At 69.4% G+C, this 113,323-nt stretch carries 101 protein-coding genes (2 of these 101 running past the window's edge); 47 read left to right on the top strand and 54 right to left on the bottom strand.

Going from position 1 to position 113,323, the window contains the following annotated elements; genetic code table 11:
• From J2850_RS04810 to J2850_RS04790, 5 genes are all read left to right on the top strand, one after another.
• Window positions 1-2,924, top strand: partial view of a hybrid sensor histidine kinase/response regulator gene (locus tag J2850_RS04810; RefSeq protein ID WP_209979275.1) — the 3' portion only. It extends 106 nt beyond the left edge of the window; only the last 2,924 of its 3,030 coding nucleotides appear in the window; the start codon falls outside the window, past its left edge; it ends in the stop codon at window positions 2,922-2,924.
• A 257-nt stretch (window positions 2,925-3,181) separates the two neighbouring features.
• Window positions 3,182-4,033, top strand: a complete 852-nt coding sequence (locus J2850_RS04805; RefSeq protein ID WP_209979273.1) for an electron transfer flavoprotein subunit beta/FixA family protein — start codon at window positions 3,182-3,184, stop codon at window positions 4,031-4,033.
• 25 nt (window positions 4,034-4,058) lie between these two features.
• Complete coding sequence (locus J2850_RS04800; protein ID WP_209979271.1) at window positions 4,059-5,138, top strand: electron transfer flavoprotein subunit alpha/FixB family protein; 1,080 nt, start codon at window positions 4,059-4,061, stop codon at window positions 5,136-5,138.
• Between the two features lie 28 nt (window positions 5,139-5,166).
• Window positions 5,167-6,468 (top strand): FAD-dependent monooxygenase, encoded by a 1,302-nt coding sequence (locus J2850_RS04795; RefSeq protein WP_209979269.1) that lies wholly within the window; start codon window positions 5,167-5,169, stop codon window positions 6,466-6,468.
• Window positions 6,465-6,758: a ferredoxin family protein gene (locus tag J2850_RS04790; RefSeq protein WP_209979267.1), complete on the top strand. Its 294-nt coding sequence runs from the start codon at window positions 6,465-6,467 to the stop codon at window positions 6,756-6,758. Before J2850_RS04795 ends, J2850_RS04790 begins: the two co-directional genes overlap by 4 nt.
• A 124-nt stretch (window positions 6,759-6,882) precedes the next feature.
• On the opposite strand, the gene J2850_RS04785 is transcribed toward J2850_RS04790, so the two are convergent.
• Window positions 6,883-7,293, bottom strand: a complete 411-nt coding sequence (locus J2850_RS04785; RefSeq protein WP_209979265.1) for a response regulator — start codon at window positions 7,291-7,293, stop codon at window positions 6,883-6,885.
• A 318-nt stretch (window positions 7,294-7,611) separates the two neighbouring features.
• Here J2850_RS04785 and J2850_RS04780 point away from each other — a divergent pair, with 318 nt between their 5' ends.
• Window positions 7,612-7,914 carry a hypothetical protein gene (locus tag J2850_RS04780; RefSeq protein ID WP_209979263.1) on the top strand — a complete coding sequence of 101 codons (303 nt, stop codon included), beginning with the start codon at window positions 7,612-7,614 and terminating at the stop codon, window positions 7,912-7,914.
• 173 nt (window positions 7,915-8,087) lie between these two features.
• On the opposite strand, the gene nifW is transcribed toward J2850_RS04780, so the two are convergent.
• The 6 genes from nifW to J2850_RS04750 all read right to left on the bottom strand — a co-directional run bounded on the left by nifW (window position 8,088) and on the right by J2850_RS04750 (window position 13,296).
• Window positions 8,088-8,423 (bottom strand): nitrogenase-stabilizing/protective protein NifW, encoded by a 336-nt coding sequence (gene nifW, locus J2850_RS04775; RefSeq protein WP_209979261.1) that lies wholly within the window; start codon window positions 8,421-8,423, stop codon window positions 8,088-8,090.
• A gap of 13 nt (window positions 8,424-8,436) precedes the next feature.
• Window positions 8,437-9,324, bottom strand: a complete 888-nt coding sequence (gene cysE / locus J2850_RS04770) for a serine O-acetyltransferase (RefSeq protein WP_209979259.1) — start codon at window positions 9,322-9,324, stop codon at window positions 8,437-8,439.
• Window positions 9,325-9,368: 44 nt separating this feature from the next.
• Window positions 9,369-10,544, bottom strand: a complete 1,176-nt coding sequence (gene nifV / locus J2850_RS04765) for a homocitrate synthase (protein ID WP_209979258.1) — start codon at window positions 10,542-10,544, stop codon at window positions 9,369-9,371.
• A 142-nt stretch (window positions 10,545-10,686) separates the two neighbouring features.
• Complete coding sequence (nifS, locus tag J2850_RS04760; protein WP_209979255.1) at window positions 10,687-11,892, bottom strand: cysteine desulfurase NifS; 1,206 nt, start codon at window positions 11,890-11,892, stop codon at window positions 10,687-10,689.
• Window positions 11,893-11,905: 13 nt separating this feature from the next.
• Entirely contained in the window at window positions 11,906-12,829 is a 924-nt protein-coding gene (gene nifU / locus J2850_RS04755) for a Fe-S cluster assembly protein NifU (protein WP_209979253.1), read from the bottom strand.
• A 74-nt stretch (window positions 12,830-12,903) separates the two neighbouring features.
• On the bottom strand, window positions 12,904-13,296 hold the full coding sequence (locus J2850_RS04750; RefSeq protein ID WP_209979251.1) for a HesB/IscA family protein: 393 nt from the start codon (window positions 13,294-13,296) through the stop codon (window positions 12,904-12,906).
• A 302-nt stretch (window positions 13,297-13,598) separates the two neighbouring features.
• Between J2850_RS04750 and J2850_RS04745 the strand changes: the two genes are divergently transcribed.
• A complete protein-coding gene (locus J2850_RS04745) occupies window positions 13,599-14,114 on the top strand; it encodes a hypothetical protein (RefSeq protein ID WP_209979249.1) in 516 nt (171 codons plus the stop codon).
• A 139-nt stretch (window positions 14,115-14,253) separates the two neighbouring features.
• Here J2850_RS04745 and J2850_RS04740 read toward each other — a convergent pair whose 3' ends face one another.
• On the bottom strand, window positions 14,254-15,393 hold the full coding sequence (locus J2850_RS04740) for an alkene reductase (RefSeq protein ID WP_209979247.1): 1,140 nt from the start codon (window positions 15,391-15,393) through the stop codon (window positions 14,254-14,256).
• A 144-nt stretch (window positions 15,394-15,537) separates the two neighbouring features.
• On the opposite strand from J2850_RS04740, the gene J2850_RS04735 reads away from it, so the two are divergent.
• The gene (locus J2850_RS04735; RefSeq protein WP_246512799.1) at window positions 15,538-16,239 is read left to right on the top strand and encodes a TetR/AcrR family transcriptional regulator; all 702 of its coding nucleotides are present in this window, start codon (window positions 15,538-15,540) and stop codon (window positions 16,237-16,239) included.
• Between the two features lie 7 nt (window positions 16,240-16,246).
• On the opposite strand, the gene rarD is transcribed toward J2850_RS04735, so the two are convergent.
• On the bottom strand, window positions 16,247-17,206 hold the full coding sequence (rarD, locus tag J2850_RS04730) for an EamA family transporter RarD (RefSeq protein ID WP_209979245.1): 960 nt from the start codon (window positions 17,204-17,206) through the stop codon (window positions 16,247-16,249).
• 101 nt (window positions 17,207-17,307) lie between these two features.
• Window positions 17,308-18,258: a GNAT family N-acetyltransferase gene (locus J2850_RS04725; protein WP_209979243.1), complete on the bottom strand. Its 951-nt coding sequence runs from the start codon at window positions 18,256-18,258 to the stop codon at window positions 17,308-17,310.
• Window positions 18,259-18,417: 159 nt separating this feature from the next.
• On the opposite strand from J2850_RS04725, the gene J2850_RS04720 reads away from it, so the two are divergent.
• On the top strand, window positions 18,418-18,750 hold the full coding sequence (locus tag J2850_RS04720) for an NHLP leader peptide family RiPP precursor (protein ID WP_209979241.1): 333 nt from the start codon (window positions 18,418-18,420) through the stop codon (window positions 18,748-18,750).
• Between the two features lie 121 nt (window positions 18,751-18,871).
• Here J2850_RS04720 and grxD read toward each other — a convergent pair whose 3' ends face one another.
• The 3 genes from grxD to purB all read right to left on the bottom strand — a co-directional run bounded on the left by grxD (window position 18,872) and on the right by purB (window position 20,997).
• Window positions 18,872-19,213 carry a Grx4 family monothiol glutaredoxin gene (gene grxD, locus J2850_RS04715; protein ID WP_209979239.1) on the bottom strand — a complete coding sequence of 114 codons (342 nt, stop codon included), beginning with the start codon at window positions 19,211-19,213 and terminating at the stop codon, window positions 18,872-18,874.
• 101 nt (window positions 19,214-19,314) lie between these two features.
• Window positions 19,315-19,554: a BolA family protein gene (locus tag J2850_RS04710; protein WP_209979237.1), complete on the bottom strand. Its 240-nt coding sequence runs from the start codon at window positions 19,552-19,554 to the stop codon at window positions 19,315-19,317.
• A 147-nt stretch (window positions 19,555-19,701) separates the two neighbouring features.
• On the bottom strand, window positions 19,702-20,997 hold the full coding sequence (gene purB / locus J2850_RS04705; protein ID WP_209979235.1) for an adenylosuccinate lyase: 1,296 nt from the start codon (window positions 20,995-20,997) through the stop codon (window positions 19,702-19,704).
• A 280-nt stretch (window positions 20,998-21,277) separates the two neighbouring features.
• On the opposite strand from purB, the gene J2850_RS32025 reads away from it, so the two are divergent.
• Window positions 21,278-24,532, top strand: coding sequence for a bifunctional diguanylate cyclase/phosphodiesterase (locus J2850_RS32025; RefSeq protein ID WP_209979233.1), 3,255 nt, complete (start codon window positions 21,278-21,280; stop codon window positions 24,530-24,532).
• A 22-nt stretch (window positions 24,533-24,554) separates the two neighbouring features.
• On the opposite strand, the gene J2850_RS04695 is transcribed toward J2850_RS32025, so the two are convergent.
• Window positions 24,555-25,319: a M48 family metallopeptidase gene (locus tag J2850_RS04695; RefSeq protein WP_209979230.1), complete on the bottom strand. Its 765-nt coding sequence runs from the start codon at window positions 25,317-25,319 to the stop codon at window positions 24,555-24,557.
• Between the two features lie 229 nt (window positions 25,320-25,548).
• On the opposite strand from J2850_RS04695, the gene J2850_RS04690 reads away from it, so the two are divergent.
• From J2850_RS04690 to J2850_RS04670, 5 genes are all read left to right on the top strand, one after another.
• Complete coding sequence (locus tag J2850_RS04690; protein ID WP_209979228.1) at window positions 25,549-26,646, top strand: sensor histidine kinase; 1,098 nt, start codon at window positions 25,549-25,551, stop codon at window positions 26,644-26,646.
• A gap of 276 nt (window positions 26,647-26,922) precedes the next feature.
• A complete protein-coding gene (gene ugpB, locus J2850_RS04685; RefSeq protein ID WP_209979226.1) occupies window positions 26,923-28,275 on the top strand; it encodes a sn-glycerol-3-phosphate ABC transporter substrate-binding protein UgpB in 1,353 nt (450 codons plus the stop codon).
• 159 nt (window positions 28,276-28,434) lie between these two features.
• Window positions 28,435-29,319, top strand: coding sequence for a sn-glycerol-3-phosphate ABC transporter permease UgpA (gene ugpA, locus J2850_RS04680; RefSeq protein ID WP_209979224.1), 885 nt, complete (start codon window positions 28,435-28,437; stop codon window positions 29,317-29,319).
• Window positions 29,316-30,164 carry a sn-glycerol-3-phosphate ABC transporter permease UgpE gene (ugpE, locus tag J2850_RS04675; protein WP_209979222.1) on the top strand — a complete coding sequence of 283 codons (849 nt, stop codon included), beginning with the start codon at window positions 29,316-29,318 and terminating at the stop codon, window positions 30,162-30,164. Before ugpA ends, ugpE begins: the two co-directional genes overlap by 4 nt.
• A gap of 25 nt (window positions 30,165-30,189) precedes the next feature.
• Entirely contained in the window at window positions 30,190-31,257 is a 1,068-nt protein-coding gene (locus tag J2850_RS04670; protein WP_209979220.1) for a sn-glycerol-3-phosphate import ATP-binding protein UgpC, read from the top strand.
• An 81-nt stretch (window positions 31,258-31,338) separates the two neighbouring features.
• Here J2850_RS04670 and J2850_RS04665 read toward each other — a convergent pair whose 3' ends face one another.
• Window positions 31,339-31,539, bottom strand: coding sequence for a DUF1674 domain-containing protein (locus J2850_RS04665; protein ID WP_209979218.1), 201 nt, complete (start codon window positions 31,537-31,539; stop codon window positions 31,339-31,341).
• A 118-nt stretch (window positions 31,540-31,657) separates the two neighbouring features.
• Between J2850_RS04665 and htpX the strand changes: the two genes are divergently transcribed.
• The 3 genes from htpX (at window position 31,658) to J2850_RS32020 (ending at window position 34,514) form a co-directional block, all read left to right on the top strand.
• Window positions 31,658-32,692 (top strand): zinc metalloprotease HtpX, encoded by a 1,035-nt coding sequence (gene htpX, locus J2850_RS04660; protein ID WP_209979216.1) that lies wholly within the window; start codon window positions 31,658-31,660, stop codon window positions 32,690-32,692.
• Window positions 32,693-32,807: 115 nt separating this feature from the next.
• A complete protein-coding gene (locus J2850_RS04655; RefSeq protein ID WP_209979214.1) occupies window positions 32,808-33,740 on the top strand; it encodes an exopolyphosphatase in 933 nt (310 codons plus the stop codon).
• Window positions 33,741-33,794: 54 nt separating this feature from the next.
• Window positions 33,795-34,514, top strand: coding sequence for a hypothetical protein (locus tag J2850_RS32020; protein ID WP_209979212.1), 720 nt, complete (start codon window positions 33,795-33,797; stop codon window positions 34,512-34,514).
• A gap of 6 nt (window positions 34,515-34,520) precedes the next feature.
• On the opposite strand, the gene J2850_RS04645 is transcribed toward J2850_RS32020, so the two are convergent.
• From J2850_RS04645 to J2850_RS04635, 3 genes are all read right to left on the bottom strand, one after another.
• Complete coding sequence (locus tag J2850_RS04645; protein ID WP_209979210.1) at window positions 34,521-35,453, bottom strand: DMT family transporter; 933 nt, start codon at window positions 35,451-35,453, stop codon at window positions 34,521-34,523.
• A gap of 118 nt (window positions 35,454-35,571) precedes the next feature.
• On the bottom strand, window positions 35,572-36,555 hold the full coding sequence (locus J2850_RS04640) for a CobD/CbiB family cobalamin biosynthesis protein (RefSeq protein WP_209979208.1): 984 nt from the start codon (window positions 36,553-36,555) through the stop codon (window positions 35,572-35,574).
• 13 nt (window positions 36,556-36,568) lie between these two features.
• On the bottom strand, window positions 36,569-37,210 hold the full coding sequence (locus tag J2850_RS04635) for an ankyrin repeat domain-containing protein (protein WP_246512798.1): 642 nt from the start codon (window positions 37,208-37,210) through the stop codon (window positions 36,569-36,571).
• Between the two features lie 91 nt (window positions 37,211-37,301).
• Here J2850_RS04635 and J2850_RS04630 point away from each other — a divergent pair, with 91 nt between their 5' ends.
• Both J2850_RS04630 and J2850_RS04625 read left to right on the top strand, forming a co-directional pair.
• The gene (locus J2850_RS04630; protein ID WP_209979203.1) at window positions 37,302-37,448 is read left to right on the top strand and encodes a hypothetical protein; all 147 of its coding nucleotides are present in this window, start codon (window positions 37,302-37,304) and stop codon (window positions 37,446-37,448) included.
• Between the two features lie 89 nt (window positions 37,449-37,537).
• On the top strand, window positions 37,538-38,212 hold the full coding sequence (locus J2850_RS04625) for a hypothetical protein (RefSeq protein WP_209979201.1): 675 nt from the start codon (window positions 37,538-37,540) through the stop codon (window positions 38,210-38,212).
• Between the two features lie 61 nt (window positions 38,213-38,273).
• Here the strand turns inward: J2850_RS04625 and J2850_RS04620 are convergent, their stop codons facing one another.
• From J2850_RS04620 to J2850_RS04610, 3 genes are read right to left on the bottom strand one after another with little or no spacing between them, the layout of a single operon-like run.
• On the bottom strand, window positions 38,274-39,683 hold the full coding sequence (locus tag J2850_RS04620; protein ID WP_209979200.1) for a DUF1329 domain-containing protein: 1,410 nt from the start codon (window positions 39,681-39,683) through the stop codon (window positions 38,274-38,276).
• On the bottom strand, window positions 39,680-43,033 hold the full coding sequence (locus J2850_RS04615) for a hybrid sensor histidine kinase/response regulator (RefSeq protein ID WP_246512797.1): 3,354 nt from the start codon (window positions 43,031-43,033) through the stop codon (window positions 39,680-39,682). The genes J2850_RS04620 and J2850_RS04615 overlap by 4 nt, the downstream gene beginning before the upstream one ends.
• A complete protein-coding gene (locus J2850_RS04610; protein WP_209979198.1) occupies window positions 43,030-45,462 on the bottom strand; it encodes a PAS domain-containing sensor histidine kinase in 2,433 nt (810 codons plus the stop codon). The genes J2850_RS04615 and J2850_RS04610 overlap by 4 nt, the downstream gene beginning before the upstream one ends.
• Before the next feature lie 373 nt (window positions 45,463-45,835).
• Here J2850_RS04610 and J2850_RS04605 point away from each other — a divergent pair, with 373 nt between their 5' ends.
• From J2850_RS04605 to J2850_RS04595, 3 genes are all read left to right on the top strand, one after another.
• On the top strand, window positions 45,836-46,141 hold the full coding sequence (locus J2850_RS04605; protein ID WP_209979196.1) for an STAS domain-containing protein: 306 nt from the start codon (window positions 45,836-45,838) through the stop codon (window positions 46,139-46,141).
• Between the two features lie 199 nt (window positions 46,142-46,340).
• Window positions 46,341-47,123 carry an ATP-binding protein gene (locus J2850_RS04600; protein WP_209979194.1) on the top strand — a complete coding sequence of 261 codons (783 nt, stop codon included), beginning with the start codon at window positions 46,341-46,343 and terminating at the stop codon, window positions 47,121-47,123.
• Between the two features lie 10 nt (window positions 47,124-47,133).
• Entirely contained in the window at window positions 47,134-48,315 is a 1,182-nt protein-coding gene (locus tag J2850_RS04595) for a PP2C family protein-serine/threonine phosphatase (protein WP_209979192.1), read from the top strand.
• 31 nt (window positions 48,316-48,346) lie between these two features.
• Here J2850_RS04595 and J2850_RS04590 read toward each other — a convergent pair whose 3' ends face one another.
• The 5 genes from J2850_RS04590 to J2850_RS04570 all read right to left on the bottom strand — a co-directional run bounded on the left by J2850_RS04590 (window position 48,347) and on the right by J2850_RS04570 (window position 53,842).
• Entirely contained in the window at window positions 48,347-49,180 is an 834-nt protein-coding gene (locus tag J2850_RS04590; protein WP_209979190.1) for an NAD kinase, read from the bottom strand.
• A 167-nt stretch (window positions 49,181-49,347) separates the two neighbouring features.
• On the bottom strand, window positions 49,348-51,663 hold the full coding sequence (gene clpA / locus J2850_RS04585; RefSeq protein WP_209979188.1) for an ATP-dependent Clp protease ATP-binding subunit ClpA: 2,316 nt from the start codon (window positions 51,661-51,663) through the stop codon (window positions 49,348-49,350).
• Between the two features lie 8 nt (window positions 51,664-51,671).
• Complete coding sequence (gene clpS, locus J2850_RS04580; protein WP_209979185.1) at window positions 51,672-51,998, bottom strand: ATP-dependent Clp protease adapter ClpS; 327 nt, start codon at window positions 51,996-51,998, stop codon at window positions 51,672-51,674.
• Window positions 51,999-52,413: 415 nt separating this feature from the next.
• Window positions 52,414-52,893 (bottom strand): phasin family protein, encoded by a 480-nt coding sequence (locus J2850_RS04575; protein ID WP_209979184.1) that lies wholly within the window; start codon window positions 52,891-52,893, stop codon window positions 52,414-52,416.
• Between the two features lie 412 nt (window positions 52,894-53,305).
• Window positions 53,306-53,842: a phasin family protein gene (locus J2850_RS04570; RefSeq protein ID WP_209979181.1), complete on the bottom strand. Its 537-nt coding sequence runs from the start codon at window positions 53,840-53,842 to the stop codon at window positions 53,306-53,308.
• Between the two features lie 491 nt (window positions 53,843-54,333).
• Here J2850_RS04570 and J2850_RS04565 point away from each other — a divergent pair, with 491 nt between their 5' ends.
• On the top strand, window positions 54,334-55,095 hold the full coding sequence (locus tag J2850_RS04565; RefSeq protein ID WP_209979178.1) for a proteasome-type protease: 762 nt from the start codon (window positions 54,334-54,336) through the stop codon (window positions 55,093-55,095).
• 72 nt (window positions 55,096-55,167) lie between these two features.
• Here the strand turns inward: J2850_RS04565 and J2850_RS04560 are convergent, their stop codons facing one another.
• On the bottom strand, window positions 55,168-55,968 hold the full coding sequence (locus J2850_RS04560) for a hypothetical protein (protein WP_246512796.1): 801 nt from the start codon (window positions 55,966-55,968) through the stop codon (window positions 55,168-55,170).
• Between the two features lie 399 nt (window positions 55,969-56,367).
• Between J2850_RS04560 and J2850_RS04555 the strand changes: the two genes are divergently transcribed.
• The gene (locus J2850_RS04555; RefSeq protein WP_307353962.1) at window positions 56,368-57,600 is read left to right on the top strand and encodes a D-alanyl-D-alanine carboxypeptidase; all 1,233 of its coding nucleotides are present in this window, start codon (window positions 56,368-56,370) and stop codon (window positions 57,598-57,600) included.
• 105 nt (window positions 57,601-57,705) lie between these two features.
• On the opposite strand, the gene J2850_RS04550 is transcribed toward J2850_RS04555, so the two are convergent.
• From J2850_RS04550 to J2850_RS04540, 3 genes are all read right to left on the bottom strand, one after another.
• The gene (locus tag J2850_RS04550) at window positions 57,706-58,503 is read right to left on the bottom strand and encodes a response regulator (protein WP_209979176.1); all 798 of its coding nucleotides are present in this window, start codon (window positions 58,501-58,503) and stop codon (window positions 57,706-57,708) included.
• 209 nt (window positions 58,504-58,712) lie between these two features.
• On the bottom strand, window positions 58,713-59,177 hold the full coding sequence (locus J2850_RS04545) for an MmcB family DNA repair protein (protein ID WP_209979175.1): 465 nt from the start codon (window positions 59,175-59,177) through the stop codon (window positions 58,713-58,715).
• Window positions 59,178-59,380: 203 nt separating this feature from the next.
• Entirely contained in the window at window positions 59,381-60,646 is a 1,266-nt protein-coding gene (locus J2850_RS04540; protein ID WP_246512795.1) for a sensor histidine kinase, read from the bottom strand.
• A gap of 240 nt (window positions 60,647-60,886) precedes the next feature.
• Between J2850_RS04540 and J2850_RS04535 the strand changes: the two genes are divergently transcribed.
• The 5 genes from J2850_RS04535 (at window position 60,887) to J2850_RS04515 (ending at window position 69,175) form a co-directional block, all read left to right on the top strand.
• Window positions 60,887-62,482, top strand: a complete 1,596-nt coding sequence (locus J2850_RS04535; RefSeq protein WP_211113762.1) for an ATP-binding response regulator — start codon at window positions 60,887-60,889, stop codon at window positions 62,480-62,482.
• Between the two features lie 300 nt (window positions 62,483-62,782).
• The gene (locus J2850_RS04530; protein WP_209979173.1) at window positions 62,783-65,011 is read left to right on the top strand and encodes an ATP-binding protein; all 2,229 of its coding nucleotides are present in this window, start codon (window positions 62,783-62,785) and stop codon (window positions 65,009-65,011) included.
• A gap of 569 nt (window positions 65,012-65,580) precedes the next feature.
• Window positions 65,581-66,972 (top strand): bifunctional enoyl-CoA hydratase/phosphate acetyltransferase, encoded by a 1,392-nt coding sequence (locus J2850_RS04525; protein ID WP_209979383.1) that lies wholly within the window; start codon window positions 65,581-65,583, stop codon window positions 66,970-66,972.
• 11 nt (window positions 66,973-66,983) lie between these two features.
• Window positions 66,984-68,192: an acetate/propionate family kinase gene (locus tag J2850_RS04520; protein WP_209979171.1), complete on the top strand. Its 1,209-nt coding sequence runs from the start codon at window positions 66,984-66,986 to the stop codon at window positions 68,190-68,192.
• Window positions 68,193-68,296: 104 nt separating this feature from the next.
• The gene (locus J2850_RS04515) at window positions 68,297-69,175 is read left to right on the top strand and encodes a LysR family transcriptional regulator (RefSeq protein ID WP_209979168.1); all 879 of its coding nucleotides are present in this window, start codon (window positions 68,297-68,299) and stop codon (window positions 69,173-69,175) included.
• Window positions 69,176-69,212: 37 nt separating this feature from the next.
• Here J2850_RS04515 and J2850_RS04510 read toward each other — a convergent pair whose 3' ends face one another.
• Entirely contained in the window at window positions 69,213-69,467 is a 255-nt protein-coding gene (locus J2850_RS04510) for a hypothetical protein (protein ID WP_209979166.1), read from the bottom strand.
• A 144-nt stretch (window positions 69,468-69,611) separates the two neighbouring features.
• Window positions 69,612-71,264 carry a glucose-6-phosphate isomerase gene (gene pgi, locus J2850_RS04505; RefSeq protein WP_209979164.1) on the bottom strand — a complete coding sequence of 551 codons (1,653 nt, stop codon included), beginning with the start codon at window positions 71,262-71,264 and terminating at the stop codon, window positions 69,612-69,614.
• A 198-nt stretch (window positions 71,265-71,462) separates the two neighbouring features.
• On the opposite strand from pgi, the gene J2850_RS04500 reads away from it, so the two are divergent.
• Entirely contained in the window at window positions 71,463-71,630 is a 168-nt protein-coding gene (locus J2850_RS04500) for a hypothetical protein (protein ID WP_209979162.1), read from the top strand.
• A gap of 138 nt (window positions 71,631-71,768) precedes the next feature.
• Here the strand turns inward: J2850_RS04500 and J2850_RS04495 are convergent, their stop codons facing one another.
• The 5 genes from J2850_RS04495 to ileS form a co-directional block, all read right to left on the bottom strand.
• Window positions 71,769-73,139 carry a M16 family metallopeptidase gene (locus tag J2850_RS04495; protein ID WP_209979160.1) on the bottom strand — a complete coding sequence of 457 codons (1,371 nt, stop codon included), beginning with the start codon at window positions 73,137-73,139 and terminating at the stop codon, window positions 71,769-71,771.
• 2 nt (window positions 73,140-73,141) lie between these two features.
• Window positions 73,142-74,575 (bottom strand): M16 family metallopeptidase, encoded by a 1,434-nt coding sequence (locus J2850_RS04490; RefSeq protein WP_246512794.1) that lies wholly within the window; start codon window positions 74,573-74,575, stop codon window positions 73,142-73,144.
• Between the two features lie 102 nt (window positions 74,576-74,677).
• Window positions 74,678-75,232 (bottom strand): DUF3035 domain-containing protein, encoded by a 555-nt coding sequence (locus tag J2850_RS04485; RefSeq protein WP_211113761.1) that lies wholly within the window; start codon window positions 75,230-75,232, stop codon window positions 74,678-74,680.
• A gap of 169 nt (window positions 75,233-75,401) precedes the next feature.
• A complete protein-coding gene (gene lspA, locus J2850_RS04480) occupies window positions 75,402-75,905 on the bottom strand; it encodes a signal peptidase II (protein ID WP_209979156.1) in 504 nt (167 codons plus the stop codon).
• 148 nt (window positions 75,906-76,053) lie between these two features.
• Window positions 76,054-78,897: an isoleucine--tRNA ligase gene (gene ileS, locus J2850_RS04475; RefSeq protein ID WP_209979154.1), complete on the bottom strand. Its 2,844-nt coding sequence runs from the start codon at window positions 78,895-78,897 to the stop codon at window positions 76,054-76,056.
• Between the two features lie 690 nt (window positions 78,898-79,587).
• On the opposite strand from ileS, the gene J2850_RS04470 reads away from it, so the two are divergent.
• Window positions 79,588-80,433, top strand: coding sequence for a hypothetical protein (locus tag J2850_RS04470; protein WP_209979152.1), 846 nt, complete (start codon window positions 79,588-79,590; stop codon window positions 80,431-80,433).
• A gap of 63 nt (window positions 80,434-80,496) precedes the next feature.
• Here J2850_RS04470 and J2850_RS04465 read toward each other — a convergent pair whose 3' ends face one another.
• Entirely contained in the window at window positions 80,497-81,183 is a 687-nt protein-coding gene (locus J2850_RS04465) for an orotate phosphoribosyltransferase (protein ID WP_209979150.1), read from the bottom strand.
• Between the two features lie 177 nt (window positions 81,184-81,360).
• Between J2850_RS04465 and J2850_RS04460 the strand changes: the two genes are divergently transcribed.
• A complete protein-coding gene (locus J2850_RS04460) occupies window positions 81,361-82,038 on the top strand; it encodes an endonuclease/exonuclease/phosphatase family protein (protein ID WP_209979148.1) in 678 nt (225 codons plus the stop codon).
• Window positions 82,039-82,158: 120 nt separating this feature from the next.
• Here J2850_RS04460 and J2850_RS04455 read toward each other — a convergent pair whose 3' ends face one another.
• The gene (locus tag J2850_RS04455; protein ID WP_209979146.1) at window positions 82,159-83,871 is read right to left on the bottom strand and encodes a methyl-accepting chemotaxis protein; all 1,713 of its coding nucleotides are present in this window, start codon (window positions 83,869-83,871) and stop codon (window positions 82,159-82,161) included.
• A 233-nt stretch (window positions 83,872-84,104) separates the two neighbouring features.
• Between J2850_RS04455 and J2850_RS04450 the strand changes: the two genes are divergently transcribed.
• Entirely contained in the window at window positions 84,105-85,832 is a 1,728-nt protein-coding gene (locus J2850_RS04450; protein WP_246512793.1) for a S10 family peptidase, read from the top strand.
• 99 nt (window positions 85,833-85,931) lie between these two features.
• Here the strand turns inward: J2850_RS04450 and J2850_RS04445 are convergent, their stop codons facing one another.
• A complete protein-coding gene (locus J2850_RS04445) occupies window positions 85,932-87,794 on the bottom strand; it encodes a flagellin N-terminal helical domain-containing protein (RefSeq protein WP_209979144.1) in 1,863 nt (620 codons plus the stop codon).
• 387 nt (window positions 87,795-88,181) lie between these two features.
• Here J2850_RS04445 and J2850_RS04440 point away from each other — a divergent pair, with 387 nt between their 5' ends.
• Window positions 88,182-88,649, top strand: coding sequence for a RidA family protein (locus tag J2850_RS04440; protein ID WP_209979142.1), 468 nt, complete (start codon window positions 88,182-88,184; stop codon window positions 88,647-88,649).
• Window positions 88,650-88,746: 97 nt separating this feature from the next.
• Complete coding sequence (locus J2850_RS04435) at window positions 88,747-89,907, top strand: GNAT family N-acetyltransferase (RefSeq protein WP_209979140.1); 1,161 nt, start codon at window positions 88,747-88,749, stop codon at window positions 89,905-89,907.
• A gap of 32 nt (window positions 89,908-89,939) precedes the next feature.
• Here J2850_RS04435 and J2850_RS04430 read toward each other — a convergent pair whose 3' ends face one another.
• From J2850_RS04430 to J2850_RS04410, 5 genes are all read right to left on the bottom strand, one after another.
• Complete coding sequence (locus tag J2850_RS04430) at window positions 89,940-91,052, bottom strand: CaiB/BaiF CoA transferase family protein (protein ID WP_209979139.1); 1,113 nt, start codon at window positions 91,050-91,052, stop codon at window positions 89,940-89,942.
• A gap of 133 nt (window positions 91,053-91,185) precedes the next feature.
• The gene (gene moaA, locus J2850_RS04425; protein WP_246512792.1) at window positions 91,186-92,235 is read right to left on the bottom strand and encodes a GTP 3',8-cyclase MoaA; all 1,050 of its coding nucleotides are present in this window, start codon (window positions 92,233-92,235) and stop codon (window positions 91,186-91,188) included.
• Window positions 92,236-92,384: 149 nt separating this feature from the next.
• Window positions 92,385-94,448 carry a 4Fe-4S dicluster domain-containing protein gene (locus tag J2850_RS04420; RefSeq protein WP_209979137.1) on the bottom strand — a complete coding sequence of 688 codons (2,064 nt, stop codon included), beginning with the start codon at window positions 94,446-94,448 and terminating at the stop codon, window positions 92,385-92,387.
• Window positions 94,449-94,628: 180 nt separating this feature from the next.
• Complete coding sequence (locus J2850_RS04415) at window positions 94,629-95,480, bottom strand: ABC transporter substrate-binding protein (RefSeq protein WP_209979135.1); 852 nt, start codon at window positions 95,478-95,480, stop codon at window positions 94,629-94,631.
• A gap of 76 nt (window positions 95,481-95,556) precedes the next feature.
• Window positions 95,557-96,255 (bottom strand): ABC transporter permease, encoded by a 699-nt coding sequence (locus tag J2850_RS04410; RefSeq protein WP_209979133.1) that lies wholly within the window; start codon window positions 96,253-96,255, stop codon window positions 95,557-95,559.
• 74 nt (window positions 96,256-96,329) lie between these two features.
• Between J2850_RS04410 and fdhD the strand changes: the two genes are divergently transcribed.
• From fdhD to J2850_RS04355, 11 genes are all read left to right on the top strand, one after another.
• Entirely contained in the window at window positions 96,330-97,211 is an 882-nt protein-coding gene (fdhD, locus tag J2850_RS04405) for a formate dehydrogenase accessory sulfurtransferase FdhD (RefSeq protein WP_209979130.1), read from the top strand.
• Window positions 97,201-97,836 carry a molybdenum cofactor guanylyltransferase MobA gene (gene mobA / locus J2850_RS04400; protein ID WP_209979129.1) on the top strand — a complete coding sequence of 212 codons (636 nt, stop codon included), beginning with the start codon at window positions 97,201-97,203 and terminating at the stop codon, window positions 97,834-97,836. Before fdhD ends, mobA begins: the two co-directional genes overlap by 11 nt.
• Window positions 97,833-98,327, top strand: coding sequence for a DUF3305 domain-containing protein (locus J2850_RS04395; protein ID WP_209979127.1), 495 nt, complete (start codon window positions 97,833-97,835; stop codon window positions 98,325-98,327). The genes mobA and J2850_RS04395 overlap by 4 nt, the downstream gene beginning before the upstream one ends.
• Window positions 98,324-98,878 (top strand): DUF3306 domain-containing protein, encoded by a 555-nt coding sequence (locus tag J2850_RS04390; RefSeq protein ID WP_209979125.1) that lies wholly within the window; start codon window positions 98,324-98,326, stop codon window positions 98,876-98,878. Before J2850_RS04395 ends, J2850_RS04390 begins: the two co-directional genes overlap by 4 nt.
• A gap of 501 nt (window positions 98,879-99,379) precedes the next feature.
• Entirely contained in the window at window positions 99,380-100,000 is a 621-nt protein-coding gene (locus tag J2850_RS04385) for a TorD/DmsD family molecular chaperone (RefSeq protein ID WP_209979122.1), read from the top strand.
• A 17-nt stretch (window positions 100,001-100,017) separates the two neighbouring features.
• Window positions 100,018-100,260: a formate dehydrogenase gene (locus J2850_RS04380; RefSeq protein ID WP_246512791.1), complete on the top strand. Its 243-nt coding sequence runs from the start codon at window positions 100,018-100,020 to the stop codon at window positions 100,258-100,260.
• A gap of 13 nt (window positions 100,261-100,273) precedes the next feature.
• On the top strand, window positions 100,274-103,171 hold the full coding sequence (locus J2850_RS04375) for a formate dehydrogenase subunit alpha (protein ID WP_209979120.1): 2,898 nt from the start codon (window positions 100,274-100,276) through the stop codon (window positions 103,169-103,171).
• 18 nt (window positions 103,172-103,189) lie between these two features.
• Window positions 103,190-103,870, top strand: coding sequence for a formate dehydrogenase FDH3 subunit beta (fdh3B, locus tag J2850_RS04370; RefSeq protein ID WP_209979118.1), 681 nt, complete (start codon window positions 103,190-103,192; stop codon window positions 103,868-103,870).
• A gap of 2 nt (window positions 103,871-103,872) precedes the next feature.
• On the top strand, window positions 103,873-104,064 hold the full coding sequence (locus J2850_RS04365; protein ID WP_209979116.1) for a hypothetical protein: 192 nt from the start codon (window positions 103,873-103,875) through the stop codon (window positions 104,062-104,064).
• A 16-nt stretch (window positions 104,065-104,080) separates the two neighbouring features.
• Entirely contained in the window at window positions 104,081-105,157 is a 1,077-nt protein-coding gene (locus J2850_RS04360; RefSeq protein WP_209979114.1) for a formate dehydrogenase subunit gamma, read from the top strand.
• Window positions 105,158-105,307: 150 nt separating this feature from the next.
• Window positions 105,308-105,997 carry a class II aldolase/adducin family protein gene (locus J2850_RS04355; protein ID WP_209979112.1) on the top strand — a complete coding sequence of 230 codons (690 nt, stop codon included), beginning with the start codon at window positions 105,308-105,310 and terminating at the stop codon, window positions 105,995-105,997.
• A gap of 29 nt (window positions 105,998-106,026) precedes the next feature.
• On the opposite strand, the gene J2850_RS04350 is transcribed toward J2850_RS04355, so the two are convergent.
• From J2850_RS04350 to J2850_RS04310, 9 genes are all read right to left on the bottom strand, one after another.
• On the bottom strand, window positions 106,027-108,030 hold the full coding sequence (locus J2850_RS04350) for a sensor histidine kinase (RefSeq protein ID WP_246512790.1): 2,004 nt from the start codon (window positions 108,028-108,030) through the stop codon (window positions 106,027-106,029).
• A gap of 211 nt (window positions 108,031-108,241) precedes the next feature.
• Window positions 108,242-109,054, bottom strand: a complete 813-nt coding sequence (locus J2850_RS04345; protein ID WP_209979108.1) for a DODA-type extradiol aromatic ring-opening family dioxygenase — start codon at window positions 109,052-109,054, stop codon at window positions 108,242-108,244.
• Between the two features lie 141 nt (window positions 109,055-109,195).
• Window positions 109,196-109,675: a F0F1 ATP synthase subunit B family protein gene (locus tag J2850_RS04340; RefSeq protein ID WP_209979107.1), complete on the bottom strand. Its 480-nt coding sequence runs from the start codon at window positions 109,673-109,675 to the stop codon at window positions 109,196-109,198.
• On the bottom strand, window positions 109,672-110,322 hold the full coding sequence (locus J2850_RS04335; RefSeq protein ID WP_209979104.1) for a F0F1 ATP synthase subunit B family protein: 651 nt from the start codon (window positions 110,320-110,322) through the stop codon (window positions 109,672-109,674). The genes J2850_RS04340 and J2850_RS04335 overlap by 4 nt, the downstream gene beginning before the upstream one ends.
• 91 nt (window positions 110,323-110,413) lie before the next feature.
• Entirely contained in the window at window positions 110,414-110,638 is a 225-nt protein-coding gene (locus tag J2850_RS04330) for an ATP synthase subunit C family protein (RefSeq protein WP_045581937.1), read from the bottom strand.
• Window positions 110,639-110,718: 80 nt separating this feature from the next.
• Window positions 110,719-111,462, bottom strand: a complete 744-nt coding sequence (locus J2850_RS04325; protein ID WP_209979102.1) for a F0F1 ATP synthase subunit A — start codon at window positions 111,460-111,462, stop codon at window positions 110,719-110,721.
• 12 nt (window positions 111,463-111,474) lie between these two features.
• Entirely contained in the window at window positions 111,475-111,843 is a 369-nt protein-coding gene (locus J2850_RS04320; protein ID WP_209979100.1) for an AtpZ/AtpI family protein, read from the bottom strand.
• 241 nt (window positions 111,844-112,084) lie between these two features.
• Window positions 112,085-112,699, bottom strand: a complete 615-nt coding sequence (locus J2850_RS04315) for an SCO family protein (protein WP_209979098.1) — start codon at window positions 112,697-112,699, stop codon at window positions 112,085-112,087.
• Between the two features lie 128 nt (window positions 112,700-112,827).
• Window positions 112,828-113,323, bottom strand: partial view of a cache domain-containing protein gene (locus J2850_RS04310; RefSeq protein WP_209979096.1) — the end only. It continues 1,691 nt past the right edge of the window; the window shows 496 of its 2,187 coding nt (coding positions 1,692-2,187); the start codon falls outside the window, past its right edge; the stop codon is at window positions 112,828-112,830.

Raw genomic sequence — 113,323 nt, 5'->3', positions numbered from 1 at the left:
CCATCCACGCCACCACCAAGATGGTCCTGCGCGGCTTTGCCTTCGAAGGACGGTCGGCGCAGTTCCTGTCGGCATCCTCCGCGGCCGAGGCGCGCGGGCTGCTGCGCGACAACCCGGCCGTCGCCGTCATCCTGCTGGACGTGGTGATGGAGTCCGACGATGCCGGCCTGCGCCTGGTCCGCTACATCCGCAGCGACCTGAACAACCGGCGGGTCCGCATCATCCTGCGCACCGGCCAGCCGGGACAGGCGCCGGAACGCGACGTCATCCTCAGCTACGACATCAACGACTACAAGTCGAAGACCGAGCTGACGGCGCAGAAGCTGTTCACCTCGGTGGTCGCGGCCTTGCGCGGCTACCAGGACATCACCGCGATCGAGGACCACCGCGAGGGGCTGGAGCACATCCTGGAGGCGTCCTCGACGTTGCTCGGCAAGCGGACGATGGCCGACTTCGTCCGCCATGCCGTGGCGCAGATCGTCGGGGTCTGCCCGCCGGGCGACGGGGTGGCGCTGGTGAGCCGGCTGGCCGATGCCGGGCCGGTGGAGCCGCTGGTGCTGGGCGGCGCCGGCCGCCATGCCGCGGCGGAGGGGATGGCGCTGTCCGCCGCGTTGCCGGCCGAGGTGGTGGCGGCGGTATCGTCGGCGCTGGCCGACGGCCGCAGCCGCTATGAGCGCACCCACAGCGTGCTGGTCTTCCGCTCCGCCACCCGCCGGCACGACACCGCCGTCTATCTCGGCCACAACCGCGCGCCCAGCGACGACGAGCGGCGCCTGCTCGAGGTGTTCTGCGCCAAGGTCGCCATCGGCTTCGATAATGTGCACCTGTACGAGGAGCTGACCGAACTCAACCGCAGCCTGGAGCGCCAGGTGGCGGAGCGCACCTGCGACCTGGTGGCGGCACGCGAGGCCGCCGAGGCGGCGCGGTGCGAGGCCGAGGCGGCGAACCAGGCCAAGTCCCTGTTCCTGGCCACCATGAGCCACGAGATCCGCACGCCGATGAACGGCATCCAGGGCATGCTGGAACTGCTGGAGCACACCGGGCTGACCGGCGACCAGCGCGAACTTGTGGGGGTGGTGCGGGAGTCGGCCGGCGCCCTGCTGACCATCATCAACGACATCCTCGACTTCTCCAAGATCGAGGCCGGGCGGCTGGACCTGGAGCGGGTGCCGGTCTCCCTGACCGGCGTGGTCGAGGGGGTGGCCGACACCCTGGCGCCAGGCGCCCGGGCCAAGGGGCTGTCGCTGGTCACCTACATCGATCCCGACCTGCCGGCGACCGTGCTGGGCGATCCGGTCCGCATCCGCCAGATCCTGTTCAACATCGCCGGCAACGCCGTGAAGTTCACCCAGTCCGGCAAGGTGACCGTGAGGGTGGAACCGGCGCATTTCGACGGCGAGCGGGTGATGATCAAGGTCGCGGTGAGCGACACCGGCATCGGCATCCCGGCCGACGTCCAGGCGCGCCTGTTCCAGCCCTTCTCCCAGGCCGAATCCTCGATCACCCGGCGCTTCGGCGGTACCGGGCTGGGGTTGTCGATCAGCCGGCGCCTGGCCGAGCTGATGGGTGGCGAGATCGGCGTCACCAGCGTGCCCGACGTCGGTTCGACCTTCTGGTTCACCGTCGCCGTCGATCTCCTGGCCGAGACGCCGGAGCCGGCCGACCCCCAGGCGCCGTTGCAGGGGGTCACCGTGCTGCTGCTGGCGGCGGACGCCGAGGAGCGCGGGTTCCTGGCCCGCTACCTGAACAGCGACGGCGCCCAGCTCGTCGAGGCGCCGGACGCCGCCACGGCCCTCGACACCCTGTTGCCGAATGCCGCCTGCGACGTGCTGGTGGCCACCGTCGGGACCGATACCGCGGCCCTCGGCGCCGACCCGCGTGGCCGCGTGCGCGGCTGCGTCCTGATCGGTCCGGACGCCCGGATCGGCGACTCGTCCGCCGGGGGGGCGGCCGTGCCGACCGCGCCGGCGGCCATGGTCGTTCCCCGTCCGGTGCGGCGCGGCGCCTTGGTGCGCGCCGTGTTGGCCGCCGCCGGCCGGCCGGGCGCCGGCCAGGCCATCCCCGGTGAGCCGGAACCGGCGGCACCATACGCCGGCCGCCAGCGCCTGCCCACGGTGGAGGAGGCGCGCGGGCGCGGCAGCCTGATCCTGGTGGCCGAGGATCATCCGACGAACCGCCAAGTGATCCGGCGCCAGTTGACGCTGCTCGGCCATGCCATGGAGATCGTCGAGGACGGCGTCCAGGCGCTGGCGCGCTTGCGGGCCGGCGGTTTTGGCCTGTTGCTCACCGATTGCCAGATGCCGGAGATGGACGGGCTCGAACTGGCCCGCACCATCCGCGCCGCGGAGACGGCGGGGGCGGGCGGGCGGCTGCCGATCGTCGCGATCACCGCCAACGCGACGGAGAACGAGAGGCAGCAGTGCCTGGCGGCCGGCATGGACGATGCCCTGGCCAAGCCGGTCAGCCTCGCCGACCTGCGCCGCGTGCTCGACCGCTTCCTGCCGGATGCGGGCGACGGGACGGCCGGTGCCGGTGCCGGTGCCGGTGCCGACGGTGGCCGGGACCTCCTTCCGCCCGCCCAACTGCCGCCGCTCGACCTCAGCGGGCTGACCTCGCTGTTCGAGGGCGATGCCGACTTCGTGCGCCATCTGCTGGGAGAGTTCGTCACCTCCAATCGCGCCTCGAACCAATGGCTTAACGACGCATTCGCCAGCGCGCGCTGGGACGAGGTGCGGCAGGCCGCGCACAAGCTGGTGGGATCGTCGCGCACCGTCGGCGCCCGCGATCTCGCCGCCGCCGCCGAGGCGGTGGAACTCGCGATGATCGACCAGCAGCACGACGGCATCGCGCCGATGGTCGCCCGGGTGGCGGCGGAGCTGGACCGCGTCGTCGACCACATCGCCGCGCAGACCGGCCCGGCCTGAGGCGGGCCGCGCCGTCCCCGCACCGCTGGCGGGCGGAGCTGTAGCGAACCCGACATGCCCGTCGGCTTGTCGCCTTTGCGACAAGCCGACGGCGCTTTCGCGACCCGGAAAATCGCTGTTAAATGAAGGGGATAAGCTCTCCCCGACCGGCTGGCACGACGCTTGCTCTCACTGGGCTACCCAACGGCCCGGCGCCGGCCCCATGCGGGCGTCACCCATGGGGTCGTCACAGTCCAGCGACAGTCAAGGAGAGCGGGATGCACATCGTCGTCTGTATCAAGCAGGTGCCGGACAGCGCCCAGATCCGCATCCATCCCGTGACCAACACGATCATGCGGCAGGGCGTGCCCGCCATCATCAACCCCTTCGACCTGTTCTCGCTGGAAGAGGCGCTGCGGCTGAAGGACAGGGTGGGCGCCCGGGTCACCGTGCTGACGATGGGGCCGCCGATGGCGGAGACCTCGCTGCGCAAGGCCCTGTCGCTGGGCGCCGACGACGCCGTCCTGCTGACCGACCGCAAGTTCGCCGGATCCGACACGCTGGCGACCTCCTATGCCCTGACTTCCGCCATCCGCAAGCTGGCGGAGGAGGACCCGGTCGACATCGTCTTCTGCGGCAAGCAGACGGTCGACGGCGACACCGCCCAGGTCGGCCCCGGCATCGCCACCCGCCTCGGCTTCGAGCAGCTCACCTACATCACGAAGATCGAGGATCTGGATCTCGCCTCGAAGGAGATCGTGGTGCAGCGCCGGTCCGAAGGCGGCGTGCAGGTGCTGAAGACCAGGCTGCCCTGCATGATCACCATGCTGGAAGGCACCAACACCATCCGCTTCGGCCGGATGGACGACCTGTTCCGCGCCGCCCGCTACGAGCTGAAGACCTGGAGCCGCGACGTCACCGGCGCCGAGGAGGGCCGCGTCGGCCTGAAGGGCTCGCCGACCGTGGTGTCGAAGGTCTTCGTGCCGAAGCCGCGCGCCGAGAAGGCGAAGATGATCCAGGCCGAGGCCGACACCCCCGATGCGCAGGCCGCCGCCGCCATCGACGCCATCTTCGGCGCCCAGCCGAAGCTGGCCGACGACTTGCTCGCCCGCGCCGCGGCCGGGCTTTGACGATCCATCCGCGGGAGACCCGACGATGAGCGAACCGAGCAAGCCCCAGGGCCGCAAGTTCCAGCTTCCCGACCACCTGAAGGTTTACCAGAACGTCTGGGTGATCGTGGAGCAGGAGCGCGGCATCGTCCATTCCGTGTCGCTGGAACTGCTGGGCGAGGCCCGCAAGCTGGCCGACAAGCTGGGGGTGGAGGTCGGCGCCGTGGTGCTGGGCGCCGACAGCCCCGCCCTGGACCGCATCTGCGGCGATGCCATCGGCTTTGGTGCCGACATCGTCTACAAGGTGACCGATCCGGCGCTGGCCGACTACCGCACCGATCCCTATTGCCGCGTCATGACCGACGTGGTGAACACCCACAAGCCGGAGATCGTGCTGCTGGGCGCCACCACGCTGGGCCGCGACTTGGCCGGCGCCATCGCCACCACGCTGGCGACCGGCCTGACCGCCGATTGCACCGAGCTGGACATCTACGCCGACAACCGCTCGCTGGCCGCCACCCGGCCGACCTTCGGCGGCACGCTGCTGTGCACCATCCAGACCCTGGCCTACAGGCCGCAGATGGCGACGGTGCGTCCGCGCGTCATGGCGATGCCGGAGCGTGACGACGCCCGCAGCGGCCGCGTCATCGAGATCAGGCCGGATCTGCGCGAGGAGGACATCGTCACCAAGGTCCTCACCTTCATCGCCGACCGCGAGCAGAGCGAAGCGCAGCTCGCCTTCGCCGACATCATCGTGTCGGCCGGCAAGGGGCTGGGCAAGGTCGAGAACATGAAGCTGGTCTTCGACCTGGCCAGGGTGCTGGGCGGCGAGGTCGGGGTGACCCGGCCGCTGGTCCAGGCCGGCTGGGCCACGAACGATCGCCAGGTGGGGCAGACCGGCAAGACGGTGCGGCCGAAACTCTACATCGCCGCCGGCATCTCAGGCGCCATCCAGCACCGGGTGGGCATGGAGAAGTCGGACCTGATCCTGGCGATCAACACCGATCCCAACGCGACGATCTTCGACTTCGCCCATCTCGGGCTGGTCGGCGACGCGCTGACCATCCTGCCGGCGCTGACCGACGCCTTCGGTCGCCGCCTCTCCGTCAACCGCATGGCCGGCTGACCGCCGGACGGGAAGGGAGCCTGTCGACATGGTCGAAAAGTTCGACGCCATCGTCATCGGTGCCGGTCCATCCGGCAACGCCGCCACCTATACGCTGGCCAAGCAGGGGCTGAAGGTGCTTCAGCTTGAGCGCGGCGAATATCCCGGCGCCAAGAACGTCCAGGGCGGCATCATGTATTCGCATGAGCTGGAGAAGATCATCCCGGATTTCCGGGACGATTGCCCGACCGAGCGCCACATCATCGAGCAGCGGGTCTGGCTGCTGGGCGACGACAGCTATGTCGGCACCAACTACCGCTCCGAGGGCTTCAACACAGACGCGCCGAACCGCTACACCATCATCCGCGCCAACATCGACAAATGGTGGGCGGAGCGCATCCGCAAGGTCGGCGGCCTGCAGATCTGCGAAACCACGGTCACCGAGCTGATCCGCGACGCCTCGGGCAGGGTGACCGGGGTGCGCACCGACCGCGAGGGCGGGGAAATCCACGCCGACGTCGTCATCATGGCCGACGGCGTCAACGCGCTGCTCGCCAAGCGCGCCGGCATGCAGGCGGAAGCGGCACCGGAAAACGTGGCGCTGGCGGTCAAGGAGATCCTCTTCATCGACCCGGAGCTGATCCAGCAGCGCTTCGGCATCAAGGAGGAGGAAGGCGTCGTCATCGAGATCATGGGCAAGGTGACCAAGGGGATGGTCGGCACCGCCTTCCTCTACACCAACAAGGAATCGCTCACGATCGGCATCGGCTGCCTGATCTCCGACTTCAAGACCGGCTCCTGCCCGCCCTACCGGATGCTGGAGGACCTGAAGAACCACCCCGTCATCAAGCCGCTGATCGAAGGCGCCGAGATGAAGGAATATGCCGCCCACATGATCCCGGAAGGCGGCTACAAGGCGGTCCCGCAGCTCTACGGCGACGGCTGGATGGTGGTCGGCGACGCGGCCCATTTCAACAACGCCGCCCACCGCGAGGGGTCCAACCTCGCCATGGCGTCGGGCCGGATGGCGGCGGAGACGGTGATCGGGCTCCACCAGGCCGGCAGGCCCTACAGCGCCGCCAACCTCGCGGCCTACAAGAAGAAGCTGGACGACAGCTTCATCATGAAGGACCTCAAGAAATACCGAGAGCTGCCCGGCATCATGCACGGCAACAAGCAGTTCTTCGGCGCCTATCCCGACGAAATCACCGCGGCGGCCCATAACTGGTTCACCGTGGACAGCGTCGACAAGAAGTCGAAGGAGAAGGAGATCATGAAGTCCTTCATCAAGCGCCGCTCGGTGATGGGGCTGGTCGGTGACGCAATCAAGCTGGTGAGGGCCGTGCGATGAGCATCATGGTGAAGGTCGAGGAGAAGCTCTATCAGAACCGCTACATCGTCGACGAGAGCCGGCCGCATATCCAGATCAGGAATGCCGACGTCTGCAAGAGCTGCGACAGCCAAGCCTGCACCGTCTGCTGCCCGGCCGCCTGCTACAGCAGGAACGAGACCGGCGGCGTGACGCTGGTGACCGACGGCTGCCTGGAATGCGGCACCTGCCGGGTGGTCTGCCAGGACAAGGGCAACATCGCCTGGGATTATCCCCGCGGCGGCTACGGCATCAGCTACAAGTTCGGCTGAGCGCGCGGCGGCGAGTCCCGGCCCAACGAGTCTGTGCCGTCGCGCCTGTCCCGGTGTGGATGACCCTCCCGAAAACCCCCGCGCGGCGCGCTGCGGGGGTTTTCCCGTCTTCAGGGCAGGGTGGTCATTCGTCCGTCTTCGACATCGCCGCAGCCTGGTCCAGCGCGCGCTGCAGCTCCGCCGGGACATAGGGTTTGCGGACGAAGGCGAGAGGGTGGCAGTCGGCGGCGCGGTGGCGCGTCTCCGGGTCGCCGAAGGCGGAGGTGAAGATGCAGCGGATGCCGGTCCGGCTGCGAATGGCCGCCGCGGCGTCGATGCCGTCGCGCTGGCCGCGCAGGCGGATGTCCATCATGATGACGTCCGGGCGCAGCCGTTCGGCCGCCTCGATCGCATCGGCGGCGTTGTCCTCAGTGCCGACGACGGTGAAGCCCAGCATGCCCAGCACCTCTTCCAGGGCCATGGCGGCAAGGCTTTCATCTTCGACGATCAGGATGCGAAGCGGCTGGTTCGCGGAAGGCGCGGAGTCGTTCTTCATGGGTCCGGCGGTAGCTGTCACAGCGATTTTACAGAAGCGGTCGCCTGGACGAACCCCAAAAATGTCGGTTTATAACCAATGGTGCGGTCTGCATTCCACACATGGGTCATGACCATCGTCGTGCCGCCGGACATGGCTGACGCCATTCCACGGGCCGTGGTGCCTTTTACGTGCGGGACCCGGCCCTTGTTTTCGCGAGGGCGACCGCACCATCTCTGGCTCATGGCTGTTTTTCAGGTGTGAACGCCGCGGTCCCGTCCCCCGTGCCGAGCATTCCGGGGCGGCGGGGTCGCGCCACTTTTCGTGAGGAGACCGGCGATGGACCTGCGTGTCTGCTTCGAGAACATGGAAAGCGTCAACGTCAACGACGCCACGATGATGAAGCATTATGCCAAGAGCTATCTGGCGGATTTCGACCCGGAATGGGCCGGCTTCATCATGCTCCCCCATGACGAGACCATGCGGGCGACGATGGAGCCGGCCTGGCAGGTGCTGATCCGCGACGCCACGCCGCGCAAGGAGCAGGAACTGCTGCGCTATCTCGACGAGAATCCGATGGCCGCCTACCACGTCCATGTCTATCGCCGCGACGGCGGCGTGAACGAGCGGAAGATCCACTGACCGCGGCCCCGCCGGCCCGCCGGTCGAGGCGTCTGCCGGCATAGCGGGAAACGGGGCGCCCGCCGGTCTGGTGTCGGCTTGCCGGCGCCCCTTCCGCTTGGTCCCGCCGCCTTCTCCGCCCGTGCCCGGCGTCCCGCGCCCGTCATCCGCCGCCGTGAGGCGGCGGGCGGCGCTCAGGCGACAGGGGAGCCCAGCAGGCTGTCCAGCGGAACGAAGCGGTCGGCCATCTTGCGCGCTTCCTCCTTGTGGACCTTGAAGGTCTTTTCGGCGATGGCGCTGGAGGTGACGAAGTCCAGGTAGGCCCGTTCCAGGTGGATGCGGTAGCGCGTCGACATCCCCTCGCCGTCCAGGCCCTCCATCCCGCTGTCGGCGGAGAGATAGTCGTGGAAGCGCTGGAGGATGTGCAGCCGGTTCACGTTCACCACCCGCTGGTCGTAGGTGACGTGGAAGAAGCGCAGGAAGTCTTCCGCGGTTTCCAGGTCGTCGAGGTCTTCGGTGAAATCGCTCATCGCGAAAGGCTCCTCACGCGTGCTGCTGGGTGGACGGAGTGGGGCCGCGGCCCTCCTGGTCGCAGATGTTGCCGCAGGATTCGCAGGCGACACCGTGCAGACCTATATCGCTCAGCCGAAACTCGGGATCACTGATATTTTTGTTGTTGAATTGTGACAAGCCGCCGATGGGGACCGGGGCTTGGAGTGGGACCGGGACCGGAACTGGACGGGCGTCGAGCCGGGCCTCGATGCGGTTGATGTGATCGATCAGGCAGGCGATGGCCTTGCCGACCGGATCGGGCATCAGGTGATGTTCCAGGTCGATGCCGTGCTCGGAGAGGTGGCGCTGGGTGTCGGGCCGCACCACGCGGCCGGGGATCCCGACCACGGTCATGCCGGCCGGCACCGGCTTGGTCACCACGGAGTTGGCGCCGACACGCGCGTTGCACCCGACGGTGATCGGGCCGAGGATCTTGGCGCCGGCCCCGACCAGCACCCCGTCCGCCAGCGTCGGGTGCCGCTTGCCCTTGGTCCAGGAGGTGCCCCCCAGCGTGACCCCGTGATACAGCGTCACGTCGTTGCCGATCTCCGCGGTTTCGCCGATCACCACGCCGGCGCCATGATCGATGAAGAAGCGGCGGCCGATGCTGGCGCCGGGATGGATGTCGATGTTGGTCACCGCCCTGGCGACATAGGACAGGAAGCGCGCCGGCCAGCGCACCCCGCGCCGCCACGCCGCATTGGCGATGCGGTGCATCATCAGCGCATGGATTCCGGGATAGCAGGTCAGCACGTCCCACAGGCCGCGGGCCGCCGGATCGCGGTCGAAGACGCAGCGGACATCCTCGCGCAGCAGGGCGGCAATGCCGGGCCGTTCCGACGTGCCCCGGTCCACCGGGTCGGTGTCGATCGCTGCCATGCCTGCGCCCTCCTGGTCCGGGTTCATTGGCGGTGCGGGCGGGGTCACGCGGTGGCCAGCGTGGTGGCCGCCGCAGAGGCCGCCGCAGAGGCCGCCACGCTGGCCGCGGCCTCCAGGAAGGCGCGCAACTCGTCGGCCGTCGGTGGCCGCTTGGCCCGGGTGGCGAGCGACCGGACGCGCGGCAGCACCAGATGCGCCGCCGCGTCGTCGCAGGCGATGCCCAGCCGTTCATAGGCCAGCTTCACCGCCGCGGTGCCGGAATGCTTGCCCAGCACGATGCGGTGCTCGCGCCCGACCTCGGCCGGGTCGAAAGTCTGGTAGGTGGCGCGGTCGCGCAGCAGCCCGTCGACATGGATGCCGGCCTCGTGCGTGAAGACGGCGGCGCCGACGATCGACTTGTTGACGGCGACCGGGCGGTTCGACGCCCGCTCGACCAGATCGGAGATGATCCCCAGCGACTGCGTCCGCACCCCGCTGTCGATGTGGTAGAGGTGCTTGAGCGACACCACCACCTCCTCCAGCGGGGCGTTGCCGGCGCGCTCGCCCAGCCCGTTCACCGTGGTGTTGACGTGGGTCGCGCCGCCCAGCACGGCGGCCAGCGAGTTGGCGTTGGCGAGGCCGAGGTCGTCGTGGGCGTGGATCTCGATCTCTAGGTCCGTGGCCCGTCGGAGCCGCTCGATGCAGGCGCGCGTCTGGAAGGGGTCGAGCACGCCGAGCGTGTCGGCGAAGCGGAAGCGGCGGGCGCCGGCGGCCTGCGCCGCGGTGGCGGCGGCGACTAGGAAATCCGTGTCGGCGCGGGAGGAATCCTCGCCGCCGACGCTGACCTCCAGCCCGTGGTCGCGGGCCCGGCGGACCATGCGCCCAATCTCGGCCAGCGCCCAGGCGCGGCTGCGCTTCAGCTTTTTGGTGATGTGGATGTCGGACACCGGCATCGACAGGTTGACGAAGCCGACCCCGCAGGACAGCGCCGCCTTGAGATCGGCGTCGTGCATGCGGCACCACACCATCAGGCGCCCCTTCAGCCCGAGCGCGGCGACGGCGCGGATGCCCTCGCGCTCCTCCTCGCCCATGGCCGGGATGCCGATCTCCTGCTCCGGCACCCCCGCCTCGTCGAGCGCGCGGGCGATGGCGATCTTCTCGTCGAGCGTGAAGGCGACACCGGCGGTCTGCTCGCCGTCGCGCAGGGTGGTGTCGTTGATGAGGACGGTACGGGAGGGCATGGAGGGCACCTTCCTGAGAGGGGGCGGCCCCACGCGGGCGCTCCCCGAGGGTGTCGCAGGCCGGGCCGGGGACCCGCCCCGACGGGGTGTCGTCGGGCGGGGTGCCGGGACGGGCACCCGAACCCGGCCTGCGATTCCGGTGTTACGAATAGACGGGCGCGAACTCTTTGGGCTTGCCCGCGTCCTGCTGCCAGTAGGGCGACAGGCTGCGCAGCTTGGCGATGATGTCCGGCACCACGGCGATGACCCGGTCGATCTCCTCCTCGGTCGTCTCGCGCGACAGGGAGAAGCGGGTTGCCCCGTGGGCGGCGGTGTAGGACACGCCCATGGCGCGCATGACGTGGCTGGGCTCCAGCGAGCCCGAGGTGCAGGCGGAGCCGGAGGACGCGGCGATGCCGGCCTCGTTCAGCAGCAGCAGGATCGCCTCGCCCTCGATGTACTCGAAGGCGATGTTGGCGGTGTTGGGCAGGCGGTCGTCCGGGTTGCCGGTGACGAAGCAGGCGGGCACCGCCGCCAGGATCGCCCGCTCCAGCTTGTCGCGCAGCGCCCGCACCCGGCTGTTCTCGTCGCCCATGTGGAGCAGCGCCAGTTGGGCGGCGGCCCCCAGCCCGACGATGCCGGGCGCGTTCTCGGTGCCGGCGCGGCGCGAGCGCTCCTGGTGGCCGCCGCGCAGCATCGGGCGGAAGCGCAGGCCGCGCTTGACGTAGAGCGCGCCGATGCCCTTGGGAGCGTGCAGCTTGTGCCCGGACAGCGACAGCATGTCGATGGAGCTGTCGGCGAGCTTCATCGGGATCTTGCCGACCGCCTGCACCGCGTCGGTGTGGAAGACGGCCCCGGCGGCCTTGGCCAGCCGTGCCAGTTCCTCCACCGGGAAGATCGTCCCGGTTTCGTTGTTGGCCCACATGATGGAGACGATGGCGACCCGGTCGGACAGGGCCGCCCGGTAGGCGTCCATGTCGAGGTTGCCCCTGCCGTCGACCGGGATGCGGTGGACGGTGTAGCCGCGCTTCTTCTCCAGGTACTCGCAGAGCGACAGCACGCCGGGATGCTCGACCACGCTGGTGACGATCTCGCGTTTCTTCGGGTAGGCCTCCAGCGCCGACAGGACGGCGGTGTTGTCGCTTTCCGTGCCACCGGAGGTGAAGACGATCTCGCTGTCGTGGGCGGCACCCAGCAGGGCCTGGATCTGCTTGCGCGCCCATTCGATCTTGCCGCCCACCGCGGCGCCGAAGCCGTGCATCGAAGACGCGTTGCCGAAATGCTCGGTGAACAACGGCAGCATCTCCTGGAGCACCTCCGGGTCGACGCGGGTGGTGGCGTTGTTGTCGAGATAGATGCCCTGGTTCATCGCGAGGTCCTCCTCAGACCGCATGGGCCGGCATCAGCGAGGCGGGCTTGACCCGCACGAACTCGCCGAGCGCCTCGACCAGCTTCATCTGCACGCCCATCATCGTGCCGGCCGACTGCGAACAGCCGGAGCAGGCGCCGGTCAGGCGCACGTAGATGTCCTTGCCGTCGATGTCGACCAGTTCGACGTCGCCGCCGTCGCGCTGGATCTGGGGCCGCATCTCCTCGATGGCGGTCATGATGGCCTGCATGCGCTGGACGTTGGTCAGCCTGGCCGCAGCCGCCGGCTCCGCCTTCGGCTGCAGCGGCTTGATGGCGTCGAGGCCGACGGTGCCGGGCGCATGCTTCGCCGCCGGCTTGAGGGCGCCGGTCCTGGCCAGCACCTGCTCCAGCACCTCCTCGATCTTCTCGTGGCAGGTCTGGCAGGAGCCGCCGGCCTTGGTGTAGTGGGTGACCTCCTCCAGCGTGGTCAGGCCGTTGACCGTCACCGCGCGCTCGATCATCGCGGCGTCGACGCCGAAGCACTTGCAGACCAGCTCGCCTTCCTCGTGGTCGTCCTCCCAGGCCTCGCCCTTGTAGTTGGCGATGGCGGCGCGCAGCGCCTCCGCCCCCATCACCGAGCAGTGCATCTTCTCCGGCGGCAGGCCGCCCAGATACTCGGCGATGTCGCGGTTGGTCAGCGTCAGCGCCTCGTCCACCGTCTTGCCGATGATCATCTCGGTCAGGGCCGAGCTGGAGGCGATGGCCGAGCCGCAGCCGAAGGTCTGGAACTTCGCGTCCTGGATGACCTGCGTATCGGGATCGACCTTCAGCATCAGACGCAGCGCGTCGCCGCAGGTGATGGAGCCGACCTCGCCGACCGCGTTGGCGCTGTCCAGGACACCGGAGTTCTTCGGGTTGAAGAAGTGTTCCTTGACCTTGTCGGTGTAGTTCCACATGTCGCTGCTGCCTTTCCGTGGGGGGCGCGCCTAGGGGAAGAGCCGTTTGGGGTGGAGTGGCCGGGGCGGGGCGGTCAATGCGTCGAATGGGGGGCCGACGTGCCGCAACCCGACGAGGCGGTGGAGCAGGATCCGCCCTCGCCGCCGGCGGAGAAGGACTTGCCGCAACCGCAACTGTTGGTCGCATTCGGGTTGTCGAACTTGAAGCCCGAACCCTCGATCCCCTCGACGAAATCGACCACCACGCCGCTCAGGAAAGGCTGGCTGCTGGCATCGACGAAGATGGTCACCGGACCGAAGCTGAGCACCGCGTCGTCGTCGGCCGCCGCCGCCTCCAGCCCCATCTGGTACTTCAGGCCGGCGCAGCCGCCGTCGGTCACCGCGATCCGCAGGCCGGCCGCCGTGCCGCCGGACTTCGCCAGGACCCGTTCCAGGGTGGAAACCGCCGCATCCGTCAGTGTCACCATGTCCCGCCTCCTCAAAGCGCGTTGCCGGTGTGCCGGCCGAACTGGCGATACCATCAGCAAGCAGTGTGCCAAGACAATATATGCACCGAAATCAATGGGTTGGAGCGAGGGTGCGCTGGCGCAATCCTGACAAAGTTTCTTGTGCGAATGGTTTTGTCGGGTTTTTCGCGTGTCGCCTTTGCGACAGCCGCGACACTTCGCCGCACAAAAGGATTGTGGTCTTTCCGCCCCTGTCCGCGCTTACCATCTGGCCTCGCGGGTGCGTCGGATGGTTGACCCTGTCAGCGGAAAGGTGAGGCGAGATGGACCAGCCGATCGAGCTCAGGATGTCGAACGGCCGCATGGCCTTCGGCGACGTGCCCGAACACATCGACGAGTTGCTGCGGGAGGCGGTGAAGGCCCGCGACCTTCCGGAGGCCTGCGAGGCCCTGCTGTGGGAGGCCCATCGCCAGGGGCCGCGGGTGCTGCCGGTCTTCTATGCGCTCTACAAGTTCTACTTCAACCGGAAGAAGCTGGTGGAGGCCGAGAGGGTCGCCCGCATCGGGCTGGACGCGGCAGCGCTCCAGGGCGGCTTTTCCGCCGACTGGTCGCAACTGACCGCGACGACCACCGACTGGTCGGCGGCCGGGCCGGCGCGCTTCTTCCTGTTCACCATGAAGGCGCTGGCCTTCATCGAACTGCGCCGCCACAACCGCGAGAAGGCCCTCGGGATCCTCGCCAGGATGGCGGAGATCGACCCGGCCGACCAGGTCGGCTACGGCACCATCGCGGCGCTGGCCCGCGGGTTGGACGGCGAGGCCGGGACGGCGGCCGGGTAGGTCTCGCGTCCTCCGCGGACGCAAAAAGACCCCCGGCCGGGCGGACCCGGTCGGGGGCAGGGGGGATGTGCGTCTCACGACGCCCACACGACGCGCTCTCGCGCCGATGGAGATGCGGCGATGGAGGGGGCGGGGCCGGTCAGGCCGCCACGGTCTCCAGCGCCGGATAGTCGGTGTAGCCCTTGGCGGCGCCGCCGTAATAGGTGGCGCGGTCCGGCTCGGCCAGCGGCGCGGCGGTGCGGAAGCGCTGCGGCAGGTCGGGGTTGGAGATGAACGCCTCGCCGAAGCTAACGGCGTCGGCCTGGCCGCTGGCCAGCGCGGCGTCGGCATCGGCCCGGCCGTAGCCGCCGTTCAGGATGAACGGCCCCTTGAACGCCGCCCGCAACGCCTCGGCGACGTGCGGCGCCCCCTCCGGCGGGGCCATGTGGTGTCCCGGCCGCCCCTCGATCACGTGCAGGTAGGCAAGGCTGAAGGGATTGAGCGCCTGGGCGACCGACAGGAAATGCGGCAGCGGGTCGCTGTCGCCCATGTCGTTGAACACGCCGGTCGGCGACAGGCGCACGCCGATGCGGTCGGCGCCGACCGCATGGGCCGTCGCCTCCAGGATCTCCAGCAGGAAACGGCAACGGTTTTCCACGCTGCCGCCGTAGCGGTCGGTGCGCCTGTTGGTGCGGTCGCGCAGGAACTGGTCGATCAGGTAGCCGTTCGCCGCGTGGATCTCGATGCCGTCGAGGCCGGCGTCGAAGACCGCACGCTTGGCCGCATCGGCGAAGTGGCGGACCAGCCCCGGGATCTCGTCGGTCTCCAGCGCGCGGGGCAGCGGAAAGGGCTCCATGCCGGCGCCGGTGAACAGCGTGCCGGCCGCCGCGATGGCGGAGGGCGCCACAGGAGCGGCGCCGTTCGGCTGGAAGCAGGGATGGGAGATGCGGCCGACATGCCAGAGCTGCGCGACGATGCGGCCGCCGGCGTCGTGCACGGCTTCGGCCACCGAACGCCATGCCAGCGTCTGGGCGTCGGTATGGATGCCCGGGGTGTGCGGATAGCCCTGGGCGCTGTCGCAGACCTGCGTCGCCTCGGTGATGATCAGGCCGGCGGAGGCGCGCTGCGCATAATATTCGGCGGTCAGCGCCGTCGGGCAATTGCCGTCGCCGGCACGGCTGCGCGTCATCGGCGCCATGACGATGCGGTTGGGCAGCTCGATGGCGCCGAGGCGGAGCGGCGTGAACAGGTTCGGAGTGGCGTGCGTGTCGGTGCTCTCGATGTGGGTGCTTTGCGGCATGTCGGAACGCCCCTGTCCGGGAAAGTCTGCTTGTATGTATGCGGGTACATACTTGAATCAGAGCGTGCCGCTTGTCAAGTATGTATCTACATACTTATCATCGGGCGCGTGCCCGCCGGACTGTCGGCGAGGAGCAGGCGCGGTATGGATCGGAAAGGGACCGGGTTGGACGGGAACTTGGACGGGAAGGTGGACGCGAACGGCGATGCCGAAGGCTGCTGTTCGCCGGAGGGCGGCTGCGAGGGCGGAGGGCGCAGGCGCGACCGCGCTGCGACCGAGAACGCGCTGCTCGACGCCGCCAAGATCGTGTTCGCCGAGCGCGGTTTCGACGCCGCGACGACGCGCGACATCGCCGGCCGCGCCGGGGTCAACGAACAACTGATCCAGCGCTACTTCTCGGGCAAGAGCGGGCTGCTGCTGGCGGTGGTCGAGCGCTATTGGCGCGAGGAGTCCGGCGGCTGCGACCTGCCGCCGCCGGACGAGGACCTGGAAACCGACCTCGCCCGCTTCCTGCACGCCCAGCTCAAGCATAGCTGGAAATGCCGCGACTTCACCCGCGTGGTGCTGGCCCGCGCCCTGGTCGACCAGGCGATCGCCGACGAGATGGCGCGCACCCTGTCGCAAAGCCGCACCCCCTGCCTGCTGAAGCGGCTGGAGGGGTTCCGTGACCGCGGGGCCATAGCGGCCGACGCCGACCTCGCCAACGTGGCGGCCGGCATCGCGACGCTCAGCTTCGGGCTCGGGTTCCTCGACCAGGTGGTGTTCGGCCGCGACGACGCCGGCATCTGCGCCATGGTCCGGACGCTGGCCCACACCATCGCCCATGGGCTGACGCCGCGGGCGTGACGCCCGCTCAGTCCGCCGCCGGCGCCGTGGCTGCCGGTGCCGTGGTCGCTTCCCGGACCCTGCGGGTCGAGGCGCGGCGGTTGCGGATGGCGTCGACGGTGAAGACCGCCAGCGCCGCCCAGATGCAGGCGAAGGTGACGGCGTGGGTGCGGGTGAAGGCTTCGCCGAAGACCAGCACGCCCAGCAGCAACTGGCCGGTCGGGCTGACATACTGCAGCAGCCCGACGGTGGTCAGCGTCAGGTTCGCGGCCCCGAACATGAACAGCACCAGCGGCACCGCGGTGACCGGCCCGGACAGCGCCAGCAGGACGCTGTCGGCCCAGCCATGCCCGAAGGCGCCGCCGTCGCCCAGCCACAGCAGGTAGCCGAGCGCGGCCGGCAGCAGCAGGGCGGTTTCCACCAGCAGCCCGATCACCGGATCGATCGCCGCCTTCTTGCGCACAGCCGCGTAGAAGCCGAACGACAAGGCCAGCGACAGCGCCACCCAGGGGATCGTGCCGTAGCTGGCGACCTGGATGCCGACGCCGGCGGTGGCGATGGCGACCGCCAGCATCTGGCCGCGGCTGAGCCGTTCGTTCAGGAACAGCACGCCCAGCAGCACATTGACCAGCGGGTTCATGAAATAGCCGATGCTCGCCTCGACCAGCCGGCTGTTGACCACCGCCCAGATGAACACCGTCCAGTTGATGGTGATCAGCAGGGTGGTGACCAGCAGCACGCCGAGGCGGCGCCAGCTTCCCACGGCCGCGACGATGGCCCCACCGCCGCGGGTGGCCAATACGGCGCCGCCGACCAGCACCACGGTCCAGAGCACCCGGTGGGCGACGATCTCCAGCGGTCCGATGCCGTGCAGCGCCTTGAAGAAGATCGGGTTCAGCAGTCCCCAAACCAGATAGGAGGACAGCGCCGCGATGAAGGCCGCGGCTTTGGTGTTCGGGGCCTTGGCGGCGGGCAGGGTTTCAACCATACCATCCGTTTAGCACATTGTTCGGACATGCAGGCAGCCGGGCGCCGGGCATGGCCGGCCTGCGCGCGCGGCATGCTGGAGAGGCGTTCCGCTCGGGGCTGCTAAAGGTTGAGTCGCCGGGCGCTCGCCATCATCCGGTCGGTCCAATGGGCGTGCGGCTGGAAGCGGCGTTCGAACAGCCGCCACATGCCGGCCTGTTCGCTGGCGGTCTCGATCACCGCGACCGCGTCGCCGCCGTGCCGCTCCGCCACCCGTTCGGCTCCCGCGGCATAGGTGCCCATCAGCCAGCCGCGTCGGTCGTAGGGCGGGCGGACCCAGCCGACGGGGAAGAACCACCGCGCCAGTGCCGGCTGGTGGACGCACAGCGCCCAGCCGGCGACCATCCCGTCCGCGCCGCCGATCACCAGCGACAGGTCGGGGTCCAGCGTGCCGCTCCAATGCTGCGGCTGCGCCCAGGCTGGGGCTTCGCCGCGATCGATCAGCGTCCGGGCCAGCGCCTCCGCCTCGACCCCGCGTTGGCGCCAGGACCACAGCCGGAAACCGTCCGCCTGCAGGCGCGCCAGCAGCGAGTCGCGGTTGCGGAACACCGCCACGGTGTCGCGGACGGCGCCGCAGATGCGAAGGCGGGTCGCTTCCGGCTCGGGCCAGCCGGCGGCGCGCAGGGTGGCGGCGAAGGCCGCGGCGGCCGGCAGCCGGCTGGAGTAGCTGGCCCCCAGCCGGGCCACGCCGAGGGCGGGCAGGGCGTCCTCCAGCGCCGCCAGCAGCCGCAGCGCCAAGCCCCGCCGGCGCCAGGGGCGGGCGACGACCAGCGACAGCAGCGTCTGCTCCCCCTCTTCCAGCGGCCGTCCGGGCGTCACCGCGGACAGGGCGAGCCCGACAGGGCGGTCGCCGTCCCAGGCGGCGACGGCGCACGGGCGGCAGAGCCGCCGTTCCTCCGGGTCGGCCAGCGACAGCAACGACCGGTAGGAAGCCCAGGTCAACGGCGCCAGCGATGCCGCGTCCCCGGTCGACGCCGGCCGTATGACCTCGGGTTGTGAAGATGTCGGCTTCATCGCTGCGTCCGTCACAATGCTGTGCCTGATGGCGCAATGCCATTTCAGCTTGTCGGTTCGTCGATTGCCGGTATATAGCGGGTTTACGGCCGCGTCCATGCTTGCCGACGGGAGCATAGGACCGGTTTCAATCTTTAAACAATTGTGGAAAGGTGGCTCATGACTTCCCAGGCTGATGTCGATCCGCTGCTGCAACTCCGCCGTCAGGCCGAAGCCGCCCTGGTGGATCGTGCGCAGGCCGACACGGCGTTTCGCGCCCTGCTGGTGAAGGACCCGCATGCGGCCCTGAAGACGCTGTTCGGGACCGATCCGGTTCCCGGCATCTCGATCAAGGTGGTCGAGGAGCAGCCAGGCGAGATGACCCTGGTGCTGCCGGCCGCCGACCAGAGCGAACTGCCGGACGACCTCCTGGATCTCGCCTCGGGCGGCACCAGCTTTTCCGCCTTCATCCTCTACGGACCCAACGACGCGCCGCCGAAGCAGAGGAAGTGAAGGCCGCCGGCCCCGCCGAACCGGATGCGGGATGGCCGGCATGCCAAGCAAAAAGCCCCGCCGAAGCGGGGCTTTTCCGTTCCGGCCCCCGAAGGCGGGGCCATGAGGTGCCGGATCGGGGTCAGGCGGCGGCGCCGGTGGCGACGCCCTTGTCCGCCATCAGGGTCTGCAGCTCGCCCGATTCGTACATCTCGCGGACGATGTCGCAGCCGCCGACCAGCTCGCCCTTGACGTAGAGCTGCGGGAAAGTCGGCCAGTTCGAGTATTCCTTCAGGCCCTGGCGGAGGCCCGGATCCTCCAGGATGTTGACGCCCTTGAACTTGACGCCGACATGGCTCAGCACCTGGACGACGGCGGCGGAGAAGCCGCACTGCGGGAACACCGGGGTTCCCTTCATGTAGAGCACGACATCGTTGCTCTTGAGGTCCTGCTCGATGCGCTCGACGACGTTCTGATCGACCATGACTCGATGACCCTTCCGATTCGGCCCGGCAGTGCCGGTGCCCTGTCTATTACGACGATGTCCATTGCGACGTGTGTTCAGGCGCCTTCCGGCATCCTGACTCAGGCGCCTTCCGGCACCGCGGTGGTCAGCGCCAGGGCGTGCAGCTCCCCGCCCATCCTGCCCTGAAGGGCGGCGTAGACCATCTGGTGCTGCTGCACCCGGCTCTTGCCCTTGAAGGTGGCGGAGGTGACGAGCGCGGCATAGTGGTCGCCGTCGCCCCTCAGGTCCGCGATCTCCACGACCGCGTCCGGGATGCCCTCCTTGATGAGCTTTTCGATCGTGGCGGCTTCCATCGCCATGGGTCCAGTCCTCGCTCTGTTCAGGATTGCCCCGCCCGGGCACACGCTTATCGAGATAGAGTAGGTGTGGCCGGGCCGTTTGTCATCCACCGCCAGGTATTTGCCGACCTGCGGAAGACGCCGTGACGGCCCGGCCCGCTCAGGGCGTCACTCGCCGAAGACGCGCTTGAACACGGTGTCGACATGCTTGGTGTGGTAGGTCATGTCGAACATCGGCGCCAGCGTGTCGCGGTCGATGTGCTTGGAGATGTCGGGGTCGCTCGACAGCAGGTCCAGGTAGTTGCCGCCCTTTTCCCACACCTGCATGGCATTGCGCTGCACCGCCTTGTAGCTGTCCTCGCGGCTCATGCCGGCCTGGGTCAGCGCCAGCAGCACACGCTGGGAGAAGACCAGCCCGCCGAGGTCGTCCAGGTTCTTCTGCATGCGCTCGGGATAGACCACCAGCTTCTCCATCATGCCGGTCAGGCGCGCCAGCGCGAAGTCCAGCGTGACGGTGGCGTCGGGGCCGATCATGCGCTCGACGGAGCTGTGGGAGATGTCGCGCTCGTGCCAGAGGGCGACGTTCTCCAGCGCCGGGACCACGGCGGAGCGGACGATGCGGGCGAGCCCGGTCAGGTTTTCCGACAGCACCGGGTTGCGCTTGTGCGGCATCGCCGACGAGCCCTTCTGGCCGGGATGGAAATACTCCTCGGCCTCACGCACCTCGGTGCGCTGCAGGTGGCGGATTTCCGTCGCCAGGTTCTCGACGCTCGACGCGATCACGCCCAGCACGGAGAAGAAGAAGGCATGGCGGTCGCGCGGGATCACCTGGGTCGACACCGGCTCCACCGACAGGCCGAGCTTGGCGGCGACGTGCTCCTCGACCCGCGGGTCGATGTTGGCGAAGGTGCCGACGGCGCCGGAGATGGCGCAGGTGGCGATGTCCCTGCGCGCCTCGACCAAGCGCTCGCGGTTGCGGGCGAAGGCTGCGTAATGGCCGGCCAGCTTCAGGCCGAAGGTCGTCGGCTCGGCGTGGATGCCGTGGCTGCGGCCGATGGTGACGGTGTTCCTGTGCTCGTAGGCGCGGCGTTTCAGCGCGGCCAGCAGGGCGTCGAGGTCGGCCAGCAGCAGGTCGGCGGCCTGGGTGAGCTGGACGGCCAGGCAGGTGTCCAGGACGTCGCTCGACGTCATGCCCTGGTGGACGAAGCGGGCTTCCGGACCGACATGCTCGGCGAGGTTGGTCAGGAAGGCGATGACGTCGTGCCGGGTCTCGCGCTCGATCTCGTCGATCCGGTCGATCTCCCACTTGCCGCGCTCCCACACCGCCTTGGCGGCCTCCTTGGGGATGACGCCCAGATCGGCCTGCGCATCGCAGGCGTGCGCCTCGATTTCGAACCAGATGCGGAAGCGGTTTTCCGGCTCCCAGATGCGGGCCATTTCGGGGCGGGTATAGCGGGGGATCATCGGCACTCTCCGGAGGATGCGGGCGCGGGAATCGGGGGACGGCTGCGGGGGCCGGCACGCGCGCGCGACCATAGCGGCGCGGCGGCGCGTTTTAAAGCCTCGCATAGGCCGGCCGTGCCCGGCGCAGGGCAGGGAGACTCTCCTTTGGCGAAAATTTCGTCATAAAAATCCCGCACAGGTGTATATCATTTCCGGTAATCGAAGCGCGGCGGGCATCCAGCGGCGCGTTTGCAGTGCGCCGTATGCAGCCCGGACGCGCCTGCATCAGGAGGCAGTCTTCTTGTCCGACCCCGTCGCCGAGATTGTCCGTGCGCCCTCGCGCTCGTCCGACGAGGCCCGGTTCTACCGCCTGCAGTTGCTGGCGTCGATGGCGCTGGTGTCGGCGCTCGTCCTCGGTCTCGGCTTCTACTTCGTCTGGCAGCACTGGTCGGACTTCGAACGGGACCTGCGGCAATCGGAGGCCCGCTATCTGCACGAGCAGCATCAGGCCCTGGTGCAGGAGGTCGAGAATGCCAAGTCCTACCTCGCCTACATGCGGGCGCGGGCGGAACCGCTTCTGAAGGAGCAGCTTCGCGAACGCGTGGACGACGCCTATGGGATCGCCTACGGCATCTACCAGCGCGGAAAGGACATCCTCCCCGAGGCGTCGGTCCAGCAGGCAATCAAGGAGACGCTGCGGCCTCTGCGCTTCGCCGCCGGGCGCGGCTACTACTTCATCCAGAACCTGAACTCGGATTCGGTCCTGATGCCGATCGACCCGTCGGTGGAGGGACGGTCGCCCTATCCGCACAATCCGCAGGGCTACGCCGTGGTGAGCGCGCTGCTGCGCGCGGCCCAGGGGCCGACCCAGCGCGGCTTCGCCCGCTATCGCTGGCGCATGCCGGACGACCCCTTGCAGATGGTGGAGAAGCTGGCCTTCGTCCGCCGCTTCGATCCCTACGACTGGCTGATCGGCGCCAGCGATTCCCTGGCGGCGGTGGAGACGAGGCTGCAGCGGGAGTCGCTCGACCGGCTGCGGGCTTTCCGTTTCGGCGAAACCGGCTACATCGGGGTGCTGCGCCAGGACGGCCAGGTGCTGCTGTCGCCCACCGCCCCCGCCGCGGAGGGGATGAATGTCGGCACGCTGCAGTGGAAGACCGAACGCGACCTGCTGACGCGCTTCCTCGAGGTGGGGCGCCAGGGCGGCGGCGAGGTGCGCTACGACTGGGTCCACCCCGTCACCGGACGGCCGGCGCCCAAGATGGCCTATGTCTCGGCCCCGACGGTGTGGGGCTGGATCCTGGTGGCCGGCTTCTACATCGACGACCTCGGCAAGGAGATGGAGGAGCGCCGCGCCGAACTGGCCCGCGGCGTCGACCAGCGCGTCTGGACCACGGTGGCCGTGCTGGCCATGGCGCTGGCGGCGTCGGTCGGGATGTCCTGGCTGGTCACCGGCTGGCTCCGGCGCATCGTCGGCGGCTACCAGCTCCGGATGCGGCGCAGCGACAGCATGCTGCGCGAACGCGCGCGCCAGCTCTACCTCGCCAACTTCTTCATCGACCATGTCTCCGAGATCGTCGTGCTGGCCGACGCTCGGCTCCGGATCGCCTACGTCAACCCGTTCGGCTGCCGGGCGCTCGGCGGCACGCTCGAGGATCTGGTGATGGCCCAGGCCGACCTGCTGGAGCGGTTCGCCGCCGGGGGCGAGGAGGCCGCCGACCATTACGAGACCATCTACCGCACGCCCGACGGACGCCGGCTGGAGCTGGAGATCACCGCCAGCCGCATCACCTACGAGGGGGACGTCTATTACTCGGCGATCGCCCGCGACATCACGGAGCGCAAGCACGCGGAGTGGCAGCTCCGGCTGTCCGCCAAGGTGTTCGACAATGCCGCCGAAGGGATGTTCGTGGCCAACGAGCGGCGGCAGATCGTCGCCGTCAACGACGCCTTCACCCGCATCACCGGCTATGATCGCCTGGAGGCGCTGGGGCGGGGACCGGAATTCCTCCAGTCCGACCGCAACCCGCCCGGCTTCTACGAGGAGCTGTGGATGCAGCTCCTCGCCCACGGGCAGTGGATCGGCGAGGTCTGGAGCACGCGCAAGTCCGGAGAGCCGTTTCCGCAATGGCTGAGCGTCAAGCTGGTGCGCAACGAGGACGGGGCGATCGCCAACTACATCGCGGCCTTCAGCGACATCACCGAGAACCGCGCCCAGGAGGAGCGAATCCGCCATCTGGCGCAGTACGACTTCCTGACCGACCTGCCCAACCGCTTCCTCCTGCGCGACCGGCTGGAACGGGCGATCCTGGCCGCCGGCCGGCGCGGCACCCGGGTGGGCCTGCTCTTCATCGACCTCGACCGCTTCAAGACGATCAACGACAGCCTGGGCCACGGGGTGGGCGACGGGCTGTTGCGCGAGGTGGCCTCCAGGCTGCTCGCCACCGTGCGGGCGAGCGACACGGTCAGCCGCCAGGGCGGCGACGAGTTCGTCGTCCTCATCAACGACATCGACGGGCCGGACGCCGCCGGCGTGGTGGCGGGCAAGGTGCTGCGCGCCCTGTCGGAGCCCTGCACCATCGACGGGCACGAGCTGCAGGTGACGCCCTCGATCGGCATCGCCATCCATCCCGACGACGGGGCGGGGATCGACGAGCTGCTGAAGAACGCCGACATGGCGATGTACGCTGCCAAGGAGGCCGGCCGCGCCACCTGCCGCTTCTTCACGCCGGAGCTGAACCGCCGCGCCTCGGACCGCCTGTGGATCGAGAACAACCTGCGCCGGGCGCTGGGCAACGACGAGCTGGAGCTGCATTTCCAGCCGCAATTCTCGCTCGACGGCCGCCGCCTGATCGGGGCGGAGGCGCTGGTGCGCTGGCGCCAGCCCGACGGCACGCTGATCATGCCCGGACAGTTCATTCCGGTCGCCGAGGACACCGGGCTGATCCTGCCGCTCGGCGACTGGGTGCTGGGCGAGGCCTGCCGCCGGGCGGCGGAGCTGCTGCGCCACCGCGACCTGCTGATCGCCGTCAACCTTTCGGCGGTGCAGGTGCGCCGTCCAGGCCTGGCCGAACGGGTGGCCGGCTGGCTGTCCTCCTACGGCATTCCTCCCGCGGCGCTGGAGCTGGAGGTGACGGAGAGCGTGCTGATGGACGAGTCGGACGTGGTGGCGGATACCTTCTCGCACCTGCGCGGGATGGGCGTGTCGCTGGCGATCGACGATTTCGGCACCGGCTATTCGTCGCTGGCCTACCTGAAGCGCTTCCGCGTCGACAAGCTGAAGATCGACCGCCGGTTCGTCAGCGAGCTGCGGGCCGACAATCCCGACAGCGGCGCCATCGCCAAGGCGGTCATCGGCATGGCCCGGTCGCTGCACATGGACACGCTGGCCGAGGGCGTGGAGACGGAGGAGCAGTACCGCTGCCTCGTCGAACTCGGCTGCGACCAGTGCCAGGGCTACCTGCTGGGCCGCCCGATGCCCTATGACGACTTCCTTGCCTTCCTGCGCGGCGGCGCGGCGGCGCCCGCCGACCGGGTGGCGGAAACGGTGGAGTAGGCCGCGCCCCGGCTGCGGTCTTTCAGCCGTAACGCAGCAGCCGCGCCCCGTTGGCCTTCAGCCAGGCCCGCGGCCGGTCGACGTCCGGGTTCATCCCCGCCGTCAGGCTGGCGCACAGCGCCCAGAAGCGCGGCGAGTGGTTCATCTCGCGCAGATGCGCCACCTCGTGGCCGACCACATAGTCGAGCACCGCCTCCGGCGTCAGGATCAGCCGCCAGGAGAAGGAGAGGCGGCCGGTGGACGAGCAGCTTCCCCAGCGGCTCCTGGTATCGCGCACCGTGACGGCGGCGACGCGGGCGCCGATGGCGGCCGCCTTCGCGCGTGCCCGCTCCGACAGTTCGCGCCTCGCCTCCGCCACCAGGAAGTCGCGCACGCGCCGGGCCAGATGCTCGGGCTGGCCGCCGACCAGCAGCGCACCGTCCTCGATGCGGGTCGGGCCGCGCAGGGCGGCATCGTGCCGGATGAGGTGCTCGACGCCCAGATAGGGCAGGAGGGCGCCGTCGGCGAAGGGCAGGGACGGCGGCATCGCCGCCAGCCGTGCCCGCAGCCAGCCGTCATGGCGGCCGATGAACTGGCGGGCGTCTGATTCCGACACGCCGACCGGCACCACCACCTGCACGAGGCCGCGGCCGGCATCGACGCGCAGGGTCATGCGGGTGGCGCGGGCGCTCTCCCGCAGTTCCAGCGGCATCGGCAAGCCGGTGATCTCCAGCGCCCGTGGCGGCTGGGGCGGCCGGGCGGCGGTCCGCTTGCGGCGGCGTGGAAGGGAGGGGCGGCGCTGCACCATGGCGTCTTATAGCGTGGCCGGCGCCCGATGCAAAAGCGTCCTCAGCGGCATCCGCAGGGGCATCCGTAGCGGCATCCTCTGGGGCATCCTTCGGCCATGACGCGGCCGGAAGGCGGCAGGATGTAACATTTGACACGATCGATAGGTCCGCAAGATAACTTGGAGGCAACACAGCGGCTGCCGGCCGGCATCCGGGACGTCTCCTCGACATCTTTCAGAGAAACCGCCCATGCTTTCTACCGAAAGTCATACGCCGACGCGCGAGGATTGGATGGACGCCTTGCTGTCCGCCAGCCCCGTCCCGCAGGCGCTTCTTGGTGCCGACGGGCGGTTGCTTGGTGTCAACGACGCCTTCGCCGCCGCCGCCGGCCTGCCGCGCAGCGCGGTGGAGGGACGGACGCTGCAGGCGCTCGGGCTGCCTCAGGACCTCTGCCGTGTCATCGATGGGCTGCGGGACCGGGTGTCGGCGACGGGCGCCCCGGCCGTCATGGAGGCGGGGGCCGCCGGGCTGCTGCTGCCGGGCCATGACGGGGCGGTGGTGGTGGCCGCGGCGCGCGGCATGGCCGGGGCCGTGGCGCTGATCGCCGAGGCGGGCGGGGCGGCGCTGGCGCGTGAGGAGGCGGCCGAGGCCCGCGCCGAGGCCGAGCGTGCACGCACGTCCATGGGTCGTTTCCTGTCGGCGGCCAGCCATGCCCTGCGCCAGCCGTTCCAGGCCATGCACCTGTTCCACCACCTGCTGGCCGGCCGTCTGACCGACACCACCAGCCAGGACCTTGCCGGGCAGCTCTCGCAGGCGATCACCGGCGGCGAAACCCTGCTGCGCGCGCTTCTCGACGTGTCGTCGCTGGAGGCCGGGCTGGTCGCCGCCAAGCCGCAGCCGTTCCCGGTCGACGAGCTGCTGGCCAAGATGCTGGAGGAGTTCGGGGGCGAGGCGGAGGCCAAGGGGCTGCGCTTCAACGTCCACCCGCTCGACGCCGAGGTCGCCAGCGACCCGGTGCTGATGGAGCGGCTGCTCCGGCCGCTCCTGGCCAACGCCCTGCGCTACACCAGCACGGGCGGCGTCCTGCTCGCCGCCCGGCGGCATGGCGGCGGCCTGCGCATCGAGGTGTGGGACACCGGGATCGGCATCGACCCGTCGCAGCATGCGGCCATCTTCGAGGACTTCCACCAGCTCGGCAACCCGGGGCGCGACCGCAAGCAGGGGCTGGGCCTCGGGCTCGGGATCGTGCGCCGGCTGTCGCGGCTGCTGGACCATCCGGTGACCGTCCGCTCCAGGCCCGGCAAGGGATCGGTCTTCGCCGTCGACCTGCCGCTGGCCGGCCGCTGAGGCGGCGCGCCGCCGCCCGCCTCCTGTGCGCAAATGTTCGGAACCGCGCTTGACAGAGGCCGGCGGGCGCGCACAGTGTGACGGTTAGAGCAACCGAACAGTTTCGAAAGCGACCATCTGGACGACAAGCCTTTCATAAGCCTTCGCATGATTTTCACACGGCTTCGCGCAACGACGCGGGCGCGTGCCATCAAAACTTCACGAAAGCATCGCGGGACGGCAACCCGTTGCCCTCATGACAACCGCGCACCATACCGGGATAGGGAGACCCACCAGATGTTGACCCGCCGCAAGTTCGCTCTCCTCACGGGCGCCGCCACCACGTCCGCGCTGCTGCTCGCCGCCCTGCCGGGCGCGGCACTGGCGCAGCAGAAGACGGTCGTCGAGTTCTGGCACGGCCTGCCGCAGCCGCTGGGCGGGCAGTTGGAGCAGATCGTCAAGGACTTCAACGACGGCCAGCAGGCGGTCCAGGTCAACGCCTCCTACAAGGGCAGCTATCCGGAGACGATGCAGGCGGCGATCGCCGCCTTCCGTGCCGGCAACGCGCCGCACATCGTGCAGATGTTCGAGGTCGGGACCGCCACCATGATGGCCGCCGGCCCGGCGGTGAAGCCGGTCTACCAGTTGATGGAGGAGACGGGCGCGTCCTTCGACGCCAACGCCTACATCCCCGCGGTGAAGGGCTACTACTCGTCCAAGGACGGGAAGATGATGGCGCTGCCGTTCAACAGCTCCACCGCCATCATGTTCTACAACAAGGACGCCTTCCAGAAGGCCGGCCTCGACCCGGCCAAGCCGCCGGCGACCTGGCCGGAACTGGTCGACGCGGCCAAGAAGCTCAAGGCCTCGGGGTCGAGCTGCCCCTTCACCACCTCCTGGCCGACCTGGGTGCAGCTCGAACAGTTGGGCGCCATCCACAACACCCCCTTCGCCAGCCAGGCCAACGGCTATGGCGGGCTGAACGCCGAGCTGAAGATCGACGCGCCGCTCTACGTCAAGCATGTCCAGGCGCTGATCGACATGCAGAAGGAGGGGCTGTTCAAGTACGGCGGCCGCGACAACAAGCCGGACGCCCTGTTCCCGTCGGGCGAATGCGCGATGATCCAGGGGTCGTCCTCGCTGCGCAGCCGCATCATCAAGGAGGCGACCTTCGCCTGGGGGGCCGCGCCGCTGCCCTACTGGCCGGAATTCGCCAACAACGATCCGAAGAACGGCATCATCGGCGGTGCGGCCTTCTGGGTCATGACCTCGCCCAAGCGGACCCCGGCCGAATACAAGGCGGTGTCGCAGTTCTTCACCTACCTGGCCAAGCCCGAGGTCGACGCCAAGTGGCACATGGACACCGGCTATGTCCCGGTGACGCTGAAGGGCATCGAGATCGCCAAGGCGCAGGGCTACTACGAGAAGAACCCGGGCGCCGACGTGCCGGCGGCCCAGCTCACCCGCACGCCGACCACCGAGAACAGCATGGGCCTGCGCCTGGGCAACCTGCCGGAGATCCGCAACATCATCCAGGAAGAGCTTGAGAAGGCCTTCCAGGGCCAGCAGGACGCCAAGCAGGCACTGGACGCTTCGATCAAGCGCGGCAACACCGTGCTGCGCAACTTCGAGCGCGCCAACAAGGGCTGATTCCCGAACCACGCCTGTATCCCCTCTCCCCCCGGGGAGAGGGTTAGGGTGAGGGAGATGCGCGGCGTGGCTCTTCTCGACAAGCGACGCCGTGGCTTCTTGTTCAATCCGCCCCATGCTTCCCCCTTACGCCACGCACAACCGACGAAAGACCATCCTTTGCAGCGTCGCGTCACCTTCGACAACCGGCTGTTGCCCTACCTGCTGCTGGCGCCGCAGGTGGCGGTGACGCTGGTGTTCTTCATCTGGCCGGCGGCCCAGGCGATCTGGCAGTCGGTGCACCTGCAGGACGCCTTCGGCATCCGCAGCGAATTCGTCTGGTTCGAGAACTTCACCCATGTGCTGAGCGACCCGAACTATCTCGACACGCTGAAGGTGACCATCGTCTTCAGCGTGGCGGTGACCGTGCTGGCGATGGGGGTGGCGCTGCTGCTGGCGGTGCTGGCCGATTCGAAGATCAAGGGCGCGCGGGCCTACAAGACGCTGCTGATCTGGCCCTACGCGCTGGCCCCGGCCGTCGCCGCGGTGCTGTGGATGTTCATCTTCAATCCCGACATCGGCTCCTTCGGCCGGGCGCTGCGAGCGCTCGGCTATGACTGGGACTACCGGCTGAACGGCGGCCAGGCGCTGGTGATGGTCATCATGGCCGCCAGTTGGAAGCAGGTGTCCTACAACTTCATCTTCTTCCTGGCCGGCCTGCAGGCGATCCCGCGCTCGGTGATGGAGGCGGCCAGCATCGACGGCGCCGGACCCGTCCGGCGGTTCTGGACCATCACCTTCCCGCTGCTGTCGCCGACCACCTTCTTCCTGCTGGTGGTCGACATGGTCTACGCCTTCTTCGAGACCTTCGGCACCATCCACGCCCTGACGCAGGGCGGGCCGGGCAAGGCGACGGAAACGCTGATCTTCCGCGTCTATCAGGACGGCGTGGTCAACAACGACCTCGGCGGGTCGTCGGCCCAGTCGGTGATCCTGATGGTGATCGTCATCGCGCTGACCGCGGTGCAGTTCCGCTTCGTCGAGCGCAAGGTCCATTACGCATGAAGCCGACCCGTTTCATCGATCTGGTGCCGCACATCGTCCTGATCGTCGGCGTGCTGATCTTCGCCTATCCGATCTACGTGACGCTGATCGGCTCCACCTGGGATTCCGGCACCATCGGCCGCGGCGGGCTGCCGCTGTGGCCGGGCGGGCAGGGGGCGGCCAACTATGCCCAGGCCTGGGCGGGCGAGGCCGGCGACCGGGCCATGTACACGCCCGTCCGCACCATGATGCTGAACAGCCTGGTGATGGCGCTGTCCATCGCGCTGGGCAAGATCGCCATCTCCATCCTGTCGGCCTATGCGGTGGCCTTCTTCCGCTTCCCGCTGCGCATGGCCTTCTTCTGGCTGATCTTCATCACGCTGATGCTGCCGGTGGAGGTGCGCATCATCCCGACCTACAAGGTCGTCGCCGACCTCGGCCTGATCAACACCTATGCCGGGCTGGCCATCCCGCTGATCGCGTCGGCCACCGCGACCCTGCTGTTCCGCCAGTTCTTCCTGACCATCCCTGACGAACTGCTGGAGGCGGCGAAGATCGACGGCGCCGGGCCGGTGCGCTTCTTCGTCGACGTGGTGCTGCCGCTGTCGCGCACCAACATCGCGGCGCTGTTCGTGATCCTCTTCATCTATGGCTGGAACCAGTATCTCTGGCCGCTTCTGGTCACCAGCAGCGGCGACATGGAAACCATCGTGACCGGCATCACCAAGATGATCGGCACCGGCGAGTCGGCCAACGACTGGCACATCATCATGGCGACCACGGTGCTGGCGATGCTTCCGCCGGTGGCGGTGGTGGTGTTCATGCAGCGCTGGTTCGTCAAGGGTCTTGTGGACAGCGAAAAGTAAGCGCGGGCGAAGGGAAAGAAGAACAATGGCAACCGTTGAAATCCGCAACGTCCGCAAGTCCTATGGCCCGGTCGAAGCGATCAAGGGCATCGACATCGCGATCCAGGACGGCGAGTTCCTGGTCCTGCTCGGCCCGTCGGGCTGCGGCAAGTCCACGCTCCTGCGCATGGTCGCCGGGCTGGAGGGCATCACCGGCGGCGAGATCGCCATCGGCGGGCGCGTCGTCAACCATCTGGACCCCAAGGACCGCGACATCGCGATGGTGTTCCAGAACTACGCGCTCTATCCGCACATGACGGTCTTCGACAACATGGCCTACGGCCTCAAGATCCGCGGGATTCCGAAGGCGGAAATCCGGGCGCGCGTCGACAGGGCGGCGGAAATCCTCGAACTCGGCCGCTTCCTCGACCGCCGGCCGAGCCAGCTCTCCGGCGGCCAGCGCCAGCGCGTCGCCATGGGCCGCGCCATCGTGCGCGAGCCCGCCGCCTTCCTGTTCGACGAGCCGCTGTCGAACCTGGACGCCAAGCTGCGCACCCAGATGCGGGTGGAGATCAAGCGCCTGCAGGACCGCCTGGGCATCACCAGCCTCTACGTCACCCACGACCAGGTGGAGGCGATGACGCTGGCGGACCGCATCCTGGTGATGAACCACGGCGTCGCCGAGCAGATCGGCACGCCGTTGGAGGTCTACCAGCGGCCGGCCAGCCTGTTCGTCGCCGGCTTCATCGGCTCGCCGCCGATGAACGTGCTGGACGGCCGCATCGACGACCGGGGCGGGGCGGTGCTGCTGCCGGGCGGCCAGAGCCTTCCCCTGCCGCAGCCGCGCCCGACCGAAGCCGGCCGGCCGGTGAAGCTGGGCATCCGGCCGGAGCACCTGGCGGTGGCGGACGCCGGCTTCGTCATCGAGGTGGAACTGGTCGAGGCGCTCGGCGCCGACACCGTGGTCTATGGCCGGCTGCCCGGCGGCGAGGCGCTGCTGGTCCGCATGGCCGGCCTGCCGAGCTGCCGCAGCGGCGACCGCCTGACGGTGTCGCCGCCGGCCGACGCCCTGCACCTGTTCGATGCCGTGACCGGCCGCCGGCTGGAGGGATGATGCTGCCCTCGCCCTTCCGAACCAGCACTTGCCCCCTCTCCCACGAAGTGGGGGAGGGGGCCTGGGCATGGAGCCGCGCGCTCAGAAGTCCGAGCAGCGTCCCTTGAACTCCCAGTCGCCGTAGCGGGTCGGTTCCGGTCCCTTCGGTCCGCCGATCTCGCCGGGCTTCTGCTCCGGTCCCTTCGCCTCGCCGGTTTCGGCGGTTGCTCCGGCGGTGGTCGTCTCGGCCACCGGCTCGGCGGTGGTCTGCTCGGGCATCTTCGGTTCGGTCATGCTGTCCATCGCAACTGCGGGCGTCCCATGCGGGAGCGGATCCGGGGAGCATCTTGAAGGCGGGCGCGCCGCGGACCCATATTTCGGGTGAGGCGGTCTTCTCCCCGCCGGCCCATCCTGAACCGATATGGCGATCATGACCAGCTATCTGAAGACCACGATCCTCCTTGCCGGCCTGACGGCCATCTTCATGGCGGTCGGCTTCCTGCTGGGCGGCAAGACCGGCCTGATCATCGCCTTCGTCATGGCGCTGGGCATGAACCTGTTCAGCTACTGGAACTCCGGCGACATGGTGCTGTCGATGTACGGCGCCCGCGAGGTCGACGCCTACTCGGCGCCGGAGTTCCACGGCATCGTCGCCCGGCTGGCCGAGCGCGCCGGCCTGCCGATGCCGCGCGTCTACATCATCGAGAACGACCAGCCCAACGCCTTCGCCACCGGCCGCAATCCTGAGAACGCCGCGGTGGCCGCCACCACCGGCCTGCTGCGGCGCCTGAGCCCGGAGGAGATCGCCGGCGTGATGGCGCATGAGCTGGCCCACGTGAAGAACCACGACACGCTGATCATGACGATCACCGCCACCATCGCCGGCGCGGTGTCGATGCTCGCCAATTTCGGCCTGTTCTTCGGGGCCTCCAGCAGCGACGAGCGCGGTGGCAACCCGCTGGGCATGGTCGGGGCCGTCCTGGCCGCCATCCTGGCGCCCATCGCCGCCACCCTGGTGCAGATGGCGATCAGCCGCACCCGCGAGTTCGAGGCCGACCGCATCGGCGCCGAGATCTGCGGCCGCCCCAACTGGCTTGCCGATGCGCTGACCAACATCCACAACGCCGCCAACCACATCCCCAACCATCAGGCCGAGGCGCATCCGGCGACCGCCCACCTCTTCATCGCCAACCCGCTGAGCGGCGCCAGCATGGCCAGCCTCTTCTCCACCCATCCCGACATGGGCGAGCGGGTGGCCCGCCTGCGGACGATGGGGGCCAGTTTCGGCGGCGGGTTCCGCGACGGTTTCGGCGGCGGTTTCGGCGGCGGCTCCGAGAATGGCGGTTTCGCCCCGCCGCGCGACGGGCGGTCGCCCTGGGGAGCGCCGCCGCAGGGTGACCGGAGCGGGCAGGGCGGTGGCTTCATGCCGCAGAACCGCCGCGGCCCCTGGGGATAACCCCAATGGCGGCCGGACGGTAAGGGCCTACTGGTAAGGGATTGCGCGCCGGAGGGGTAGGAGACTACCCTTCCGGCCAATGCTCAACCGCCACGGGCCGCCAGGGGAAGCTTGCATGTCCGACGCCGCGAAGTACCGCCTCGTCACCCGTTCTGATTTCGACGGCCTCGTCTGCGCCGTCCTGCTCAAGGACCTGGGCATCCTCGACGAGATCAAGTTTGTCCATCCCAAGGACATGCAGGACGGCAAGATCGAGATCACCGGCCGCGACATCACCACCAACCTGCCCTACGTGGAGGGCGCGCATCTCGTCTTCGACCACCACCTGTCGGAAACCATGCGCGTCGGCATCAAGCCGAACCACGTCATCGATCCCAAGGCGCCCTCGGCCGCCCGCGTGGTCTACGACTATTACGGCGGGAAGAAGCGGTTCCCCACCATCTCCGACGAGATGATGGCGGCGGTCGACCAGGCCGACTCGGCGCGCTACGAGCGCGAGGACATCCTCAACCCCACCGGCTGGACCCTGCTGAACTTCATCATGGACGCGCGCACCGGACTCGGCCGCTTCCGTGAGTTCCGCGTCTCCAACTACCAGTTGATGATGGACCTCATCGACCATTGCCGCAGCCACGGCATCGAGGAGATCCTGGAGCTGCCCGACGTCAAGGAACGGGCGGACCTCTACACACAGCATGCCGAGCTGTTCGTCGACCAGTTGAAGCGCTGCGCCACCGTGCGCGGCAACGTCGTCGTGCTCGACCTCCGCGAGGAGGAGACGATCTATGCCGGCAACCGCTTCATGATCTATGCGCTGTTCCCGGACACCAACGTGTCGATCCATGTGCTGTGGGGGCTGAAGCAGCAGAACACCGTGCTGGCCTGCGGCAAGTCGATCCTCAACCGCAGCTCGAAGACCGACATCGGGCCGCTGATGCTGGAATATGGCGGCGGCGGCCATCAGGCGGCCGGCACCTGCCAAGTCGACAACGGCCGGGCCGAGGCGGTGCTGGACGCCATCGTCGCCCGGATGCAGGCCGATGGGTAGGCACCGGCGGCCGGACCGGAGGCCGGATCGGCGGTTGCCGGCGGGCCTCGGCGCGTGAGCGCCGCCATCGCCGTTCCGGATGGCGCCCTGTTCGACGCCGGTTGGCTGGCCGCCCTGGCGGAGGAGGTGCCGCGGTCCCGGGCGCTCGACCATGCCCGCCCGCTGGTGGCGGCGGCGATCGCCCGCACCGACGTGGCCGGGGCGGCGGCGCTGGCCCGCATCGACGCGCTGGTGGCGGGGGACGCGCTCGACGCCATCCCGTCCCTGCTGGCGGCGGAAACCGACGAGCTGCCGGCGGCGGCGGCGGTGGCCGAACGCTCGATCCACGAGCTGATGAGCCGCGTCGCCTACAAGCGGCGTGAACTGATGCCGCTGTTCCCGCCGCTGATCGAGCGGGTGGCTGCGGTTCATGAGGGAATGATCCGGGCCTGCGGAGCGGCGCGCTGGCGGCTGATGGCGGCGCGTGCCCGCCTGCGGCCGGGCCGCCCGTCCAGCCCCATCCAGGGCGGCGGCACCCGCTATGTGAAGGGTGACAGCTTCGACGCCCGCGCCGCCGAAAGCCTTCCCGCCATCGACCGCACCCGTGCCGACCGTATCCTGAAGCGGCTGGGCGAGGCGCCGGTGCCGGAGGAGCTGGACCTGCGGCCGTTCGACGGCGGCGGCGATCTCTGGACGATCAGGGCCGGCGGCGCGAACCGCTTCGTCCTGCGGGTCGAGCGCGACCGGCGGGGCCCCTTCTACATGGTGGAGGACGTCGGGCCGCAGGCGCCCTGACCGGGGTCACGCCGCGGGGGTGGAGCGGAGCTGTTCGCGGTAGAAGATGTAGACCCCGCTGGCGACGATGATCGCCGTGCCGGCCATGGTCGACAGCCGCAGCGTTTCGCCGAACAGCATCAGCGAATAGAGGGCCGCCCATACCAGCGTGGTGTAGCCGAACGGCGCCACGGTGGAGGCCGGGGCGGCGCTGTAGGCGCGGATCAGGCAGAAATGGCTTATGCCGCCCAGCGTGCCCAGCAGCAGCATCAGCGCGATCCCGGTCAGGTCAGGCGTCACCCAGTTGAACGGCAGGGCCAGCGTGCAGACCACCGTGCCGGCGAGGCCGGTGTAGAAGATCGTCGTCGTCGGACTGTCGCTGGTCTTCAGCTTGCGCGTGGCGATCTGGTAGAGCGCGTTGCACAGGGCGGCACACAGCGGCAGCGCCACCGCCCAGTGGAAGGTGCCGCTGGCCGGCCCGACGATCAGCAGCGCCCCGGCCAGCCCGCCCAGCACGCCGGTCCAGCGCCGCCACCCGACCGTCTCGCCCAGCAACGGGACCGACAGCGCCGTCACCAGGACCGGGGCCGCGGTCGCGATGGCCTGGACCTCGGCGAAGGGGATCAGGTGCAAAGACAGGGTGGTGAGCAGCGTCGTCGTCAGCAGCAGGCAGGATCGCAGGAGTTGCAGCGGCAGTCGGCGCGACCTCATCAGGTGCGGGCTGCGCGAGGCGACGATCAGGCCGGCCAGCAGCATGTGCACCGCGAAGCGTGCCCAGACCACCTCCGTCAGCGGATAGGTCTGGGCCAGGATGCGGGTGGTCGCGTCCTGGGTCACGAACAACAGGGTGGTCAGCACCATCCAGAGGATGCCGGCCCGGCCCGCGCTGCGGTCGGCCAGTGTCGGTGCGCCGGCGGCGGCTGCTGCTGCCACGCTCACCGGTGTGTCCTCTGCGCTCATGAAATCCGCCGTCCCAAGGTCCGGTCCTATCAGTATAGGGGAACCGGACTTTTCTGCCCTGCCAAGGCCGTGAGGTTGCCGTGTCCCGCACGCAAAGCTGGCATGGACGGGGCGTCGGCTAGATGCCGGCCACGCCCCACAGCAGCAGGGCGACAAGACCGACCAGCAGCAGCGCCGCCACCGCGGTCAGCGCCAGCGCGCGGCCGATGTCGGCGGGTGTGGCGCGGGCGCGGCCGTCGCCGATCCAGGTCTCGGTGATGACCACGCCGCCGTCGCGGTGCGGGCCGCCGAGCGCGAGGCCGAGCGCGCCGGCCATGGCGGCGATCGGCCAGCCCATGTTCAGCGAAGGGTGCTTGCGGGCATCGCGGCCCAGCGTGCGGAAGGCGCCGGCGGCCTTGGCGGTGCCGATGAAGGGGGCGGCCAGCGCCAGCAGCAGCCCGGCCAAGCGGGCGGGCAGGGCGTTCAGCGCGTCGTCCAGCGTCGCCGCGGTCAGGCCGAAGCGGCCATGGCGGATGCCGGGGCTGCCGAGCGCGGCGTCGGCGCCGTCCATCGCGGTCCAGACGAACAGGCCCGGCACGCCGAGCAGCGCATAGCCGAAGACCGGCGCCACCAGCTTGCGGTCGAAGGCGCGGGCGGCGGCCTCCACGGCGGCGCGGGCGACGCCGTGCTCGTCCAGCCCGTAAGCGTGGCGCCGGGTCAGCGACTGGATCGCCTCCTGTCCGGCGGCGACCCCGCCGCTTTCCAGCGCCCGGCGCACCGCCCGCACCCGCGTCCAGGCCGCCCGCCCGCGCAGGCCGCAGAGCAGGGCCAGCAGCTCCACCATCCAGCCGCGGCCGAGGGAGCCGGCCCACTCCACCAGCAGCCCGGCGGCGGTGGCGATCGCCACCAGCGCCAGCACCACCAGGGCGCCGCGGACCGTGCGGGCGCCGCCGCCGCGTTCGGCGCGGTTCAGCCGGGCGTCGGCGGCGTTGCAGAAGCGCCGGGCCAGCGCGGCGGGATCGGGAAGCACACGGTCCAGCCAGTCGCCGAACAGCGCGTCGATCGCCAGCGCCAGCAGCAGGAGCAGCAGCGGGCCGGGACCGCCGAAGGCCGAACCGAACATGGCGTCTCCCGTCTCAGCGCGCGCCGGCCTGGCGCAGCATGGTGGCGACGCGGGTGTTGCGGCTTTCCTGCGACCAGTTCAGCGCGGTGCGTCCGGTGAAGTCGGAGCGGTCGACCTTCGCCCCCGCCTTCAGCAGCCGGTCCACGATGTCCGCGCGGCCGTTGCGCGCGGCGACCATCAGCGCGGTCATGCCGTCGCGGTTGTCCTGGTCCACCTTGGCGCCACGCTTCAGCAGAAGGTCGACGATGTCGCCGTTTCCGCTTTCCGACGCCGCGATCAGAGGGGTGACGCCGGCCTTGTCGGCACGGTTGACGTTGGCGCCGCCGTCCAGCAGCACCGAGACCATGGTCGTGCTGGAGCGCTCGATGGCCACCAGAAGCGCCGTCTTGCCGTGGATGTCCTCCTGGTTGGGGTTGTCGCCCCGCAGCAAGGCGCTTTTCAGCTTGTTGACATCGCCGTCGACGACCGCCTGCATCAGACCGGTTTCCTGGAACAGGCTGATCTGCGCCGCGGCGGGGGACGCCGTTCCGGCCGCAAGCCCGACGACGAGGCCGGTGGCGACGAAGCCGGCGACAAGGCCGGCGATCAAGCCGGCGACGGCGGGCTTGGCGGCGGTGCCGGCGGCGAGGAGGGAGGCGAGCGGAAGCCGCTTCATGTCGGTTGTCCTTCCTTGACAGCGGAGGTGCCGGATACTAGCCAAAAGACCGGCAGCTTTGCCAGATCGGCCTTCGGAGCGTCTGACCGCCATGCTGCGCAATCCGTTCGCCCGCCACGTCGCGCTGTTCCTGCTGGTGAAGGCCGTGCTGGTCGGGGTCGGCCTCTGGTGGGTTCTCGGCGGTCTGCCCGCACCGCGCGGTGTGATTGTATCGCCTCCGCCCGCCGCCCGGGAGTGAGTGGAACCTCGGCGCGCCGCTCCGGTTGACTCCCGATGATCCGGATCATCCGGACATCCAGCGGATCCAGCGAATGAAGGGGGTGAGGCATGATCGACGACCGCGACCCGAAGCCGGGCACGTCCACGGCGGCAGTGGTGGATTCCTCGGCTTGGACGGGCGACGGCAGTCCCTCGGCCGCGCCCGCGGTTCCCGGCGGCCCGAACCCCCACGGGCTGGTGCGTGAGGCGGTCGGGATCTTCGCCAGCCGCGATGCCCTGCAGTCGGCCATCGACGACCTCACCATGGCCGGCTTCCGCCGCCATGAATTGAGCGTGCTGGCCAACGACCAGACGATCCGCGACCAGCTCGGCCACGTGCCGTCCGACATCGACGACCTCGCCCACAATCCCGAGGCTCCGCGCCAGGCCTACGTCTCGCCGGAGGATACCGGCAGCGGCAAGGGGGTGGCGGTCGGCTTCCCGGCCTATGTCGGCGCGATCATCGCCACCGGCGCGGTGCTGGCCACCGGCGGCACCGCGCTGGCCGCCGCGGCTGCCGCCGCCGCCGCCGGGGTCGGCGGCGGGGCCGCCGGGACGTTCCTGTCGCAGTGGATCACCGACAAGCGCAACGAGCCGATGCTGCAGCAGCTCGACAAGGGCGGCATCCTGTTGTGGGTTGGGGTCGGCGACGCCGCCCGCGAGCAGGTGGCCTTGGAAATCCTGAACCGCCACGCCAGCCAGCCGGCCGAGGTGCACGAGGTCCGTCAGACCGGCTCGCAATGACGGTTTCCCGCCGGCCGGACGGTGCATGCACTCCCGAAGGGCAACGGCCGGCGGGTTCCCCTCACCCCCTGCGCCCGCGGCGGACCAGGGCGTCCGGCGTGAAGTCCTCCGGCCGGATCGGCGCGTCGAAGACCGGCGGCGGCAGGCCGTTGCCGATGCCGCGGGCGACGTAACGGTCGGCGGTCAGGTCGAAGGTGAACTCCGCCGCCGGCAGCAGCGCCGGGACCTGCCAGTGCGCGACGGGATGCGCCTCGGCATAGCGCAGCAGTTGCCCCTTGCCGTCATAATGCTCGGCGGCCAGGATCTGCCAGCTATCCTCGTCCAGGTAATAGGTGCGGTCGGGCAGGCCGTGGCGGAAGTTCGGCTTCAGGCGGGCGTCGACCACCCAGACCCGGTGCATCTCGTAGCGCAGGAATTGCGGGTTGGGATGTCCCGGCCACAGCAGGTCCTTGACCGTCAGGCCGGGGTTGGTCAGCGGATAGGCGTTGTAGGGCATGTACATCTCGCGCCGCGTCACCAGCGTGAAGTCGAAGCGGTCGAGCGCGCCGCTGAACATGTCCAGCATGTCGGCGCTGCAGATGCCGGCGGTCACCGGATCGGGCGTGTCGTACGAGAAGTCGGGCGCGCGGACGACCCGGCCGCGTTCGCCCTCGCGCGCCCAGGCCAGCGTGCGCGCGGCGATCGGGTCGAGCGTCGACTGGATCAGCAGGCTGGTGCCGGCCTGGTCCTTGGGATCGAGGATGGTGCGGCGGTACAGCAGCGGCGGCGACGCGGCGTCCCCGGCGGCATAGGGGGAGGCGAACTCCTCGCGCAGCTTGGTTGCCGTCCGCGAGCCGTCTCCGGCCCGGACGATGGTCAGGCCGGTCTGCGACAGGCTGGTCCCGCGCCAGCGCAGCTTGTGGTTCCACATCGCCTGCACGCCGTTGGCGGGGATGGGGAAAGGCACCCCGACCGCGGCATCGCGCAGGGCCAGCCCGTTCTCGCCCACCTTGGCCCGGCCGGCGTTGGCGAGCGTGGCGTCATAGATGCGCTGCGGCGCTGCGGCGCTGCGGCGACTGGGGAACAGCGCCAGCTCGAAGCTCTCCGGGTATTTCGCGAGCAGCGCCTGCTGGCCGGCGGTCAGCCGGATCTTGTAGCGCTCGGCGTCGGCGGCACCGACCGTGAACCAGCGCACGTCCTCGACATAGGGGTCGGGCGACGGCTGGCCGGGCACATAGCCGCGCGGCGCCGTGACCAGCCCGCCTGTCCAGCGCGGGATCGCCCGCGTGCGGTTGCCGGCGCGCACGGCGCCGAAGGGCGTCAGCTCCTCCCCAAGTTCAGGCACCCCGACATTGACCGGCGGCTTGTCCTGCCCGCGCGCCGGTCCGGCCGCTGCCATGGCGACGGCGCCACCCAGCAGGCCCAGCGCCTCGCGGCGGTTGGGCAGGCGGCCGGGCGGCCGGGCGGAAGGGGAATTCCCGGATCGGGTCATGACGGGGACAGCTCCGCCTCGATGGCGGCGCAGGCGCCGGCGAGGGCGGCCCGCAGCATCTCCGCGTCCTCGACCAGGGCCGCTGGCGGATCGCCCGCGGCCGCCCCCTGCTCCAGGCGGTGCGCGGCGTCGGCGAGCGGCCGGGCGCCGGCATTGCGGGCGGAGCCCTTCAGGTTGTGGGCGCAGGTGCGCACACGCTCCCGGTTCCCGGCCCCGAGCGCCTCCTCCAGGTCCGCCATCACCCCCCGGCTGATCGTCACGAAATCGCCCAGCAGCTCCGCCAGCATCGCCTCATCGCCGCCGCACAGCTCGCGCAACCCGCTGGTGTCGATCGGCGGCACCGCGGCGGCCTGCCTGACCGCGGCCGGCGCGACCGCCAGGGATTGCGATGGCGGTGGCGGTGGCGGGGAGACGGCCGTCATGGCGGCACCGTTCGGCGGCGGCATCCAGCGGGCCAAGGCGACGGCGAGCTGCGACAGCTCCAAGGGCTTGCTCAGGACGTCGTCCATCCCGGCGGCACGGTAGCTTTCGGCATCGGCGGGCGCGGCGTTGGCGGTGATGGCGATGATCGGAAGCCGCTCGCGCCCCGCCGCACCGCCTTCGGCCTTGCGGATGCTGCGCGTCAGCTCGAAGCCGTCGACCTCCGGCATCTGGATGTCCGTCAGCAGCAGGGCATGGCGGTAGCCGTTCCGCCGCATGGCGTCGAAGGCGGCCAGCGCCTCGGCCCCGCCGGGCGTCATCTCCGCGGCGTAGCCCAGCGCCTGGAGCTGCATCAGCAGCACCTTGCGGTTCACGGGATTGTCTTCGGCCACCAGGATCAGGCGGCCATGGACGATCGCTTCCGCAATGCCGCTTCCGGCCATGGCGGCGGTGGGCAATGGAAAGGGGGGCAATGGAACGGTGGTCAGGAGCGTTGGGCGGCATGGGGCCGCCGGTGACGAGGTGGCGGCCGGCGGAGGCATCGCGGCCGGCGCCCGTGCCGGCCGCGCGGTCGCTGTGGCCACGGCGCGCAGAAGCGCGAGACGGCGCACCGGCCGGCTTACCATCGCCGGAGCGGCCATCCCCGCTATGCCTCGCCCGGCAGCCCCGTCGCGGAAACCGGAGCGCGGGGGCGGGCAGGACTCTCCTCCGCCGGGACCGATCAGCACCACCGGCCGGCGGGCTTCGCCGCTGCGGCGGCCCAGCTCCTCCGGCGCGCAGGCGGCAGCGGGGATGTGGAGGCTTTCGTCGAGGACGGCGACATCGACCGCCCGCCCGGCGTCCCGCGCGCCGCGGGCCTGCGTCGCCAGTTCCCGGGGCGTGCCGGCGGCGAGAACGATGGCACCGGCCCGCGTCAGATAGCGGGCGAGGAAACCGCGCTCGACCTCGTCGGGCAGGCCGAGCAGCACGGTCACCCCCTCCAGGCCGACGGCGTCTGCGCCCGTCGCCTCGGCATCCCCCGCCCGGTCGGTGCGCGGGTGGGGGAGCGGCGCAGGGGCTGGCGCGGAGGCCGGCAGGGCGGGGTCGGCGAAGGGAGGGCGTGCGAGCGGCAGGCGCAGCCAGAAGCGCGACCCCGTGCCGGGGCTGCTCTCCACCCCGATCTCGCCGCCCATCAGCGCCGCCAGCCGCCGGCTGATCGACAGGCCGAGCCCGGTGCCGCCGAAGCGGCGGGCGGTGGAGCTTTCGGCCTGGGTGAAGGGCTGGAACAGGCGTTGGCGCGTTCCCTCCGCGATGCCGATGCCGGTGTCGCTCACCGTGATGCGCAGCGCCGGTTCCCCGGCGCCGGCGGCGGCATTCTCCAGGTCGGCATGCAGGACGACACGGCCGGCCTCGGTGAACTTGATGGCGTTGCCGGCGAGGTTGAACAGGATCTGGCGCAGCCGGACCGGATCGCCCAGCAGCGGCACCGGGATCGCCGGCTCTACGTAGGTCAGCAGCGCCAGCCCCTTGGCACCGGCCGACGGGGCCAGCGTCTCGGCCACCCCCTCGACCAGTGCCGGAACCGACAGCGGGACCCGTTCCAGGTCCATCTTCCCCGCCTCGATCTTCGAGAAGTCGAGGATGTCGTCGATGATGCGCAGCAGGGCGTCGGCGGACTCGCGCATGGTCGCGACGGTGTCGCGCTGATGAACGTCCAGCTCGGTCCGCTCCAGCAGCCCCAGCATGCCAAGCACGCCGTTCATCGGCGTGCGGATCTCGTGGCTCATGGTGGCGAGGAAGGCGGACTTGGCCCTGGTCGCCTCCTCCGCCTGCTCCTTGGCCAGTTCCATCTGGCGCTCGGCGAGCTTGCGGCGGGTGATGTCGTAGATCCAGCACAGGTGCACCGGCCGGCCGTCCAGCAACGCCGGGTCGACCGAGATCAGCGCCCAGAAGGTCGAACCGTCGGCCCGGCGGAGCCGCACCTCGGCATCGTGCAGCGGCCCGCCGCCACCCGGGATACCGCCAACTGGGATGTTGCCGCCGGGGATGTTGCCGCCCGGAAAGCCGCCATCCGCAAAGAGACCGGCCGCCGCGGTGCCCAGCAGGTCCTCCTTCGGGAAGCCGAGCAGCGAGGCGAGGCGCTGGTTGGCCAGCACCATGACGCCGTCGCCGTCATAGGCGCAGACGCCCACCGGGCTTGCCTCCAGCAGCGCGTTGATCTGCTCGCGGCTCTCGTGCAGTTCGCGCGTGCGCTCGGCCACGCGGGTCTCGATCGAGCGGATCTGGTCGAAGGCGCGCAGCGCCGCGATCACCGAGGTGAACAGGCTTTCCGCCGACAGGTCGGCCTTGGGCTTGTAGTCGTTGATGTCGTAGTCGACGATCACGTCGCGCTGCGGCGCCTGTCCGGGCTGCCCGGTGCGCAGCAGGATGCGGACCTCGCGGTTTCCCAGCTCGTCGCGGATCCAGCGCACCAGCCTCAGGCCGGAATCGTCCTCCTCCATCACCACGTCCAGCAGGACCACCGCGACGTCGCGGCGGTGTTCGAGATGCAGGCGCGCATCGGCCGCGGTGAGGCAGCCCACCAGTTCCAGGCGCCTGCCCTGGAAGGTGGTGCCGGACAGCAGCAGGGCGGTCATCGCGTGGACGTCCGGCTCGTCGTCGACCACCAGGATCGTCCAGGGAAGCGCCGGCTCCTCGGCCGACCGGTCCGGGGCGGGGCCGGCGGTCCGGCTCGGGGTATGGCTGGCGGACTGGCCGGCGGGACCGTCGTCGCGTCGCGCGCCGCCGCGGCGGGCTGCCGCGGTGCCGGTGCCCACCGCTTTGGGGCCGCCGGCTCCGTCCCCACCGGCTCCGTCCCCACCGGCTCCGTCCCCACCGGCTCCGTCACCGTCCGTGCCATCCTCATCCGCGAACCGGATCTCGTCGTCGTCGAAGGAAGCGCCGGTGTTCATGCGGGTTCTGTCTCCAGCGGGTCGGGCGGGCGGTCGTCCGGGCGGCCGGGCGGCCGGGGCACCCCGGTGTGCGGTGTAGCGGTGTCCGGCTTAGCGGTGTCCGGTGCAGCGGCGTTCGGCGTGGCGGTTTTCGGCACGCGCAGCGTGAAGGTAGTTCCATCGCCCGGAACGCTGTCAACCGAGATCCTCCCGCCCAGCGACTGGGTGACCAGGTTGAAGACGATGTGCAGGCCGAGGCCGCTGCCGCCGGACCCGCGCCGCGTGGTGAAGAAGGGTTCGAAGACCTTCGGCAGGTTCTCCGGCGGGATGCCGATGCCATCGTCGGCGAAGCGAATCTCCACGTCGCCGTCCGGCATCTCGTCGACGTCGATGACCATGTGCCCGCTGCTGCCGGACGGGAAGGCATGGGTCAGGGAGTTCATCACCAGGTTCGTCACGACCTGGCTCAGCGCGCCCGGGAGGCTGTCCATCATGATGCCGGGGGAGCAGGCGATGGCGATGCGGTGGCGGCTTTTGCGCAGGGTGGGTCCCAGCGAGGTGACCACCTCCTCCAGGTAGGCCAGAAGTTCGAAGCAGCGCCGCTCCTGGCTGGTCTGGTCGACGGCGACACGCTTGAAGCTCTGGATCAGTTCGGCGGCGCGGGTCAGGTTCTGCTCGATCAGCCTTGCCGAATCGCCGGCGGTGGCGACATAGGCGGCCAGATCGGATCGCTTCATCGTTCCATGCTCGAAGGCGTCGGACAGCACGCCGGTCCGGCCGGACAGATGGGTGGCGCAGCCGAAGGCGATGCCGATCGGGGTGTTGATCTCGTGGGCCACGCCGGCGACCAGCAGCGCCAGCGAGGCCATCTTCTCCGCCTGCACCAGGCTGGCCTGAGTTTCCTTCAGTTCGGCGTAGGCCCGCTCCAGCTCCTGCATGGCGGTGAAGATCTCCTCGGCCGAGCGTGCCTCCACCGTCACGTCGGTGAGCGTGCGGACGAAACCGCCTTCGGGCAGCGGATTCGTCCGCACCTCGACGATACGCCCGTCCGGGCGGCGGCGCTTGAAGGTGAAGGGCTGGTCGATGGCCCCGCTCGGCTCGTCCGGCGGGCCGCCGGTTCCCTCCTGGCCGCCGCCATAGGAGAGGAAGAGGTCGGGATCGTCGCCGAACTCGCCGAACTCGCCCCGCCGTTGCTGGAGGGCCACCACCTCGGCGAACAGCGGGTTGCCGACCAGCAGTTCCTGCGGAATGTTCAGCAGTTCCGCCGCGCGCCGGTTGGCCATCACCACCCGCCCGTCGCCGTCGACCTTCAGGATGCCCTGGTCGGTGTTGTCGAGCGTGACCTGCAGGATGTTCCGTTCGCGGGCGAGGTCCAGTTCCGCCCTCACCCGTTCGGTGACGTCGGACATGGTGCCGGTCAGGCGCAGGGCGCGGCCGTCGGCGCCGCGCCGCGCCGTCGCCCGATCCTCGATCCAGGCCCAGCGACCGTCGCGCCGGCGCATCCGGTAGACCGCGGCATAATCCCTGGCCTGGTCGCGCAGCCGGCGCCGGGACGCCGCGATGACCCGCTCCCTCTCCTCGGGATGCAGCAGCGAGGCCCAGGTTTCCGCCGTCATCGCCAGTTCGTCCGGGCCATATCCCAGCAGGGCCGGAAATTCCTTCGACCACCAATATTGCCCGTTGCCGAGATTGTAGTCCCAGACCGAGGAGCGCGTGGCGGTGATGGCGAGCGCCAGCCGTTCCTCGCTCTTGCGCAGCGCCGTTTCCTCCTGCCACAGCCGCGCGGCCATGGCGTTGTGGGCCTCGATCACCCGCCCGAGCTCGTCGGCGGCCCGCCAATCGACCGGCCGGTGGGGCCGTTCGTCGGCGCTGTCCCGCTCCGCCTCCCGGATGGAGGCGATCAGCCGGTGCAGCGGCCGCCCGACCGCCAGCCGCAATGCCGCAAGCGCCGCTGCGGCGGTTCCGGCGAGCATCAGCAGGAGAAGCAGGGTGCCTGCCGCCGCGTCCCGCCGCAGGTGCTCGTCGACGGCATCGCGGCTGTAATAGAGCGCGACCGTGCCGACCTGCAGGTCGTGGATGCGGATCGGCCGCCGTTCGACCGCGGCGCCGGCGTCCGGCGGGCAGCCGGCCCCCGGCCAGGACACCCGGTCCCCGCTGCGCTCGTCGCTCACCTCCACGCAGACCACATCGCGGATGCCGCCGATGGCCTGGACAAGGGTGCCGACCGACCGCAGGTCGAAGGTCCAGGAGGTGCTGGACAGCGTGGCGGCGTTGACGTCGGCGATGGCGGCCATCTTCTCGCGCAAGGCCGCCTCCAGGTCGCGCTGGCGTCCGTGGAGGGCGACGGCGAGCACCAGCGCCGCCATCACCATCGTGCCCGGCATCAGGATCAGGAGGACCTTGGCCGACACCGTCGGCACCCGCCGCCACGCCTCAGCGATCCTGGTCATTCGATGCCGTTCCGGTCCATGGTTGCTGCCGGGCGCGCCCGGGGGCGGCGCACCCGCTGCGCGTGGTCCCGGCGGGATGTTCTACCGGCTTGGCGCGGGACAGTCCATGGCGACGGAGCCGGAGCCCGGAATGCCGGGGCCGCGATGGCTTTTCGCCGTTCTGCCGCAGCCTTCCGGAAATATCGCGTTGCCAGGGAATATGGGATGGGGCGATGATCCAGCGTTGAGCGAAATTGGCCGATTGCACCACTGTGCATATTCAAGTAATCAGTGTTCCACCCGCATTCGTCGGCGCCGGCGGGGCGAATGCAAGACACTCCTTCGGCGGCGGACTTTTCGACAGGGCGTTCGGCGACGAACGGGTGAGGGAAACATGGAGTTCAAGAAGACGGCGACTGCCGAGGCGACCGAACTGTCGCTCAGCGGACGGCTGGAGTTCACCGATCATGACGCGCTGCGCGACATCATCGGCATCGTGGAACAGTCCGGGGGCAAGCGCTTCGTCCTGAACCTTGCGGATCTGGCCTTCATCGATTCCGCCGGTCTCGGCATGCTGCTGATCCTGCAGGAGGAGGTGGAGTCGCACGGCGGCGCGCTGGCGGTGCGCGGTGCGGCAGGCGACGTCAAGCGGTCGATCGACCTCGCGCGCATCGGCGAGATCATCACCATCGAGGACTGACGCCCGGCCACCCACCACGGCCCTCCAACCCTGGCCATCTAACTCCGGCCATCCAACCCTGGAATGCCGGGCTCCGGGGTGCCGGAGCCGGGCAGCCGAAGCCCGGTCCGACCCATCCACCCTGGTCCGGCGGGCGCCCGGCCGGTTCCCGCCGCGGGAGTGTGCTGCCATGGATGCCGCCTTTTCCGAAACGCCACCCATGCCACCGCCCGTGTCGCCGCCACGGGCCTTCAGCCTGTTGCGCGACCGGGTACCGGCCGACATGGCGGCCAGACTTGTCGCGCGCATCGGTGGCATCGAGGTCGGGGAGCCGGATCCCGGCGAGCCCGGCGGCTTTCCGGCCGAACCCGCGGTCGAGGCTCAACTGATCGACCGGGCCGACCGCGACCTCATCCGCGCCGCCTTCGGGCGCAGCCCCTTCCTGACCGTGGAACTGGGGGAGGGCACCGACGGACCGGCGGCGCTGCTGGACGACTGGTCCGCCGCTCCTGCGGCCGAGCACCCGTGCCGGCCGGGCTTCTACCTGTCGCTGACCACCGGCAGCGCCTATGGGCTGCAATGCGCGGTGCTGGTCTGCGACGAACTGGCCCGCCGCGGCGTGCTCGACCCGCACCGGCGGTCCGACATGGAATTGTGCCTGCACGAGGCCGTGGTGAACGCCATCGTCCACGGCAATCTCGGGCTGTCCAGCGCCGCCAAGGGCGAACCCGGCGGCTATCGCCGCTTCAGCGAGATGATGCGTGCCCGGCTGGGCGACCCGGCGATGATCCGGCGGCGGCTCGACATCTTCTGCCGCTGGGACAACCGGAGCATCACGATCGCCGTGCTCGACCAGGGCGGCGGCTTCGACGCCGTGCTGGCGGCGGCCGGCGGCGGCGGAACGGCGCGGTCGGGACGCGGCTTCGTCTTCATGCGCGCATTGGCCAGCCGCGTGACGGTGACGGACGGCGGACGCTGCACCATCCTGCAGTTCGACCGTTGATGGACAGCCCATGGCCATACCCCCCCTCTCCCTGGCCGATTGCCGGGTCCTGATCGTCGACGACAACGAGTTCAACAGGAAGTCGCTGTCGCTGGTCATCCGCCGTGCCGGGATCACCGGCATCGCCTTCGCCGAAAACGGGCAGGAGGGGCTGGCCGCCGTCGATCGCTTCCGCCCCGATCTCGTCCTGCTCGACGTGGACATGCCGGTGATGAACGGGCTCGACATGTGCCGCGCCCTGCGGCGCACGGCGACCCACGAGGCGCTGCCGGTGCTGTTCCAGACGGCGTTGGACAGCGACGACGAGCAGGTGCGCTGCTTCGAAGCCGGAGGAAACGACTTCATCTCCAAGCCGATCCGGCCCGGCGAATGCGTGGCCCGCGTCCGTCACCAGCTTGAGAGGCGCAAGCTGTTCGGCGATCTGGCGGCCTTCCGCGAGCGGGTGCAGCGCGAGCTGTCGCATGCCCGCGCCATGCAGATCTCGCTGCTGCCCGAAAGCCGCAGGCTGGCGGAGGTGGCGCAGCGCTACGGCCTGACGCTGGACTCCCATTTCCAGACCTCGTCGGAACTGGGTGGCGATTTCTGGGGGATCTATCCGCTGGGCGACCGCCGGCTGGCCGTGCTGATGATCGATTTCGCCGGCCACGGCATCACCGCCGCCATCAACACCTTCCGCCTGCACACGCTGATCGACCGCTTTCCCATGCAGCATGTGACGCCGTCGCAGTGGCTGATGCAGTTGAACGCCGCGCTGAAGGACGTGCTGCCGACGGGGCAGTTCGCCACCGCCTTCTTCGGCATCCTGGATCTGGCCACCGACACGCTGACCTTCGCGGCGGCGGGATCACCCAACCCGGTGCTGGGAACGCCGGCCGCCGGCGGTGGCGCCAGGATCAGGCTTCTCGACTCGGCGGGGCTGGTGCTGGGCGTGTCGCACCGGGCGACCTATGCCGACCAGAGCCACCGGCTGCCGCGCGGCGGCTTCCTGTTCCTCTACAGCGACGCGCTGATCGAATGCCCGGGAGAGCAGGCCGGGCCGATCGGGCAGGATGCGGTTCCCGACCTCGTGCGCGAGGCCCTGGCCGGCGACCGCCAGCACCCGCTGCGCCCGATGATGGAGCATTTCTACGCCCGGAGCCGCCTGCCGCTGGGCGACGACCTGACCGCGGTGTGGATCGCCCGGCGGGCCTGACGCCGGCGGAATCCCCAAGGCCGGAGGGCCGTCAGGGGGCGAACTGCTCCTTGAGGATGCGCTCCTCGAAGTTCAGTTCCGGATCGAACAGCAGCGTCAGGCCGACCTCCCGGCATTCGGCGACCTCGACGCACAGCACCTCGCGCACCTCGGTGAAGTCGGCGACGGCGCTGACCGGCCGCTTCGCCTCCTCCAGGATGTCGAAGGTGATCTTGGCGGTGTGCGGCAGCAGGGCGCCGCGCCAGCGCCGCGGGCGGAAGGTGCTGATCGGGGTCAGGGCCAGCACGCCGGCATTCAGCGGCACGATCGGCCCATGGGCGGACAGGTTGTAGGCGGTGCTGCCGGCCGGCGTCGCCACCAGGGCGCCGTCGCAGATCAGTTCCGGCATGCGGACCACCCCGTCGACGGTGATGCGCAGCTTCGCCGCCTGGCGGGTTTCGCGCAGCAGCGAGACTTCGTTGATGCCGAGCGCCTCGACCCGTTCGCCGTTCACCCGGGTCGCCACCATGCGCAACGGATGAAGGCGGACCTGCTGGGCGGCGACGATGCGTTCCGCGAGATCCTCCTCGCGGTAGGCGTTCAACAGGAAGCCGACCGAACCACGGTTCATCCCGTAGACGGGCGTCGGCCGCTCGCGGTTCCGGGCCAGCGCCCGGTGCAGCGTTTCCAGCAGGAAGCCGTCGCCACCCAGCGCCACGATCACGTCGGCCTGTTCGGCCGGGGCGTTGCCGTAGCGGTGGACCAGCCGCGTGCGCGCGGCGCGCGCCTCCTCGGTGTCCGCGCAGGCGACGGCGATGCGCAGGGCGTCCGGAGGGGGAAGCGAGGACGCCGGCGGCTGGGCGGGCGAAGCGGCGGGATCGGTCATGCCGCGACCATACCCCAGTCGGGCCGGGGCGCAAAAGCACGCGCAGCGATGTCGCGGCGCAAAAGAACGATCCGTACGCACTCCAACGAAAAAAGGGAGGCCGCGAGGGCCTCCCTTTTCTCTTCCTGCCGTTGCGGCCGATGGTACCGTCGATGGTGCTGCCGACGTTACTCGGCCATCTCCGACAGCATCTCCTCGTCGTCGTCGCCGGAGCTGCGCTTCGGCCGGTTGCCTTCGGTGTACTCGAAGGCCGGCTTGTCGTCCTGCACCGTGACCTTGACCAGTCCACCCTTGGCGAGCTTGCCGAACAGCAGCTCCTCCGCCAGCGGCTTCTTGATGTACTCCTGGATCACGCGGCCGAGGGGGCGGGCACCGTACAGCGGGTCGTAGCCCTTCTTGCCCAGCCACTCGCGGGCCTCGTCGTTCAGCTCGATGGTGACGCCGCGGTCTTCCAACTGCGCTTCCATCTGCATCACGAACTTGTCGACCACGCGGTTGATCACCTCCTGCGTCAGCGGGGCGAAGGGGATGATCGCATCCAGGCGGTTGCGGAACTCCGGCGTGAAGGTCCGCTCCACCGCCTCGACATCCTCGCCGACCCGGCGGTCACGCTCGAAGCCGATGGCGGGCTTGGCCATGTCGGCGGCCCCGGCATTCGAGGTCATGATCAGGATGACGTTGCGGAAGTCGACGATCTTGCCGTTGTGGTCGGTCAGCTTGCCGTGGTCCATGATCTGCAACAGGATGTTGAACAGATCCGGATGCGCCTTCTCGATCTCGTCCAGCAGCAGCACGCAGTGCGGGTGCTGGTCGATGGCGTCGGTCAGCATGCCGCCCTGGTCGAAGCCGACATAGCCCGGAGGGGCGCCGATCAGCCGCGACACCGTATGCCGCTCCATGTACTCCGACATGTCGAAGCGGGTCAGCTCGATGCCGAGCGTCATGGCGAGCTGGCGGGCCACCTCGGTCTTGCCGACGCCGGTCGGGCCGGTGAACAGGTAGTTGCCGATGGGCTTCTCCGGTTCGCGCAGGCCGGCACGGGCCAGCTTGATCGCGGAGACCAGGTTGTCGATCGCCTTGTCCTGGCCGAAGACCATGGTCTTCAGGTCGCGCTCCAGGTTCAGCAGCGTCTCCTTGTCGTCGCGGCTGACCGACTTCGGCGGGATGCGGGCGATCTTGGCGACCACCGCCTCCACATCCTTCACGCCGATCTTCTTGCGGCGCTTGTTCTCCGGCAGCAGCATCTGCGCGGCGCCGACCTCGTCGATGATGTCGATCGCCTTGTCGGGCAGCTTGCGGTCGCCGATGTACTTGGCCGACAGCTCCACGGCGACGCGGATGGCGTCGTTGGTGTAGGTGACCTTGTGGTGCTTCTCGTAGTAGGGCTTCAGGCCCTGCAGGATCTTCACCGCGTCCTCGACCGACGGCTCGTTGACGTCGATCTTCTGGAAGCGGCGGACCAGCGCCCGGTCCTTCTCGAAGTAGCTGCGGTATTCCTTGTAGGTGGTCGAGCCGATGCAGCGCAGCGCGCCGGAGGCCAGCGCGGGCTTCAGGAGGTTCGACGCATCCATGGCGCCGCCCGAGGTGGCGCCGGCGCCGATCACCGTGTGGATCTCGTCGATGAAGAGGATGGCCCCCTCAGTCGCCTCGAGTTCGGACACGACGGCCTTCAGCCGCTCCTCGAAGTCGCCGCGGTACCGCGTGCCGGCAAGCAGCGAGCCCATGTCGAGCGCGAAGATGGTGGCGTTGCGCAGCACCTCCGGCACTTCCTGCTGGACGATGCGCCGCGCCAGGCCCTCGGCGATGGCGGTCTTGCCAACGCCCGGGTCGCCGACGTAGAGCGGGTTGTTCTTCGATCGCCGGCACAGGATCTGGATGGTCCGTTCGACCTCCTGCTCCCGGCCGATCAGCGGATCGATCTTCCCGCCGGACGCCTTCTTGTTCAGATTGACGCAATAAGCCTCGAGCGCTTCGCTGCCTTTTTTCACGACCTTCTCCGCCGCCGCCTCGTCGTCAGCGCCCGAGACCCGCTTGGTATCCGAGCGGCCCGGAGCCTTCGCGATTCCGTGAGAGATGTAGTTGACCGCGTCGAACCGGGTCATCTCCTGCTCCTGCAGGAAGTAGACTGCGTGGCTCTCGCGTTCAGAGAACAAGGCAACGAGCACGTTTGCTCCCGTCACCTCCTCACGTCCGGACGACTGGACGTGGATGGCCGCACGCTGCAGAACCCTTTGGAATCCAGCCGTTGGCTTGGCGTCGTCGGGCCTGTTCGTGATAAGGTTCGCAAGTTCGTTGTCGAGGTAATCCGACAGTTCCGCGCGCAGTCGGTCGAGATCGATCCCGCAGGCGCGCAGGACGGCGGTGGCATCGGAGTCTTCGGTCAACGCGAGAAGCAGGTGTTCGAGCGTCGCGTATTCATGCCTGCGCTCGTTCGCGTGGGCCAGGGCTCGGTGCAGAGTCTGTTCCAGGTTACGCGACAGCATGTGTGGGTCTAATCCTTTTCTAACGTGCATTGCAGCGGATGCTGGTTCTGGCGCGCAAAGTCCATCACCTGCGTGACTTTCGTCTCCGCCACCTCGTAGGTGAACACGCCGCACAACCCCACACCCCGCCGGTGCACATGCAGCATGATCCGGGTCGCCTCCTCGCGCGTCTTGCTGAAGAAGCGTTCGAGTACCAGAACGACGAACTCCATCGGAGTGTAATCGTCGTTCAGCATCAAGACCTTATACATCGACGGTTTCTTGGTCTTCGGCTTGGTCTTGACGACCACGCCGCTGTTTGTCCCGTCGTTGCCGTGCTTGTCAGAGTCGGCCATGGTCCCAGTCGAATGTCATCGCGATGCACTGTGTATAACGATGATATGGGCATTTCGGGCGCGCTGGGAAGGGGCCGATTACGGTCTCCCTCCATTTGGCAGACCCCCCTTTGATCCGGTGGACGTCCCGCCACCCCGAAATAGGAGACATCGCTTTCGGCCGGGGCGCAATCGGCGGGAAACCCTAGGTCTTTCAGCGGCGCCGCGGCGCTTCGCCATTACTATGGCGCATGGCTGCCTGACCATCGGGGAAAAGGCCGCGCCCGACCGGCTGCGGCAGACCGCGCGGGCGAAACGGCAACGGCCCGGCATCCCTGGAACGGGAATGCCGGGCCGTTGTGGGCGGCGCTGGATGTAGGCGTCGTCGGCTGCCGGATCAAGGCGGCCCCGGACAGGGGCCGACCCTTGGATCCGGTCAGGCGGCGACCGGCTTCTTCGCCAGCGTCTGGACCGAGGCGCTCACACGGGCGCTCAGCGGGGCCAGCGCCTCGTTGGCGACCTTGACCGTCAGCTCCTGCAGCCGGGTGCTCTCCGAGACCAGCGCCTCGAAGCTCGCCTTGGCATAGGCGTTCTGCAGCTCGACCAGCTCCTGGATGGTCTTGACCGCCAGCAGGGCCTTGGCATTGGAGACGCTCTTCTCCATCGAGGCCTGGGTGAAGGCGGCGACCTGCTTGCCGGCCTCTTCGGCGCCCTTGGCGACGATGGTGCCCGACTTCACGACGGCGTCGACGTTCTGCTTGGTCAGCGCGGACAGCTCGTCATAGCCCTTCAGCACCTGAGCGGAGGCCTTCTCGATCTGTTCCTGCTGGGCCTTCACCAGCCCCTCCAGGTTCTGCTTGGCGGTGGCGATGGCGTCTTCGATGGACTTGGTGGCGGTGGCGAACTGGTCGGTCATGGCGATGCTCCTCACGCTCTCTCAGGGGCAGGCGCACGGTCCCGCGATGCGGCGGCCGGACGCGGAGTGGGTTCGATCCCCCGGACCCCGTTCGAACCGGGCATCCGGTGAATGCTGCACTGCAACATAGGCTCTATGTAAGGCAGGCTCTTCCTGAAGTCAACGGCGTATTGTGCAGCGCACAATCGGTGGCGGCTCGACGCTGCGGAGCGGTCCCCCGGACGGCCAAGGCCCGGCGACCGTCGGGTCGCCGGGCCTTGGCTGGCTGTGGCTGGCTGGCCGTGTCCTGATGCCCGGACCGTCACGACCGGTCCGTTCGGGCCGGACGCGAGGGCCATGCGACGGCGGGCGGGATGGAGCCCGACTGGACAGCGGACGGGTGCCGGCCTGGCAGCGCCGCGAGCGCCGTCGTTCAGGCCGCGAGCGGATTGGCGACCGGCTTGGCGACCGGCTTCGACAGGGTTTCCACCGTTGCGGTGACGCGGGCGTTCAGCGGAGCCAGCGCCTCGTTGGTCACCTTGGTGGTCAGTTCCTGCAGGCGCGAGGTTTCCGCCAGCATGGAATCGAAGCTGGACTTGAGGAAGTCGTTCTGCAGTTCGATCACCTCCTGCAGCGTCTTGGCGGACAGCAGCGCCCGGCCGGCGGCGATCGACTTGTCCAGCGCCGACTGGCCGTAGGCGACGACCTCGCGGCCGAGATCCTCCGCACCCTTGGCGGCAATGGTCGAGCTGGCGATCAGCGCCTCGGCGTTGGCCTTGCCGGCGGCCTGGAGGTCCTCGTAGCTCTTCAGCATCTGGGCGGTCGCCTTCTCGAACTGTTCCTTGGCGGCGGTCGCGGTCTGCTCGAACTGCTTGAGCGTCTGCTCCTGGCCGGCCTTCACCAGCCCCTCATACTGCTCCTTGGCCTGGGTGGTGACGGAATCGATCGACTTCGGGTTGAACTGGTTCATGACGCGCGTTCCTTCCTCGCTGACGCCGGCTTTGCCGGATGGATAGGCCCGGGCCGCCGGAGGGCGGTCGCGAAGCCTGCCGGCAGCGGTTCTGTTGCATTTGCGAATGTGCAGCGGCATCCCGGGCAGGCTTCCGGACCACGGACAGAGCCCGCCATGGATGTTGCGATGCAATATGAGCAATCTATGAGATTGCCCGCGCAGGTGTCAACTGTCCGTTGGTCGGGCGTCCCAGGGGGCCTTGCGGCGCCGCACCATACCAGTAAGACGCGAAACAAATCCGCCACCACTTTCGGAAGAGATGCGCCCGAAGGGGCCGGTGGCGAGAGGGCGGGTCCGGTTCCATTCCTTAACGAAGGCTTTACCGGCGGTGCGCCAAGTGTAACGGTGCCGCAGGCGGGAATCGCCTCGGCAAAAGGTCAGGTGCGGCGCTTCGACGCCCGCCACTGCCGCTTCCGCTCCTCGGGCCGCATCTTCGGGACCATTCGATCATGACCTATTGCCTTGGCATCAAGACCCGCGACGGCCTGATCGGTCTGTCGGACGGCCGCATCACCAGCGGCTCGCAGCTTTCGTCCGCCCGCAAGGTGACGATGATGGGCAGCGGCGGCGACCGCTTCTTCATCATGAATTCCGGCCTGCGCAGCGTGCGGGACAAGACTCTGGCCTATCTGCGCCGCGACATGCAGAAGCGCCGGGGCGAGTCCTACCCGACGATGCTGGACGCGGTGTCGGCCTTCACCACCTGCCTGCGGCAAGTTGCCGCGGAGGACAGGGAGGCGCTGGAGGCGTCCAAGCTGAATTTCAACCTGCACGCCATCATCGGCGGGCAACTCGCCGAGGACCGGGAGCCCTTCATGTTCCTGGTCTATCCCGAAGGCAACTGGATCGAGGTCGACGAGCGCACGCCCTACCTGTCGATCGGCGCCACCGCCTACGGCAAGCCGATCCTCGACCGGGCGCTGACCTACGGCACCGACATGCAGACGGCGCTGAAGCTCGCCTACCTCTCCTTCGACAGCACGCGCTTCTCCACCAACGACGTCGGCTTCCCCATCGACATGGTGTCCTACCATGCCGAATCGCGGAGCTGGCGCATGTCGAACTACGACTACGACGACCTGGGCGAGCAGCGCCAATGGTGGAACCGCAACCTGACCGAACTGGCGCGCCGCATGCCCGACGGTCCGTGGGTGGAGACGCTGATGCCGGAAAGCCTGCGCCCGCGCGCGCCGGCCGAAGAAGCGGTCTGACCGCCCGCCCGGCGGATGCCGGGGGGTGACCCCGGCATCGCGCCCTTTCCCGAGCGCTGCCCGGCGCCGCGCTTACCAGCGCGCGAGGCCGCTGAGCAGCGCGCCGAAGGGGGCCGTCGGGCCGACCAGCCCGTCGCGATCCACCTCCACCTCGAAAAAGAGCCCGTCCTCCGCGCGGTCCCCCGCGCTCGGCCGCGTCCGCGGCGCATCGCCCGGCGGCGGCAGGGTGGGAAAGGCGACGCCCGTCGGATCGATGCGCCGCAACGCCTCCGGGAAGCCGGCTTCGGTGAAGCGGCGGGACGGGTAGGGATAGGCGGTGAAGAACCACTGCCCGGCCCGGCAGCCGCTGATCAGCCAATAGAAGCCGTTCGACGGCAATCGCATGTCGCGCGGCGGCGGTTCGAACGCACCGTCCTCGCCCAGCCGGCCGACCAGGCTGTCGAACTGCGCCGGGGTGAGCTGGATGGTCGCCGTACGGCCGCGTGCCGCCGAGAAGGGGTCGGCCGGGGTGAGGCGGGCAAGGTCGGTCGCCTCGATGACATGCGCCTCGATGGCGGCACCGCCCTTGCCGGGGTCCGAGACGACGTCGTAGGTGCGGACATGCCGGTTGTAATCGGCGTTGAAGACGAGCCGGAACCGGTCCGCGCCGTCCTTGCCGCAGCGCGACCGCAGGTCGTCGCCATTGAGATAGCTGAACCAGCTCAACTTGCGCGCCGCCGGGTTGTCGGTCGGCCCGACGGAGGAGCAGCCGGCGAGGGCGAGCAGCGCCGCGGCGAGCGGGATGGCCAGCGGTGCGGCGACGCGGACCGCGGTGATCGGACCTCCTGTGACGGGAATGGCGCTCGGATCGGCTCTTCGGTGACCACGGCTCATTGTCGCTTGCCTCGCGTCAGCAGCCCCTGGTAGGTGGAGGATGAAGGCCGGCGGGGCAAGCCCCGATCGTCCGGTTCCCGGCGGTTCCGGCCGGTTCCGGCCGAACGAAGTCGACCAGCTACACCTCTGCCCCCGTCCGATACCTCTTCTGCCTGGATTTCTCATCCGGGCCAAGGAAAAGGGCAAAAGCAGAAGTAAGAAATTAACGAATTCCTGCTAGACACTGATTTCGCAGGAATTTAACATTGAACAAAGCACCAAAATCTAGCGGTTGGCGGGGCCATCATGAGTGTAACGCGCAACACCGTTCGTAACGGGTTGTTTCCCTTCGCCTTTTGTGCGTCGGGTGCGGCCCGCGGGCGGAGTTTGGCGGGTATCGGTCGCGGTCTTTTCGCCGCCGTGGCTGTCCTGGGCGCGCTGACGCTGGCGTCCGGCCTGTCGGCGGCGGGGGCGCTGGCCGCCAAGGCCACCGCGATCGTCGTCGACGCCCGCAGCGGGCAGGTGCTGTACGACCAGGACGCCGACGCCCTGGTCCACCCGGCGTCCCTGACCAAGATGATGACGCTCTACCTGACCTTCGACGCGCTGGACGACGGCCGCCTGCGGCTCGACCAGCAGCTTCCGGTCTCCTCCTGGGCGGAAAGCATGACGCCGACCAAGCTCGGGCTGCGCGCCGGCCAGACGCTGAAGGTCGAGACCGCGATCCTCGGCCTGGTCACCAAGTCGGCCAACGATGCCGCCGTGGTGCTGGCGGAGGCGCTGGGCGGCACCGAGTCGCGCTTCGCCGAGATGATGACCCGCAAGGCGCGCGAGCTCGGGATGCGCCACACGCTCTACCGCAACGCCTCCGGCCTGCCGAACATGGAGCAGGTGACCACCGCGCGCGACTATGCCACGCTGTCGCGCGCCCTCATGCGCGACCACCCCAAGTACTATCCGTATTTCAGCCGCCGCAGCTTCGTCTATGGCGGGCGCACGCTGGCCAACCACAACCACCTGATGTCCCGCTACGAGGGGATGGACGGCATCAAGACCGGCTACACCGTGGCGTCCGGCTTCAATCTCGCCGCCTCCGCGGTGCGCGACGGGCGCCGGCTGGTGGGCGTGGTGATGGGCGGCAAGTCGGTGGCCTCCCGTGACAGCCGCATGGCGGCGCTGCTCGACCAGGCATTCGGCCGCGGTGAACGGCCGCGGGACGGCGAGGCGCTGGTGGCCAGCCTCGACACCACGAGCTCCGACGTCATCGACGGCGAGGGGGACGACGACGACGAGGAGCCGGCGGCCCGTGCCAAGCCGACCCGCGCCGTCCAGGTCGCCGCGGTTCCCGTGGCGCCGCCGGTGAAGGAGGACAAGCCGGCGCGCGGCGCCGCCGCCACCCGCTGGGGCGTTCAGGTTGGGGCCTTTTCCAGCCGTGCCGCCGGCAACAAGGCGGTCAGCCAGGCGGTCAAGCAGGCTCCCGTCCTGCTGCGCGGCGCCAAGGCCAGCGTCGTCGAGGCCAAGACCGGCAAGGACAAGGTTTACCGCGCCCGGCTGACCGGCCTCGCCGACGAGAAGACGGCGCGCAAGGCCTGCGTGGAGTTGACCAAGCACGGCCATCATTGCGTCGCGGTTTCCCCTGGCGAACGGAGCTGAACGCTCCCCCCACTGCCCCCGGCACTGCCCCCGGGCCGCCCTTTCCGGTCCTGCCGAGAGTGCCGGTCAGGCGCAGCAAATGATCGCGCGGTGATCCTGTCCGGGTCAGCCGCGCGCCATTGCCGCCCGCGCATCGAGGAAGGCCAGCGCCGGCTCCAGCCTTTCCGCCAGGTGCCGTGTCCGGGCCGGCAGGTCGTCGCCGTCGGCGGGCGACACACGAGACCCAGCTGACGGCTCGATGGCGGCTTCGAGATGACGGGCCGCCTGCCGCAGGCCGGGGCAGCCGTACTGGCCGGCGATGCCCGCGATCTTGTGAGCCATCAGCGCCGCGGTGGCGCGGTCCCCGTCCCGCAAGGCCTCCCGCAGGGTCGCGCCGTGCAGGCGCAACGCCCTGGCCGCCTTGTCGATCAGCTCGGCGGCGCGGTCGGCCGGCAGCATCTCGCGCAGGGTCGCGAGCGCACCCTCGTCGAAATCGGCGGCGGTGCCGGCATCGATGCCGGTGCCCGGAGACGCCGGGCGCGCGGGGGCGCTCAGTGCATCCACCAGATCCGGGCGCAGCGGCTTCTCCAGCACGCCGTCGGCACCGCAGGCGGCACAGCGCGCCTGCCCCTCGGCGGTGGCGCTGGCGGTCAGCATCAGGATGCGCGGCGCCGCGCCGCCCGGGCCGCGGCGGATGGCGCCCACCGCCTCGTCGCCCGGCAGGCCGGGCAGGCCGAGGTCCATCAGGATCAGGTCGAACGGCTCGGCGGCGGCGGCGGCGACCGCCGCCGGCCCATCCTCCACCGCGACGACCCGGTGCCCGGCCCGTTGCAGCAGGGCGCGGGCGGCCATGCGGGTGACGGTCTCGTCCTCCGCCAGCAGGATGCGCAGCGATGGAGACCCGTCCATCCGGTCGTTCGGCATGCCCCTCAGGCTCCCGCGGGTTCGAAGATCGCTCCAGTCTAAAGTCCGCTCGGTGCAGAGTGAAGCACCAGACAGGCTCGAAGCTTTTGGTCTTCCGTGTGAGTCACGTTGCAAGCGATACCGCTTGAAACGATCACACCCTAGCGGCTTCCGCCACCCCCCGCACCCCTGCCGGGTCGCCGGGGCACCGGACCGTCCGAGGCGGCCGGTCACACCGTCGGGGACGCCTGGGTGAACATCGGATCCTCGATGCGGTGCAGGCGGCCGGCACCGGTCAGCGCGGCGCGCAGCAGGAGCGCCTTGCGCCGCGGGGCCGCCAGCTTGTGGAGCGGCGCCTCGCGCAGCACCTCCGCCCCATAGGCATCGGCGACCATCAGTCCGCAGTCGTCCGGTATCAGTTCGGCCGGGAAGTCGGCATCCACGGCGAAGTAGAAGGCGTCGCACCACTCCCTGTAGTCCTGCCACTTCTGGTCGGAACGGAAGTCCGCGACGCAGCTCTTCACCTCCACGATGAGGATGCCGCCGGCGTCGTCGATCGCCAGCACATCGGCGCGGCGGCCGCTCGACAGGCGGAACTCGGTCAGGCTGGAATAGCCGCGGGTGGCCAGGGACCGCCGGACCCCACGGAAGATCGGCGGCGCGCGGCCGACGGTGGCGAGCGGATCGTCGCTCATCACGCGGCATGTCCGGCTGGAAAAGAACGGGTCATGAACATCCTTGGTACAATGCCGCAGCCCCGCCCCGCAGCCAAGGCCAAAACGTCGGCGAACGCTCCAAAACGCTCCAAGCTCCTCGTTGCGCCTTCCGGTGCCCTCCAGCACTTAGAGTCTTCCGTGTGATTCACGTTTCAGGCGATACCGCTTGAAACGATCACACTCTAGGAACCGGAGGAAGCACCGGAAGGGGAGCGGGACGTCGGCGGCCGGGCCGGGCCGCACATGGCGCGGGGAAGGCTGCGCGACGCCGGGAACACCAGCACGGCCGAGGTGCCAGAGCCGGTTTCGCTGATCAGCTCCAGCCGACCCTCGTGTATCTCGACCAGCCGTTTGACGATGGGCAGGCCAAGCCCGACCCCCTTGGAATTGCGGGCGATGGTGCTGTCCGACCGCTCGAAGGGCTGGAGGACGCGGGACAGGTCGTCGACCGGGATGCCGACGCCGGTATCGGCCACCATCAGCCCGATCCCGCCGTCCGGCATGACGCGGGCGGTCAGCACCGCCCGGCCGCCGGGCGGGGTGAAGGTGACGGCATTGGACAGCAGGTTGGTCAGCATCTGCCCGATCGCCGAGGCGTCACCGCGCAGCAGCGGCAGGTCCGCCGGCACGTCCCGATGGAGGGTGACGTGCCCCTCGGCTGCCGACGGCTCCAGCGAACCCATCACCTGCCGCGAAAGAACCGCGAGATCGATCGCGTCCTCGGCCAGGGTGGCGCGGCCGGCGTCGATGTTCGACAGTTCGAGGAGGTCGTCGACCAGGGCGAGCAGGTGGGAGCCGGCTTCGCGGATGTCGGTGGCATAGCCGCGGTAGCGCGGGCTCCCGAGCGGGCCGAAAGGCTCCGACAGAAGCAGTTCGGAAAAGCCGAGGATGGCGTTCAGCGGGGTGCGCAGTTCGTGGCTCACCTGTGCCAGGAACTCGCGCTTGACCTTGTCGGCGCTCTCGGCGGCACGGTGGGCGGGAACCGGGGTGGGGCCGAGGTCGACCAGCGTCACGCACAGGGCGGCCGGGGTCGGGCCGCTCTGCACCGGGGTGGCGGAGACCCGCCAGCGCATGGGCGTGACTCCGCGCCTCGCGGTCACGGTCCGCTCGACCGGCCGGCGCAGGGCGTCGACGAGGATCGAGAACAGGGCCGGGCAGGCGGAGTCTGTGGAATCGCCGTGCAGTCGCCGGCCGGCGAGCGGTCCCGTGCCGAGCAGCCGTTCGGCCGCGGGGTTCGCGGCCTGCCACATCAGATCGACGACGGCCCCGGTGCTGTCGTGGTATGCGGAAAGGACCCCGGCCGCGTCGGGCAGGAATGCCAGCGCCGCTGCCGGCAGCGCGTTCGCGATACGGCCGCCGACGGAGTCCGGAGCATGAGTCGACTGGATTTCGTCCGATCCCCTTTGGTCCCGCTCCCGGCGAGCGCAAGTCTTCGCACTGGAGTCCATGACGGCATGATTTATATACATCCCTAATAAAGGTTAAAAAAATGCCGCCGCCGGCCACTCAATATTTGTCCAAATGTAACAATTTTCCCATTTCGGCGTGCCGGAGATTTTGGATTTATCTAAAATACCGCAAAAGTTATGATTGAGTATGACGTCACGATGTTCACGTTGTATCTGCCCAATGGCCGGCTTTGCAGCGTCGGCCGCCTTCCTTAGTGTGGCGGGCGCGGTGCGGGTTCTATGGCAGGTGCGACGGTGAATGGCGGCCACGACGATGTCCGCGGTGCTGCGCCTCCGCTTCTGGTGTTCGGTGCCGACGGGCGGCTGATGGATTGGACTGCGGGCTCCGACCGCTGGCCGGGTCTCGCGGGCCGGCTCGCCGTCGGCGTGCCCGCGGCCGAGCTGGAGCCTCACGCTGCCGGCCGCCGCGTGGAGCGGCTGTCCGGCGGCGGCATGCTCTGGCGCCATGAACAGGCTTCCCCCGAGCAGTCCTCCCCCGAGCAGTCCTCCCCCGACCAGTCTTCCCCCGACCAGTCTTCCCCCGACCAGTCTTCCCAACGCCAACCGCGCCGCGACCCGCAGCCGGGCGATGCGCCCGCGGCCATGCGCGATCCCGCCGGACGGCTGTTCGCGGCGGCGAGCCACGACCTGCGCCAGCCGCTTGCCGCCCTGTCGCTGTTGATCGGCACGCTGGATGGCGTGCTCGACACTGCGCCGGGCAGCGGGCTCGGCAGCGGGCTCGGCGGCGGTCTCAACGGTGGTCTCAGCGGCGGCCGTTCGTCCGGACCGTCCCGGGGAGCGGCCGACGGTTCCAGCCGCGACCTCCTGCGCTCGATGACCCAGGCGGTGGAGTCGATGCGCAGCATGGTCGACGGCCACTTCGATCTGGTGCGGCTTGAGAGCGGGCTGGTGGAACCGGAAATCCGCAGCCATGCCGTCAACGGCGTGCTGATGCGGCTGGCGCTGGACGTTGCGCCGCGGATCGCCGATCGCGGGCTCCGCTTCACGGTGATGCCGTGCTCCGCAATGGTGCGGACCGATTCGGCCCTGCTGGAGCGGCTGCTGCACGGCCTGGTCGCCAATGCGCTGCGCGCGACGACGCGCGGCCGGGTATTGGTCGGTTGCCGCAGCCGCGGGGACGGCCTGCACATCGAGGTGTGGGACACCGGCCGAGGTCAATCGGCCGAGCGGCTGGCGGCGCTGCGCGAGGATCTGAACCGGCCGGCGGGGGAAGGGGCCGCGGCGCTGGGCCTGGACCTGACCCTTGTCCGCGGCCTCGCCCGGCGGCTTGGGCTGGGGCTGGAGGTCCGCTCCACGGAAGGGCGGGGGACCGTCTTCGTGGTCGTGGTGCCGAAATCGGCCGAGCCCGCGGACTGGCCCGGCGAGGGGCTGGCCTCCGGCGACACGCCGGGCGGCGGGCCGGGTGACCGGCAGCAGGCCGGGACGGCCGACATCAGCCAGACCCGCATCCTGGTCGTCGAGGACGATCCCATGGTGCTGGCGGCGCTGGAGGCGCTGCTGGGCCAGTGGGGCTGCGCCGTGGTGGGGGCGGAATCCTACGACGCCGCCGTACGGCGGATCGGGCCGGAACCCGATCCGTTCGACCTGATCATCTCCGACCTGCGGCTGAAAGGCGCGGCGAACGGCATCGTCGCCATCCGGCAACTCGCCATGCTGTTCGATCGCCCGGTTCCGGGAATGATCCTCACCGGCGACACCGATCCCAAGCGGCTGCGCGAGGCCCGGCTGTCGGGCTATCCCCTCCTGCACAAGCCGGTCGCACCGCTGGCCCTGCGCGCCGTCGTCCTGCGTCTGCTCGGCCGCGACCCTCCTTGATGGTAAAGACACTGAACTAAATATTCGATTGGCCGCGACCGGTCCGTTCAGTAAAGGACGGGGCTGCATCCTTTCGATGTGGCGCAATGTCCGGGCTGAAACATGAGGTGAGAAGAATCGTCGATTTTCGTCAAGTCCTTGCGCTTCTTTCCAAGGAAGGCCGGTGATGCCCCTGCCGATTGGACGGCTCTAATCCCTCTTTCGTTTAGTCTGCATCTTTTACATACCCTTTTATGCGTTTCCTTGGTTAGGATCGCGGTGGAGAATCGCCATTCGGACGTGTCGCGTGGAGGGCATCGGATGATCTGGGGTCATCGGAGGGTCGGGGGTACGCCGGCACTGCCCGTGATCGTCATCGTCGGTCTGATGCTGTCGCTCTCGGCCTTCCTTCTGGTCCGCAAGGCGACCCTCGACGCCGAACAGAGGCTGGCCGACCGGCAGGCGATCCAGCTTCACGACGAAGTGAAGATGCATTTCGATCGCCAGGGGGTGCTGTTGCGCGCCCTCAGCGGCCCGTTCGCCGGCCCCGCCCCGGTGACCGAGGCGAGTTTCGCCCTGGCGGTCGAGCCGCTGTTGCCGATCTATCCGAACCTGAACGCGGTGGCCTGGGCGCGCCGGATTTCCGCGCGGAACGTCCCGCTGCTGGAGGAGGCGGTGCGGGCGTCCGGGAACGCCTCCTTCACGGTGCGCGGGATGGCGGGGCAGGCCGAGGACGCCTTTGCCGACCGCTTCGTGAACGTGCTGGTGGAACCGCGGGCGGCGCGTGGCCTGATCGGCCTCGACATGGCCAGCCTGCCGGGCCAGCGTGCGCTGTTCGCGCGGTCCTGCGCCGCCAACCGGCTGGCGGCGTCGCAGGACGAAGCCATGCGGACCGAGATCGGCCGCGAGTCCGTGCTGCTCTACCTGCCGGTTTACACCCGCGACATCGATGCCGGCGAGGGTCGGGACGGTGCCCGCATCATCTGCGACGCCCTGAGCGGCTTCCTGTGGACCAGCTTCGACATCGGGCAGTTGCTGCGCGAGGCGGTGGACCGGGTCGGCCTGACGATGGGCGACGCCTATCTGGTGGACCCCGGACCGGAAGCGCCGCGCATCCTGGCGGCCGAGCAAGGGCGGCAGCATCCCGAGAGCGGCGACGGCCCGCCGGCCCTGGCGCGCGCGGTCGGGCAGTTGACCGCCGGTGGCGGCGGAGCGGCGATCGTCCGCGACATCGCCTTCGCCGGACGGGTGTGGCGGCTCTACGTGCTGCCAGTCCGCTCGCCCCTGCTCGATACCGCCGACCGCCTCGCCTGGGCGATGCTGTTCGGCGGCCTGCTGCTGACCGGCGGCTTCGTCGCCTATGTCCGGCGCGAGGCCCGGACCAAGCGCCTGCTGCGGACGGAGGCCCGCGCCCGCGCCGCCATGGCCCGGGCGCTGCGGGAAAGCGAGGAGCGTTTCCGCCTGGCCCTGCGCCATTCCAACGTGACGCTGTTCAGCCAGGACCGCGACCTTCGCCACCTGTGGGTTTATTGCCCGCGGCTGGACCTGCGGCCGGAACGCATGATCGGCCGCACCGACGCCGAGCTTTTCCCCGCCGCCGACGCCGAACGGCTCGGCGCGGTCAAACGCGCGGTGATCGCCGGGGGCATCGGCGCCCGCTGCGAGGTGGACATGGTCTATGGCGGCTACCGTCGGGTGATGGACCTGTCGGTCGAGCCGATGCGCGACGAGACGGGCGCGGTGTCCGGCGTCATCTGCGCCGCCATCGACATGACCGAATCAGTCGAGATCCGCGAGGCGCTGGCCCATGCCCACAGTGAGGCGGAGCGCGCCAACAAGGCGAAAAGCCGTTTCCTCGCCGCCGCCAGCCATGACCTGCGCCAGCCATTCCAGGCGATGAGCCTGTTCCATCACATCCTGCTGACCAAGCTCGACGATCCCCGGCAGGTCGAGGTCGCCAACAAGTTGGGCGAGGCGCTGTCCGCCGGCAACGCCTTGCTGTCGACGCTGCTCGACACCTCGGCGCTCGAAGTGGGCAACGTCAAGCCGCGCGTCGTCGATTTCGACATCCAGGACCTTGTCGCACGGCTGACCGTGGAGATCGGCGACCAAGCCGCCGACCGCGGCCTGGAACTGCGCACCGTTCCCTGCTCGGCCCGCGTGCGCAGCGACCCGATCCTGCTGGAGCGGATGGTGCGCAACCTGCTGGTCAACGCGCTGCGCTACACCGGCGAAGGCCGCATCCTGCTGGGCTGCCGGCGGCACTGCCGGTCGGAGGGGGGCGGCCGGTTGTCGGTCGAGGTCTGGGACACCGGGCCGGGAATTCCCCAAGCCGAGATGGCGGCGATCTTCGACGACTTCTACCGCTGCGATGCCGACCAGCGCGACAACACCGGCGGGCTCGGGCTCGGGCTGTCGATCGTCCGCCGCATGGCCCAGATGCTGGACCATCCGGTGACCGTGAAGTCGCGGGTGGGCTACGGCACCGTCTTCGCGATCAGCGTCCCGCTGGTCGAGGAAACCTGCCGCTGCGCCGCGGCGGCCGACTGACACGGCCTGCCGCCGCCGGTCCCGCCATCGGCGGTCCGCTGCACTGCGCAACGGTGGCAATGGCTGCCTGCGCCGGGCTTTTCAATTCGTCCCGGTGCAAGTTTCGGCTATGCTGCAGCCGCTCAACGATCCGCAACGGCGTCAGTAACCATGCTGTAACAAAGTCCCCGGTGACTTTATTGATGTAGGTCATTGGGGCGCCAAGCCCCGGGAGCTATTGCTTTCGCACATGCTCACTCCTTGAAAAACCAGTGATGGGCAAAGGTTCCGCTTCAAAGGAACCCAACAACAGGGTTCCGGTCCGCGGTCGGGAAACGAGTTCCCATGCGCGGAAACCGGGATCGGGAGGATACGGCCTGCCGCCGTGGCGGGCGCCCTTGCAACAAGGGTGCCCGCCCGGTCTTCGGCAGGCGGCCATCGCCGTCCGGCGCGAGCCCGGGACAGGTGGCCGTCGGTCGGGCGCCGCGATCCTTTAGAGGAGCTTGAAGATGGACACCGCCACCGCCGCCCTCTCCGCCGATCAGGCGGGTCGCAGCGGCATCGTTCCGACCGGCAAGAACGGCAGCACCATGATCGAAAACGTCACTTTCGAAGAAATCCGCATCGGTCAGCAGGCCAGCCTGTCGCGCCGCCTGACCATGGCCGACATCGAGCTGTTCGCCACGGTGTCCGGCGACCTCAACCCGTCCCATGTCGACGAGGACTATGCGGCCGACCACAAGGTGGTCGGGCACGGCATGTGGTCGGGCTCGCTGATCTCGGCGGTATTGGGCACGCTGCTTCCCGGTCCCGGCACCGTCTATGTCGGCCAGGATCTGCATTTCGACCGGCCGGTCCTGCTCGGCGACATCGTCACCGTCACCGTCACCGCCAAATCCAAGGACGCCGCCCGCAAGACGGTGGTCTTCGACTGCCTCGCCATCAACCAGGATGGCCGCACGGTGGTCACCGGGCAGGCCGAGGTCGTCGCCCCGACCGAGAAGGTCTGCCGCGCCGCGGCGGAACTGCCGCAGGTCCAGGTGATCCGCCACGACGGCCACGAGTTGATGCTGAAGAAGTGCGAGTCGCTGCCGCCGGTGCCGACCGCCGTCGTCCACCCCTGTGACGAAAGCTCGCTGCGCGGCGCCGTCGAGGCGGCGGAAGCCAACCTGATCGACCCGGTGCTGGTCGGGCCGGAGGCGAAGATCCGCTCCGTTGCCGACGCCTGCGGGCTCGACATCTCCCGCTACCGCATCGTCGACGCCGCCCACAGCCACGCCGCCGCCGAAACCGGGGTGCATCTCGCCCGCACCGGCGCCTGCGAGGCGGTGATGAAGGGCAGCCTGCACACCGACGAGCTGATGGGGGCCGTTGTGAAGAAGGAGACCGGCCTGCGCACCGGCCGGCGGCTCAGCCACGTCTTCGTGATGAATGTGCCCACATATCCGCGGCCCCTGCTGATCACCGACGCGGCGATCAACATCTACCCGACGCTGGAGGACAAGGTCAGCATCGCGCAGAACGCCATCGACCTTGCCAAGGTGCTGGGGACCGAGGTGCCGCGCGTCGCCATCCTGTCGGCCGTCGAGACCATCAACACCAAGATCGCCTCGACGCTGGAGGCGGCGGCCTTGTGCAAGATGGCCGACCGCGGCCAGATCACCGGCGGCATCCTCGACGGCCCGCTGGCCTTCGACAACGCCATCAGCCGCGAGGCGGCCATCACCAAGGGCATCAGGTCCGAGGTGGCGGGGCAGGCCGACATCCTGCTGGTGCCCGACCTGGAGGCCGGCAACATGCTGGCCAAGCAGCTCTCCTTCCTCGCCCATGCCGACGCCGCCGGCATCGTGCTGGGGGCGCGGGTGCCGATCATCCTGACCAGCCGTGCCGACAACGTGCGCACGCGGCTGGCCTCCTGCGCCGTCGCCGTCCTGCTCGCCGCCGCGCGCCGCCGCGGGGCCGCCGCCGCCGCCGCCGAGTGACGGAGGGAACCATGTCGCAGACCGGACCGGCCAGCGGGCCGAACGCCATCCTCGTCGTCAACGCCGGCTCCTCCAGCCTGAAATTCTCGGTCTTCCGCGACCGGGCCGACGGGGATCCGGTGGTCGTCATCAACGGCCAGATCTCCGGCATCGGCACCCAGCCGGAGTTCGAGGCCAAGGACGCCGCCCGCCGGCCGCTGGCCGGGAAGCGCTGGGGCGCCGACGAGCCGGGCGACCGCACCGCGCTGCTGCGCTACCTGCTCGGCTGGATCGAGGAGCATCTGGAGGGGGCGACGCTGATCGCCGCCGGCCACCGGGTCGTGCATGGCGGCGTGCGCCATGCCGCCCCGGTGCTGCTGACGGAGGCGGTGATGGAGGAGCTCGACGGCCTCGTGCCGCTGGCGCCGCTGCACCAGCCGCACAACCTTGCCGCCATCCGCGCGCTGGCGGAGGCGCATCCCGGCCTGCCGCAGGTCGCCTGCTTCGACACCGCCTTCCACCGCAACCAGCCCTGGCAGGCGCAGATGTTCGCCATCCCGCGGGAGCTGACGGAGGAAGGGGTTCGCCGCTACGGCTTCCACGGCCTGTCGTACGAATACATCGCCCGCCGCCTGCCGCAACTGGCGCCGGAACTGGGCGATGCCCGCGTCGTGGTGGCGCATCTCGGCAGCGGCGCCAGCATGTGCGGCATCCATGGCGGGCGCAGCGTCGACAGCACCATGGGCTTCACCGCGCTCGACGGCCTGCCGATGGGCACCCGCTGCGGCGCCATCGATCCCGGCGTGCTGATCTACCTGATGCGCAAGGGCATGGATGCCGGCGGCATCGAGAAGATGCTCTACAACAAGTCGGGCCTGCTCGGGGTTTCGGGGCTGTCCAACGACATGCGCGCCCTGCTGGAGAGCGCCGACCCCCGCGCCCAGGAGGCGGTGGAGCTGTTCTGTTTCCGCATCGCCAAGGAGACGGGGGCGCTGTCCGCCTCGATGGGCGGCATCGACGCCTTCGTCTTCACCGCCGGCATCGGCGAACGCTCCGCCCCGGTGCGGGCGCGCGTCGGCGACAAGCTGGCATGGCTCGGGGTCGAACTGGACGCCGCCGCCAACGAGGCGAACGCGTCGCGGATCTCGGCGCCCGGCAGCCGCCTGCCGGTCTACGTCATCCCGACCGACGAGGAAGGGATGATCGCGCTCCACACCCGCAAGCTGCTGACCGGGCGGTGATGGGCGAGGGGGCTGCCTGTGGCCCCCTTCCCAACATCCCGCTGGAGCGAACCCGCGGGCGGTGCTAGGTCCACACCCGGAACCCACTTCATTCCGGGGAGCCCGTGGTCCGGCCCTATTTGCCGCTGAACGCGTTGCGCGCCTTCGAGACGTCGGCGCGCCATCTCAGCTTCACCCGCGCCGCCATCGAATTGTGCGTGACCCAGGCCGCCGTCAGCCATCAGGTGAAGCTGCTGGAGGAGCGCCTCGGCGTGAGCCTGTTCCACCGGCTGCCCCGCGGCCTTGCCCTGACCGACGAGGGGCGGGCGCTGCTGCCGACGCTGGAGGACGCCTTCGACCGCATCGGCGGACTGCTCGACCAGTTCGAGGGCGGGCGCTTCCGCGAGGTGCTGACGGTCGGGGCGGTCGGCACCTTCGCCGTCGGCTGGCTGCTGCCGCGGCTGCCCAGGTTCCGCGAGGCTCATCCCTTCGTCGACCTGCGCCTGTCCACCAACAACAACCGCGTGGACATCGCGGCCGAGGGGCTGGACTACGCCATCCGCTTCGGCGACGGCGCATGGCACGGCACCGACGCGGTCCGCCTGTTCGACGCCCCGCTGTCGGTGCTGTGTGCGCCTGAAATCGCCCGGCGGCTGCGCGAACCGGCCGACGTGCGGCGCGAGACCCTGCTGCGCTCCTACCGCTCGGACGAATGGCTGGGCTGGTTCGCGGCCGCCGGCGTGGAGCCGCCGGCGGTCAAGGGACCGGTCTTCGACTCCTCGTCGCTGATGGTGGAGGCGGCGATCCAGGGAGAGGGGGTGGCATTGGCGCCGCCCGCCATGTTCCGGCGCCCGTTGGCGCTCGGCCTGATCGAGCAACCCTTCGCCGTCACCGTCCTGAAGGGCGCCTATTGGCTGACCGCGCTGAAGTCGCGGGCCGAGACCCCGACCATGCGCGCCTTCCGTGACTGGTTGTTCGCCCTGGCGGCGGACGGCGCCGCATGATCCTGCGGTCAGGCCGCCCGCCAGCCCGTGGTGAGGCTCAGGACAGCGTGACGCGGCGCGGCCGGGCCTGGACCTCCTCCTGTCGGCGCCAGAAGCGCAGGCGCAGGCGCGGGGCCAGATACCAGGCGATCGGCGCCGCCAGGATCAGGCTGAGGATCACCACCGTCGGCATCAGGCTGATCGCCTGCTCGGAAAAGCTGGGAACCGACAGCACGAGCAGCGTGCCGATGCCGAAGACGACGCCCTGGGTCATTCCGTAGATCAGGATGGCGAGGCGCAGACGTGTGGACATGTGATGGCTCCGGTTGAAGTGGGTGGTGCAAAGACCGTTTCCTCTTTCAACCGGAGCGGATCGCAATTGTTCCCGGCGCCATCGCGCCGGGTTTTGCCGAATATTTTGCGTTCGTATGCGTATGAGACCCGGGAGTGTGGCCGGTTACCTGTTGGCCCGCCACCACGCCATCAGGCCGGTGGTGGAGCTGTCGTGGGCGCCCGGCGCCGGGCCGTTCTCCAGCTCCGGCAGGATGGTGTTGGCGAGCTGCTTGCCCAGCTCCACCCCCCACTGGTCGAAGCTGTTGATGTCCCACACGACGCCCTGCACGAACACCTTGTGCTCGTAGAGCGCGATCAGCGCGCCCAGGGCCGCCGGGGTCAGGCTCTTCATCAGGATGGTGTTGGATGGCCGGTTGCCGGGGAAGACGCGGTGCGGCACCAGCGCCTCGACCTCGTCGGCCGGCTTGCCGGCCTTGGTCATCTCGGCCCTGACCTCGTCGGCGGTCTTGCCGCGCATCAGCGCCTCGGCCTGGGCGAAGACGTTGGACAGCAGGATGCGGTGGTGGGCGCCGGCCTCCGCTCCGATCGGGTTGTGGCTGGCGGCGGCGGCGACGAAGTCGCAGGGGATCAGAGAGGTCCCCTGGTGGATGAGCTGGTAGAAGGCGTGCTGGCCGTTGGTGCCGGGCTCGCCGAACAGCACCGGCCCGGTCTGGTAGTCGACCCGCTCGCCGCCGCGCGTCACCGACTTGCCGTTGCTCTCCATGTCGAGCTGCTGGAGATAGGCCGGGAAACGGTGCAGATACTGGTCGTAGGGCAGCACCGCGTAGGACGAGGCGTCCCAGAAATTGCGGTACCAGACGCCGAGCAGCGCCAGCAGGACCGGCATGTTGCGGTCGAGCGGGGCGGTGCGGAAATGGTCGTCCATCGCGTGGGCGCCGGCCAGGAACTCGGCGAAGCGTTCCGGCCCGATGGCGATCATGATCGGCAGCCCAATGGCCGACCACAGCGAATAGCGGCCGCCGACCCAGTCCCAGAAACCGAACATGTTGGCGGGATCGATGCCGAACTTGCGCACCTCCGCCTCGTTGGTGGAGACGGCGACGAAGTGCCTGGCCACATGCGCCTCGTCCTTCGCGGTCTCCAGGAACCAGCGGCGGGCGGAATGGGCGTTGGTCAGCGTCTCCTGCGTCGTGAAGGTCTTGGAGGCGATGACGAACAGCGTCGTCTCCGGGTCCAGCCACTTCAGCGTCTCGGCCAGGTGGGTGCCGTCGATGTTGGAGACGAAGTGCAGGGCGACATGGGCATGGGCGAAAGGCTTCAGCGCCTCGGTCGCCATCACCGGTCCCAGGTCTGACCCGCCGATGCCGATGTTGACGACGTCGGTGATCGGCTGGCCGGTGTAACCCTTCCAATCCCCGTCGCGCACCGACTTGGCGAAGGCGCCCATCCGCTCCAGCACGCCGCGCACATCCGGCATCACGTCGCGGCCGTCCACCGTCACCGGACGCTCGGCGCGGTTGCGCAGCGCGGTGTGCAGCACGGCGCGCCTTTCGGTCAGGTTGATCGGCTCGCCGGCGAACATGCGGGCGCGGGCGCCTTCGACGTCCTGCTGGCGCGCGAGGTCGAGCAGCAGCCCGAGCGTCTCGCCGGTGACGCGGTTCTTCGAGTAGTCGAGGAACAGTCCCGCCGCCTCCAGCGAGAAGGCGTCGAACCGGCCGGGATCGGCGGCGAAGAGCTCGCGCATGTGGGTGTCGGCCATGGCCTGGCGGTGCCGGGCGAGTGCGGCCCAGGCGGGCGAACGGGTCAGCGCGGTCATGATGCTTTGGACTCCTTGACGTCAGCGGTCCTTTGACGCGGCGGACGGAGCCTAGCACCGACCGGCGGCGGCGGCCACGAGCCAAAACGCGGCAGTCGACGCCGCTGTTCGGCCTATGCGGGGCGGCCGAAGCCGCAACCCGTGCGGCCTTGCGCCTGTTGTTTGGGGCGAGGGCTGTGGACACCAGAGGAGGAATGCATGTCCGATAAACCTGCCGTCCCGACACCGGATGACGACGACGACCGCCGCGAGCGCGAGGGCGACGACCGCCCGGATCAAGTCGGCATCATCCCAGGCAAGGTTCCGGGCCGCCCGGTCAGCCCCGGCGACCCGCGCTTTCCGGGAAGCCAGCCGGATCTGGCGTGAGGGCGCTGTTGCCCCCTCCCTAACCCTCCCCACCTCCGGTGGGAGAGGGGACTGCCGCCGAACCCCGACAAGGCTCCCGCCCCCTCTCCCGCGAAGCGGGGGAGGGATGGGGAGGGGGAAAGCAGGCTGGAGGGATCGTCAGCTCCCGCCGTCGATGGTCTGCGTGGGAGTGACGCCGGCGGGCTTGCCGACCAGCACGGTCAGCAGCTTGGCCGGGTCGAGCAGCCGCTGGGCGACGCGCTTCACGTCGGCCTGCGTCACCGCGTTGATGTAGCGGTCGCGCTGGTTCAGGTAGTCGATCCCCAGATTGTCGCGCTTCACCTGCAGCAGGACGCGGGCGATCGCCGAGGTCGAGCCGAGCTGAAGCGGGAAGGAGCCGGTCAGGTAGGTCTTGGCGTCGGCCAGTTCCTGCTCGCTCACGCCGTCGCTGGCCATGCGCGCCCATTCCTGGCGCATGATGTCCAGCGCCTGGCCGGCCTTGGCGTTGACGGTGGAACCGCCGGCCAGCACCATCGCCGAATGGTCCATCGGGATCAGGTAGCTGTAGACCCCGTAGCTGAGGCCGCGCTTCTCGCGCACCTCCTCCATCAGCCGCGAGCCGAAGCCGCCGCCGCCGAGCACGTAGTTCATCACCGTGGCGGTGTACCAGTCGGGATCGTCGCGCTTCACCCCCGGCTGGCCCATCAGCATGACGGTCTGCGCGGTCGGGCGCTGGATCAGGATGGTCTGCCCCAGCCCCGCCATCGTGGCGTCGGGAACCTGCGGCACCTCCACCTTGGCCGGCAGGCCGCCGAACACCGTGTCCAGCGCCTTGCCCAGATCATCCGGGGAAATGTCGCCGGCGGCGGCCACCACCAGCCGCTCGCGGCCGAACTGCCGCTTCACGAAGCCGCGCAGGTCGTCGGGCACGATGCGGGGCAGGCTCTCCAGCGTGCCGCGGATCTCGTCGCCGTAGGGATGGCCGGGAAAGGCGGTGGCGTAGAACTGCCGGCGCGAGACGTAGTTCGGGTCGGCGAGGTCGCGCCGCAGGCTGGACGTGATCGACGCGCGCATCCGGTCGAGCGACTCTTGCGCGAAATGCGGTTCGGCCAGGGCCAGCCGGGTCAGCTCCAGCGCCTCGTCGCGGTGCTCGGTCAGGGTGCGCAGCGATCCGCTGAAGCCGTCGCGGCCGGCGTCGAAGCCGAGCGAGATGGCGCTGTCCTGCAGCCGCGCCTGGAACGCCTGGGAATCGAACGGTCCAGCCCCCTCGTCGAGCATGGTGGAGACCAGGTTTGCCAGTCCCTCCTTGCCCTGGGGGTCGGTGCCGCCGGCGCCCTCGAAGCTCCATTCCAGGGCAAGCACCGGCACCTTGTGGTCCTCGACCAGCCATGCCTCGATGCCGCCGGGGCTGACCACGCGCTTGATGTCCATGGCGTGGGAGGGGGCGACCACGGCGACCACCGTCAGGAAGAACGCCGCGATGCCGGTGCGCCAGGGGCCGGTGCGCAGGGAAGTGTGACGGGCGCTCATCCTCAACTGTCCTTTCCGCTCAGCGGCAGCAGCAGGCCGGTGACGTGGTTGGTGTTGCTCAGCACGGCACGGGCGGCGGCGTTGACCTGGTCGGCGGTGACGGCATCGATGTTGACCGGCCAGTTCTCGACCTCGTCGATGGTCTGCCCGGTGGCGAGTGCCGCGCCGAGCGTCTGGGCCGGGCCGGTCAGGCTGTCGCGGGCATAGGCGGCGGCGGCGAGCATGCGCTTGCGGGCGGTGGCGACCTCCTCCTCCGTCACGCCGCCCTTCAGCAGCGTGTCGACCTCCGCCCACAGGGCGGCCTCCAGCTTGTCCATCTCGACGCCGGCGGCCGGGCTGGCGCCGACGCTGAGCGTCGCCATGTCGTAGGCGGTCGGGCCGTAGCCGAGCCAGGCCGAGGTCGCCAGCTTCTGGTCGACCACCAGGCTGCGGTAGAGGCGCGAGGTGGTGCCGCCGCTCATGATCTCGGCCAGCACCTGCAGCGCATAGGCCTGGTGGTCGGGGTCGAGGCGGTAGGAGGGGGCGACCCAGGTCCGCCGCACCGACGGCTGCCGCACCTCCGCGTCGCGCAGCACCACCTGCCGCGACGAGGTGATCGGCGGCTCCTCCACCCGCTTGCGCTCGGGCACCGGACGGGCGGGGATGGCGCCGTAATAGCGTTCGGCCAGCGGCCTCAACTCGGCCGCGGTGACGTCGCCCGACACCACCAGCACGGCGTTGTTGGGCGTGTACCAGGTCTTGTAGAAGCCCTCGGCCTCCTCGCGGGTCAGGGTCGCCATCTCCTGCGGCCAGCCGATCACCGGGGTGCCGTAGGGATGGTGGAAGAACAGGGTGGCGTTGATCTGCTCGCCGATGCGGTCGGCCGGCTCGTTCTCGATGCGCTGGCGCCGCTCCTCGATGATGACGTCGCGCTCCGGATAGACCACCGCGTCGGTCAGCTTCAGGTTGGCCATGCGGTCGGCCTCCATCCGCATCACCATTTCCAGCCGGTCGCGGGCGACGTTCTGGTAATAGGCGGTGTAGTCGTAGGAGGTGAAGGCGTTGTCGCGCCCGCCGTTCTTGGCGATGATCCTGCTGAACTCGCCGGGGGCGATCACGTCGGTTCCCTTGAACATCAGGTGTTCGAGGAAATGTGCGATGCCGGACTGGCCGCGCTGCTCGTCGGCGGCACCGACCTTGTACCACACCATGTGCGTGACGACCGGGACCCGGTGGTTGGGGATCACCACCACCTGCATCCCGTTGGACAGGGTGAAGCGTTCGGGGAAGAACACGCCCTTTTCGGCGGCCTGGGCCGGCTTGGCGCCGATGGGCAGCGCCAGCCCCGCGACCGGCGGGGACTGGATCAGCGGGGCCGCGGCGGTGAGCGCCAGGGCGAGCAGGCCGGCCGAGGCGGCGCGGCGCAGGTGTGGAGAGGATGGTGACCGGGCGGGCATGGGGGCTCCCGAACTAGGAGGGCCGAATCGAAAGGGCGCCCGTCCGCATGGAAGGGCGCCCCCGGAAACTGGTGTGACGGTCCGCGCAGGACAAGGCTGGCCTTAGAACAGGCCTTCCAGCGGCGCCTTGCGCTTGCGCTCGATCGTCGGGGTGGTGGCGCCGGTGACCGGCTTGCCCTGGGCCTGGGCCTCGCGCAGGCGCTGCTGCTCCTTGGCCGGGTCGACGATGGAGAAGGGCTGCTCCTGGGTCTGCCAGAACAGCAGCGAATCGATCCAGCTCTTGTCGGCGACGATGAGCTGGGTGGTCTCCTGGTCGACCTTGGCGCGGATGCCGGGGTCGATGCCGTCGCGCGAACCGGCCTGGGCGATCAGCGACTTCTCGCCGGTCGTGGCTCCGGCCGCCGCCGCGCTGCGCCCGCCGCCACCGAACAGGGCGCCGGCGGCGACATTGGTCGGCGTGCTGTCCTGCGGGCGCAGGGCGCCGGGGCGCGGCTTCGGCAGGTCCTGCATGCTGGGCGGCAGGGTCAGCGGGGCGCGGGAGACGACGGAGAACTCGTCGGGACTCTGGCGGTCGAGACCGATCGACCGGCGGACGTCGGAGCAGCCGGCGAGCGCCAACGCCGCAAGCGCCAACCCGATGAGCGGAAGCCGGGCCAACGGAAGCCGATTCCGGGTGGAGGAGGGGGCGGAGGATATGCTGGTCACGTTCGGAGAATCCCGTCGTCAGTCACGTCGTTGGTCACCGGGTCTGCGGGCGCCCGACCCGCGGGATGGGCCGCGTCGCAGGCGCTCGCCGGCGGTTATAACCCCGCCGGCGACGGAACTCTTACGACTTTTCGCGGCCGGCGAACAGCCCGTCGAGCAGCAGCAGCAGCACGCCAACGCTGATTCCGCTGTCGGCGACGTTGAAGGCCCAGAAGTGCCAGCCGCCGGCATGGAAGTCGAGGAAGTCGACCACCGCGCCGAAGCGCAGCCGGTCGACGACGTTGCCGACGGCCCCGCCGATGATCAGGCCGATGGCCAGCCCGACCAGCAGGCGCTCCGCCTGGCGCAGCCAGAACACCAGGCAGACGGCGATGACCGCGGCGATGGCGCTCAGCACATAGGGCATCAGCGCGCCGCCGCTGGCGAAGGTGCCGAAGCTGACGCCGTAGTTCCACACCAGCACGAGGTTGAAGAAGGAGGTCACCTCGATGACGTGCGGCACCGGCTGCATCACCTGCTCGAGGATCCACCATTTGCTGAGCTGGTCGAGCAGCACCACGGCGGCCGCGACGATCAGCCCGAGCAGCGTGAACGATCGGCGTTGGTCGGAGACGAAGGCGTTCATGTGGCCATGTGTCCTCCCTCTCCCCCCCGGGGAGAGGGTCGGGGTGAGGGGGATGCGCGGCGAGGGGCGTCCGGCGGCCGGATCCCCCTCACCCTAACCCTCTCCCCGGGGGGGAGAGGGAATAGGGCCGCGGTTGCGGCGAACCGCCTCACGCCACCGCGTCGGAGCAGCGGACGCAGAGAGTCGGGTGGTCGTGGACGCTGCCGACCTCCTCCAGGACCTTCCAGCAGCGCTCGCACTTCCCGCCCTCGGCCAGCGCCGGGGCGACCGCGATGCCGGCGACGTCGGGCAGGGTGAAGGCCCCCTCGGGCGCCGTCCCCTCCGTCACCTCGATGGCCGAGGTGATGCAGACGTCCTGGAAGTCGACGTCGGCCAGCAGCGCCCTGGTCGCGGCGTCGACATAGACGGTCGGATCGGCCTGCAGCGACGAGCCGATGGTCTTGTTGGCCCGCTCCAGTTCCAGCGCGCCGGTGACGACGCGGCGGACGTTGCGCACCGCCTCCCACTTGGCGGCCAGCGCGTCGTCGCGCCAGCCGGCCGGGATCTCGGGGAAGCCGCGCAGGTGCACGCTTTCCTCGGTCCAGCCCTCGCCGTCCTTCAGGCCATCCGGGCGGGCCAGCCACGCCTCCTCCGCGGTGAAGCAGAGGATCGGGGCGAGCCAGGCGGTCAGCGCCGACAACAGGTGCTCCATCACCGTGCGGACCGAGCGGCGGCGCACCGAATCGACCGGGTCGCAGTAGAGGCTGTCCTTGCGGACGTCAAAGTAGAAGGCCGACAGTTCCACCGCACAGAAGTTGTGCAGGGCCACGAACAGGGCATGGAAGTCGTAGGCCTCGACCTTCTCGCGGACCGTGGCGTCCAGCTCGGCCAGCCGGTGCAGGACCCAGCGCTCCAGCTCCGGCATCTCCGCCGCCGCGATCCGCTCGGCCGGGCTGTAGTCGGCGAGCGCGCCCAGCAGGTAGCGCAGCGTGTTGCGCAGGCGGCGGTAGAGGTCGGCCTGGGTCTTGATGATCTCCTTGCCGATGCGGAGATCCTCCGAATAGTCGGAGTTGATGATCCACAGCCGCAGGATGTCGGCGCCGTACTGGTCGCAGATCTCCTGCGGGCCGACGGTGTTGCCCAGCGACTTCGACATCTTGCGGCCCTGCTCGTCGAGCACGAAGCCGTGGGTCAGCACCGCGTTGTAGGGCGCGCGGCCGCGGGTGCCGCAGCTCTCCAGCAGCGAGGAATGGAACCAGCCGCGATGCTGGTCGGAGCCTTCCAGATAGAGGTCGGCCGGCCAGGCCAGCTCCTCCAGCCGCTGCTCCAGCACGAAGGCGTGCGAGGAGCCGGACTCGAACCAGACGTCGACGATGTCCTTGACCTGCTCGAACTCCTCGGCGGCATAACCATTGCCGAGGAAGTCCTGGGGATCGCGGGCGAACCAGGCGTCGGCACCCTCCTGCTGGAAGATGTCGGCGATGCGGGCGAACACCGCCTCGTCGCGCAGGATCTCGCCGGTCGACTTGCGGACGAACAGCGCGATCGGCACGCCCCAGGCGCGCTGGCGGCTGATGCACCAGTCGGGACGGCTCTCGATCATCGAGCGGATGCGGTTCTCGCCCTGCTCGGGCACCCAGCGGGTGTCGGCGATCGCCTGCAGTGCCACCTTGCGCAGGTCGTTCGTCTCCATCGAGATGAACCACTGCGGCGTGGTGCGGAAGATCAGCGGTGCCTTCGACCGCCAGCTATGCGGGTAGCTGTGGCGGATCGAGGCGGTCGCCAGCACGGCACCAGCCTCCTCGAAGGCGGCGAGCACGGCCTTGTTGGCCGGACCCGGCTTGCCCTGGTCGGTGTAGACCGCCAGCCCGGCGAACAGCGGCACATGGGCGTAGTAGCGGCCGTCCTCGCCGACCGACTGCGGCACCTCGATGCCGTTGGCCTGGCCGAGGCGGAAGTCGTCCTCGCCATGGCCGGGGGCGATGTGGACGAACCCCGAACCGGCGTCGGTGGTGACGAAGTCGCCGGCCAGCAGCGGCACCTTGAAGTCGTAGCCCTTGCCGTTCAGCGGGTGGCGGCAGTGGGTGCCGGCCAGGCGCGAGCCGGGGAAGCGGTGGAGCTGCTTCCACTCGGTGACGCCGGCCTCCTTCAGCACCTGCTCGGCCAGCGCGGTGGCGAGCACCAGGCGCTCGCCGGCCACGGCCTTGCTGCCTTCAGCGACGGCGGTCACCTTGAAGGTCGCGTACTCGATCTCCTCGCCATAGGCGATGGCGCGGTTGGCCGGCAGCGTCCAGGGCGTGGTCGTCCAGATGACGATGCTGGCCTCGTCCACCTCCGGCGCCGACGCCCCCCAGACCGGGAAGCGGGCGAAGACGGTGGTCGAGGTGTGGTCGTGGTACTCGACCTCGGCGTCGGCGAGCGCGGTCTTCTCCACCACCGACCACATCACCGGCTTGGCGCCCTTGTAGAGGCCGCCGTTCATCGCGAACTTGTGGATTTCGCGGGCGATCTGCGCCTCGGCCGGGAAGGTCATCGTGGCGTAGGGGCGCTTCCAGTCGCCCTCCACGCCCAGCCGGCGGAACTCGGCGGCCTGGATGCCGACCCACTCCTCGGCGAACTCGCGGCATTCGGCGCGGAACTGGATGATCGGCACGTCATCCTTGTTCTTGCCGGCCTTGCGGTACTTCTCCTCGATCTTCCATTCGATGGGCAGGCCGTGGCAGTCCCAACCGGGGACATAGTCGGCGTCGAAGCCCTGCATCTGGCGGAAGCGGACGATCACGTCCTTCAGGATCTTGTTGACGGCGTGGCCGATGTGGATGTTGCCGTTGGCATAGGGCGGGCCGTCGTGCAGCACGAACTTCTTGCGGCCCTTGGCACCGGCGCGCAGCTTGCCGAACAGGTCCATCTCGGCCCAGCGCTTCAGCAGCTCAGGCTCCTTGGTCGGCAGGCCGCCGCGCATGGGGAAGTCGGTGCGGGGCAGGAAGACGGTCGATTTGTAATCGCGGGTCATGTCGGATCCCTGAGGGAAAGCATTACCGTCGGGCGGCGGAAAGGGGGCCGCCCGAAGCACAGAAGGTCTCGATCCCGGCCCTCCTCAGAGAGCCGGGCCGGTAATTCGCGCGCTAAGCGCAAGGATCCGCAGCGAGACGTCCATCGCGCCGGATATTAGCGGCGTGTGCGGTGCGGTCAAGGACGGCGGCGCGCCGTCGCGCTACGGCGCGCGGGTACCATGACGCCCGAAAAGAAGGGGAAGGAGCTTCTGCGTGATCCCCTTTGCGGGAACAGTGCGGGCTGGTTGTCAGGCCGACGCCGACCACCCTGCCCGTAGAGGACGCCGTTGCCTTGGAGGCCGTTCAGCCGGTCGTCCCGATACCCACCGTGGAACGTATCGTTTCCAGTGTACCCAATGACCGTGTCGTTGCTGCCAAGAGCGGGCACCCTCCAATCGCCAACGTAAGGCCCGGATGCCGGCACCTGGGCCGAGTTGTTTTGCGACAGCGAATCATCGTTATTGAAGATGAGGAACCCAGCAAAAATACTGCTTACGAAATGAATAATTAGAAACCAAAGTATCATGGGTTCAAGGATCAGCATAATAGGGTATATTTTCTGGTGCAGATAAATCTCTGGTGGACATTTGAAATTTTCATGGAGCCATGAGAAAATGCGATGAGGTTTCCAGAAAATGGAGCGCAGACAAATGGATGTTTCAAAAACGGGAGGGAAGGCCTACGACATCCAGGGGTCGGCGGTTATTCGGCAGACGGGTGGGGCTTCCCCGGCCTCTCCTTCAGTCAAGAGCGGCGGTGGTCGCGCAATGGGGCCGGTGGATACGGTGTTCCTCTCCGAACAGGCGAGCCGCGCCCTGAGCGTCGATCTCAGCGCGAAGGCCTTCAGCATGGGGGCGACGGCAAGCCCCGAGCTCGCCGCCGCCGTCAAGGACATGGACAAGATCATCCCGGCGATGCAGCGCCATGGCGAGGAAGCCAGCCGCTACATGGAAAAGCTCAGCGCGCTGGCGCGCGACAAGTTCGGGTTGGGCGACAATGTCAGCATCATGACCAGTGGCGCCGGCAACGCCATGCTGGACAATCTCGCCAAAGAGAACGGGCTGGAGAAGCCGGAAATTCCGGAAATCCTGAAGGAAAGCGGCCTGCTGAAGGATGACTCGGAAGCGGACGCCCAATCCCGGACCGGCCTTCTCAGCCTGAGCGTCACCGCGGCCGGCGACCCCGATTTCGGCAAGCGCATGGACCTCGCCTTCGACCGTCAGGCAAAGGTTCCGGCGGACAAGCAAACCCTGGTTGCCCTGACGAATGGCGATCCGGCAACGGCGGGCACATCGAACAGCATCAAGAACGGGGTGCTCGCCGGACTGACCGACCTGGGCGCGGGTGACGGCGCCAGTCTGTTCGCGATCACCGATGGCGGCAAGGATGGGAAGGCCACGGTCGCGGCGTCGATCCGCTCGGTGGGGATGAACGACCGGGTCGACAGCTCTGCGCTCGACCTCTTGAAAATGATCGGGAACTATCTCCCGGGCTGACGCCGGCGGCCGGGCGGCATGGCGGGACAGGAAGGGCGGCAGCTTTCCCTGCCCCGCAAGCCTTCAGCTCATGCTCGTCTTGCCGCCATGCGCGGCCGACCAGCCCACCGGGTCGTGCAGGAACTTCTCGACCTCGGACAGGGTGTTCTCGTCGAAATAGCGGTTGTCGCGCGCGACCTTCAGCACGTCCCACCAGGTGCACAGCGCGTGCAGGCGCACGCCGATGGCGTCCATGTTGACCTGTGACTGCGGGAAGATGCCGTAGTGGAAGATCACGAAGGTGTCGGTCACCTGGGCGCCGCCGTTGCGCAGCGCGGTGACGAAGTTCTCCTTGCTCTTGCCGTCGGTCGCCAGGTCCTCGACCAGCAGGACCCGCTGGCCCTCGGTCAGCAGCCCTTCGATCTGGGCGTTGCGGCCGAAGCCCTTGGGCTTCTTGCGCACATACTGCATCGGCAGTTCCAGCCGGTCGGCGATCCACGCCGCGAAGGGGATGCCGGCCGTCTCGCCGCCCGCCACCGCGTCGATGGCCTCGTAGCCGATCTCGCGCTCGATGGTGGCGACCGCGAAGTCCATCAGCGCCTTGCGCGCCCGCGGGAAGGAGACGATGCGGCGGCAGTCGGTGTAGACCGGGCTCGCCCAGCCGGAGGTGAAGATGAAGGGCGTCTCGGCGTTGAAGTGCAGCGCCTTGATCTCCAGCAGGATCTTGGCCGCGGTGGCGGCGATGGTGGCCTGGTCGGGCAGGGTGGACATGACGGAAGGCTCCGGAAAACGGGAAAGCTCGCGCGTTGCCCTTGTGTAGCGGCGCGACCGCGGATTCGCAACGGCGGCAGGAGTGGGGCCGCGACGGTGCGCAGCGCGGCGGGGGATTTTCTCCCGTCCGCAATGCTGGCAGTCTGTCGGGGTCCTTCAATCGACGGAGGTGGGCGCATGAAGATCCTGACCTGGAACATGCAGGGGGCGGGCAGCAACGAGGAGACATCCAACGCGTCGGACGTCCTGACCGCCCTGCACAACGGCATCGACATCCTGCTGCTGCAGGAAACCGGCGGCTATCCTGACTGGGGTCTCAAGCCGACCAACTGCGGCGGCGTGACGCTGATGGAGGGCGAGCGGAATTTCGGCAGCAGCCGGTGGCCGAAATGGGCGCACATCATCTGGTACGATTCGACCGCGAACACCAAGGCCAAGCACGACCGGTGCAGCATGGCGGTGATTGCGACCAATTACTCCGGCCGGTACGGCGTGGTCTCCCACCACAGCGACGGCCTGCGCCCGCTGATCGGCATCAAGACGAACGACGGCATCTGGGCCTACAGCATCCACGCGCCGTCGGGGAACCACAAGTCGGCGTCCGGCGTCGCCGCCAGCCTTCTTTCGGTGATCTCGAAGGAGAAATACGTCTGTGCCGGCGACTACAACTGTTCCCCGGCCGACATGCAGTGGCGCGGCTATGCACCGACCTGGACGGCTGGACGAACGCACCAGAACGGCAACACCCTGGATTTCGCCATCGGCAACAAGGTGGCGGTGACGGCCTATGCCGGCGGCAGCTCGATGCCGGCCTTCGTCTCCGACCATTACAGCCGCTGCTTCGAGGTGCAGTGACCGGCCCGCTGCCGGGCCAGTCACGAGCGAAACGGTCACGAACGGGCCGATCACGGTTGGGGCGGGACGAGCCTCCCAGGGCGCCGCCGCCGGCCGGCCCGGCCTCCCTCCCGCCTCCAGTCAGCGGCCGGTGCCGCTGCGCACGCTGCCGAGGAAGCGGTCGACCTGCGAGCGCAGCAGGCCGGCCTGCGTCGACAGTTCGCCGGACGAGGCGAGCAGCCTCGACGCGCCGCCGCCGGTTTCCGATGCCGCCTGCAGCACGCCGCCGATCGACGCAGACACCTCGTTGGTGCCGGCCGCCGCCTGCTGGACGTTGCGGGCGATCTCCATGGTCGCGGCGTTCTGGCCGTCGACCGCCTGGGCGATGGTGCCGACGATGGCGTTCACCTCGCCGATGGTGGCGGCGATGCTCTGGATCGCCTGCACCGCGTCGGCGGTCGCCGTCTGGATCTCGGCGATCTGCTGCGAGATGTCGCCGGTCGCCTTGGCGGTCTGGTTGGCGAGGCTCTTGACCTCGCTGGCGACGACGGCGAAGCCCTTGCCGGCCTCGCCGGCGCGGGCGGCCTCAATGGTGGCGTTCAGCGCCAGCAGGTTGGTCTGGCCGGCGATGGAGTTGATGAGGTTCACCACGTCGCCGATCTGGTTCGCCTTCGACGACAGGCCGTCGACGATGCGGTTGGTCCCGTCGGCCTGCTGGGCGGCCTGCTTGGCCTTCTGCGTGCTCTCGCCGATCTGGCGGCCGATCTCGGCGATCGAGGCGGCCAGCTCCTCGGCCGCCGCGGCGACGGTCTGGACGTTGACGGACGCCTGTTCCGACGCCGCGGCGACGGTGGTGGCCTGCGTCTCGGTATGATCGGCGGTGGTGGCCAGCGTCTGGGCCAGCGCCCGCACCTCGGTGGAGGAGGCCGATACGCTTTCCACCACGCCCTTCACCTCGCTCTCGAAGCGGTCGGCGAGCGCCGCCATCTCGGCGCGCTTGCGCTCCTCGGCGGCATGCTCGGCCTCGGCCTGGCGGTGGCGCAGGCCGTCGGCCTCGATGGCGTTGGCCTTGAAGACCTCGACGGCGCCGGTGATCTGGCCGATCTCGTCCCGGCTGTCCGACGGCGGCACGGCGACCGACAGGTCGCCGCGGGCCAGCGTCAGCATGGCGTCGGTCAGCCGGCGCAGCGGCCGCAACGCCCCCACGGTCCACAGGCCGAAACCGGCGGCGAGCACGGCGGCGACGGCGCACAGCGACAGCATCAGCGTCTGGAAGCCGCTCGCGACCATCCGCGCCCGCGCGGCGATCTGCTGGTTCTTGCGTTCCTGCAGGTCGATGAAGGCGTTGATCCGCTTCAGCCATTCCGTGAAGGCCGGACGGACGTCCTGCATCAGCGCCCGCTGGGCGCCGGCCATGTCCTCGGCCTTGCGCGCGGCGATCACCGCCTTGGCTGCCGGCAGGGACTTCGCCTCGATCTCCTTGATGCCGGCCAGCAGGGAGCGCTCCTCCGGCTCGATGTCGGTCATGCTGGCGAACATCGCGTCGAGGGGGCGGGCGGCCTCGTCGTAGAAGGCGGCCAGCCGGTCGATGTCGGTCAGCGTGGCCGAAAGGACGGCGGCATCCGAAGCCAGCACCACGTCGCGCAACGCGATGGCGCGGTCGTGGACGCTGCCGCGGAAATTGATGGCGTAGCGCTGCTTGACGCTGTTCACGTCGTTGATGCGGTTCAGGTCGGAATCGATCTTGTGCACCTCGCGCACGCCGATGACCGTCAGGCTGACAAGAAGCAGAAGCACCGCGCCATAACCGAGAAACAATCGCGTGCGTATCGTCGCGTGCCGGGACAGAAGCATATGGGCCACCCTGTGAAAGTTAGCCCTGCCGGCTAACGGTAAAAGTCTACCCCACAATTGCTAACGATTTTAGGGTGGAGAGCAAATTGTTCCGGCTGCCCGTCAAGGCAAGGGCAAGCCCGCAACCAGGGGCACGGGTTGCGCATCGCGGACGCCGCCGCAATATCGGACGGACCGCCGTCCGAACCGGCGGGCGGCCCGACTGCCGCTCCGGAACTATCAGGGAACCGCCGATGCCGCTCCATTCCTCTGCCCGCCGGCCCGCGATGCCGCGGCGCAAACCGCTCCGCCCCTTCGCCGCGGCCCTGCTGTTGTCGGCGCTGTCGCTGCCGGCCCTGGCCCTTCCCGTTCTCCTGCCGTCCGCCGCAAGGGCGCAGGCGCAGGATGCCGGCGGCGGGAAGGAGGGGGCTGCCGGCGGCGCGGCGGACCATGCCCGGGAGGAGGACCGCGGCTTCGATCCGCAGCGCAGCGTGACCCGCCACACGCTGCCGCTGCCGGGCGGTCCGCTCGCCTACACCGCGACCGCCGAGTTCCTGCCGCTGCGCGACGGCGCCAAGGAGGAGCTGGCGGCGCGGATCTTCACCGTCTCCTACACGGCCGACCCGCCGGCCGGCTCACCGGCCAATTCAAGGGCCGACCCGTCAAGGGCCGACTCGCGGGCAGCGGAGCCGCCGGGCTCCGGAAGCCCGGCGGGCGCCCAACGGCCGGTCACCTTCGTCTTCAATGGCGGCCCCGGCGCGGCTTCCGCCTACATGCATCTCGGCGCCGCCGGCCCCACGGTGGTGGCGTTCGGGCCGGACGGGACGCTGCCGCCGCCGCCGGCACCGCTGGTCGACAACCCCGACAGTTGGCTGGCCTTCACCGACCTGGTCTTCGTCGATCCGGTCGGGACCGGCTTCAGCCGGGCGCTCAAGCCCGACGAGGCCGAGAAGCGCTTCTGGTCGGTTGAGGGCGATGCCCGCTCGATGGCCGAGACCGTCCGGCTGTGGCTGACCCGCAACGGCCGCTGGTCCTCGCCCAAGTTCCTTGCCGGGGAGAGCTATGGCGGCTTCCGCATCGCCAAGATGGCCGACGAGCTGATCGACCAGGTCGGCATCGCGGTCAACGGGTTGATCCTGGTCTCGCCGGTCGTCGATTTCGCCGCCATCGACGAGGACGGCATCCTCGGCCCGGCCTGGAAGCTCCCGGCGATGGCGGCGTCGGCCGCCGCGCTCGGCCGGGCGCCCGGCACCCCGCAGGAGGCGGCGGCCGCGGCGGAGCGCTTCGCCCTCGGGTCCTACCTGACCGGGTTGGCCGGGCTCGACTACGGCCGGCTGGAGGAGGCGGAGGGCTTCTTCGCCGAGGTGGCGCGGATCACCGGCCTGCCGGTCGAGACGGTGCGGCGCCAGCGCGGACGGGTGCCCATGGGGGTCTTCACGCGCGACCTGCTGCGCGACCAGGGCCGGGTCCTCAGCATCTACGACGGCACCTTCACCGCGCCCGATCCCGATCCGGGAGCGGCCCGCATCCCCTTCGACCCATTCCTGAAGGGCACGGTGCCGACCTACACCACCGCCTTCGCCGCCTACGCCCACGACGCTCTGGCGGTGAAGACCGACGCCCCCTATCGCCTGCTGAGCGACCGGGTCAACCGGAACTGGGACTGGCCGCGCATGTCGGTGCCGAGCGCGGTCGATGCCCTCCAGACGGCGCTGACCCTGCAGCCCTCCCTGCGCGTGCTGATCGTTCATGGCCGCACCGACCTGATCACCCCCTACATGGCCTCGCGCTGGGTGGCGTCGCGGCTGGAGCTGCCGCCGGACGGCCGCGACCGGGTGGCGGTCACCGTCCATCCGGGCGGACACATGATGTACACGCGGCCGGAGGGACGGGCCGGGCTGGCGGCCGACGCGCGTGCCCTGATCGAGAGCGCCTTGCCCAAGCCGCCGGAGCCCGGCCGACCGGCCACAGGCGGCCGCTGATTCCCGCCCTGACCCCCGCTCTGATCGCTGCCGTGTGACGGAAACGGAAAAGGGCGCCCCGGCGGGGGCGCCCTTTTCCGTTCGTACCGCCGACCGTGGTTAGAACAGGCGCAGGATCGACTGCTGCGACTGGTTGGCGAGCGAGAGGGCGATGGTGCCGAGCTGCTGGCGGGTCTGCAGCATCAGCAGGCTGGCGCCTTCCTCGTTCTGATCGGCCAGCGTCAGCTTGCTGGCGCCTTCCGTCAGCACGTCGCTGAACTCCTTGGTGAAGCTCTCGCGGGTCGTGATGATGTTCAGGTTGGTCGACAGGTTCTGCGAGGCCGAGCGGATCGTCGACTTGGCATGGTCGAGACCGGCGACCGCCTTGTCGATGTCGGCACGGTCGGTCCAGTCGTTCTGCGCACCGTCGAGCTGCAGGCCCTGGCCGCTGGTCGACAGGTTGACCGCGTTCACCGTGATCGAGTTGGTGTTGCGCTCGTTCAACTGGACGGTGATGTCGTTGGAGGTGTTGGCGTCGGAGATCTGCTTGGTGATGAGGTTCGCCGAGCAGCCGGCCGACGCCGCCTGCATGATCGTCTTCTGGTCGATGTTGAGGCGGACGGTGCCGCTGTCGAAGGCGTAGGACTGCTCGCCGTTCGCCAGCTTGGCGTCGCCCTGGGTGTTCATGGCGTCGCGGGTGATCTGCGACCCGTTGGAGTTGGTGACTTCGAGTTGCAGGTCGACCTTCTTCTCGATGGTCGAGATGCCGTTGCCCTGGTTGTTGGCCGTTTCCAGCAGGCGGCGGTCGACCGTGAAGGAGACGACGGTACCCGAGGCGAAGCTCTCCGAGATGTGCTTGGTCAGCGCGTTGGTGGCGCTGGTGGTGATCCCCATGTCGCGCACGACGCCAGCCGTCTGCTGGCCAGTCAGCCGGATCGTGCCGGAGCCGCCGATGCTCACGCTCTTGACGTCTTTGCCCTCCAGGCGGCCGCCGGCACCCATCGCGTTGTTGATCGAGTTCGCGAGCCGCGTCGCGACGTTCTTGGCAATGTCTTGGCCGATGGCCACGTCGCCGGAGGTTGCAGCATAGCTGAAGGACTGGCCCTCCACCGAGATGGTGAAGATGTCGCCTTCCTCGATCGTGCCGCTGACGTTGATGTTGGCGACCTGCGCCTGGCCGGACTTGGCCGGCTTGACCTGCTTGGCCTCGATCGACTGCGTGTTGTCGAAGTAGGAGATGGTGCGGCTCTCGTCGCCCTCGCCGACGATGATGTCGCGGGTGCGGCCGTTGGCGCCGCGCACCTCGATCGTGACGTTGGAGAAGCTGCCCATCGTCGTCGACATCTTGCCCGACAGCTTCAGGCCGGTCATGCCGTGCGCGTTCTCGGTGTCGGAGATGTCCCTGGTCTTGCCTTCGATCGAGCCGTCGCCCTTGACGCGGATCGAGTAGGTGTCGGCCCGGATCACGTTGGTGACGCGGGCGTTGTCGAGGCCGGTGATGGTGTTGACCGAGGCACGGGACTCGCTGGTGCTGTCCATGCTGAGGCCGTTGCCGTTGATCAGGTTCTTGCCGCCGTAGCCGCTGTCGGAGGCCAGCTTGTCGATCTGATCCTTCAGCGTGTTGAACTGGGCGGCCAGCGCCTTGCGGGTGGCGATCGAGGAGGCGTCGTTGCCCAGCGCCGCGTAGGCTGCGGTGGTCAGGCCCTTGGCCTGGTCGACCAGCGAGTCGATGGAGGTCAGGCCCTTGTCGGCGGCCTGGATGGTGCTGATCGACTGGCCCATCGCGTCCTTCAGCGACGTCAGGTCGCCGGCGCGCTGGTTCAGCCCCTTGGCGGCGAAGAAGGAGGTCGGACCATCCAGGGCCGAGTTGATCTTGTTGCCCGTCGACAGGATGTTCTGCTTCTTGTCGATCTGCGACTGCGTGCTCTGCAACTGGAGCAGGTTCGTGCGCATCGAGGCGGTCAGGGTCACATTACCGGCCATGGTCCTAGTCTCCTTCTGAGGCTGCCCCCGCTCTTGGTCTTTGACCGGCGAGGCACCGTACGTTTTCCTGGCTCTCCCCTTTCAAGTGCCGTGCCAATTGCGCAAATATCTATTAAGCAACTGATATTAAATCATAAACCTGAGAGGCCGGCAAAAAGCGCACGGCAGCCCTGGCGGTACTCGGCCCCGCTGTCCGAAAAAGATTCCCGGAATCTTTTGCCGGGAGACGGACGGAACTGCCGATGCGGCCGTTCCGGCGATTTCGCCGCGCACGGGTTGCGCGGACTTCCCAGCGGCGGACCGGCACGGCTATGGTCGGGCTCGGAACAGTCCCCAAAGACCACTCGACGACGCGTGACGCGTCACACATGGGAAGGGAGAAGCATCATGACCGGTCGGATCGACGCGCGCCTGGCGGAGCTGGGCATCGAGCTGCCGCAGGCGGCGGCCCCGGTGGCGGCCTATGTGCCCTACACCCGCTCGGGCAACACGCTCTACATCTCGGGCCAGGTCACGGTCTGGAACGGCGAGCGCAAGTTCGTCGGCAAGGTCGGGCAGGAGTTCACGCTGGAGCAGGGCAAGGACGCCGCGCGCCTGTGCGCGCTCAACATCCTGGCCCAGGCCAAGGCGGCGCTGGGCGGCGACCTCGACCGCGTCACCCGCGTGCTGCGGCTCGGCGGCTTCGTCAATTCCGGCCCGGACTTCCATGACCACCCGCTGGTCATCAACGGCGCCTCGGAGCTGATGCGCGACGTGTTCGGCGAGGCCGGCCAGCATGCCCGCGCCGCGGTCGGCGCCCCGTCGCTGCCCGGCAACGTGGCGGTCGAGGTCGACGCGATCATCGAGGTGGCGTAAGCGGACGGCCCGCGCTTGCCGCATGGCGGCCGGGACTTACTTGCCGCGCCGCGGCATGCGGCCTACCTCCTGGCAGACGGTATGAGGAGGCTAGCGCATGCCCGACGGCAAGGACGCCATCACGGTCAAGGTCCTGACCGGGGTCGGCGAGGTGGACCAGCAGGACTGGGACGCCTGCGCCGGTCCCGACAACCCGTTCCTGTCCCACGCCTTCCTGCTGGCGCTGGAGGAATCGGGGTCGGCGACCGCCAAGACGGGGTGGCGGCCCAGCCATCTCGCCGCCTTCGACGGCACGGGCCGCATGGTCGGCGCCGTGCCGGCCTACCTGAAGAGCCATTCCCAGGGCGAGTATGTCTTCGACCACGCCTGGGCCAATGCCTTCGAGCGGGCCGGCGGCGACTATTACCCCAAGCTGCAGGTCGCGGTGCCCTTCACCCCGGTGCCGGGACCGCGGCTGCTGGCGGCGCCGGGCGCCCGCGCCGGCGCGGTGGCCGACGCGCTGGTGTCGGCGCTGGAGCAGGTGGCGGACCGCTACGGCGTCTCCTCCGCCCACGTCACCTTCCCGCACAAGCCCGACTGGGACCGGCTGGTCGAGGCCGGCTGGCTCGGCCGCCTGGGTGTGCAATATCATTGGCACAACCGCGGCTACGGCAGCTTCGACGAGTTCCTGGAGGCGCTGAACTCCCGCAAGCGCAAGGCGATCCGCAAGGAACGGCGCGAGGTGGCCGAGAGCGGGGTGCGGCTGCACACCCTGACGGGCGACGACCTGAAGCCGGAGCATTGGGACGCCTTCCACCGCTTCTACCTCGACACCGCCGACCGGAAATGGGGCGGCGGCTACCTCAACCGCCGGTTCTTCGACCTGCTCGGGCAGACCATGGCCGACCGGGTGGTCCTGGTGATGTGCGAGGACGGCGGCGAGTGGGTGGCGGGTGCCCTGAACCTGCTGGGCGACGATGCCCTCTACGGCCGCAACTGGGGCTCCGACGGGCGGTACCGCTTCCTGCACTTCGAGGCCTGCTACTACCGCGCGCTCGATTTCGCCATCGAACGCCGGCTAGCGCGGGTCGAGGCCGGCGCCCAGGGCGAACACAAGATCCAGCGCGGCTACCTGCCGGTGCCGACCTACAGCGCCCATTGGCTGGCCGACCCCGGCTTCCGCCGGGCCGTCGACCGCTACCTGGCGCAGGAGCGGCCGGCGATCGAGGCGGAGATCGACGGGCTGGGGGAACTGTCGCCCTACCGCAAGGAGGAGTGACGGGAGGCCGGAAAGGGGGCGTCGAGGGAGCGTCAGCCCCAGCCGGCGAGCACGGCGCCGGCGTCGCTTTCGCGCAGCGGCGACCGCGACGGCGGCGGGCCGCCGTCGACGCGCAGGCCCATCAGCGTCTCCACCAGCGGTTCCGGTCCGGACGAGACGCGGACCTGGCCGCGGGCGGCGATGTGCGGATGGCCCGGCACCTCCGCCAGTTCGGGCAACGCCTCGAAGCAGCAGTCGACCGGGTCGAGCAGCTCCTTCCAGCCGGCCAGGGTCCGGGTCGCGAACAACCGGTCAAGGTCGGCGGTCAGGTCGGACTGGGGCAGGGGGTCGCTCTGGCGGGTGATCCAGTCGGGCCGGCCGACAGCCTCGCAGAAGCTGCGCCAGAACTTGGCCTCCAGCGCCGACAGGGTGGCGAAGCGGCCATCCTTGGTCCGGTAGATGCGGTAGCAGGCGGCCCCGCCCGACAGCAGCGCCTCGCCGCGCCCGGGCTGGCTGCCGCGGGCCGCCGCGGTCAGGGTCAGCCCCTGCCAGCCCAGCACCGATTCCATGATCGACAGGTCGAGGAAGCAGCCTTCCCCGGTCCGCTCGCGCCCGAGCAGGGCGGCGGTCACCGCCAATGCCGCCTGCTGGGCCGAGGCGAAGTCGGCGACCGGCAGGTAGCTGATCACCGGGCGGTCGGGCAGTCCGGAGGCGTCGAGCCCGCCGCCGACCGCCATGTAGTTCAGGTCGTGCCCGGCGCGCGTGGCATAGGGGCCGTCGTAGCCCCAGCCCGAGAGGCTGGCATGGACCAGCCGCGGGTTCAGCGCCCGCAGCCGTTCGCGCCCCAGCCCCAGCTTGTCCATAACCCCCGGCCGGTAGCTTTCGACCAGCGCGTCGGCCCTGGCCAGCAGCGCCTCCAGCGCGGCACGGCCGCCCTCCGCCTTCAGGTCGAGACGGATGACGGTCTTGCCGGCGTTCAGCAGCTTGTAGGCGGCGGTGGTGCCGTCGGAATCGACCGGCCCCAGCCGGCGCAGGGGATCGCCGTCCGGCGGCTCCACCTTCACCACCTCCGCTCCCAGGTCGCCCAGCAACTGGGCCGCATGGGGACCCGGCAGATACTGGCCGAGATCGACGACGCGCAGTCCGGTCAGGAAGGGCAGGGGCATCGCGGTGCTCGCTCTTGGGGGGCGGCCGGAGAGGGGGCCTTGCCGGACTGCGGCGGCAGTTCCCTCTCTTGCGACGCGGGGGAGGGTTGGGGAGGGGGTATGGTCCAGGTCCACCGGCCGGGGACCCTCGCCCTCACCCCCCGGTGACGCTCATGTGCCGGCCGACCGCCGGGCCGTGGTGGCGGCGGTCGATGATGAAGTCGTGGCCCTTGGGCTTGCGGGTAATCGCCTCGCGCACCGCATCGATCAGCGGCCCGTCCTCGTCGCTGACCCGCAGCGGGGTGCGCAGGTCGGCGGCGTCCTCCTGGCCCAGGCACATGTAGAGGGTGCCGGTGCAGGTCAGCCGCACCCGGTTGCAGCTTTCGCAGAAATTGTGGGTCAGCGGCGTGATGAAGCCGACGCGCTGGCCGGTCTCCATCACCCGCACGTAGCGGGCCGGGCCGCCGGTGCGATGGTCGCTCTCCTCCAGGGTCCAGCGCTTCTGCAACTCGGCCTTCAGCATGGTCAGCGGCCAGTACTGGTCGAGACGGGCGCCCTCGCCGATGTCGCCCATCGGCATCACCTCGATGAAGGTGAGGTCGAAGCCCTGCTCGCCACACCAGGCCACCATGCGGTGGATCTCGTCGTCGTTGACGCCCTTCAGCGCCACCGTGTTGATCTTGATCTTCAGCCCGGCGTCCTTGGCGGCCTGGATGCCGCCCAGGATCTTGTCCAGCTTGCCCCAGCGGGTGATGGCCTGGAACTTGTGCGGGTCGAGTGTGTCGAGCGAGACGTTGATCCGCCGCACCCCGGCCTCATAGAGGCCGGCGGCATGCTTGAACAGCATGGTGCCGTTGGTGGTCAGCGTCAGCTCGTCGAGGTCACCGGACTCTATGTGGCGCCCCAGCGACCGGATCAGACGCATCACGTCGCGCCGCACCAGTGGTTCGCCGCCCGTCAGCCGCAGCTTGCGCGTGCCCAGCTTGACGAAGGCGCTGCACAGCCGGTCCAGCTCCTCCAGCGTCAGCACCTCCGCCTTCGGCAGGAAGCTCATGTCCTCCGCCATGCAATAGACGCAGCGCAGGTCGCAGCGGTCGGTCACCGACACGCGCAGATACTCCACCTTGCGTCCGAACGGGTCGATCAGCGGGGCGGGGCGGTTCGCAGTGTCGGTCGGCAGGCTGGTCATCGGCAGGCTGGTCATAGGCGGGCTCCAAGGACGGCCGTGGCGGGCCAAACCACTCTATGTTCGTGGCACACACAATACACAACGGCCGGACGATTGTCTTCCATATGACGGTATGCCGCCCTTGATCCGGATCAAGAGGATGCCGGATCAAGGGCGGACGCCGCTCAGGTCAGCTTGCGGCGGGCTGCCTCCCGCATCGCCTCCTCGCGCTCCCGCAGGTCGTCGTCGGTGGTGCGGGGCACCGGCGGCCGGCCGAGCGAGAAGGGGGCATTGCTTTCGCTGAACTGGTCGCGGACCCGGCAGTCCTCGCACATGCGGATGCGGTTGGCGGCTTCCGGCGTCGCGAACATCCAGTGCCGGCCCGACAGGGCGGCGACGATCTTCTCGATCGACGACCGGCTGGCGAAGGGCTTGCCGCAGGACACGCAGCAGAAGGGCTCCTCCTCCTTGACCACCACGGCACCGCGGGCCTGGTCGCGGAAGTCGATCTCCGGCACCAGCGAGATGACCTTCTCCGGGCACGTCGACTTGCACAGGCCGCACTGCACGCAGGCGTCCTGCGCGAAGGACAGCATCGGCTTGTCGGCGTTGTCGAGCAGCGCGCCGGTCGGGCAGGCGCCGACGCAGGAGAGGCAGAGGGTGCAGCCGGCGACCTCCACCGACACCCGGCCGAAGGGCGCGCCCGGCGGCAGCGGCAGCACCTCCACCGGAGCGGGGGCGGCCTTCTGCAGATGGCGCAGCGCCAGCATGGTCACCGTGCGCTTCGGCCCCATCGGCAGGAACATCGCGGGGGGCATCGCCAGGTCGGCCGGCAGCGCCCACAGCTCGTCCGCCACCGCGTCGGGATCGGCGGCGTCGATCACCGCCACCCGGCCGGAGCCATAGCCGAGCCCGCTGAGCGCGGCCTCCGCCAACCCGACCTGCGAGGCCAGCCCGGCCGTCTCGCCCTCGTTCTCCGGGCCGGTCAGCACGCGGACATGGGTGCAGCCGTAGGCGAGCGCCAGCGCATGGAGGTCGAAGCCGGCCTGGGTCACCTCGTTCAGCGCGAAGGGCAGCACGCGGGCCGGCAGGCCGCGGCCGTGGCGGGCCATCAGGCCGACCAGCTCGTCGCCGTGGCGCGGGTCGTGGATCAGCAGCGCCGGTGCCGCGCTGCCTGTTCCCGCCCCCTCCGTCGCCCGGTGGTAGGTCGACAGCAGGGTGCGCAGCCGCTCGTACACCGTGGCGGCCGGCGGCAGGGCGTAGGTGGCGGCGCCGGTCGGGCAGACCGCGGCGCAGGACCCGCAGCCGGCGCAGACATGCGGGTCAATGGCGACATGGTCGAGGTTCGGCGTGACGGCGCCGGTCGGGCAGACGTCCAGGCAGCGGGTGCAGCCGGTCTTGCGGCTGCGCGAATGGGCGCAAAGATCGGCCTTGTAGTCGACGTAGCGCGGCTTCTCGAACTCGCCGACCATGTCGGCGATCTCCAGCATCGCCCTGGCGACCTGGGCCGGGCTGTTGGGGTCGGGGCGCAGATAGCCGTCGCGGCGCTTGTGGTCCGCGAACAGCGGCGTGCCGCCGGTGAGGTCGAGGATCAGGTCGCAGCGCGCCGCGGCGCCCTGCCGCACCGGTTCGAACCCGAGCGTCCCGCGGGAGGAGGGCAAAGCTGGGGCATAGTCGTCGACCACGATCTCGAAGGCGCCGAGCCAGCCGCGGGCGGTGCGGATGCGGCCGCGGAACAGGGCGACGTCCATCACCGGCGGTGGCGTCAGGTCCTTCGGGCTGGTCAGCAGGACGGTGACGTCCAGCCGCTTGGCCAGCTCGCGCCCCGCCTCGATGGCGCGGTCGTCGCTGCCGTAGACCAGGCAGGTGCCCTGCGAGGTCAGGGTCAGGGCGCCGGTCGGCGGGATCGGCAGGGCCGCCTCGGACAACAGCGCCGCGATCTTCGGCAGTGCCCGTCCGCCCTCGTCCGACCAACCGGCGCGCTCGCGGATGTTGGTGAAGGTCAGTGCGGCATCCGGCGCCACCTCGGCCGCCACCTCGCCGAACAGCGGCGCCTCCTGGGTGCAGGCCACCAGCAGCGGCGCCCCCGTGGCCAGCGCCGCCTCGAAGCGGTCGAGCTGCGTGCGGCAGAGCTGCGTGTGGACGGTGGCGGCGTTTCCGTCGCCGCAGGCCCTGCCCAGGGCCGCCCCGTCCAGCGCGATGCTGTGCGCGCAGTCGCAGACGAGCACCGTCCGATCACCGATCTTCATCGTCCCAAAAACTCCCGTCGCTTGGGGCGGAAACCCCCTGGCTGCCGACACTCATATGGGGGAATGCAGCGGGATGGGAACGGGAAACTTGTCGGGAGACGATCGTGGAAAACACCGATCGCAGGGTCCTGGCCGCATCCACCGCCGGAAGACGGCGGATGCGGCCGAGCCTGCCGCCGGTCAGGCTCCCGGTTCGTTGGCGTTGGGGAAGAACAGTTGCTCGCCATTGATCTTGTAGTCGGCGATGGCCTGCTGGCCTTCGGCCGAGACCAGCCAATCGACGAAGGCCTGGCCGTCCGTCGCCTTGACGTGGCTGAATTTCGCCGGGTTGACCAGCATCACGCCATACTGGTTGAACAGGCGCTTGTCGCCCTCGACCAGGATGGTCAGCGGGCCGCGGTTCTTGAAGTTCAGCCAGGTGCCGCGGTCGGTCAGGGTGTAGCCGTTCATCGCCGCGGCGGTGTTCAGCGTCGGGCCCATGCCCTGGCCGATCGACTTGTACCAGCCGCCGTCGGCCTTGGCCGGGTCGAGGCTGGCGGTCTTCCACAGCGCGAGCTCGGCCTTGTGCGTGCCGCTGTCGTCGCCGCGCGACACGAAGGGCGCCTTGGCCCCGGCGATCTTGCCGAGCGAGGCGGCGACGTCCTTGCTGCCCTTGATGCCGGCCGGGTCGACGGCGGGGCCGACGATGACGAAGTCGTTGTACATCACCGGCTTGCGCACGGTGGAGAAGCCCTCCGCGACGAACTTCTCTTCGGACGGCTTGTGGTGGACGAACAGCACGTCGGCGTCGCCGCGCTTGGCAAGGTCGATGGCCTGGCCGGTGCCCTTGGCCACCACCCGCACCTCGATCCCGGTCTTGGCGGTGAATTTCGGCAGGATCGAGCCGAACAGGCCGGAATCCTCGGTCGAGGTGGTGGACGCCACCGTGATGAAGCGGTCGGCGGCGAGGGACGCCGACGGCACCGCCCCCTGGACCAGCCCGATGACGGCCGCCGCGGCGGCGCACCCCAGCACGAACGAACGGCGCAGCATACTTCAGTCCTCCCGAATGCGTTGTTGCTTCGCTGACATAGCGCACAACGCCGGATGCCGCCAAGGGCCGGCGCGGTCATGGCCTCGCGGTCGTCTCCTTCAGCATGGAGGCCAGAAGGTTGATCGCCAGCGACAGCGAGAGCAGCACCAGCCCCAGCCCGAGCGCCATCGGCAGGTCGCCCTTGCTGGTCTCCAGGGCGATGGCGGTGGTCATCACCCGGGTGACGTGTTCGATGTTGCCGCCGACGATCATCACCGCACCGACCTCCGCCGAGGCACGGCCGAAGCCGGCCAGCACGGTGGTGAACAGGCTCCAGCGGGCCTCCGACAGCAGGGTGACCAGCCGGCGCACCGGCCCGGTGCCGGTGACGCGCAGCAGGTCGTCATACTCGACCAGCAGGTCCTCGACCGTCTGCCGGGCCAGCGAGGCGATGATCGGCACGATCAGCACCGTCTGGGCGGCGATCATCGCCGACGGCGTGAACAGCAGCCCCAGCACCCCGAAGGGGCCGGAGCGCGACAGCAGCAGGTAGACCACCAGCCCGACCACCACCGGCGGCATGCCCATCATGGTGTTGAGCGCCACCGCCAGCGCCCGGCGTCCGGGAAAGTGCAGGGCCGCGACCGCGGCGCCCAGCGGCAGCCCGATCAGGGTGGCGGCGGCGACGGCGGTCAGGCTGACCTGCAGCGACAGGCCGACGATGCGCATCAGCCCCTGGTCGAGCGAGGCGATCATGGAGAGGGCGACCGCCAGGGCCTGGGAAAAGTCTTGCATGGATTCCAAATCATCGGGACGAGGGCTTGTCCGGCGGACGGCGCTCGCCCACACTCGCGCGCATGAGCCCGACCATGAGCCTCCAGACCTTCACCATAGCGCCGGACCCGGCGAACCCCAAGCTGACCGAGCGCGTCCAGGGCCTCGACCAGGACGGCCGCGCCATCGAGACGTCGGTGACGGTCGAGCGGCCGCTGACCCTCTACCTGAACGGGCAGGAGATCGTCACGATGATGACGATCGGCGACTATCCGGACTGCCTGGCGGTCGGATACCTGCTGAACCAGAACATGCTCCGGCGCGACGACCGCATCACCGGCATCGACGTCGACGAGGAAACCGAGACCGTCGTCGTCCGCACCGAGCGCGCCACCGATTACGAGGCCAAGCTGAAGAAGAAGACGCTGACCTCGGGCTGCGCCCAGGGTACCGCCTTCGGCGACGTGATGGAAACCTTCGAGTCCGTCAGGCTGCCGGCCGAGGCCAGGCTCCGCACCTCCTGGATCTATGGGCTGTCGCGGCAAATCAACCTGCAGCCGAGCCTCTACCTGGAAGCCGGCGCCATCCACGGCTGTGTGCTGTGCCAGGAGGACCGGCCGCTGGTCTACATGGAGGATGTCGGCCGCCACAACGCGGTGGACAAGGTCGCCGGCTACATGCACCTGAACGGGATTCCGGCCGGCGACAAGATTTTCTACACCACCGGGCGCCTGACGTCCGAAATGGTGATCAAGACGGTGCAGATGGGCATCCCGATCCTGGTCTCGCGCTCCGGCTTCACCGCCTGGGGGGTGCAACTGGCGCGGCAGGCGAATCTGACGCTGGTCGGCCGGGCCAAGGGCAGGCGTTTCATCGCGCTGGCCGGCACCGGCCGCCTGGTGTTCGACGCCGACCCCGCCGGGGCCGGGGACGAGCACGCCCGCCATGGACGCAAGGGAAGCCGTGATGACGACTGAAACAGCCGGTGAGATCGCAGGGGTCCTGCTGGCCGGCGGCCTGTCGCGCCGGATGGGCGGCGGCGACAAGAGCCTGCGCCTGCTCGGCGGGCGCAGCATCCTGGAGCGGATCGTCGCCACCGTCCGGCCGCAGGTCGGGCCGCTGGTGCTGAACGCCAACGGCGACCCGGCCCGCTTCGCCGCCTTCGGCCTGCCGGTGGCGGCCGACGTGGTGGAGGGGTTCGCCGGCCCCCTCGCCGGCGTGCTGACCGGCCTGGAGTGGGTGCGGGACCAGGCGCCGGGGATCGACTGGATGGCCAGCTTCGCCACCGACGCTCCCTTCATCCCGGCGGATCTCGTCGCCCGCATGGCCGCGGCGGTGGAGCGTGAGGGCGCCGACCTCGCCTGCGCCCGCTCAGGCGGCCAGGTCCATCCGGTGTTCGGCCTGTGGCCGGTCCGGCTGGCCGGCGACCTGCGCCGTGCCATGCTGGAGGAGGACATGCGCAAGGTCGACGTCTGGACCGCGCGCCACCGGCTGGCGGTCGCCGATTTCGCGGTGGAACCGGTCGACCCCTTCTTCAACACCAACCGGCCGGAGGATCTGGCCGAGGCGGAACGTCTGCTGGAGCAAGGACTGGCGTCATGACGGTACCCCTCAACCGTATCGAGACGATGGCGCTCGGCATCGTGGTGGAGCGCCGGCGCGGCGCCACTCCCTGGGCGGACTGGAGCTGGCGGCCGGTGTCGGTCATTCCCGGCGCCGGTCCGGTGGAACCGCCCGGCCGCCTGCTGATGGAGGGAGAGGGCTGGTCGCGCAGCCATGCCGCCACCCTGACGCTGGAGCTGTTCCGCAGCGACACCGAGGGCTACCGCCTGAACCTGTCGCAGGATCCGCCGCGCCTGTGGGTGGTGATGCGCCCGGGTGCCGACGGCGAGGCGCTGGAGCCTTGCGTCGTCACCGCGTCGGCCCATGAGGGCGAGGGCTATCAGGTCGGCACCGACGTGGTGGACACCGTGCCCATGCCGCCGGAGGTGATCGCGCTGGTCCGCGACTTCGTCGAGCAGCACCATGTCGACGTGCCCTTCCAAAAGCGCGAACGCACCCGCCATTTCGAGAAGGAGGACCGGCGGCCGTGAGCGGCGAGGCCTTCCTGTCCCGCTGGTCGCGCCTGAAGCGCACCACAGTCGAGCCGAAGCCGGAGGCCGAGCCGAAGCCGGACGCCCCCGTCGCGCCGCCTCCGGCGGAAATGCCCGTGGAGGCCGCGCTTCCGGTGCCGGCCGATCCCGCCGCCGCGCTGCCGCCGGAGGCGGCGGTCGAAGAGGCGCCGCAAGACGATCCGCTGAAGGACCTGCCGCCGGTCGAGGAGCTGACCGGCGCCTCCGACTTCACGCCCTTCCTGCGCGCCGAGGTGCCTGAGGACCTGCACCGCCAGGCCCTGCGCAAGCTGTGGACCTCCGATCCGGTCTATGCGAACGACGACGGGCTGAAGGACTATGCCGACGACTATGCCAGCCTGTTCACCGGCAACGACCCGGTGAAGACGCTCTACCGCGTCGGCAAGGGCTTCATCGACCAGCTCGACCATCTCGACGAGGTGGCGCAGAGGGCGGAAGAGGCGGCCGTCGCGGATGCCCCCGACGCGTCCGTTCCGCAACCGCCGCCTCCCGCGCCTCGGGGAGAGGGGTAGGGGCACGCAACGCGTTGCGGACGGGTGCCGGATGGACGGCGACGCCCCAGGACGGACCCCCACTCCAACCCTCCTCCGCTGGGCGGGGGAGGGAGACAGAAGCTTTGTCAGCGTTCGGCGGCAGTCCCTCCCCCGCCCAGCGGGGGAGGTTAGGAGGGGGCAACCCGCCTACCCCCCGTCCAGCTCGCCGCAAACCCTGCCTAGAAGTGCGGCATATCGCCGCAGCAACCCGTACCCGTTCAAAAGCAAGGGGCGCTCTGGCGCTGTCGGCATAGCGCCACTATAAAGTTTAGCTTGGCCCCCTTTCCGGGTACGTCCTTGGTTGACAAAAGGATGTGTTCGGCTTTTCTATAATCCGGCCCTGCATTGCTAAGCCACTGAAAGGCAATGGCTTTCCGCAGGTGCATCAAAAGAGGAAGCCAAGGGCCGGGGCCCGGACGGTGCGCGGTGATCCGCTGGCGCCGATACCCTTGTCCTGTGTCCGAGAGGAGTTCGCGGCGCGTGTCCAGGGCCGTCGTTGATCACAATGTCCAGCCGCCCGTGGCGGAAGAGGAGCATCTGCGCGCGCAGATCTACACGCTGCTGGCGCGCCTGCTGGCGCGTGCGCCCGATGCCGGACTGCTGGCGGCGCTGGGCGGGCTGGCAGGGGAAGGCGGCGAGTTCGGTACCGCCCTCGACCGGCTCGCCGAGGCGGCGCGCGGCAGTGACCCGGCCGCGGTGGAGGATGAGTTCACCACCCTGTTCATCGGCGTCGGCGGCAGCGAGCGCACGCCCTACGGCTCCTACTACCTGACCGGCTTCCTCAACGAAAAGCCGCTGGCCGACCTGCGCGCCGACATGGCGCGGCTGGGGATCGCGCGCGCCGATACCGTGACGGAGCCGGAGGACCACATCGCCGCCCTGTGCGAGATGATGGCCGGCCTGATCGGCGGGGAGTTCGGCGACGGTGCCGTCGGGTTGGACGGGCAGCGGGCCTTTTACGACCGCCATGTCGGCTCCTGGGCCGGGCGGTTCTTCGCGGATTTGGAGACCTCGCCGTCGGCCCGCTTCTACCGGGCGGTCGGCGCAGTCGGACGGGCTTTCCTGGCGGTCGAGGCGCGCGCCTTCGACCTTGCGGCGTAAAGGTGAGGAGCGGAGCCATGACGCGGAACGCGGTCAAAGCCAACGATGAACGAGACAAGGGCCCGGCCGGCAAGGACGGGACCCTGGCCCGGCGCGACCTGTTCCGCGTCGCCGGGCTCGGTGCCGGGGCGCTGGGCGCGGCAGTCGCCGGCACCGTCGCCGCCGTGCCCGAGGCGGAAGCCGCCCCGGCCGAACCCCAGACCACGGGCTACCGCGAGACCGACCATGTGCGGAAGGTCTACGAAGTGAGCCGCTTCTAAGAGGAACGCCCCGATGCTGATCAAGAAGAGCTCGGCCACCTCCGGCGGCCGCCATCTCACCCGCGCGCTCACGCAGACGCTGGCCACCGCCACGGGATTGACGGTCGACCGTCGCGCCTTCCTGCGCGCGTCCGGCATCGCCGCCGGCGGCGCGGCGCTCGCCTCCACCATGCCCTTCGGCATGGTGAAGAAGGCGGAGGCCGCCACGGCGGCGGCGGCCGGTGCCCCGGTCAGGCAGGTCAAGTCGGTCTGCACCCACTGCTCGGTCGGCTGCACGGTGGTCGCCGAGGTGCAGAACGGCGTCTGGATCGGGCAGGAGCCCGCCTTCGACAGCCCGATCAACCTGGGCTCGCACTGCGCCAAGGGCGCCTCGGTGCGCGAGCATGCCCATGGCGAGCGCCGCCTGCGCTATCCGATGAAGATGGTCGACGGCAAGTGGACCCGGATTTCCTGGGACCAGGCGATCGACGAGGTCGGCAACAAGCTGCTGGCGATCCGCGAGAAATCCGGGCCGGATTCGGTGTTCTGGCTCGGCTCGGCCAAGCACAGCAACGAGCAGGCCTACCTGTTCCGCAAGTTCGCCGCCTTCTGGGGCACCAACAACGTCGACCACCAGGCGCGCATCTGCCACTCCACCACCGTGGCCGGCGTTGCGAACGTCTGGGGCTATGGCGCCATGACGAACAGCTACAACGACATCCAGAAGTCGCGGGCGCTGTTCTTCATCGGCTCCAACGCCGCCGAGGCGCATCCCGTCGCCATGATGCATGTGCTGAAGGCGAAGGAGCAGAACAACGCGCCGCTGATCGTCGCCGACCCGCGCTTCACCCGCACCGCCGCCCACGCCGACGAATACATCCGCTTCCGTCCCGGCACCGACGTGGCGCTGGTCTGGGGCATCCTCTGGCACGTCTTCGAGAACGGCTGGGAGGACAAGGACTACATCGCCAAGCGCGTCTACGGCATGGACGAGATCCGTGCCGAGGTCGCCAAATGGACGCCCGAGGAGGTCGAGCGCGTCACCGGCGTTCCGGGCTCGCAGTTGAAGCGCGTCGCCCGCACGCTGGCCTCCAACCGTCCCGGCACGCTGGTCTGGTGCATGGGCGGCACGCAGCACCACATCGGCAACAACAACACCCGCGCCTACTGCGTGCTGCAACTGGCGCTCGGCAACATCGGCATGTCCGGCGGCGGCACCAACATCTTCCGCGGCCACGACAACGTGCAGGGCGCCACCGACTTCGGCGTCACCTCCGACAGCCTGCCCGGCTATTACGGGCTGGCCGAGGGCGCCTGGCGCCACTGGGCCCGCGTCTGGAACGTTCCCTACGACAGCCTGCTGAAGCGCTTCGGCTCCAAGGAGCTGATGGAGCGCACCGGCATCCCGGTGTCGCGCTGGTTCGACGGCGTCCTGGAAGCCAAGGAGAACATGGACCAGCCCAACCCGGTGAAGGGCATGGTCTTCTGGGGCCACGCGCCCAACAGCCAGGTCCGCCTGCCCGACATGAAGAAGGCGATGGAGACGCTGGAACTGCTGGTCGTCGTCGACCCCTATCCGACGATGACGGCGGTGCTGCCGGACCGCAAGAACGACTTCTACCTGCTGCCGGCGGCGACCCAGTTCGAAACCTCGGGCTCTGCCACCGCGTCGAACCGCTCGGTCCAGTGGCGCGAGAAGATCGTCGAGCCGCTGTTCGAATCCAAACCCGACCACGAGATCATGTATCTCTTCGCGAAGAAGTTCGGCTTCGCCGAGGAGATGCTCAACGGCGTCAAGCTCAACGGCAACGAGCCGGTGATCGAGGATCTGACCCGCGAGTGGAACCGCGGCATGTGGGCGGTCGGCTACACCGGCCAGTCGCCGGAGCGCCTGAAGCTGCACATGCAGCACCAGGCGACCTTCGACCGCACCACGCTGCGGGCCGTCGGCGGCCCGTGCGACGGCGACTATTTCGGCCTGCCCTGGCCCTGCTGGGGTACGCCGGAGATGAAGCATCCCGGCACCGCCAACCTCTACGACCCGTCGCTGCCGGTGGCCGAGGGCGGCGGCGCCTTCCGCGCCCGCTTCGGCGTCGAGCGCAACGGCGTGACGCTGCTGGCCGAGGGCTCCTACCCGCAAGGCTCGGAGATCCGCGACGGCTATCCCGAGGTCACCATGGCGATGCTCCAGAAGCTGGGCTTCGACAAGGACCTGACGGCCGAGGAACTGGCGGTCATCCAGCAGATCGGCGGCGACAAGGTCGGTGCCGTTTCCTGGACCACCGACCTCTCCGGCGGCATCCAGCGCGTGGCGATCAGGCACGGCCTGAACCCGCCGGGCAACGCCAAGGCGCGCTGCGTCGCCTGGAACTTCCCCGACCCGGTTCCGATCCACCGCGAGCCGCTCTACACCCCGCGCCGCGACCTCGTCGCCAGCTACCCGACCTACAAGGACACCAAGTCCTGGCGCGTGCCGACGCTCTACAAGTCGATCCAGGACCGCGACGTCTCCAAGGAGTACCCGATCATCCTCACCTCCGGCCGCTTGGTCGAGTATGAGGGCGGCGGCGACGAGACGCGCTCCAACCCCTGGCTGGCCGAGCTGCAGCAGGAGATGTTCGTCGAGCTCAACCCCTTCGACGCCCACAACGCCGGCGTCAAGGACGGCCAGATGGTGTGGGTCGAGGGGCCGGAGAAGGGCCGGGTAAAGGTCAAGGCGATGCTGACCGAGCGGGTCGGCCGCGGCGTGGCCTTCATGCCCTTTCATTTCGGCGGCATGTACCAGGGCCAGGATCTGCGGTCCAAGTACCCGGCCGGCGCCGACCCGATCGTCCTGGGCGAGGCGGCCAACACGGCGACGACCTACGGCTACGACTCCGTGACCCAGATGCAGGAAACCAAGACCACCCTATGCCGCATCGAGGCGGCCTGACGCGCGGGAGTTCGAACCATGGCCCGGATGAAATTCCTGTGCGACGCCGAGCGCTGCATCGAGTGCAACGCCTGCGTGACCGCCTGCAAGAACGAGCATGAGATCCCCTGGGGCATCAACCGCCGCCGGGTGGTGACCATCAACGACGGCAAGCCCGGCGAGCGGACGATCTCGGTCGCCTGCATGCACTGCTCCGACGCGCCCTGCAAGGCGGTCTGCCCGGTCGACTGCTTCTACCAGACGGCCGAGGGCGTGGTCCTGCACAACAAGGATCTGTGCATCGGCTGCGGCTATTGCTTCTACGCCTGTCCCTTCGGCGCGCCGCAATATCCGCAGGCCGGCAATTTCGGCAGCCGCGGCAAGATGGACAAATGCACCTTCTGCTCCGGCGGCCCCGAGGCCGACAATTCGGAGGCCGAGTTCAGGAAGTACGGCCGCAACCGTCTGGCCGAAGGCAAGCTGCCGCTCTGCGCCGAGATGTGCTCGACCAAGGCGCTGCTGGCCGGCGACGCCGACAAGGTGTCGGACATCTACCGCGAGCGCGTCGTCGCCCGCGGTTTCGGCTCCGGCGCCTGGGGCTGGGGCACCGCCTACCAGACGAAGGGCGAGCCGGCCGACCGCGGCCAGCCCGGCGGTGCCGTCTTCCAGGGGACCGGCGGCGCGCCGGGGACGGCGCCGCTGCAAAAGCAGGGGCTGTGACGGTGAACCGCAGCGTGCTGCCGCGGCTCGGGGCGGCCATGGGGCTGCTCGCCCTGCTGTCGGCCTGCCAGGAGGATGGGGCGCCGCGCCCGGTCCATCTGGACAAGGGTGTCTACCAGGGGGCGGCGGACACGCCGCTGACGCCCGAGCAGGTGCGGGCGCTGCAGCAGCGCACCGCCCGCCAGCGCGTCTGAGGGGGGAGGCAGGAGCATGGCAGGTCTGAGGACCATTCTGGCCGCCCTGGTGCTGGCCGCCGTCGCCGGTGGCGCGGCGCTGCCGGCCGCCGCCCAGCCGAACATCCGGCTGGGCAACGAGGCGGCACCGCAGGCCGACCTGCAGGTGGACCGGCCAATGGATCGGCCAATGGATCGGGACGCGCCGCCGGTGCCGACCCAGATCCCGGGGCAGAGCAGGGGCGAGACCTGGCACGGCATCCGGCTGGGCGAGCGGGGCACCGTCTCCATCCCCAACCGGCAAGCCGGCGTGCTGATCCAGTCGGAGGGCGAGGCGTGGCGTGCCGTGCGCAATGGCCCGCTCAGCGACTACGGCGTCTGGGCGCTCGGCGGCATCCTGGCGCTGCTGGCGCTGTTCTTCCTGGTGCGCGGGCGCATCCGCATCGACGGCCGCAAGACCGGCCGCACCATCCAGCGCTTCAACGCCTTCGAGCGCGGCGTGCACTGGCTGACGGCCGGCAGCTTCGTCGTGCTGGCGGTGTCGGGGCTGAACCTGCTCTACGGCCGGCACACGCTGCTGCCGCTGATCGGGCCGCAACCCTTCGCCGCGCTCACCCATTACGGCAAGCTGGCGCACAATTTCCTCGGCTTCGCCTTCATCCTCGGGGTGGTGCTGACCTTCGTGCTGTGGGTCGGGCACAACATCCCCAGCCGGCACGACCTGACCTGGTTCCTGAAGGCCGGCGGCCTGTTCTCCAAGGGCGTCCACCCGCCGGCGCACAAGTTCAACGGCGGCCAGAAGATCATCTTCTGGTCGACCGTCGTCGGCGGCGCGGCGCTGGGCTTCACCGGGGTGCAGCTCGTCTTCCCCTTCAGCTTCGCCACGCTGGAGGAGATGCAGCTCTACCAGCTCGCCCATGCCGCCATCGCCATCGTGATGATCGCCATCATCCTGGCGCACATCTACATCGGCTCCATCGGCATGGAGGGCGCCTTCGCCGCGATGGGCGACGGTCAGGTCGAACTGCAATGGGCGCGCGAGCACCATTCGCTGTGGGTCGAGGAGGTCACCGGCGAAAAGCCCGGTCATCATCACGGGACGCCGGCGGAGTAGGGGGCAGGAGCTTTGTCGGGGTGCGGCGGCAGTCCCCTCTCCCGCAAAGCGGGGGAGGGCTAGAGAGGGGGGATTGGTCCCGCATCCGCCTTGACGCCCCACCCGGCCCTGTGGCCCCCTGGCGGCGTCCACCATCCCGGAAGCGACCCCATGGTCTCCCATCCAGCCGAACGCCAGGCCGTGATCGACGGCTGCCTCGCCATGAACCGGCTGGGCATCAACCAGGGCATGTCGGGCAACCTGTCGCACCGGGCCGGGGACGGCTTCCTGGTCACGCCGACCAGCATGGCCTACGACGCCATGACGCCCGCCGACATCGTCGAGATGGGCTTCGACGGCACCTATCTCGGCGACCGCCGGCCCTCCTCGGAATGGCGCATCCATCGCGACATCCTGCGGGCGCGGCCCGACGTCTCGGTCGTGCTGCATGCCCATCCCACCTTCGCCACCGCACTGGCCGTGCATGGCCGCGGCATCCCGGCCTTCCACTACATGGTGGCGCTGGCCGGCGGCGAGTCGATCCGTTGCGCCTCCTATGCCACCTTCGGCACCCAGGAGCTGTCCGACCATGCGCTGGCGGCGCTGGACGGACGGCTGGCCTGCCTGCTCGCCAATCATGGCATGATCGTGCTCGGCGTCGGCGTTGGCCAGGCGCTCGCCCTGGCGGTTGAGGTGGAGACGCTGGCCCGCCAGTATCTCTACGCCCAGCAGTTCGGCGAGCCGGTGATCCTGCCGCCGGAGGAGATCGCGCGGGTGGCCGAGAAGATGCGGCGGATGAAGTACGGCCAGCCCGTCGACGACGGCGATGCGCCCGAGGATACCGCCCGGCCGCGCCACTGAGCGGCGGCGGGCGGCTCCGGTCCCGATGCCTACGGCGCGATCTGCGTGATCGCCGAGCGCGTGGCGAGATGGCCGCCAGGCGTCAGCGAGGCGACGCGCAGCAGCGGCTTGGCGTCGCCGACCGGCTCGAGCTGCAGCGGTCGGTCCGCCGCCGGCGGCTCGTAGACGGCGGGCAGGGCGACGGCGATGCGGGTGCCCTTGCTGGGCTCGCTGGCCACCTCGATGTCGCCGCCCAGCATGGCGGTGTAATGACCGACCAGCGTCAGGCCCAGCCCGGCGCCGCGCGGCTTGCCCTGGCCGCGGCCGGCGATGGCGCCGTTGGCGCCGCCCTGGACGAAGGGCTGGAACAGCCGGCCGGTCAGCGCGGTGGGGAAGCCGCGGCCGGTGTCGGTCACGGTGAAGCGCACCCAGCGCGCGCCGTCGCGCTCCATCGTCTCGGCCGACAGCGTGATCTCGCCGTCCTGGGTGAACTTGCAGGCGTTGTCCAGCAGGTTCAGCAGGATCTGGCGCACCTTGGTGAAGTCGGAATGCATCTGCCCCAGCCCGGCCGGCGCCGCCAGCTCCAGGCTGTCGCCGTAGAGGTCGGCGGCGGGCATCGACCGCTCGCGCGCCTCGGTCAGCAGGCGGTTGACGTCGAAGTCCTGCAGGCAGACGTCCATGGCCCCGGCCTCGACCTTGGCGTAGTCGAGGATGGCGTCCACCAGCGTGGTGAGCTGCTCGCCCGTCCACTGGATATGCTCGACGTCGGTCGCCAACTCGTCGACGCCCAGCCGGTGCAACTCGGTCATCAGGCTCTGGCTGGCATTGACGATCTCGGTCAGCGGTCCGTGCAGGTCCTGGCCCATGTTGACCAGGAAATCGCTCTTGGTCCGGCTGGCGGCTTCGGCCAGCGCCTTCTCGCGGATCAGCCGCGACTGCTCGACCTCGGCCTCCCGGCGCTGGCGCTCGCTCGCCTCGGTGCTGCTCCGCAGCGCCTCGACCGCCCGGGCCATGGCGGCGATCTCGTCGGTGCCGGACAGGGCGGGCAGCGCGACGTCGGTGCGGCCGGCGGCCAGCGCCGACACCGCCGCCGCCATGCCGCGTACCGGCCGGGCGACGCTGCGCTGGACCAGCCACAGCGCGACAAGCCCGGCCATCAACACGAGGCCGCCGATCCACAGCGCGACGCGGGTGTAGCCCGACAACCCGTCGGCCAGCGTCCCGCGCAGCGACTGGGTCCGGGCCTCGGCATGGCGGCGGATCTCGCCGAGGTTGGCGGCGATCCCGGCGGCGTTGGCGGCCATCGCCTCGGCGCGCAGGGTGTCCTCCTCGGCCACCGCCGCCTCGATCGCCGACAGGACGTCGCCGGCCCTGGAGAGCAGCGCCGTCACCTCGTCGATCGCCTGGCGGGTGCCGGGCACCCAGAGATAGCGGTTCATCTCCGCCAGCTTGCCGCCGGCGTCGGCGAGCCGGGTCCGCATCGCCTCGGCGTCCTGCGGGTCGCGGCGGTCGATGAAGCGGGTCAGATGGTCCTGCATCAGCAGCACGGCGATCGCCGCATCGCCGGCGAGTGCCGCCGAATCGACGCCGCCGGCGCTCTTCAGATGGTCGAGCGCCTCGCGGATCCGGCCGACCAGCGGCTCCAGCACCGTCGTCTGTCGGGCAATGCGCTCGCCGCGCAGCGTGACGACCTTCTGGACCGCCGCCCAGTAGTCTCCCAGCGACGACCGCGCCTTGTCGACCGCCTGGCGGTCGGCGGTCTCCACCACGCCCTTGGACAGGGTGTCGAGCCGCTCGGTCAGCGTGTCGTGCCGCCATGAGGCGTCGAGCAGGCTCTGGTCGTCGCCATAGGTGAGATGGTCGCGCACCGCGACCTCCAGGTCGCGCAGGCTGACGTCGGCGTCGGCCGCGGCCTGCGACAGGTCCGCCCGGCCGGAGAAGGCGCCGATGTCGCGGGACACCGCACCAAACCAGCCGAGCCCGACCAGCGCCAGCACCGCGACGAGGGCGAGCGCGACGCCGAAGCCGGCGCTCACCCGCACCGACAGGCTCATGTCGTGCAGTCGGGGCCGTCGGCTTGCCCGGGCCAGAATGCCGCTCCGCTTCACACCGACTCCCGCTCGTAACGTCGCCCGGCCGATCGCGCGCGGGGTCGTCCCGCAAGAGGGTTCCATGGCCGGGCAGGCCGGACGCCGCGCGCGCGGATTGTAGCTTGGCTATCTCCCCAGGCAAACAGGCAACTGTGCGACGGAGTACCGCCAAAGATCAGGCGGATGCCCCGCCGGTGAAGGCATAGGCGTGCATGCCGAGGCTGCCGTGCTCGAACCCGGCATGCAGCCGTTCCGTCCGCGGCGACGGCCCGGCGGCCCCGAGCGCCACCGGCAACGGCAGGAAATGCTCGTCGGTCGGATGGGCCCGGCGGGCGTCGGGACTGGCGGTCAGCCAATTGCCGACCGCCTCGGCATCGCCGGCCTCCAGCGCCGCGTCCAGCCAGCCGGCGAAGCCGGTCGCCCAGGACGCGGCACCGGTGCCGCCGAAGCGGAATTCGCGCAGGTTGTGGACGGCGCCGCCGCTTCCGAGGACCAGCACCCCCTCCCGCCGCAGCGCCTCCAGCTTGCGGCCGAGCGCCACGTGCTCGGCGGCGCTGCGCCCCGGCATCACCGAAAGCTGGGCGACCGGGATGTCGGCCTGCGGATACATCAGCATCAGCGGCACCCAGGCGCCATGGTCGAGCCCCTGGGACGGATCGATGGCGGCCCCGGTCAGGGCTGCGACCCGTTCGGCAAGGGCGGGGGCGCCGGGGGCCGGGTAGCGCAAGCGGTAGAGCGCGTCGGGGAAGCCGTAGAAGTCATGGATGGTCTCCGGCGCGACGGCCCCGGAGACCGCGGCGGAGCGGGTGGTCCAGTGCGCCGACACCGCCAGGATGGCGCTCGGCCTGCCGAGCCGCTCGCCGAGCCCGGCCAGGAAGTCGCGGCCGGCGCTGGTCTCCAGCGTCAGCGTCGGGGCGCCGTGGGACACGAACACCGAGGGGAAGACGGCAGCGGGGGCGGGCGGAAGGGGGATGGGCGAAACGGACATGGGCGGACGGACTCCGGCCGGGAGGGGAGGGCGGGGAGCCTCCATTCGACCAAAGAAAAACCCCGGCGCCTAGGCCGGGGTTTCTCGAAAGTCCGTCCTGCGGGCCGCAACAATCGCCGGGACGATCGTTGCGGAGCCCGGTCAGTGCAGATGCTTGGGCAGCTCGCCGATCGACTGCTCGATCAGCTTGGCAGCCTGCGCCGGCGGCAGGCCGCCGGCCAGCACGCGGCGGCTGGCGCCGATGGCGACATCCACCGTCAGGTTGCGAACCTCTGCCAGCGCCGCGGCTTCCGCCTGGGCGATGCGGTCCATGGCCTGCGCCTCGCGGCGCTTCAGCGACGCCTCGAGGTCGGTGCCGGCCTGGGCGCGCAGGCGCTCGGCCTCCTCGCGGGCGTGGGCCAGAACGGCCTCGGCTTCCTTCTGCGCGTCGGCCATCCGGCGCTGGTAGCCGTTCAGCAGGGCCTGGGCGTCCTTGTGCAGGCGCTCGGCCTCGTCCAGCTCGGCGCGGATCTTCTCGGCCCGGCCGTCCAGCAGGGTGCCGATGGCGGCCGAAGCCTTCTTCCACACCAAGGCCACGAAGATCACGAAGGCGATGAGGACCCAGAATTCAGGTGCGTTCATCCCCGGCGCTCCTCAAGCACGGCTGCGACCGCCGCATCCGCCTGGGCCGGCTCGACCTCGACGCCGGCCAGGCGGCCGGTGATGTCGCGGACGATCTCGGTCGAGGCGGTGCGGATGTTGGCCAGGGCCTCGTCCTTGGCGGCGGCGATCGACGCCTCCGCGGTCTTCAGCCGCTCGGCGATGTCGGCGTTCAGCGTGGACTGGCGGGCGTGGTTGTTCGCCTCGATGTCGGCGCTGGCCTGACTGATCAGGGTCTGGGCCTCGCTGCGGGCGCCGGCGAGGGACTTCTCGACCTGGGCCAGGATGGCCTCGGCCTGCTCCTTGAGCTGGGCGGCCTTGGCGAGGTCGCGCGAAATGCGCTCCTGCCGCGCCTCCAGAACCTCGGCCACGCGCGGGAGCGCCTTCTTGGACATGAGGTAGTAGAGAACGCCGAAGGTCAGAGCCAGCCAGAAGATCTGGGTCGGGAAATTGGCGGGATTGAGCTGCGGCAGGCCGCCGGAAGCGTGCTCGCCGCCAGCGGCTGCGTTCGGAGCGTGCTCCGCCGCGGCTGCCAGGACGGTGCCGGCCATCGTGGTGAGGGTGACGAGCGAAGCGCCCGCCACTCCCGACCAGCGGGCCAGCCGGCCTTTGGCCAACAGGTTCGGCATGATCGGTCCCCCTAGGCAAAGGAGCGGCGCCGAAACTTCGCTAGAAGCCCGGCGCCGCGTCAGAGCTGTTTTTTTAAAAGCCGCTCTGGCCTTAGGCGAACAGGATCAGGAAGGCGATCAGCAGGGCGAACAGCGCGACGGCTTCCGTCAGCGCGAAGCCCAGAATGCCGATCGGGAAGACCTTCGGCTGGACGGCCGGGTTGCGGGCGATCGAGCCGATGAGCGTCGAGAAGATGTTGCCGATACCCAGACCGACGCCGGCGAGGGCGATAACGGCCAGACCGGCACCGATGAACTTGGCGGCTTCAGCTTCCATGGTACTCATTCCTCTAGGTAAGTGTGAACGTTTGTTGAGGCGATGACGTGTGGTCGTCCGTTTCGGCCGCCGGAACCGCGTCAGTGCAGTTCCAGGGCGTCGCGGATGTACAGGCAGGTCAGGATCGAGAAGACGTACGCTTGCAGGAACGCGACCAGGAACTCGAAGCCGGTCAACGCGACGTTGATGGCCAGCGGGATCAGGCCGGTGACGAAGCCCAGCGCGCCGAGACCGCTGATCATCATAACCGTAAAGCCGGCGAAAACCTTCAGCATCGTATGACCGGCCATCATGTTGGCGAACAGTCGGATCGAGAGGCTGACGGGGCGCATCACGTAGGAGATCACCTCGATCGGGATGAGGATCGGGGCGAGCGCGATCGGAGCGCCATGCGGCATGAAGAAGGAGAAGAAGTGCAGGCCGTGCTTCATCAGGGCCAGCAGGGTCACGAACACGAACACCGTCGCAGCCAGCGCGAAGGTCACGATGATGTGGCTGGTGAAGGTGAAGGTGTAGGGGATCATGCCGATCATGTTGCCGATCAGGACGAACATGAAGATCGAGAACACGAACGGGAAATAGGGCCGGGCATCGTGCCCGGCGTTGTCGCGCACCAGGTTCGCGACGAATTCGTAGAACATCTCGGCCAGCGACTGCAGGCGGCCGGGGACCATCGACTTGTTCGCCATGCCCATGACCAGCAGGGCGTAGATCGCCGCCACGGCCACGACCATGAAGAAGGCCGAGTTCGTGAAGGAGACGTCGTAGCCGCCGAGCACGATCTGAAACAATGAGTGGATTTGGAACTGGTGCAGCGGATCCAAGGTCGTCCTCGCTCAGTGTGCGTCGCCGTCTTGGCGCTCGTTGTCGTCCCCAGTGGGCCGGCGGTAGCCGGCGGCGATTCCGAAGCCCGTGACGGCCCGGTAGACGTTCAGCACTCCCGCCGCAGCCCCCAGGAAGAACATGACGATCAATCCCCAGGGCGCGGTGCCGAGCCAGCGGTCGAGCAGGAGCCCGCCGCCGACGCCGACGATCATGGCCGCGACAAGCTCCGTCCCGATGCGCCAAGCCGTCGCGAGGGCGCCCTGCGGCGGACGGTGGTATTTGCTACCGGGTCCGCCGGACCAGCCGCGTTGTCCCTCACGCGCCTTGCGCAACCGGGCTTCGAGGTCTTCCAAGGGATCGGGGGGCGTTTTGTTGTTCATTCCGCCTCTCAATCACGCTTGGCTCGCAGCCATGCGAAAGCGGCGAGACCATACGGGTGGGGCGTTACCCTGTCAAGTCGCAAAACCTTCAGGATAAGTCATTGAAAACAATGAAGAAGAAAGGAAGTGTCGTGGATTTTGCCGCGCTGCGGCGCGTTGTTCCGCTCCAGTCTGCGGAAAAACCCGGTGGTATGACCTCTTTTCGGGCTTTTCCGGACCGTTTGGACTGCATTCGGGCCCGTCAGCCGGCGATCCGGCCGGCCAGATCCTGGGCGATTTTGTCTGCGCTGGTGCCGCCGGGATACACGCCGACGAATTTGCCGTCCGGCCCCATCAGGTAGATGAAGCTGGAATGGTCCATCAGGTACTCGTCGGGCTTGGCGTCCTTCTGCGGCGCCTTGGCGTAATACACGCGGTAGGCGCGGGCGGCGTCCCTGACCTGATCCGGGGTGCCGGTCAGCCCGACCAGCCGCGGGTGGAACAGCGCGACATAGTCCTTCATGTGCGGCACGGTGTCGCGTTCCGGGTCGACCGTGATGAAGACCGGCTGCACGGTTTCGGCCTTCGGGCCGAGTTGGTCGAGCGCCTGCGTCATCACCCCCAGTTCGGTCGGGCAGACGTCCGGGCAGTAGGTGTAACCGAAATAGATCAGCATGTACTTGCCGCGGAAATCGGCGTCGGTGACCGTCCTCCCCTGGTTGTCGGTCAGGGTGAAGGGGCCGCCGATCGGCACCGCCGTCCTGGTGCCGCTTTCGACGGTGGAGGCCGCATGCTCGACCTGCCACCAGGCGATCCCGGCGGAGACGGCGATGGCGACGGCGGAGGCGGCGGCGATGCGCAGGAGGCGTGTGTTCATGGTGCCCCAGGAATGGGGCCGTCCGCCGCCGAGGTCAAGGGTGGAGGGCGATGACGCCGCGGTCCGGAGGCCGGGATCGGGGAGGCGAGGGCAAGAGGAGCCGAGGGCATGGGGAGCCGGGGGGCGGGTCAGGCGGCCTTGGCGTCCGGCGTCCGGCCCGGCTGCTGCACCTCGTCGCTCAGCCAGGCGCGGACCAGCGCCAGCAGTTCGCGCGCCACCGGCTGACCGGCCTCCAGCCGCCGCCGCAACGCGTCGGTTTGCCGGCGCAGCGCCTCGTTCCGGGACTTGCGGACGGGAAGATCCGGGTGGCTGCAGTCCGCCATCCGCCGCTCGTCCCGCTCCAGATGCAGGGCCGTGTAGGCGAGCAGCCGGTGGACCGCCTCGCCGAGCGGCCGGTCGCCCGGCCCCGCCCCCTGCCCATCGGCGCCTTGCGCTCCGGCCTTGCGGGCTTGGGCGGTTGCGTCGTTCAGCAAGGCCATCAGGATCATGCGGTCGGTGTCGATTTCCTCCTCGCCGACCGCGAGGCCGTCGCTCCAGGCCATGACCATGTCCCGGCCGGCTTCGCCATCGCCGCTCCCGTCGCCGCTGACGGCATCCGGCGATCCCGCATGGAGGGCAGCGATC

The organism is Azospirillum picis (genome assembly GCF_017876115.1).
GTDB classification, from domain to species: Bacteria; Pseudomonadota; Alphaproteobacteria; order Azospirillales; family Azospirillaceae; genus Azospirillum; species Azospirillum picis.
The sequence above is the reverse complement of the archived record's forward strand: the minus strand, read 5'-3'. Positions and strand labels throughout refer to the sequence as shown.

Coding starts and splice junctions, on each gene's coding strand:
- moaA (WP_246512792.1), bottom strand. CDS start 92,235: ATGACCAGCCTGCCGATGACCAGCCTGCCGACCGACACTGCGAACCGC.
- J2850_RS04530 (WP_209979173.1), top strand. CDS start 62,783: ATGATCTGGGGTCATCGGAGGGTCGGGGGTACGCCGGCACTGCCCGTG.
- clpS (WP_209979185.1), bottom strand. CDS start 51,998: ATGGCCGACTCTGACAAGCACGGCAACGACGGGACAAACAGCGGCGTG.
- J2850_RS04785 (WP_209979265.1), bottom strand. CDS start 7,293: ATGAAGAACGACTCCGCGCCTTCCGCGAACCAGCCGCTTCGCATCCTG.
- J2850_RS04620 (WP_209979200.1), bottom strand. CDS start 39,683: ATGACCCGATCCGGGAATTCCCCTTCCGCCCGGCCGCCCGGCCGCCTG.
- nifW (WP_209979261.1), bottom strand. CDS start 8,423: ATGAGCGATTTCACCGAAGACCTCGACGACCTGGAAACCGCGGAAGAC.
- J2850_RS04460 (WP_209979148.1), top strand. CDS start 81,361: ATGAAGATCCTGACCTGGAACATGCAGGGGGCGGGCAGCAACGAGGAG.
- J2850_RS04490 (WP_246512794.1), bottom strand. CDS start 74,575: ATGCCCGCCCGGTCACCATCCTCTCCACACCTGCGCCGCGCCGCCTCG.
- J2850_RS04665 (WP_209979218.1), bottom strand. CDS start 31,539: ATGGACAGCATGACCGAACCGAAGATGCCCGAGCAGACCACCGCCGAG.
- htpX (WP_209979216.1), top strand. CDS start 31,658: ATGGCGATCATGACCAGCTATCTGAAGACCACGATCCTCCTTGCCGGC.
- J2850_RS04720 (WP_209979241.1), top strand. CDS start 18,418: ATGACTTCCCAGGCTGATGTCGATCCGCTGCTGCAACTCCGCCGTCAG.
- J2850_RS04745 (WP_209979249.1), top strand. CDS start 13,599: ATGGACCAGCCGATCGAGCTCAGGATGTCGAACGGCCGCATGGCCTTC.
- J2850_RS04500 (WP_209979162.1), top strand. CDS start 71,463: ATGTCCGATAAACCTGCCGTCCCGACACCGGATGACGACGACGACCGC.
- J2850_RS04800 (WP_209979271.1), top strand. CDS start 4,059: ATGAGCGAACCGAGCAAGCCCCAGGGCCGCAAGTTCCAGCTTCCCGAC.
- J2850_RS04495 (WP_209979160.1), bottom strand. CDS start 73,139: ATGAGCGCCCGTCACACTTCCCTGCGCACCGGCCCCTGGCGCACCGGC.
- J2850_RS04535 (WP_211113762.1), top strand. CDS start 60,887: ATGGCAGGTGCGACGGTGAATGGCGGCCACGACGATGTCCGCGGTGCT.
- J2850_RS04445 (WP_209979144.1), bottom strand. CDS start 87,794: ATGGCCGGTAATGTGACCCTGACCGCCTCGATGCGCACGAACCTGCTC.
- purB (WP_209979235.1), bottom strand. CDS start 20,997: ATGATCCCCCGCTATACCCGCCCCGAAATGGCCCGCATCTGGGAGCCG.
- J2850_RS04440 (WP_209979142.1), top strand. CDS start 88,182: ATGACCGGTCGGATCGACGCGCGCCTGGCGGAGCTGGGCATCGAGCTG.
- J2850_RS04545 (WP_209979175.1), bottom strand. CDS start 59,177: ATGAGCGACGATCCGCTCGCCACCGTCGGCCGCGCGCCGCCGATCTTC.
- J2850_RS04600 (WP_209979194.1), top strand. CDS start 46,341: ATGCCACCGCCCGTGTCGCCGCCACGGGCCTTCAGCCTGTTGCGCGAC.
- J2850_RS04670 (WP_209979220.1), top strand. CDS start 30,190: ATGGCAACCGTTGAAATCCGCAACGTCCGCAAGTCCTATGGCCCGGTC.
- J2850_RS04420 (WP_209979137.1), bottom strand. CDS start 94,448: ATGAAGATCGGTGATCGGACGGTGCTCGTCTGCGACTGCGCGCACAGC.
- J2850_RS04380 (WP_246512791.1), top strand. CDS start 100,018: ATGACGCGGAACGCGGTCAAAGCCAACGATGAACGAGACAAGGGCCCG.
- J2850_RS04740 (WP_209979247.1), bottom strand. CDS start 15,393: ATGCCGCAAAGCACCCACATCGAGAGCACCGACACGCACGCCACTCCG.
- J2850_RS04315 (WP_209979098.1), bottom strand. CDS start 112,699: ATGAACACACGCCTCCTGCGCATCGCCGCCGCCTCCGCCGTCGCCATC.
- J2850_RS04465 (WP_209979150.1), bottom strand. CDS start 81,183: ATGTCCACCCTGCCCGACCAGGCCACCATCGCCGCCACCGCGGCCAAG.
- grxD (WP_209979239.1), bottom strand. CDS start 19,213: ATGGTCGATCAGAACGTCGTCGAGCGCATCGAGCAGGACCTCAAGAGC.
- rarD (WP_209979245.1), bottom strand. CDS start 17,206: ATGGTTGAAACCCTGCCCGCCGCCAAGGCCCCGAACACCAAAGCCGCG.
- J2850_RS04735 (WP_246512799.1), top strand. CDS start 15,538: ATGGATCGGAAAGGGACCGGGTTGGACGGGAACTTGGACGGGAAGGTG.
- J2850_RS04360 (WP_209979114.1), top strand. CDS start 104,081: ATGGCAGGTCTGAGGACCATTCTGGCCGCCCTGGTGCTGGCCGCCGTC.
- J2850_RS04470 (WP_209979152.1), top strand. CDS start 79,588: ATGGATGTTTCAAAAACGGGAGGGAAGGCCTACGACATCCAGGGGTCG.
- J2850_RS04575 (WP_209979184.1), bottom strand. CDS start 52,893: ATGACCGACCAGTTCGCCACCGCCACCAAGTCCATCGAAGACGCCATC.
- J2850_RS04780 (WP_209979263.1), top strand. CDS start 7,612: ATGGACCTGCGTGTCTGCTTCGAGAACATGGAAAGCGTCAACGTCAAC.
- J2850_RS04520 (WP_209979171.1), top strand. CDS start 66,984: ATGTCGCAGACCGGACCGGCCAGCGGGCCGAACGCCATCCTCGTCGTC.
- ugpE (WP_209979222.1), top strand. CDS start 29,316: ATGAAGCCGACCCGTTTCATCGATCTGGTGCCGCACATCGTCCTGATC.
- J2850_RS04725 (WP_209979243.1), bottom strand. CDS start 18,258: ATGAAGCCGACATCTTCACAACCCGAGGTCATACGGCCGGCGTCGACC.
- J2850_RS04595 (WP_209979192.1), top strand. CDS start 47,134: ATGGCCATACCCCCCCTCTCCCTGGCCGATTGCCGGGTCCTGATCGTC.
- nifS (WP_209979255.1), bottom strand. CDS start 11,892: ATGAACCAGGGCATCTATCTCGACAACAACGCCACCACCCGCGTCGAC.
- J2850_RS04330 (WP_045581937.1), bottom strand. CDS start 110,638: ATGGAAGCTGAAGCCGCCAAGTTCATCGGTGCCGGTCTGGCCGTTATC.
- J2850_RS04430 (WP_209979139.1), bottom strand. CDS start 91,052: ATGCCCCTGCCCTTCCTGACCGGACTGCGCGTCGTCGATCTCGGCCAG.
- nifU (WP_209979253.1), bottom strand. CDS start 12,829: ATGTGGAACTACACCGACAAGGTCAAGGAACACTTCTTCAACCCGAAG.
- fdhD (WP_209979130.1), top strand. CDS start 96,330: ATGAGCCTCCAGACCTTCACCATAGCGCCGGACCCGGCGAACCCCAAG.
- J2850_RS04540 (WP_246512795.1), bottom strand. CDS start 60,646: ATGGACTCCAGTGCGAAGACTTGCGCTCGCCGGGAGCGGGACCAAAGG.
- J2850_RS04790 (WP_209979267.1), top strand. CDS start 6,465: ATGAGCATCATGGTGAAGGTCGAGGAGAAGCTCTATCAGAACCGCTAC.
- J2850_RS04550 (WP_209979176.1), bottom strand. CDS start 58,503: ATGCCGAACGACCGGATGGACGGGTCTCCATCGCTGCGCATCCTGCTG.
- J2850_RS04560 (WP_246512796.1), bottom strand. CDS start 55,968: ATGAGCCGTGGTCACCGAAGAGCCGATCCGAGCGCCATTCCCGTCACA.
- J2850_RS04645 (WP_209979210.1), bottom strand. CDS start 35,453: ATGAGCGCAGAGGACACACCGGTGAGCGTGGCAGCAGCAGCCGCCGCC.
- J2850_RS04610 (WP_209979198.1), bottom strand. CDS start 45,462: ATGACCAGGATCGCTGAGGCGTGGCGGCGGGTGCCGACGGTGTCGGCC.
- J2850_RS04455 (WP_209979146.1), bottom strand. CDS start 83,871: ATGCTTCTGTCCCGGCACGCGACGATACGCACGCGATTGTTTCTCGGT.
- pgi (WP_209979164.1), bottom strand. CDS start 71,264: ATGACCGCGCTGACCCGTTCGCCCGCCTGGGCCGCACTCGCCCGGCAC.
- J2850_RS04655 (WP_209979214.1), top strand. CDS start 32,808: ATGTCCGACGCCGCGAAGTACCGCCTCGTCACCCGTTCTGATTTCGAC.
- ileS (WP_209979154.1), bottom strand. CDS start 78,897: ATGACCCGCGATTACAAATCGACCGTCTTCCTGCCCCGCACCGACTTC.
- mobA (WP_209979129.1), top strand. CDS start 97,201: ATGACGACTGAAACAGCCGGTGAGATCGCAGGGGTCCTGCTGGCCGGC.
- J2850_RS04340 (WP_209979107.1), bottom strand. CDS start 109,675: ATGAACGCACCTGAATTCTGGGTCCTCATCGCCTTCGTGATCTTCGTG.
- J2850_RS04805 (WP_209979273.1), top strand. CDS start 3,182: ATGCACATCGTCGTCTGTATCAAGCAGGTGCCGGACAGCGCCCAGATC.
- J2850_RS04570 (WP_209979181.1), bottom strand. CDS start 53,842: ATGAACCAGTTCAACCCGAAGTCGATCGATTCCGTCACCACCCAGGCC.
- J2850_RS04375 (WP_209979120.1), top strand. CDS start 100,274: ATGCTGATCAAGAAGAGCTCGGCCACCTCCGGCGGCCGCCATCTCACC.
- J2850_RS04355 (WP_209979112.1), top strand. CDS start 105,308: ATGGTCTCCCATCCAGCCGAACGCCAGGCCGTGATCGACGGCTGCCTC.
- J2850_RS04590 (WP_209979190.1), bottom strand. CDS start 49,180: ATGACCGATCCCGCCGCTTCGCCCGCCCAGCCGCCGGCGTCCTCGCTT.
- J2850_RS04710 (WP_209979237.1), bottom strand. CDS start 19,554: ATGGCGATGGAAGCCGCCACGATCGAAAAGCTCATCAAGGAGGGCATC.
- J2850_RS04395 (WP_209979127.1), top strand. CDS start 97,833: ATGACGGTACCCCTCAACCGTATCGAGACGATGGCGCTCGGCATCGTG.
- J2850_RS04640 (WP_209979208.1), bottom strand. CDS start 36,555: ATGTTCGGTTCGGCCTTCGGCGGTCCCGGCCCGCTGCTGCTCCTGCTG.
- J2850_RS04605 (WP_209979196.1), top strand. CDS start 45,836: ATGGAGTTCAAGAAGACGGCGACTGCCGAGGCGACCGAACTGTCGCTC.
- J2850_RS04750 (WP_209979251.1), bottom strand. CDS start 13,296: ATGGTGACACTGACGGATGCGGCGGTTTCCACCCTGGAACGGGTCCTG.
- clpA (WP_209979188.1), bottom strand. CDS start 51,663: ATGCTGTCGCGTAACCTGGAACAGACTCTGCACCGAGCCCTGGCCCAC.
- J2850_RS04525 (WP_209979383.1), top strand. CDS start 65,581: ATGATCGAAAACGTCACTTTCGAAGAAATCCGCATCGGTCAGCAGGCC.
- J2850_RS04435 (WP_209979140.1), top strand. CDS start 88,747: ATGCCCGACGGCAAGGACGCCATCACGGTCAAGGTCCTGACCGGGGTC.
- J2850_RS04320 (WP_209979100.1), bottom strand. CDS start 111,843: ATGAACAACAAAACGCCCCCCGATCCCTTGGAAGACCTCGAAGCCCGG.
- J2850_RS04415 (WP_209979135.1), bottom strand. CDS start 95,480: ATGCTGCGCCGTTCGTTCGTGCTGGGGTGCGCCGCCGCGGCGGCCGTC.
- J2850_RS04635 (WP_246512798.1), bottom strand. CDS start 37,210: ATGAAGCGGCTTCCGCTCGCCTCCCTCCTCGCCGCCGGCACCGCCGCC.
- J2850_RS04625 (WP_209979201.1), top strand. CDS start 37,538: ATGATCGACGACCGCGACCCGAAGCCGGGCACGTCCACGGCGGCAGTG.
- J2850_RS04450 (WP_246512793.1), top strand. CDS start 84,105: ATGCCGCTCCATTCCTCTGCCCGCCGGCCCGCGATGCCGCGGCGCAAA.
- fdh3B (WP_209979118.1), top strand. CDS start 103,190: ATGGCCCGGATGAAATTCCTGTGCGACGCCGAGCGCTGCATCGAGTGC.
- cysE (WP_209979259.1), bottom strand. CDS start 9,324: ATGGCAGCGATCGACACCGACCCGGTGGACCGGGGCACGTCGGAACGG.
- J2850_RS04630 (WP_209979203.1), top strand. CDS start 37,302: ATGCTGCGCAATCCGTTCGCCCGCCACGTCGCGCTGTTCCTGCTGGTG.
- ugpB (WP_209979226.1), top strand. CDS start 26,923: ATGTTGACCCGCCGCAAGTTCGCTCTCCTCACGGGCGCCGCCACCACG.
- J2850_RS04695 (WP_209979230.1), bottom strand. CDS start 25,319: ATGGTGCAGCGCCGCCCCTCCCTTCCACGCCGCCGCAAGCGGACCGCC.
- J2850_RS04510 (WP_209979166.1), bottom strand. CDS start 69,467: ATGTCCACACGTCTGCGCCTCGCCATCCTGATCTACGGAATGACCCAG.
- J2850_RS04335 (WP_209979104.1), bottom strand. CDS start 110,322: ATGCCGAACCTGTTGGCCAAAGGCCGGCTGGCCCGCTGGTCGGGAGTG.
- J2850_RS04690 (WP_209979228.1), top strand. CDS start 25,549: ATGCTTTCTACCGAAAGTCATACGCCGACGCGCGAGGATTGGATGGAC.
- J2850_RS04410 (WP_209979133.1), bottom strand. CDS start 96,255: ATGCAAGACTTTTCCCAGGCCCTGGCGGTCGCCCTCTCCATGATCGCC.
- nifV (WP_209979258.1), bottom strand. CDS start 10,544: ATGCCCTCCCGTACCGTCCTCATCAACGACACCACCCTGCGCGACGGC.
- J2850_RS04615 (WP_246512797.1), bottom strand. CDS start 43,033: ATGAACACCGGCGCTTCCTTCGACGACGACGAGATCCGGTTCGCGGAT.
- J2850_RS04350 (WP_246512790.1), bottom strand. CDS start 108,030: ATGAGCCTGTCGGTGCGGGTGAGCGCCGGCTTCGGCGTCGCGCTCGCC.
- lspA (WP_209979156.1), bottom strand. CDS start 75,905: ATGAACGCCTTCGTCTCCGACCAACGCCGATCGTTCACGCTGCTCGGG.
- J2850_RS04565 (WP_209979178.1), top strand. CDS start 54,334: ATGACCTATTGCCTTGGCATCAAGACCCGCGACGGCCTGATCGGTCTG.
- J2850_RS04795 (WP_209979269.1), top strand. CDS start 5,167: ATGGTCGAAAAGTTCGACGCCATCGTCATCGGTGCCGGTCCATCCGGC.
- J2850_RS04345 (WP_209979108.1), bottom strand. CDS start 109,054: ATGTCCGTTTCGCCCATCCCCCTTCCGCCCGCCCCCGCTGCCGTCTTC.